This is a genomic window from Peribacillus huizhouensis (assembly GCF_014138605.1).
In the GTDB taxonomy this organism is placed as follows: Bacteria; Bacillota; Bacilli; order Bacillales; family DSM-1321; genus Peribacillus; species Peribacillus huizhouensis.
Map to the genome: position 1 here is coordinate 288,357 of NZ_JACJHX010000001.1, position 115,343 is coordinate 403,699.

Sequence of the window (115,343 nt, forward strand, 5' to 3'; positions counted from 1 at the left end):
GCGGTTGTCATATTAGTCATGGCTAACATAGCGATTCCAAGCCCGATCAATACAAAGCTAAGAATTAATACTTTTGATGCACTTGCCTTACCGGTAACAGTAGGACGATTTTTCGTTCTTTCCATCAAATGATCAATATCCCGATCATAATAATTATTAAAACTGCATGAGCCAGCCATAATTAAAGCGGAGCCAGCCAACGCAAAAAACACCTTATCCAAATTTGTTAAAAATGGCATGCCAGTAAAATGCAGTGCAAGCCATATACCAGTAAAGGTTGTTATCAAATTGGAATTTACGATTCCTATTTTTATTAAAGCAAGGAAATCTTTCCATGGTGTTGTTTCATTGTCAGAAATAGATATAGTGTTCGGTTTCATATCAGCTTCTGTCAATACTCTTGAATCAGACATTATTCATTCCTCCTTAGAGTATTTCGACAAATACGTTAAAGTATTTCGGTTCACTACTATTATTCCATACTTTTCATTATTTGTAACTATGGAAGGCCAAATTATTAAAAGCAATGTTACCCAAAGCTTTGACAACTTTCCTAGTATAGAGATTGGCACCAAAAATACAATAAAAGTAAAATGAAGGAAAATACCTTTTCCTGATATTAAAGCATACTTTTTAATTCTTTTGTGTATATTTTTCGTTTTCTTTTTGACGGAATTGTGACTCTCTTAGGAAAAGTTCCCACTTCTACCTAACCTAATGAATAAACAATTACAATACATACTCTTTATTTCTACCAGACTCTCAGGAAACTTTCAACCTTCTACATAAAAAATCTAAATAATTAGACTATATTTCATCTTCCCAGGATCATTAGATTAATTTTGAAAGGAAAATGATACATAAATCTTATTGTAATATCTTGTAATTTCCTTTTCAATTAGCTACTATCAAGTAAGTGTTTTCATATCACTAATTAACCCCAGTTCACTAATTACACATATAATTACAATAATTGTCGAAATATTGACATCATAGTTGATGTAAATATGCTAAGATACATACATAGTCGATATTGTAATTACTCAAAAGCATATAAAGTAGGTGGAGTACATGCAAAAGCGTTTAAAATGGTTTGCTGTTTTAACAACGTTAGGGATGTTGCTTATTTTATTAGGTGGGGCCCTCGTAACAAAAACAGATTCTGGTATGGGTTGCGGGCGTTCTTGGCCATTATGTGAAGGCCAGCTCATTCCAAAAGTAATTACACCAGAACTAATAATTGAATTCGCTCATAGGATAGTATCCGGTGTTGTTGGACTCATGGTTCTTATTCTTTCTATTTGGAGCTGGAGAAAAATTGGGGATGTCCGCGAAACTAAATTTCTTTCTGCACTTTCTTTTTGTTTTCTTCTACTTCAAGGATTAATCGGAGCAGCTGCGGTTAAATGGGGACAATCCGATTTTGTACTCGCTGCTCATTTTGGAATTTCATTAATTTCTTTTGCTGCTGTTTTCTTGCTAACCTTACTGATCTTTGAGGTTGACAAGAAGTTTGAAGCAGATAAATTAATCGTTGACAAACGAATGAAATTTCACATTTTCGGTTTAATCACATATTGTTTTTTTGTAGTCTACACTGGTGCATTGGTCAGACATACAGAATCTAGTCTTGTATGTAAAGACTGGCCACTATGTGTAAATGATGCATTTGTTCTACCTTCCAATATGTACGAATGGATACAAATGGGACATAGGGCAGCTGCTGGGCTCATTTTTGTTTGGGTTTTGTATATTACGGTTCTAGCATATAGACACTATCGACAGCAGAAAGTACTCTATTGGGGATGGCTTTATGCATTAATCCTTGTGTTTTTACAAGTAGTCGCTGGAGCTCTCGTTATTTATTCAAGACTGAATCTGATTATTGCACTTTCACATGCATTATTTATTGCTTGTTTCTTTGGAGTTCTTAGTTATTTATTACTTTTAACTTCTAGAAGCAAAAAGAATGAAAAGGCGTTATTTCAAACAACACACAATAAAAATAAAGAGAAAGATCTATCAAATTCTTCAATAACGATTCATTAATACATACGAAAAACGGCTGACTTAAGTCAGCCGTTTCTTTTTGGTTATTTAGTTATTTCAATCAATAAATCACCCGTACTAATCGCATCGCCATTTTTAACATGAATATCTTTAATAATTCCAGAGAAAGGAGCTTGTACAGTCGTTTCCATTTTCATTGCTTCTGTAATTATTAGATGATCTCCTTGCTTAACTTGTTCACCTTTTTGCACAACAACATTGAGTACTGTTCCTGGCATGGTTGCTCCAAGATGCGATTGATTTTTAGAGTCTGCTTTTATTTTTGTTTGAACAGAGGATTTTATACCCTCATCTTTAATGGTAACTTGACGAGCCTGACCGTTTAATTCAAAATAAATCACTCTCGTACCATCAGCTTGCGGCTGAGAAATTGATACAAGTTTAACAATTAAAGTCTTACCTGTCTCGATTTCCACTTCAATTTCTTCTCCAAGACGCATGCCATAAAGGAATGTTGGCGTATCAAGTTGCGATAAATCACCAAACTGTTCACTTGTTTTTACATAATCCAAAAATACTTTAGGATATAGTGCATATGCTAACACATCGAAACTTGTTACTGGTCTGCCTAGTTCCTTAAATAAGTCGTCTTGTAATGCAGTAAAGTCAACCGGTTCCAATAATTCACCAGGCCTTACTGTAATCGGCTTTTTACCTTTTAGAATGACTTCTTGCAGTTCTTTAGGGAAGCCACCTTCTGGTTGACCTAAGTAACCTTCAAAAAGTTCAATTACTGAATCTGGGAAGTCAATCGTCTTTCCTTTTGCCAAGACTTCTTCTTCTGTAAGGTTGTTTTGAACCATGAATAAAGCCATATCACCTACTACTTTGGAAGAAGGTGTAACTTTAACAATATCTCCGAACATAATATTTACACGGCGATACATTTCTTTAACTTCATTCCATCGTTCGCCTAATCCTACTGCCTTCGCCTGTTGCTGGAGATTACTATATTGTCCACCTGGCATTTCATGTTGATAAACTTCTGTATGAGGTGAGACCATACCACTTTCGAAATCATGGTAATATTCCCTTACACCCTCCCAATAAGTCGACAATTTCTCTAATGAATTAATTTCTAGCTTTGGTTGACGTTTCGTTCCTTCAAGTGCATAGTATAGCGTTTGAGCACTTGGTTGAGAGGTAAGACCAGCCATTGAACCAAGTGCTGTATCAACAATATCTACACCTGCATCAATCGCTCTTGCATACATATACGTACCGTTTCCACTTGTATCATGTGAGTGTAAATGAATTGGGATATCTACAGTCTCTTTAAGTTCAGAAATTAATCGATAAGCCGCCTCTGGTTTTAAGAGACCTGCCATATCTTTTATGCCAAGAATATGCGCTCCTTGATTCTCCAATTCCTTCGCTAAATTTTTATAATAATCAATTGAATATTTCACTCGCGTTGGGTCATTGATATCCCCTGTATAGCAAATAGCCGCTTCTGCTATTTTCCCAGATTGACGAACAGCATCAATAGCAACTTCCATTCCTTTGACCCAGTTTAAACTATCAAAGATTCGATAGACGTCGATACCTGCTTGTGAAGATTTTTGAACGAATTCTTCAATTACATTATCAGGATAGTTCTTATATCCAACAGCATTGGACGCGCGCAATAACATTTGAAAAAGGACATTTGGTGCCTTTTTCCTTAATCCAAGAAGCCTGTCCCACGGATCTTCTTTTAAGAATCGATAAGCGACATCGAACGTAGCTCCTCCCCACATTTCAAGGGAAAACAGATTCGGCAACAATTTTGCCGTCGGTTCAGCAATTTGCATTAAATCAGTTGTTCTAATTCTTGTTGCTAAAAGCGATTGGTGGGCATCACGAAAAGTCGTATCAGTGATAAGTACTTCATTTTGTTCTTTAACCCATTTCACGAGACCGTCAGCACCATTTGCATCTAGAATTTGCTTTGTTCCTTGCTGAGTAGGGGCATCCGCTGAAATGATTGGAATGATCGGTTTCTCAAACACAGGTTTCTTCTTTTTTTCAACGCCAGGGAAGCCGTTTACTGTTACATTCCCAATATAAGAAAGCATCTTTGTACCACGGTCTTTACGTACAGGGAAAGAAAAAAGTTCAGGCGTTGTATCGATGAATGATGTGTCATACTCGCCACTAAGGAATTTCTCATGTTTTACAACATTTTCAAGGAAAGGGATGTTCGTCTTAATACCACGAATCCTAAATTCTTTTAAATTACGCTCCATTTTCGCTGCAGCTTTTTCGAAGGTAAGTGCATGAGTTGAGACTTTAACTAATAAAGAATCATAATAAGGTGTTATGACTGCTCCTTGGAATGCGTTACCTGCATCCAAACGGACTCCGAAACCACCACCTGAACGATAAGCCGCCAATCTACCAGTATCCGGCATAAAGTTATTTAACGGATCTTCCGTTGTAACCCTCGATTGGATTGCAAAACCATTCGTTGTAATTTCATCTTGATGTGGAATACCGATTTCCTTTTCGTATAATTTATGTCCTTCAGCAATTAATAATTGTGACTGAACAATATCAATTCCTGTAATCATCTCAGTAAGTGTATGCTCAACTTGGATGCGCGGGTTTACTTCGATAAAGTAAAATTCTTGATTCGCCACGAGGAATTCAACGGTTCCTGCATTCACATAGCCGACATTTTCCATTAAACGAACAGCCGCTTCACAAATCCTCATTCTTAAATCTTCTGTTAAAGAAACGGAAGGGGCTACTTCCACTACTTTTTGGTGACGCCTTTGGACAGAACAATCACGCTCATATAAATGAACGATTTCGCCATGTTTGTCTCCGAGGATCTGCACTTCAATATGCTTTGGATTTTGAATAAAACGTTCTACATATACTTCATCATTCCCGAAAGCCGCTTTCGCTTCAGACTTTGCTCGGTCATATGCCTCCTGAACTTCTTCCAATTTGTGAACGATACGCATTCCACGGCCACCACCGCCAAGCGATGCTTTAATAATAATCGGAAAACCGTGCTTTTTACCAAATTCCTCTACATCCACAACCGAACTCACAGGACCATCGCTTCCTGGAATAACAGGAATATTCGCTAATTCAGCCTGAGTTCTTGCTTTTACCTTATCACCGAACATATCTAAATGCTTTGTCTCAGGACCAATAAAAATGAGTCCTTCTTCTTCACATCGACGAGCAAACTCAATATTTTCTGCCAAAAATCCATACCCAGGATGAATCGCATCAACATCGCTTTTTTTGGCGATTTCAATGATACCTTCAATGTCTAAATAGGCATCAATCGGTTTTTTTCCTTCCCCAACTAAATATGCTTCGTCCGCTTTAAAACGATGATATGAATTGTGGTCTTCTTTAGAGTAGATAGCTACAGTTCTAATCTTTAATTCTGTACAAGCTCGAAAAATCCTAATAGCGATTTCTCCCCGGTTTGCTGCCAAAACTTTTCTTATACGTTTTACCATTAACCCACACCTACTTTTATGTATTTTCGTTTGTATATTGTAAAAAGAGCAAGAATCAAATCAAGATCTTATTCACACATTGTTTACATATAACCAATTTTTTGTCATAGTTTGAACATTGCAACTTTTTACTCATAATTTTGTTCCATAAAACCGTTTTAGTCAATGGTTTTTTAAAATTCAAAATAGTTAAGATTATTAAATTTATTATTGCTTAGTATAATACAAATATAATAATTATGTATATAACAATAATAGGAAAGTTATGTGTAATGATATAATTATATAAAAAAACTCAAACAACTATAACGAATCGTTTGAGTTAATTTCTTACTATATTATTTTCTTAAAGAAGCCTCATGTAAAGCAGAAAGTTCCCTCTCAAGCGATTCTAAGAGTGACTTTCCTTCCGCCTCATCGACTAAACCTAAACGAACAGCGAAATCTATTTCACGAGATAGGCCGTACATTTGAGTATCTAGAACCTCTTCATATAGAGGACATTGAGGCATTGTCAAATTATCCATTTGTACTTTAATTAATTTTAGAATCTTGTCAGCATCTGCTTTTAATAAAGCATAGGCTTTTTCTTGATGATTGACAAGCATTTCAGATGCCATATGAAATCCCCCCGCTCAAGAAGCGTACAATCTTATCTATAAATTTTACCCCTAGTTGTCTAAAAAAGCAAGGATAATTAGATAAGCTCTAACCCATTCTTTTTAACGATAGTTATCCATTGAGTCTATTAGAACAAGATTAACAATCCTTTTCTTACTTGTGAGTGACTTTTTCAACAATTTTCTTTATACTTATTCTTGTATAATTATTATGAAGGTCCTCTTAACCTGTTTTCGTATCCTTTGTTGCTGTTAAATTATATTTACACTATTATCTGGGTTGATTTTCGTTACACAGGTACTCGCTTTTAAGCGGGCGGTCTCAGGAGCCTCCTCAGTGCTTCTCTAAGTAGGAGTCTCGCATATTAACTACAATCAATATCTGCTAGAATTTGTTACTTGAAAAAAACAACAATTCTTACGATGAAAAGAGCCTTAACATTTAAATAGAGAGGAATGTATATAAATGGAATCTATCGTATTTATTCAAGGAAATGTGAAGTTTCCAATCACGTTAGATCCAGGTGTGTGGATCTTTGACGACCGGAAAGTTGAGATTGAAACCTATTTCAATTCTGATACTAAAGTGGAAAATGAATTAGAGGAATATACGATTGCAGCATCAAAGCATTGGGAAAAAGAAATCCGCGAGGGAGCAACAATGCCCCCAACATTAAAGACAGAAAGAAAATTTGAGAAACAACGGCTATTAGAAGGTACGTTTGTTATTCCTTTTAAACCTTTTCTAGATAATGCTGAACCTAATTCTAATGCAACTGAAGTAGTAGTCAAAACAGCGAATTCTGAACAGACATTTACTAAAGAAGATGCAGAAACTTTTGTTATTGGTTTCTCTATTAATGGAAAGCCAATTAAAGAACATGGGCCAATGTACATATACTTTGGAGATGGATCTAATATTCAGAATCCAATTAAAGATGTACGCGCATTCATTATTCGATAATTTGAACCTGGTTCCATGACGTAGTGCCTTAAGTAAGTTTACCGACTCTTCGTCATGGAATCATAATTTTTCTTAAAGTAAATTAGCAGCAAGCTGAGCCAATCCAGACCTCTCACCTTTAATTAATTTAACATGACCCGCAATCTGCTGTTCTTTAAATTTCTCCACTACATAGGTTAGCCCATTATTATATTCGTCTAGATATGGATGGTCTATTTGTTCAGGGTCTCCCATCAAAACGATCTTACTTCTTTCGCCAACCCTCGTCAAAATCGTTTTTACTTCATGTTTTGTAAGGTTTTGAGCTTCATCTATAATAATAAATTGATCAGGGATGCTTCGACCTCGAATATATGTTAGTGCTTCGACCTCAATCGAGCTCATACCTGCCAAGATTGCATCTAGTTCACCTGGCTTCTTTGTATTAAATAAATACTCTAAATTATCAAATATAGGTTGCATCCACGGCCTTAGCTTTTCTTCCTTTTCGCCTGGTAAATATCCTATATCTTTCCCAACCGGCACAATGGGCCTTGCAACAAGCAACTTTTTATATCTTCCAAGATCTTCTGTTTGCATTAAGCCAGCTGCAAGCGCCAAGAGCGTCTTACCAGTTCCTGCTTTTCCAATTAGTGTAACAAGTGGAATATCCGATCTAAGCAAAATTTCCATCGCCATAACCTGTTGAACATTTCTGGCTTTAATTCCCCATATATGATCTTCATCAAAGATCAACTTTCTCGCTGTCTTTCCAGTAAAATCAACTAGTGCAACAGCAGATGCAGAAGTGCCTAGAATGTCTTTCATCAATATAAATTGATTTGGATGCAGCGGTTCTTTTGTAATACTTGATACAAGTAGACTTCCTTTTCCATAAAATTGATTTAGCAGTTCGCGCGAAACTAAGATTTCTTGAAAACCACTATAAATATGATCTAGTTCGACAACTCGGTCATTTAAAAAATCCTGAGATAATAATCCAATCGCATCTGCCTTCACACGAACAAGGGTATCTTTACTAACTAGGATAACAGTCTTGCCATTTTTTTTAGTTTGTTCTTCTAGCGAAAGGTTTTTGGCTACTGCCAGTATTCGATTATCATTTGTCTTTTCAATGAAAATTTCTTGGAGCTCATGAAATGAACGATGGTTTAACTCAATTCTTAATTCTCCGCCATTATGAAGCGGTATCCCGTGATGTAATTTTCCTTTTTCACGAAAACCATCAATAAGCTTTGAGACTTGTCTCGCATTCCTGCCGATTTCATCCATATATCTTTTCTTTGAATCCAACTCTTCCAATACAACTGCAGGAATGATAACCTCATTGTCTTCAAACGAAAAAATAGCGTATGGATCCTGCAGCAAAACATTCGTATCTAACACATAAATTTTGTTCAAAAGGACGCCTCCCGCCTAATCTTTTGTCGGAATATTTATGATGTTTTTCAAGGTGGTGACTTAGTACATAATAAAGTTCCACCGGCGTATCCTTTCACATTTTTTTAAATGCTTATAGAAATCTATGGTGAATGCCCCCCTTTTATAGTGGACGAGACGACTGTTGATAAAATATATGTCAATCTGCATAAAGATAGAAGAACAATTACAGACTATAAAAGAAACTTCCATCAGTTTATGTAGCCTACGTCATATACTTGTGGCTAGTTACCTTTGATAATCTAGAAAAGTACAAAGGAGGTTTATTATTGAGCAAACGCATATTTCCTTATTTAATTGCCAGCTTTCTATTCTTGAACAGCGGTTGTTCTGCCAATCAACAAGGTCAAGAGAATGTAAATACGAAGAAGCAGCAAGCAACAAATGTGAATTATTCAACGATACAACAAACAGATCCAGCAACAAATTCTGACACTGCTAAAAGACTTATTGATTTGGCCTCTAAAGTTCCTCATGTAAATGATGCAACTGCAGTCGTTTTTGGTGATTATGCTATTGTTGGTATCGATATTGATTCTGATATTGAACGATCACAGGTTGGAACGATCAAATATTCAGTTGGCGAAACGTTAAAGCACGACCCATTTGGGGCTAAAGCAGCAGTAGTTGCTGATCCTGACTTAAATGCTCGAATTAGAGAAGTAGCTAAAGATATCCAAAATGGTAAGCCTGTCCGCGGAATCTTAAATGAACTATCGGACATTACATCAAGAATAATCCCAGAAGTTCCAGGAGATATCCAAGACCCTACTCCTTCAAAAGCAATAGAAGAACAAAAAGGGAATTTAAATCATCAGGAAAAGAAAAACTTGGATGATAAACAAGAAAAGCAATCGAATGGATATAAATAAAGGCAACCTTTGTAAGTTCATTTTCACTTCAACAAAAGTATCCTCTCTTCATATATATCATAAACTACCTAGATATTTATTAACTGTTTGTTAAGCAAGAGTAAAAGTTCAATGAAGAAATTTTTCTCCCCATTAGAAGAGGATTTATGCCTCTTCTATTTTTTTATTATAAAAAAAACATGGTATACTTAATTATCGAAGTTTTTATACTGTATTATTTACCATTGTTATATCTAATATTTATTATAAAAAAATGGTTTAACATAGTCTTTATTAAGTTAATTTTTTATTCCGAAAGAGGTTTTTGCGATGAATGTAAAATGCGTAATTTGTGATAAAGTTGAACCCATTCCTACAGATTCTCCCGAAGCGAAAAAGCTCCGAAATCGCCCGATTCATACATATATGTGTCAAGAATGCCATCAGAGAATCGAAGAAAAAACAAACGCTCGTATTAATACAGGCAATTTCAGACTTTATCGAACTGTTAAGAAGGATGATGAATGGTAAAAAAAACTATTGTTCTCTTAATTTTGATCATATATCACGGTCATCTTAAGGCTTAGTAGAAGCGTAGGTGAGGAATCAAGAAAATTCTCACTGATTGAAGTTTCACTTTATCAATTTCTTAACTCTCCTTCGCATATACAAGTATATGTATGAGCTTTACGTTAGGAACATACTCAAGCAAATACGAAAGGGTCTAACCTCACATCTTCTATACATCGTTTTAATGAAACAATTACCGATGTATATAATGTGAGGTCAGACCCTTTTAAGGACATCTAAACCTGCTTTTCTGTTCTTGAGTTATGCAAGCGATACTTATAAATTCCGAGGACAAAAGCTGCAATGACAAGTGCTTCTCCCATCGGCAGGAACACTGCTAGGAAGGAAAGAACAGTACAACCAAGAGCCATAATTGCATAAATGACTACGTTCTTTAACAGTGGTAGTTTTTTCGCAAACCCTAACTGATAGACAACGACACAAAGTGCAAAAATTGTTAAATACAAGTACCACATTCCAGCCTCTGGATTCTCATCCACCCGATATAGAGAAGCAAAAAATGACAAACGCTCCTGGATATCCATTTCAAACCCTCCTAGTAGCTAATTATTTATTATTCAGCCGTTTCAGCTTGTTTTTTCTTTTTCGCTGCTTTTTCACGTTCATTTTTATCAAGAATCTTTTTACGAAGACGGATCGATTCAGGTGTTACCTCACAGTATTCGTCATCATTTAAATATTCAAGCGCTTCTTCAAGAGACATGATTTTCGGCTTTTTCATTGTTGAAGTTTGATCTTTGTTTGCAGAACGCATATTCGTCATTTGTTTTGCTTTAACGATGTTTACTGCTAAATCATTTTCACGATTATGCTCACCAACGATCATTCCTTCATAAATTTCAGTGCCTGGTTCAACAAAAAGCATACCTCTGTCTTCAACTTGCATCATACCATATTGCGTAGATTTTCCTGTTTCCATCGAAACAAGTACACCTTGACGTCTTCCACCAACTTGTCCAGTTTGCATCGGCTGATAGCTGTCAAATGTATGGTTTAATATGCCATAACCGCGCGTTAAAGATAAGAATTCTGTAGAATAGCCAATTAATCCACGTGCAGGAATGTTAAAAATAAGGCGAACTTGTCCACCATTATTAATCATATCTAACAACTCGCCTTTACGAGCTCCCATTGATTCCATAATAGCACCTGTATGTTCTTCTGGCACGTCAATTTGAACCCGCTCAACTGGTTCACAACGAACTCCGTCAATGACACGAACGATTACTTCTGGTTTAGATACTTGAAGCTCATACCCTTCACGTCGCATGTTTTCAATTAAGATTGATAAATGAAGCTCACCGCGACCTGAAACTGTCCAAACATCCGGTGAATCTGTGTTATCAACTCTTAAGCTCACATCTGTTTCAAGTTGAGTTCTTAAGCGCTCTTCAATTTTACGAGCTGTAACATATTTCCCTTCACGACCCGCAAATGGACTGTTATTTACTAAGAATGTCATTTGAAGCGTCGGCTCGTCAATTCGTAAGACAGGTAATGCTTCTTGATGTTCAGTTGGACAAACCGTTTCACCAACGTTAATATCTTCCATACCGGAAACAGCGATCAAGTCACCTGCAACAGCCTCTTGGATTTCAACTTTTTTCAAGCCGATGTAACCAAAAATTTTCGTTACACGGAATTGCTTGACAGAACCATCAAGTTTCATTAAAGCTACTTGTTGACCAACATGCATTTTCCCACGGAAAACACGACCGACACCGATACGACCGACATAGTCGTTATAATCAAGCAATGCCACTTGGAACTGAAGTGGTTCATCACTGTTGTCAACTGGAGCAGGAATATTCTCGACGATCGCTTCAAATAAAGGAGTCATATCCTCTTCTTGTTTAGCTGGATCAGGGTCAATACTTGCAGTTCCAGATATACCAGAAGCATAAATTACCGGGAAGTCCAGCTGATCATCCTCAGCACCTAGCTCAATAAATAAGTCAAGTACTTCATCCACTACTTCTTCCGGACGTGCTGATTCTTTATCAATTTTGTTTACCACAACAATTGGTGTGATTTTTTGCTCTAATGCTTTTTTCAAAACAAAGCGTGTTTGTGGCATACAACCTTCATAAGCGTCAACAATTAGCAGAACACCATCAACCATTTTCATGATTCGTTCTACTTCTCCACCAAAGTCAGCGTGACCAGGTGTATCCAGAATATTAATGCGTGTTTCTTTATATTGAACAGCCGTGTTTTTCGCAAGAATGGTAATTCCACGCTCTTTTTCAATAGCGTTAGAATCCATCGCACGTTCTTCTACGTGCTCATTCTCACGAAAAGTACCTGATTGCTTCAGCAATTGATCCACCATTGTCGTTTTCCCATGGTCAACGTGGGCAATAATGGCTATATTTCGAATATTATTACGTAATTTCAAGCAATTCACTCCTAGAGGAAATTTAGTTTAGGCATATCTATATCATTAACTTACATATTATATCACAAACATAGTATAATCAAAGCAAGAAATTCTGTACATTATAAATAAATAAAGAGGTGAAATCATGAATATTAAATGGAATTTCCTTGTATTGGCATTATTAGCAGTTATCTGTATAAGCGGAATTGGTATTGCAATTGCAGAAAAAAGCATCACAATTGCCGCTATATGTGTTATAGCTTTAACAGTTATTATGGGGTACGGGTTTACCCAAAAGAAAAAATTACGTGAACAAGGAAAGTTATAGAAAAGAGCGTCAAAAAAGGTTGAGCATATACTTTGTCCGCCGTTTATTTTGTCATTTATATACAATTTAAACAATTCATTAAAGAAATTAGTTCAGCCACGTTATCGGATTTTTTCGATCAACAATAAAGTGAAACTTCCATTTCGCTCGGTAAGTTTCACTTTATTGATAATTCTCGAAATTTGAGTATTTCAGCTTGAATGTCAAGTTTGAGACTAACATATTAAGATGCGAAATTACAAGAGATACTTTTACTTCTCATATACAGAGAGCAACAGACAATTGCGCTAATATCTACAATAATACACCTGATAATTAGCAATTAAGATTTCAGCTGGTGAACTTACTAAGTTTAGTATTTTACAGTTGGCCAGCCATTTTGGAAATATGTTTCAGAAATCGCTTGATGAAGACCCGGTTTAGAAACAAACAATGATGAGCCATTTAAATAATCAAGTGGATTTCCTGACATCGTTGTAATTTCACCGCCTACTTCTTCAATTAAAATGGAACCTGCAGCAAAATCCCACGGTGCAAGTCTCATTGTCATATAAGCATCTATTCTTCCGGAAGCAACAAAAGCCATTTCAATAGCTGCCGATCCATATGATCTTGTACCCCTGACATCCTTTATTATAGGTGTAAGAATCTGATGATCAACCCTTTTATTTTCCATAAGCCAGGTGGCATTAATTGACAGTATCATTTCTGAAATCGATACTTTTTTCAAATTCGTCAGTTTCATATTATTTAAATATGCACCTTTACCCTTAATTGCATGATACAATTCATTTTGTACAACATCATAAATAAGTCCAATTTTGCCGACACCATCCTCATAAATTCCAATGGATATTGCAAAATTCCGTTGTTGATGAACAAAATTCATCGTCCCATCGATTGGGTCAATAATCCAAACAACGCCCTTTAAGTCCGTAATCCGTTTCCCCATTCCTTCTTCCCCCAAAATTCGATGAGTAGGAAACGTTTCAGTAATGTTATCAAGAAAAAATTGCTCGATTTCTTTATCCATATTGGTAACTAAATCATTGGCGTTTGCCTTAGTTTCAATATTGAGGTTCTCTTCAAATGATGATTTAAGTCTTTTTCCCGCGGTCATGATCCAATCCTTTGCATATGTATCAATCTCTGAATAATTCTCCATCATTTTATCCTCCAGACATAGATGTATAAAATCTACTAACGATAATTCGTACTTCAAGAATAATGGAAACATTGTCCTGTATCAAGTTTTATCATATCGTATTATTCAATTGGAACCTGATCTTAAGGGTTCCCATAATCAAACTAATTTACAAATTGAATAGGCATATTATAAAAGCTATTCATTTAAAATAGGGAAAGCAAATAAAATTTCATATTGGGGGTACTACTGCCCGAAATGTGGGATAAGCCACAACAGCGTTATATGTAAAGCCGAGCTGCAATAAATATTTTATTACCTTGTTCACATGATTACCCACCTTGTCCTATGACGAAAAGCGGACACCATTTACTTTAAAAAAACGGTGTCCGCTCAGCTATATTTAACTTTCATAAAACAACTATGGTGAATCCAACAATTCTTCGTTTCTTTCTTGATCATAATTACTATAAATTACAGTGCCTTTAGTTTTACAAGCTCATTCCGAATACGTTCTAATTTTTGCTTACACTGATTTTTCTTCTGATCATTTTCTTCCTTTATTGCTTCAAAAAGAGTAGCCAATTCATAATCCATTTCCATTCGAAGCACTGCTTTTCGGTGTTTTTCAACTTCTTTAGCTTTCATTGCTTGATTCATTACTTGTTTCATAAATAATTAACTCCTTTCAGTAATTGACCAAATTTTCTGTTTTTTTATTACATTCTATGATTTCACTGTGAAAATCGTAACTAAATTGTGCTCTAACCTATACTGAAGTTTTTGTAATCTGATTTTTTTAATTATGTTTTTACCTATGCTACAATAGCCCTTAAAGGAACTAAGGAGGAAAAAAATGAACGTAACATGTTTTTCAGCTGCAGATTTTGACGTATTTAAAATCGAAGGACTCGATAATCGAATGGAAGCACTCAAAGATCAGATTCGCCCTAAACTAGATGCACTTGGGAACCACTTTGCAGGTGAACTTTCCACAATGACTGGTCAAGAACTATACCCACACATAGCTAAACATTTAAGACGAACCATCAATCCACCAAATGATACTTGGGTTGCTTTCGCCGCTAACAAACGAGGATATAAAATGATGCCTCATTTCCAAATTGGTTTATGGGGTAGCCATATGTTCGTTTGGTTTGCTGTCATTTATGAAGCTCCCATGAAGGTTCAGTTCGGTCAAACACTTGAAAAATCTGTGAAAAATATTAATAAAAACATTCCTGCCAATTTTGTGTGGTCGTTAGATCATACAAAACCAGAAGTGATTCCCCATAAAACACTATCTGTGGAAGATTTAACTGCTATGTTCAAAAGGTTGCAAGAAGTAAAAAAAGCGGAAATTCTTTGTGGTATTAAAATCTCGCGTGAGGATGCTATTAACCTCTCAGACAGTGATTTTATCAATACTATTCATAATGCTTTTGTCCATTTAATACCCTTGTACACACTAACTGAAACATCCCTTTAAAAATCTGATTTCATATGCAGGATATCCAATTATACGTTGGACAAAAAAAGTAAAGGAGGTTGTCTCAAATGTAAGAATTTAACTTCGCAACTCAACTTTCCAGTTTTGCTACGTGTTTTTAATACGTTCACTGGTGTCGTTTACGAAGTCAGACCCTTTTGAGACATCCTCCTATTTAAATTAATAGATTACTTTTTTACTAGCTAAAATTAATTCATCAATCTCTTGATAATTCTCTGTTTGCAGACTTTGTATGATTTTACTCCCAACAATCACACCATCACAATATAACGAGGCTCTTTCTACATGTTCAGCAGTTGAAATACCAAAGCCCGCTAGGACAGGGATAGAACTGGCCTCCCGAATTCTTTTTAAGTAAAGACCAACTTCTTCTTCAAAACTTTCACGAACACCTGTTATTCCTGTTACAGTGACTGCATAAATAAACCCTTCCGCATTTTCAACTATTTTTTCAATTCTATCTTGAGAGCTAGTTAACGTAACCAATCTGATTAGCGGAATTTTCACCTTTTTCAAATCTTGTACAAGAATCCCTTCTTCTTCTATCGGTAGATCTGGTACAATACACCCTGAAACTCCAGCTTTAGCACAGTCATTGCTAAAATTGCTTATTCCATATGCAAGTAAAGAATTTAAGTAGGCCATAAAAATAATTGGAATCTCCACTTCTTCTTTTATTTCGATTAGCTTGGCAATGATTTTTTTTAAGGTCACTCCTTCTGCTAATGCACGCTTGCCTGCAAGCTGAATAATTGGACCGTCCGCAACAGGATCAGAGAAGGGAATACCTAATTCAACCGCGGTTGCTCCTGCATTTTGCAAACGAAGTAGGTCCTCCTTAAGCTTCTCTAATCCTCCATCCCCAGCCATAATATAGGGAATGAATGCTTTTTCTTGCCTTGCATGTAATTCAGCTAATGTCTCTTGTAATGATTTATTCCCCATCCTTGTGCCCTCCTAATAATGAACGAACTTGTTCAACATCCTTATCCCCTCTACCCGACAAGCAAATTACAAGTCCTTCATCTTCCTTCATTTCTTTGGCTATTTTCATCGCATAAGCTATAGCATGTGAACTTTCTAAAGCAGGAATAATCCCTTCCTCCCTAGATAAAAGAACAAATGCATCCAGTGCTTCTTCGTCCGTAACTGAAGTATACGTCACTCGATTTTCGTCTTTTAAAAAACAATGTTCAGGGCCTACACCAGGATAGTCCAGCCCTGCTGAAATGGAATGCGCCTCTTGGATTTGACCATCTTCGTCTTGAAGCAAATACATCAATGAGCCATGAAGAACCCCTTTCGTTCCTTTTGTCAGACTTGCTGCATGTTTCTCTGTTTCGAGCCCGCTTCCCGCAGCCTCAACACCGATTAACTTCACAGAAGAATCTGTAAGAAACGGGTAAAACATTCCCATTGAGTTACTTCCTCCTCCAATACAAGCAACAATCGTATTAGGCAACTTCCCTTCTTTTTCCTTATATTGTCGTTTTGTTTCATAGCCGATTACACTTTGAAAATCACGAACAATTTGTGGAAACGGATGAGGTCCTAACACAGATCCCATAATATAATGGGTATCTGCAACATTGGAAACCCAATATCTAAGTGCTTCATTGACAGCATCCTTTAATGTGCCACTTCCCTGATCAACAGAAACAACTTTCGCACCGAGTAGTTCCATGCGGAATACATTTAATTTCTGTCTCCGCACGTCTTCACTCCCCATAAAAATGACACATTCTAGTTTTAATAACGCACACACTGTTGCAGTTGCAACTCCATGCTGACCAGCACCTGTCTCTGCAACAATTTTTCGTTTTCCCATCCTATTTGCTAATAATGCTTGACCAATCGTATTATTTATTTTATGGGCACCTGTATGATTTAAATCTTCACGCTTTAAGTAAATTTTCGCACCACCAGCAATCTTTGTCAGATTTTCCGCATAAAATAATGGATTTTCTCTCCCAATATATTCTTTCAAGTAATATTGAAGCTTTTCCTGAAAATCTGGATCATGCTTTGCTTCCTCGTATACGGTTTCTAGTTCTAATACTGCCGTCATTAATGTTTCTGGAACAAAGCGACCACCATATTCACCAAAATGTCCCGTTTGGTCTGGCCCACTATACGTGCTTATCATATTAATTCCTCCTTCTTAAATTGAGCTCCTTTAATAAAAGCATTGATTTTTATCAAATCTTTTGTTCCTTCTGTTTCTACTCCACCTGATACATCAACAGCGTAAGGTTGAATGAGCTTAACAGCCGTTTCTACGTTTTCAGGTGTTAATCCCCCGGCAAGGAAAATATGATTACGATATGGTAATTTCCCCATCATTTCCTCCCAATTCAGAGTCTTTCTTATAGGAGCTATCTGATTTTTCGGTAAATCAAGTAGAAGATATTCCGTTTCCCATTCCTGAACCTGTTTTAAATCTTCTATAGAATGAATAGTAATAGCTTTAATAACTGGTAATGTAAGCTTACTTGCAAATTCCTGGCTTTCCGTACCATGAAGTTGAATAATATCTAGTCCCGCATATTCGGCAATTCTAGATATTTCCTCAACCGATTCATTAACAAAAACGCCTACCTTTTTTGCATTCCCCTTTAAATTGCTAATAATTTCTCGTGCTTTTATTGGAGTCACTTTCCGTTTACTTTCGGCAAAAATGAATCCTAGATAATCTGCACCAGAATCAATTGCCGTTTGTGCTGCTTCTAAAGTTGATAAACCACAAATTTTAACGTGCATAATTTTCACCTTTAAGCATGACGTCAAATTCATTAAAGCTATATTTTAGATTTTCCGCTTGCATCAAAGTTTCCCCAACTAATATTCCTTTCGCTCCAGCATCTCTAACTCGCTCAACATCTCTACGTACTTTTACTCCGCTTTCCGAGATAAAGAGTTTGTCCATCTCGAGTAATTGAGAACCTAGTCGCTCGGTTACTTCAAGATTCACTTCAAAAGTTTTTAAATTCCGATTATTAATTCCAATTAATTCAGGATCAATCGGAAGCACAGCATGGAGCTCCTCTTCGTTATGCACCTCCACTAGTACTTCTAAGTCTTCTGATTTAGCATATTGATATAGTTCCGCCAAACGATGTGCTGGCATAGCAGCTGCGATAAGGAGGATGATATGTGCTCCCGCTCGTTTAGCATGATCAATCTGTATTTCATCTATAATAAAGTCTTTACAAAGAACAGGGATTTTCACAGCTTCACTGACCTGCTTAAGATCCTCAAATGATCCTTTGAAGAATTCACTATCTGTTAAGACAGAAATCGCAGAAGCGCCATTTTTTTCATAGGCAAGAGCTTGCTTTACAGGATCCACATCTCGATCAATGTCTCCCCGAGATGGTGAAGCTCGTTTTATTTCAGCAATGATCGAAACTTTTTGTGATTCTTTCATACTTTGTAAAAGTGACCTCTTCGTATATTCTGATTGATAATTCGGAAATTTCAATTTTCTTAGTTTAATAATTTCCTCATGTTTAGCAGCAAGTATCGCCGTCAATATATTTGTCATTTACATTACCCCCGCCTTTTTATAAGTATCAGAATGTATAAGTGCTTCAAGCTTCTGCAATGCCCGACCACTATCAATGCTCTCTTTTGCTATGGCAATACCTTCGCGAACATTGTCTGTTTTCCCGTTCGCATATATTCCTAGACCAGCATTTAAAAGCACTGTATCACGATATGCACCTTTTTCTCCTTGTAATATTCGAAGCATAATATCAGCATTTTCTCTTGCATCGCCACCGCGAATCATGTCATTTGTATAATACGGTAAACCAACATCTTCAGGATTTAATGTAATATGCGTTTTCTTCCCATTTTCCAACAAAATCATTGAGTTGGTCCCTTGTAAACTTGCTTCATCCATATATCCTGCACCGTTTATAATTAATGCTCTTCTTCTCCCTAACTTATCTAAAACTGACGCAAATAAATCAAGCATTTCTCGTTTATTAATACCAAGTAATTGAGAATCCAATTGAACCGGATTAGTTAACGGCCCTGTATAATTAAACACCGTCGAAATTTTCAGTTCTTTTCTTATTTTCATAATTCTCGATATATTCGGATGGACTTTTGAAGCAAACAAGAACGCAATACCGATTGCTTCTAATCTTTCTTCGATTTCCTGACTAGTTAAATGTAGATTCACACCTAATGCTTCTAATACATCAGCACTTCCTGTTTTACTAGACACACTACGGTTTCCATGTTTGGCTACTTTAATACCTGCGCCTGCCAAAACGAATGCTGAGGCTGTACTAATATTAAAACTTTGTGAACCATCTCCTCCTGTTCCACAATTATCCATCACTTGGTCAAATTGTCCGTTAACAGAGATCGCTTTTTTTCTTAGTACAGAAGCAAGACTTGCAATTTCATCTGCTGTTTCTCCTTTTGATTTAAGTGCGATGAGAAATGCTGCCATTTCGCTATCTGTAATTTCATCAGTAAACATTAAGTGGGCCGCATCTAACATTTCTTCTTGCGATAATGATTCATGTTGCGATAGTTTTTCAAGATATTTTTTCATATTGAACACCATCTTTCACATTTTTTATAAATTGTAAAAGGATTGATTTTCCCGAAACTGTGCCAATCGACTCTGGATGAAATTGCAACCCATATAAAGGATAATGCTTATGCTGAATTGCCATAATTTCACCGTCATCAGCAGCTCTTGCGAGTATTTCAAACTCTTTTGGCAAACTGTGAGCTTTTACAACCAATGAATGATATCGCATGACTTCTAAATAACTCTCTTGCGCTTCGAATAGACCTTTCCCATTATGCAGAACTACAGACGTTTTTCCATGCATGATTTGAGCAGCCCGATCCACCTTCCCGGCAAACGCACAAGCGATTGCTTGATGTCCAAGACAAATACCTAATATAGGGACCGTTTTGTAAAAATGGGCAATGACTGGAATACATATCCCCGCTTCTTCCGGGCGACCGGGTCCTGGTGACAAAATGATTGCTGCAGGGCTCATCTCTTCAATTTCTTCTATAGTTATTTGATCATTTCGTTTCACAACAATATTAGGGTAAAATTCACCGAGATATTGATATAGGTTAAAAGTAAACGAATCATAATTATCAATGAGTAATATCATCTCTTTGCACCTCCAATAATGCTTTTGCTTTATTCCTGGTTTCTTCATATTCTGTAGTAGCTACTGAGTCATAGACAATACCTGCTCCAGCTTGAACATAAGCAACAGCATCTTTTATAACCATTGTCCGAATGGCTAATGCCATGTCTAAGGTACCACCAAAACCGAGATAGCCTACTGATCCTGCATAAACTCCTCTTTTTACATTTTCCAATTCGTTTATGATCTGCATGGCCCTAATTTTCGGAGCCCCTGAAACCGTTCCTGCTGGCATACAAGCGATTAAAGCATCAATACTTGTAAGGTCTGAACGTAACATCCCTTTAATTTTTGAAGTGATGTGCATCACATGCTTGTATCGTTCTATTTTCATTTGAGATGTTAATTTTATCGATCCAATTTCACACACTCTCCCCAGATCATTACGACCAAGGTCCACAAGCATCTTATGTTCTGCAAGCTCCTTTTCATCCTGAAGTAAGCTTTGTTCATACTGGAGATCTTCTGCTGGAGTGCTTCCACGTGGTCTAGTTCCAGCAATAGGATTGACCGTAACTTGCCGGTCTTTCACACTTATTAAACTTTCAGGTGAAGAACCGAGCACCGTATATTCTTCAAAATCGATAAAAAACATATATGGAGATGGATTGGATAATCTAAGTCTGCGATATGCTTGAAATGGATCAACATGAAATGGTGACTGAAATCTTTGAGATAAGACAACCTGAAACACTTCTCCCGCTACAATGGCTTCTTTTGCTTGATGAACAAGATTTTCAAAAGTTCTCTGGCTAATATTTGATTGGAAATCCAAATGCACCCTTTCGCTTTCTGGTTCTTTTTCAGTAGCTGACTCAATATTCTTCTTTAAAGCTGCCAACCTCACTTCATAATCGGAGCTACTTGTAATCAGATGAATTTTTTCTGTTAGATGATCATAAACGATAACATCTTCAAAAAGTAGAAAATGTGCATCTGGCATATTTAATGTATCTTCTGGTACATCACCTATATCCTCATATTGCCGGATCATATCGTAGCCTAAATAACCAACTGCTCCACCAAAGAATGGAATGTCAAGATCGTTCACTTCAAATTCAACGTCCAGCTCTTTTTTCAATTCATCCATTAGCGCCCCAATTTCTATCCCCTTTTTTTGATTGGGGCCAATTCTTGTAGTTACCTTATCTATTGACACTAATTCCAAGTATGGATTAAACCCAATATATGAGTACCTCCCATTGTCATGATGAGAAGGTGAGCTTTCTAATAGAAATTTCTTCCCACCTGGAAGCTTTCGGAAAATAGAGATTGGTGTATGAATATCCCCTTCAACAGTCACCTTTTTGAATGTCAATTTCCTTCTTTCACTTGTCATGTTATCCCCCCTTAAAAAATGGCTCCGTTAAACTTGCCTGTTGATTGAAACGAAAGGCGTTCGCTTCCCACTCCAATCAACATAGTGCCAAAATCAACAATGAGCTTGGTCATAGCCTAAAAAACAAAAAAGTCCTCTGCATACACAATTTTTGTGTATGCAGAGGACGATTCATTTACCGCGGTGCCACCTCAGCTTGAGGATGTCTCGAATGGGTATAACTCTTACCCTATACATACAAGTGTCAATTACAACACTGTATATACGGCTTAGTCTAACCCATCAGTTGGACATCCTCCTCTTTTCCAGTATAAGAAGATCCTTATACTAGTACCCGGTAACGGTGGAAGCCGTGTTCCTCTACTAATTGTTCAAGGAACCTCTCACAAGTCCATTCCCCTTTTCATATCGTACCGGCTCCCACCATCCCGGCTCTCTGTTACGCATCTGAAAAGGCTACTCTTCTTGATCATCGAATTGTCATATAATATTTTCAAAAAACACAAAAAGGGCCCCCATCCAAAAGGACGAGGAACCCGTGGTACCACCTTTATTAGCTCGAAAGCTCACTTTACAGCATCAGTTAGAATGCCTGTCTCAAATAACGATGAGACGTTCCGCCAAAGCCTACTTTACATTTCGGTTTGGAGCTCAGAAGCCCATTCGCTTATAGTTGCTCACCGATTTACACCAACCACCGGCTCTCTATAGAACAAACAATAAGGTACTCTTCTTCTTCAACGCTTTATATTCGTTTTAATAATTATTATCTTAAATTGAATAAAACACTTTGTCAACATTTTTTGGAAAATTTATTTTTTTAAAGTAATCCAGCCACCATCTTCTATTTCTTTAGCTCTTTTTAAAACTAAGTACGCTGAATACCCGCTACTAACTTGGAATTCATCCGTATAGTTTTTCTCATCAGCTTTACCGGGAACAATTTCTTTAAATCGTCTGTAAGTTTTCATAAAGTCTTCTTTACTTACACGACTTTCATAAGCTTTCTCAACACTTTCAAAAAATTTTATTACATCGACTATTTCATCTGTACTCCAAGTATAATCCATTGGATATTGATATTCCATTTATAATCACCTGCCATATTTATTTTTATCGAAAATTTTCGCGTGGATCGATATTTAACTATTTTGCCCATTTTCTTCTAGTTTCTTCCGCTTCTGAAATGATCCTTTCGAATAAATCAGCCGTAGTGGGAATATCACGAATCAATCCAAGTGTTTGCCCTGCCCAACCGAATCCTTCATCTGGCTCACCATCAATAATGAATCGCTTATTAGCCTTTCCGCTTATGTAATCTTTTAATGAGTCATACCCCAGGTTTTCCTGTTCAATTTTCAAAATGTTCTCTGTCCAGCTATTCGAAATAGCTCGGGCAGGCGCTCCAATCGATCGCTTAATTACGACTGTATCATATTCATTTCCTAGAACCAATGATTTTTTATAGGCTTCGCTCGCATGGATACATTCTTTTGTAGCAATGAATCTCGTTCCCATCTCTATTCCTTCTGCACCTAGCGCAAGCGCAGCCATTAACCCCCTACCATCAGCAATACCTCCTGAAGCAATGACAGGTATCGAAACTGCGTCAACGACCTGTGGAATTAACACCATTGTACCTATATCATCCCTGCCAAGATGTCCACCACCTTCCTGACCGACAACCATAACGGCGTCCGCGCCAATCTCTTCTGCTTTTTCCGCTTGTCTTCTAGCAGCAACAAGTACTAACTTCTTTATATGAACTCCCTGTAAAAGCTTAAAAAACGGTGTAGGATTTCCTCCAGTTACGGAAACAACGTCAATTCCTTCTTGCAGGGCTGCTTCAAGCATATGCTCATACGGTCTGCCATGCTGACCAATTGCAAAATTTACACCAAACGGCTTATTTGTCATTGTTTTAGTTTTCCGGATCTCAGCACGTAACAAGTCTGGTGTAGCTATAGACATTGCGGTTATTTGGCCAAGACCACCTGCATTCGATACAGCCGCCGCAAGGTCTGCATATGCTAAGTATGCAAGTCCTCCCTGGACAATTGGATATTGAATTCCTAATAGTTCAGTCACTCTTGTCTCCCATTTCATACATTATCCCCCTAATCTACAAATGACCTCTAAATCGAGTTTATCAACACGCAAATAATTAAGCCTACATTTACTTATACTATCATTTAATGTCCTCTAATTTTTATGAAAAAGTTCCATTACACTAAGTTCAAAGAACACTGACTAATAATTATTCTTTTCAAATAATATTGCGCATGATATAATTCATTTGTTTTCTTAATTATAAATATCTAGAAGAGGGGTAATAAACAATTGTCACAGAACGAAACTCCTTTATTCACAAGTTTAGTGAACCATGCCAAGAAAAAACCTATCCAGTTTCATATTCCTGGTCATAAAAAAGGGCAGGGAATGGATCCTGAATTCCGTGAATTCATTGGCGATAATGCATTATCGATTGATTTAATTAACATCGCACCTTTAGATGATCTTCATAGTCCAAAAGGGGTGATCAAGCAAGCTCAAGAACTAGCCGCAGAGGCATTTGGTGCTGATCACACGTTTTTTTCCGTACAAGGAACAAGTGGAGCGATCATGACAATGGTTATGACAGTTTGTGGGCCTGGTGATAAAATACTTGTACCCAGAAATGTGCATAAGTCGATTATGTCAGCGATTGTTTTTTCTGGTGCGATCCCAATCTTCATAACTCCTGAAATAGATAAAAACCTTGGTATTTCCCATGGGATTACAATAGATTCAGTCGAAAAAGCATTGAGAGAGAATCCAGATGCAAAAGGTCTTCTTGTTATTAACCCGACGTATTTCGGAGTATCTGCTGATTTAAAGAAAATTGTTGAATTGGCACATTCTTATCAAATTCCAGTTCTTGTTGATGAGGCTCATGGGGTTCATATACACTTCCATGATGAATTACCTTTATCAGCTATGCAAGCAGGAGCGGATATGGCTGCAACAAGCGTACATAAGCTTGGCGGCTCAATGACACAAAGCTCGATATTAAACGTTAAAGAAGGACTTGTTTCAGCTAATCGTGTTCAATCAATCATAAGCATGTTAACAACAACTTCTACGTCATATATTCTGCTTGCTTCTCTTGATACAGCAAGAAAACGTTTAGCAACAGAAGGGTATAGCTTGATTGACCGCTCTATTAAACTAGCGGATCAGTTGCGAGCTGATATAAATAAAATTCCATTCCTGCATTGCGTTGGAAAAGAAATTATCGGATCACCAGCCACCTTTGATTACGATCCTACAAAACTAATTATTTCGGTTAAAGATCTCGGCATTTCTGGCTATGAGGTCGAGAAATGGTTACGTGAAAAGTACAATATTGAGGTCGAGCTTTCTGATTTATATAACATCCTATGTATTATTACGAATGGTGACACGAAGCAAGAAGCAAATATCCTATTGCAAGCATTACAAGACCTATCAAATGAGTTTAAACATCTTGCTGCAAACGGGAACAAGCATATCGAAGTCCTGCTCCCAACAATTCCTGTTCTCGCTCTATCTCCTAGAGAAGCATTTTACTCTGATACAGAAGTAGTAGCGATTGATGAATCTGTCGGCCGAATCATTGCCGAGTTTATCATGGTGTACCCACCCGGAATCCCTATTTTCATTCCAGGTGAAATCATTACCCAGGAAAACATTGATTATATTAAAGCGAATATGGAAGTGGGCTTGCCCGTTCAAGGTCCCGAAGATCCTAATCTTCAATACTTGAGAGTGATAAAGTGAAACTTCCATCAGTGGGGGTTCCGCTGATGGTTAGTTGAACCAATCGTGGATTTACAGGCTGTTTACACTTCTTGTACCTTTACAATAAGCAAATTTTACAGCCTGTTAAACCGGGATAAAGTGATACTTCCATCAGTGGGGGTTTCGCTGATGGTTAGTTGAACCAATCGGGGATTTACAGGCTGTTTACACTTCTTGTACCTTTACAATAAGCAAATTTTACAGCCTGTTAAACCGGGATAAAGTGAAACTTCCATCAGTGGGGGGTTCCACTGATGGTTAGTTGAACCAATCGGGGATTTACAGGCTGTTTACACTTCTTGTACCTTTACAATAAGCAAATTTTACAGCCTGTTAAACCGGGATAAAGTGAAACTTCCATCAGTGGGGGTTCCACTGATTGTTAGTCCCATACTACCATCACTAAGATCTTTGCTTTTGCTTCTATCAATCGATAATACGATACCGATTGGTAAGATACAGTAAAACTTCAAACCACTTGACTTCTTGGCATTCTTTTCGAATTAATAATATAAAAATAAGGCTAACCATCTGGTTAGCCTCTTATTTTTATAAAGATCATCATTAAAATTCTACTAATTCATCTTCTTCTTTTTTACTATCGCAGTGGTTGCAAAGCGCATAAAGTACACTCACTTTTTCATCTTCGAAATGTTCAACTGTTCCATTACATGTTTGACAAACTATTGTACCCATTTCTAAAACTCCCCTCAAACTAAATTGAAAACGCTTTAACAACTTATTAACTTCATAATAATATAACACAATTAATAATTCAAGTATTAATTGTATGTCACATTTATTTTTTTAATACGCGACATACGATGTGGAAAGTACATAAAAGATTAAGTATTATTATGCATCAAACAATTAATTTACGACTTTTATTTTTATTACAAATTTTTGAGAGTACATAAAGTGAAACTTCAAACTGTGAGGATTTTATTGCCTGTTAAACCGGGATAAAGTGAAACTTCAATCGGTGGGGAGTTGCTTTATTCCCCACTGATTGTTAGTCGGTATACTACTATCACTAAGATCTTTGCTTTTGCTTCTATCAATCGATAATACGATACCAATTGGTAAGTTACAGTAAAACTTCAAACCACTTGCCTTATTGGCATTTTTTTCTAATTAATAATATAAAAATAAGGCTAACCATCTGGTTAGCCTCTTATTTTTATATAGATCATCATTAAAATTCTACTAATTCATCTTCTTCTTTTTTACTATCGCAGTGGTTGCAAAGCGCATAAAGTACACTCACTTTTTCATCTTCGAAATGTTCAACTGTTCCATTACATGTTTGACAAACTATTGTACCCATTTCTAAAACTCCCCTCAAACTAAATTGAAAACGCTTTAACAACTTATTAACTTCATAATAATATAACACAATTAATAATTCAAGTATTAATTGTATGTCACATTTATTTTTTTAATATCCGACATACGATATGGAAAGTACATAAAAGATTAGGTATTATTATGCATCAAACAATTAATTTACGATTTTTATTTTTATTACAAATTTTTGAGAGTAAATAAAGTGAAACTTCAAACTGTGAGGATTTTATTGCCTGTTAAACCGGGATAAAGTGATACTTCCATCAGTGGGGGTTCCGCTGATGGTTAGTTGAACCAATCGGGGATTTCAGGCTGTCTACCCTTCTTTTACCTTTACAATAAGCAAATTTTACAGCCTGTTAAACCGGGATAAAGTGAATCTTCCATCAGTGGAGGTTTCGCTGATGGTTAGTTGAACCAATCGGGGATTTACAGGCTGTTTACACTTCTTTTACCTTTACAATAAGCAAATTTTACAGCCTGTTAAACCGGGATAAAGTGAAACTTCAATCGGTGGGGAGTTGCTTTATTCCCCACTGATTGTTAGTCGGTATACTACTATCACTAAGATCTTTGCTTTTGCTTCTATCAATCGATAATACGATACCGATTGGTAAGATACAGTGAAACTTCAAACCACTTGCCTTCTTGGCATTCTTTTCGAATTAATAATATAAAAATAAGGCTAACCATCTGGTTAGCCTCTTATTTTTATAAAGATCATCATTAAAGTTCTACTAATTCGTCTTCTTCTTTTTTACTATCGCAGTGGTTGCAAAGCGCATAAAGTACACTCACTTTTTCATCTTCGAAATGTTCAATTGTTCCATTACATGTTTGACAAACTATTGTACCCATTTCTAAAACTCCCCTCAAACTAAATTGAAAACGCTTTAACAACTTATTAACTTCATAATAATATAACACAATTAATAATTCAAGCATTAATTGTATGTCACATTTATTTTTTTAATACGCGCCATACAATGTGGAAAGTAAATAAAAGATTAGGTATTATTTATGCATCAAACAATTAATTTACGACTTTTATTTTTATTACAAATTTTTGAGAGTACATAAAGTGAAACTTCATACTGCGGGGATTTTATTGATCGTTTATGCAGGATAAAAATATACAATTAAATTAATTTATTCCTTACACGGTCAAGGAGGTTCATATTCTTTGGAATGATTATTTCGTAACCGTTTTCCTAAAGTCCATTTATATTTTTAAAAATGAAATTCTTTTGTCCGTAGTTTTCCTCTATGTAATTGGTAAAATTGTTTGTAGCAAAACTTGAATAATTGCATAACAGGCTAAACTTACACCAGTAACGATCCATGTTTGTTTATTCGATTTTAAGATAACCTTACCTATATATATCGCTAAGTATGAAAAGATAAAGAACATCAACACTTTAAACAAAAACTTATCATGCATTGAAAGCCATTCAACAACAGTATACCCGCTCCATACAATTAATTGAAAAAGAAACACTACGTAATTCTTCAATCAACTCAACTCCAGTCAAATGAAATGGACAGCATTATATATACCAGAAACAGTTAATCGTAATATAGAGTCAAGACCAGCTTTTTAGAAAAGTATTGTATTTAATTTATCCCCATCCAAACATTTTAAACGCTTTTATTCTTAATAGAGGCTGTACTTCTAATTGTGTGACCCATTATATGTAACATATCAATAATTATGATTCATATTATTTATAAGAATCCAATGGGGCTTTTCCTTCATCCCGACTATTGGTTAATCTCGTTCTAGTGTCTTTAATACCTTCGCGCACCTAGATAAAGTAGATACTACGAACATACAGACTTAGTACACTGTGTCCTTAGGTCTTCTTCTATGTGCCCCCTACAACTTGTGTGTGCAAAGTTTCATGTATCTCACCAATCGGCCATATACGGGTAGTTTATCCCTTACCTTCATTAAGTTCCTCATACGCTTGTGATTTGGGGTCTCTATTAATGCGGGATAAATACCATTAAAAATGAGAAGTGCTTTCTCTTTACATGCATATTACCGAAAAAAAAAAACACATCCGAAATAGATCGGATGTGTTTTTTTTGTTTTGTTATTTTACAATGTGGATAGGCATTCCTAAAGCCACTTCTGCAGCTTCCATTGTAATTTCACCTAATGATGGGTGAGCATGGATCGTCATAGCGATATCTTCAGCTGTCATTCCAGCTTCGATAGCAAGACCAAGCTCAGCAATCATATCAGATGCACTAGGACCAGCAATTTGAGCACCGATCACTAAACCATCTTCTTTACGAGTGATTAGTTTCATAAAGCCATCTGTATTGTTCAGTGAAAGCGCACGGCCATTTGCAGCGAATGGGAATTTAGAAGCTTTAGCATCAAGACCCTCTTCTTTTGCTGATTGCTCAGTGTGACCAACTGTAGCAAGTTCCGGCTCAGAGAATACAACTGCAGGGATACCCAAATAATCGATCTCTGAAGCTTGTCCAGCAATCGCCTCAGCAGCAATTTTACCTTCGTACGAAGCTTTATGCGCTAATTGAGGACCTGATACGACATCACCAATTGCATAAATGTTGTTAACATTTGTGCGGCATTGTTTATCGATTTCAATTAAGCCTCTGTCAGTAAGTTTAATCCCTACTTGTTCAAGACCAATTTCATCTGTATTTGGACGACGACCAACCGTTACTAATACATAATCAGCTTCGATTTTCGATTCTTGGCCATTTACTTCATATGTTACAATCACACCATTATCTGTTTCTTCAACGCCTTTTGCAAGTGCTTTTGTAACAATTTCTGCACCGTGCTTCTTCAAGTTTTTCTTAACCAATGCAGTCATTTGTTTTTCATAACCACCTGAAAGAATATCTTCTGTTCCTTCAAGAATCGTTAATTTAGTACCCATATTTGCATAAGCGCCACCAAGTTCAATCCCAATAACTCCTCCACCAATTACAACTAATGAAGATGGAACTTCCTCAAGTGAAAGAGCTCCAGTTGAGTTGATTACGCGTTTTGAATATTTAAAAGTAGGTAGTTCAATTGGAGTTGAACCAGTAGCAATGATTGCGTTTTTGAATGTATATGTTTGTGCAGATGTTTCAGTCATAACACGAACATTATTTGCATCAACAAAATACGCTTCTCCGCTAACAACTTCAATTTTGTTTCCTTTTAAAAGTCCACTTACTCCACCTGTTAATTTATTTACAACTGATGATTTAAAAGCTTGTACTTTTGAGAAGTCCAGGCTTACATTTTCAGCAGTAATCCCCATGTCTTCTGAATGCTTAGCTTCATGAAAACGATGACCTGCTGCAATAAGTGCTTTTGACGGGATACAGCCTACATTTAAGCAAACTCCACCGACCGTTCCTTTTTCAACAATTGTTACTTTTTGTCCAAGTTGTGCAGCACGAATAGCGGCAACATAGCCACCAGGACCGGCACCGATGACTAAAGTATCTGTTTCAATTGGAAAATCTCCTACTACCATGTTATTACGCCTCCATTAACAATAGTTCTGGGTCGTTAAGCAATTTTTTAATGTGATTTAATGCATTTTGAGCTGTTGCACCATCAATCATGCGGTGGTCAAAGCTTAATGATAATGACAATACTGGAGCTGCAACAATTTCACCATCACGTACTACAGGTTTTTCTGCAATACGACCAATTCCTAAAATAGCTACTTCAGGATGGTTGATAACTGGTGTGAACCATTGTCCACCCGCAGAACCGATATTACTAATCGTACAAGAAGCACCTTTCATTTCGTCAGGAGCTAATTTACCGTCACGAGCTTTTGCTCCAAGTTCGTTAATTTCATTTGAGATAGCAAATGTAGATTTGCGATCCGCATCTTTAACAACAGGAACAAGAAGACCTTTCTCAGTGTCAGCCGCAATACCGATATTATAATAATGCTTATGAACGATTTCACTTGTAGCGTCATCAAGTGATGTATTAAGTGCTGGGAATTCACGTAAAGCACTTGTTAATGCTTTTACAACATAAGGAAGGAATGTAAGTTTGATTCCTTTTTGTGCTGCAACCTCTTTAAACTTCTTACGATGAGCAACAAGTTTTGTCACATCAATTTCATCCATTAATGTAACATGAGGAGCTGTATGCTTAGAATTCACCATTGCTTTAGCAATCGCTTTTCTAATTCCGCTCATTTTCTCACGTGTTTCTGGATATTGACCGGCAGGAATTGATGGAGCTTGCGGTTTAGCTGTTTCTTTTTCTTCTGTTGTAACAGTTTCAGCTTGTGCAGCAGCTGGTGCTGTAGTTCCACCAGATAAGAATGAATCAATGTCGCCTTTTAAAACGCGTCCATTATCACCGCTACCTGCAACTTGACGAATGTCTACACCTTTTTCACGAGCGTATTTACGAACAGAAGGCATCGCAATAATACGACGGTTAGAATCTACTTCCGCTTGCACTTCTTGTTTAGGCGCCTCTTCACTTTTCACTTCTTGAGCCGCTTCGACTTCTTTAGTGCTAGACTCTTCACCATGGTCACCTTTGAATTGAAGATCTTCATATCCTGGAGCGTCAAAAGAGATTAAGATATCTCCTACAATCGCTACAGTTCCTTCTTCTACATGTACTTCTTCAACTGTACCTGTTACTGGTGATGGGATTTCAACAACGGCTTTATCGTTTTGTACTTCACAAAGCACGTCATCTTCTTGAACTTTATCCCCTGGCTTTACAAACCATTTTACTATTTCACCCTCGTGTATACCTTCACCGATATCAGGGAGTCTAAATTGAAATGCCATTTAGTCTCAACCTCCTATAATTTAATCATACATATTGTCTGAAAAAAAGGAATTTATGTTACATAATTCGAGTATTTTTGCATAAAGCCTAAAATCCGGTATCTATTAAATGAAGTAGGACCGGATTTCAGTAATTTTAAAAAAACAATTAGAAGTTTAACACTTTTTTCGCAGTTTCGATAACATCCTTGTAGTTAGGAAGCCAAACTGGTTCAGCTTGTGAGAATGCGAATACAGTATCCGCTGCTGTTACACGTAATACCGGTGCGTCTAGGCTAAGAATTGCACGGTCATTAATTTCCGCTACAACGTTCGCCGCGATACCAGCTTGTTTTTGTGCTTCTTGAACAACAATTGCACGGCCTGTTTTTTCAACAGATGCAATGATTGTGTCAATATCAAGTGGAGCAATCGTACGTAGGTCGATGACTTCTACTGAATATCCTTCTTTTTCTAACTCTTCTGCAGCTTTGATTGATTCTTGAACCATAGCTCCGTAAGTAATAATCGATAGATCTTTCCCTTCACGTTTCACAGAAGCAACGCCTAGAGGAATTGTGTATTCTTCTTCTGGCACATCTTCACGGAAAGAGCGGTATAATTTCATATGCTCAAGGAAGATGACAGGATCATTATCACGGATTGAAGAAATAAGTAAACCTTTTGCATCATATGGAGATGAAGGAATGACTACTTTCAATCCTGGTGTTTGTGCCATCAACCCTTCAAGGCTGTCCGCGTGCATTTCTGGTGTATGAACACCACCACCAAAAGGAGAACGAATTGTGATTGGTGAATTGTAACGGCCGCCAGAACGGTAACGCATACGAGACATTTGTCCTGCAACAGAATCCATTACTTCAAATAAGAAACCAAAGAATTGAATTTCAGGAACTGGGCGGTATCCTTGTAATCCTAGACCGATAGCAATACCACCAATCCCAGACTCTGCAAGCGGAGTATCAAATACACGATCTTCGCCGAATTCTTTTTGCAAGTTTTCCGTAGCACGGAATACCCCGCCGTTTTTACCAACGTCTTCACCGAAAACAAGAACATTTTCATCGTTTTTTAATTCAGTGCGTAACGCATCTGTAATAGCTTGAATCATCGTCATTTGAGCCATGGCTTACTTCGACTCCTTTTCTTTGTAGATTTCGTATTGTTCTTTCAAATTGTAAGGCATCTCTTCGAACATATTTGAAATTAAATCAGTTACCGTTTGTTTAGGCTCTGCATCCGCAACTTTAATTGCTTCCTTAATTTCTTCTTTTGCCTTCTCAATTGTTTCATTTTCCATCTCTTCAGTCCATAAACCTTTAACTTCAAGGAATTTACGGAAGCGAACAAGAGGATCTTTCAATTCCCATTCGTTATCTAGATCTGATGTACGGTAGCGAGTCGGATCATCACCAGCCATTGTATGTGGACCATAACGGTATGTTAATGTTTCGATAAGTGTAGGTCCTTCTCCGTTAATTGCGCGCTCACGTGCATCTTTTACAGCTTTGTATACAGCAAGTGGGTCCATTCCATCTACTACAACACCAGGAATACCAGCAGCAACTGCTTTTTGTGCCAATGTTTTAGACGCTGATTGTTTTTCTACAGGAGTAGAAATCGCAAAACGGTTGTTTTGAATAATAAAGATCGCAGGAGCTTTAAATGCACCAGCAAAGTTGATTCCTTCATAGAAGTCACCTTGTGAAGTACCGCCATCACCTGTATAAGTAATTGCTACTGCTTTTGTACCACGTTTCTTCATTCCAAGAGCAACACCCGCTGCTTGAATGTATTGAGCTCCGATAATGATTTGTGGAGAAATAACATTTACACCTTCAGGAATTTGGTTTCCTTTAAAGTGGCCACGAGAGAATAAAAACGCTTGTGAAAGCGGCAAACCATGCCAGATTAATTGTGGAACATCACGATATCCTGGTAGGATAAAGTCTTCTTTTTCGAGTGCAAATTGCGATGCAAGTTGAGAAGCTTCTTGTCCAGCTGTTGGCGCATAGAAACCTAATCTTCCTTGACGGTTTAAAGAGATAGAACGTTGATCAAGAATTCGTGTATAAACCATTCTTCTCATAAGTTCTTGTAATTGCTCATCTGTTAACTCAGGCATTGCTGCTTCGTTTACGATTTCGCCTTCTTCATTTAAAATTTGTAATGTTTGAAACTGTTCTTCAACTGTTTCAAACTGTTTCTTGACATCAAAATTAGCTTGATTTGCTTTAGAAGCCATCTGTGCCACCTCATCCTTTCAATAAAAAGGTTATATTTTGTAAAGCATTCTTCATTTCTAAAAGTCTAAATGAAATACCAATGTATTTTTCCCAACAATAGTGAATGCAAACATTCACTGGGTTTTTTTCTTCTCGATATTCTGTATCAGTAAAAACTAATATTAAAATGATACAATGCTTTATCCATAGTTAAGTTTACCTCACCAAATAAGCATAGTCAATTACAACAACCTATATAAATAAGTTTTCAATCGATAATTCTTTTTAGAAAATTTATCATTGATAAAACTGTTATACTATAATTATAATATCTGTACTATAAAAGAGAAACTGTTTTACGACAGATGTATGCGCTATCTTTTTAAAAAATGTTTTTCTCCCCATTTCTTTACATTTTTTCCGACTCCCCTATACTATCATTACACATCTTCACAAAATTATTATATCCATAATGCACAATTTCCATCAGTGGGGGATTGACCGTTAATGTGGGATAAAAACAAAAAACCGCTCAAAATTTGAGTCGGTTTACTTAGTGAATGCATATGTTTTATTTTATTTAGCTTCTTTCGTATCTGAAACCTCAATCTCTGCATCTTTATAGAATTTCAGTTTATCCTCATTATATTGATTCGTTTTTTTATTAAAATCATCGTTTGCTTCAATCACCGCTTGGTAAGATTGATTAATCTTCTCAATTTGTGCTTCTAATTCATCCATTCTCAAGTCCTCTTTTTGGAAAAGAGTATATAACTCTTGATCCAACTCTAAACTTTCCTTATATGAAGCATAAAGTTTTTCATGTGCTGCATACCTTTCATCCATAGTCACCTTTAATTTTTCTGCTTCTTTTTTTAGATTTGGGTCCTTAATGTCGTTTATTTTAGCATCTATTTGCTTAAATTTTTCTTGAGAAGCAAGAAGACTTTCTCTTTCTTTTTTAAGAAGCTCTTTTCGTTTTTCAATATTATTGATGGCCTCATTCGATAGTTTAACGATTTGGTCAAACTCCCTCATGCCAAGTTTAAGAATCGTGTTGTAGTATTCTTTTTCTTTATTCTCCAGTTCAGTAATAGGCTGTTTTTGCTCTTCATAGTTTTTTTCTAACTTCACAGCCGCTTCGAGTATTTGATATATTTGTTCTTCTGGAGAGTTTTTAGCTGTACATCCCAAGAGGACTCCACCTAACACCAAACATAACACAGTCCATTTAATAAACTTACTCATTGTTAAACTCCCCCTAATCTCTATATAAACTACTATACTGGAAATCGTCAGTTTTTGACAACTAACTTCTACCCATATATCCCGTTTCCCTTACAACTAATTGCAAATTCAATTTGTCCAGTATCACTTGAATATATGACTTGTCATAACTCTTTATGATTAGGCATTAGCCCAGACCATTTTATCTTCTTTGCATAGGTTGTTAGTACATCACTCTATATGGAATGATGGAATTACAAAACGGAGGGATCCTTTATGTATTATGGTGGCTATGGAAATACCTGCTGTTATCCAGTTGAGACTTATCCCAGTTATGGGTATGGCGGCTGCGGATTTGGAAGCGGATTTGCATTAATTGTCGTACTCTTCATTCTATTGATTATCGTTGGTGCTTGTTTTTGTTAACCCACAATAAATCTTTAACCTCTTTATTTATTAAGGGATAACTAAGTTTAACTTATTCAAGTATCCTTTCAGGGGAAGTGTATATGTAATAGCTTCCCCCTCATTGAATCTTTTTTTGTATTACCCAAAAGTGAAGCATAAAAAACATGCCATTAACACTTTCATTTCATTAACTATTTGGCTAATCTTTGATAAACTATCTTTATTAATACATATACAGCATATCCCCAATCCAAGTGGGATAACAGCTAATATTTCTAACTCTGGATATATTTAAGAAAGAAGGGCGAATTATATGATTACAATGGAAGATATCATTAGGGAGGGTCATCCAACACTTCGTAGTAAAGCGGGGGAAGTAAACTTACCAGCTTCTGAGGAAGAACGCGAAATTTTATCAAGTATGCTTGACTATGTGATTAACAGTCAAGACCCCGACAAGGCAAAAGAATTTGGACTTCGGCCAGGCATCGGGCTTGCAGCTCCCCAAATTAATGTACCAAAACGGATGATAGCTGTTCATGTAAAAGATTCAGAAGGTAAACTCTATAGTTATGCATTATTTAATCCAAAAATCCTTAGGCACTCAAAAGCGCTAACTTATCTGACTAATGGAGAAGGTTGCTTATCTGTTGACCGCCCCTTTCCAGGCTTCGTTCCAAGATACGCCAAAATAACCGTTAAAGGTGTGGACTTAAACGGCGAAGAAATAACAGTTAAACTAAAAGGGTTGCCTGCTATCGTTTTCCAGCATGAAATTGACCATCTAAATGGCATCATGTTTTATGATCATATTAATGAAATCGACCCGTTCGATATTTCTGCTGAGGCAACTCCACTTGAGCGATGATCAAGTGAAACATTAATCAGAGATGTTTTATTGCCAGTTAATGCGGGATTAAACTCAAATAAAAAAGTTTGTCCCATCAGTAGGGTCTGACCAAGCACTCTACATTCAGTTTATTTACTGAATGTAGAGTGCTTGGTCAGACCCTGATTACAGAACCCGATTTTTTATATTAGTCCAACTTGACGTAAGCCATAAAGGATACCTTCTTCACTAACATCTTTTGTAACAAAATCCGCGTGTTTTTTAACTTCGTCCACTGCATTTCCCATAGCTACTCCATGTCCAACTGTTTCAAGCATTTCAATATCATTCAAACCATCACCGAATGCATAGACATTTTCCATGTCAAATCCAGCTTTCTTAACAAACTGTTTAATTCCTTCTGCTTTTGAACCACCAAACGGTAATACATCAATAGATAAGTCATGCCAGCGAATAAATTTGAATTTATCAAACTTTCCAGTAATCAGCGCTTCTTCTTCTTCCGCTGTACAAAAATAAAGGGTTTGATATATTTCTTTATCATGATAAAAGTCATCTTGACGTTCTGGATGTGGGAATTTCAATGTTCCTAACGCTTCTTCGATTCTATCGCTGTGAATAACACTTGCCTTCATCGTTTTTTCATTCATAAACACAAGCGAGGTCTCTTCGTTCTCTCTAGCCATTTCATGCAAACGCTCCAGTTCATTGAATGAAAGTGGGTTTTTGTATATCACTTCATTTTCAAACACAACATATTGACCGTTGAAGCTAACAAACGACTCAATGTCCAATTCTTCTCTTAAGGATTCGAACATAAATGGTGCTCTTCCAGTAGCAATCGCAACATAAACTCCATTCTCTTGCAGTTGCTTAATAGCAGCCTTAGTCGATGCAGGCAATGTCTTCTCGTGATCAAGCAATGTTCCATCTATATCAAAAAAAACAATTTTCTGCATAACTTCTTCTACACATCCAATCCATTATTATAATATCATTCTTATTTAAAACTGCGTTTTCATATCTGTCAAGAATCTTCCATTAAGCTATGTATATTTCATCCATTATTTAGCACAAGAGATTTTATATACTATGTATATACTATAACTACTTCCATCATCGGTCAAAGCTGGGCATCAGTTGTTTTTTTTTGATAATTCCCATTAACTAGGAAAAATGTATTTACTTTATTTAATTATTCTATACAATAAAAGACAAGGGAGTGATCACCATGTTGAAAAAGCTGCGCAAAAAGCTACGTAAACAATGGAATGATCTATTAAAAAGGAAATCAATCGCATAAAATTATTTGATATAGCCCTTCAAATACTTGCGAAGGGCTTCTTGCTTGTGTAAAGTGCATTATAGACCTAATGAACGGAAATGAATGGATAGAAGAGGACTTCGCACTTACACTTAATCGTTTCAAGGTTCACATGATGTTCTAAAACATGAAAAAATTGTTTTTTTTATATATAATGAAACAAGCAATTTAAAAAGAAGAGGAGAGAATGTAATGGTTTTTAAAGTTTACTACCAAGAAAATTCAAAAAATGTACCCGTAAGAGAGCATACTCAATCTATTTATGTTGAAGGAGATTCCGAGAGAGATGTTCGCGAAAAAATAAAGGATTTTCCTTATAATATCGAATATGTTGAGACGGTTACTGGGGCATATTATGAATATGAAAAGAATAATAAAGAAGATTTTAAAGTATTGGAGTTAGGATAATTTATGAAATTTGTTAAAAATGACCAAACTGCCGTTTATGCACTCGGCGGCCTAGGTGAAATTGGGAAAAATACGTATGCAGTACAATTTCAGGATGAAATTGTAATTATTGATGCAGGCATTAAATTTCCAGAAGACGAGCTTCTGGGAATCGACTACGTGATTCCAGACTATACGTATTTAGTAAAAAATGTTGATAAAATTAAGGGACTTTTTATTACCCACGGACATGAAGACCATATAGGTGGAATTCCCTATTTATTAAAAGCCATTAACATCCCTGTATATGGTGGAAAATTGGCATTAGGATTGTTACGTAATAAACTAGAAGAGCATGGTCTTCTGCGTCAAACAAAATTACATGAAATTCAAGAAGATGATGTGATTAAATTTCGAAAGACATCCGTTTCTTTTTTCAGAACATCTCACAGTATCCCTGATTCTTATGGGATCGTTGTTAAAACTCCACCAGGACAAATTGTTCATACAGGAGACTTTAAATTCGATTTCACTCCTGTAGGAGAGCCTGCTAATTTAACAAAGATGGCTGAAATAGGAAAAGAAGGCGTTCTATGCCTATTATCTGATAGTACAAATAGTGAAGTTCAGACATTTACAATGTCGGAACGTCGCGTAGGTGAGAGTATCGATGATATTTTCCGTAAAGTGGAAGGTCGAATTATTTTCGCTACTTTTGCTTCTAATATCCACAGACTGCAACAAGTAGTTGAAGCAGCTGTTAAAAACGGACGAAAAGTTGCAGTTTTCGGTAGAAGTATGGAAGCAGCGATTACAATTGGACAAGATTTAGGGTATATCGTGGCACCTAAAGATACTTTTATTGACGCTCAGCAAATCAATCGATTGCCTGCAAACCGTGTAACGATTCTATGTACAGGTAGCCAAGGTGAGCCTATGGCAGCCCTATCAAGAATTGCTAACGGTACACATCGTCAAATCCAAATTATCCCAGGGGATACTGTTGTATTCTCATCTTCACCGATTCCTGGAAACACACTTAGTGTATCAAGGACTATTAATCAATTATACCGTGCTGGTGCCGACGTGATCAGTGGACCACTTAGTAACATTCATACGTCAGGTCATGGCGGACAACAGGAACAAAAGCTTATGCTTCGTTTAATTAAGCCAAAGTTCTTCATGCCGATTCACGGTGAATATCGGATGCAAAAATTGCACAGCCAGCATGCCATTGACTGTGGTGTTCCAGAGGAAAACTGTTTCATCATGGATAATGGTGAAGTGCTAGCCTTAAGTGAAAATACAGCACAAGTGGCTGGAAAGATCCCATCAGGCTCCGTTTACATTGATGGTAGCGGAATTGGTGATATCGGTAATATCGTCTTACGTGACCGTCGCATTCTTTCAGAAGAAGGACTTGTTGTCGTGGTTGTTAGCATCAATATGAAAGACTTCAAGATTGCCGCTGGTCCAGATATTATCTCAAGAGGCTTTGTATATATGCGAGAATCAGGTGACTTAATTAACGATGCCCAGGCACTCATCTCAAAGCACCTTAATAAAGTAATGGAACGGAAGACAACACAATGGTCTGAAATTAAAAATGAGATTACAGACACTCTTTCTCCATTCCTGTACGAAAAAACCAAACGCCGTCCAATGATATTACCAATTATTATGGAAGTATAAATTCAAACTTCCCCCAATAATAGTCAGTCTCGTTTACGGCCAGTTATCCCCATCGACGCTTCTTCGATTCCTCTAAGGGCTTGACTTTCCGTTAATGAGGGATAAACAAAATTAGTAAAAAAGTACCTCGTTCAATTGAATGAGGTACTTTTTTACTATGATTTGAAAAACAAATGTTTCGTCTTTCTATATTGGAGAACATTCGCTCGAGTTGCACTTACTTCGACGTTCACATAAGGAGCGTGGTGGATCTTAGCCGAAGTCCTAAATACTTTTCTCTTTTATTCTTAATCTACAGTCTTTTTTTCAAAACGGTTAATATCTGAGTCAGCACCAATGACAATTAAGATGTCCCCTTTGTGAATCGGATCATTCCCTTGAGGGGATACAACGATTTCTCCACCTCTTTTTACAGCAACTATATTAATGCCAAAGCGTGCCCTTATATCAAGATCAATAATGGTTTTACCTTCTATTTTAGGACTTGCCACAATTTCGACGATTGAATGTTCATCTGACAACTCTAAATAATCGAGAACATTATTCGATACAATACTATGCGCAATACGCTTTCCCATATCTCTCTCTGGATGAACAACATGATCTGCACCAATTTTTATCAATACCTTCTCGTGATAATCATTTTGTGCCTTCACTGTTATGTTTTCGACACCTAATTCCTTTAACATTAAAGTCGTTAAAATACTTGATTGAATATTGTCACCAATTGCGACAATCACATGATCGAAATTTCGGATGCCAAGGCTTTTAAGAACATTTTCTTCTGTTGTATCTCCAATAACTGCATGTGAAGCAATCATCGCATATTCATTAACCCGATCTTCATTCATATCAATCGCAAGTACTTCCATCCCCTCCTCAATGAGAGCTCTTACAATACTGCCTCCAAATCGACCAAGTCCAATTACCGCAAATTCTTTTTTCACGAATCCTACCTCCAACAAACTAACTTGATGCACTGCTATTTTATCATAATAAAGGGAAACTTCAATCAGTCATCCCCCACTTGCGCTTTCTTCGACTCTGCTAAACATTGAGGTGGGGGTACTGCCCGTAAAATGTGGGATAAATGAATAAAAGCATTTTCAATACGAGAACTTAACAGGAACGAATATCCCTTTATTGGGAGGATAACACTTATGTCTTTTTATTATTCATTCGACCCTTTGTATCTTATATAATTAGTTAGTAGTTTAATTGCTTTTTCAATCGCCTTTTCATCTGGGTTTAACTTAGCATGATGTAGCCCATATGTTGAATTGACCCCTAGCCAAAACATAAATCCTGGAATTTCCTTCAACATATAGCCAAAATCTTCTCCTGTCATCGCTTCTTTACAGGAATATACCTGTATTCCAGGTTCTTTTTTTGCAAACTCAATAAATTCCCTTGTGAGCTCTTCTTCATTAAAAACTTGATGGTACATGGATCCATAATCAATTGATCCTTCACATGCATAACCGACAATAATCCCTTCTAGAAGCTGTTCAATCCGCGTTTTCACTTTTACCATTGAATCTTCATTCAAAGTACGGATTGTCCCCTCCAGCCTCGCTGTTTCAGCAATAATATTTTGGACACTGCCTCCGCTAATTTTACCAATCGTAACCACTGCTGAATCAAGTGGATTGACATTTCGAGAAACAATCGATTGCAACTGACCGACAAGGGAACATGCAGCAACAACCATATCATTTGTTTCATGCGGATAGGCAGCATGTCCACCTTTTCCTTTCAATTCAATGAAAAGTTCTGAAGTATTAGCAAATAAAAGTCCTTCTTTTAGTGCAATTGTCCCTACAGGATATTCTGGAGCGATATGTAAAGCTATTATTATATCCGGCATCCACTTTTTCATTGGTTCTGATTTCAACATTGGTTCTGCACCACCAGGACCTTCCTCAGCAGGCTGAAAAATAAACAAAACATGATCATCTATTGGGGTAAACACTAAATAATGTAAAACGCCAAGAGCAATACTCATATGAAAATCATGACCGCAAGCATGCATATAGTTATCATGCTCTGAACAAAATGGTAAACCAGTTTGCTCTTTGATCGGCAACCCATCTATATCTGCTCGATAGCCAATTACTTTTTTGGGATTTTTACCGATTATTTTTACAAATATTCCGGTTTCCCACGTTTCCAGCTCAAATCTGTCCTGCGGCAATGTAGATAAATAATCCAATAAATATTTTTGCGTCTTAAATTCCTTAAACCCAATTTCAGGTATTTTATGAAGGTCTCTGCGAATTTTTACAAAAGGATTCAGTAGCGACTCTACTTCAGCCATTCATTTTCCTCCTTATACAAGTAAAGCGTGGATCATTAAACTATCCACGCTTTACTGCACCTTTATTTCCTTTTAAGAGATACTTGCTTATAATGGCATTCTTAAACATGAAATGACTGCTGATGCTTCAATTTATAATGAAATTAAACTTATAATTGACGTAGTTCTTGTATGATCTCTGTTTTCGATTTTGTTTTTTCATCGATTACTTTTATTACTTTTGCTGGAACTCCTGCGGCAACAGAGTACGAAGGAATATCTTGCGTCACCACTGCGCCAGCTGCAACAACAGAACCTTGTCCGATTGTCACTCCTTCAAGAACGACTGCATTCGCTCCAATTAGTACATCATCTTCCAATATAACCGGTTTTGCAGATGGCGGTTCAATAACACCTGCTAGTACAGCTCCAGCACCTACGTGACAATTCTTCCCGACCGTTGCACGACCACCAAGCACTGCATTCATATCAATCATCGTACCTTCTCCAATAACTGCACCAATATTAATCGTAGCCCCCATCATAATTACGGCATGGTCTCCTATTTCAACCTGTTCACGAATAATGGCACCTGGCTCAATTCGGGCTTTAATATTTTTCATATCCAATAATGGAATCGCGGAGTTCCTACGGCTGTTTTCAATTATATAGTCAGTAATTTTACCTTGATTTTTTTGGATTGCTTCATTTATTTCAGCCCATTCGCCAAAAACTGTTCCTGCATGGCCACTAATAAATGTTTTAGCTGAAGGACCAAAATCGATTCCTTCCAAATCCCCTTTAACATAAACTTTTACTGGTGTAGATTTCGTGCTATTTTGGATAAAAGAAATAATCTCATTTGCATCCGTCATTTTCATGTGAAATCCCCCTACTATGTATAAATCATTGGTCTTTAATTTATCAAAAGTACCGTTAAAAAACAAGAAAATACATATTTCACCCTAGACCTTGCGTGAGTATATGTTCATTAACAATCTCTTCGAATGCTTTTACTTGCTTCAATTGAAATGCAGATTCATATCCGCAAAGCCATGTATCTCGCTGAATCGAATGATTTTGCCCGTCTAGAAGGGGAATTTTAAATATATTTTGATCTTTATCATGAAGGGTTATCGCTGGAAGTATAGCATAACCGATGCCATTGAAAACCATTTGCTTACATGTTTCAATTTGATCAACAATAATTGTGTTCTTAGGTGTCGTTTGAAAATGACGATGCCACCAATCTTGAATTTCCTGATAATAGTTTGAATCACTCTTAAACTGAATGAACGGTCGATCTGTTTTAAGCACTTGCTCCAGGTTATTCATTTCGGTATCAACCAAGTACAACATATCTGTGAATAAATGCTGTTTATAGCCTTTCCAATCAGGCGCTCCACGAATAATCCCAATATGTACTTGACCATCATATAATGATTTTAATATTTCACTGCTCCAACCAGTAACAAGTGAGATTTTGGCATAAGGGTATTTCCGGACAAATTTCTTCAGAACCTGCGGCAGCCAATTTTGGCCAACAATTGAGGCACAGGCAATTTTTAATGTTCCATATACTTCATGATCCATAGCCTGTATACTTTCTCTGACTTTTTCTTCTTTTTCTAGAACATCATTAGCTAATCGAATAACAGCTTCCCCAGCAGGTGTTAATGTAAGCCCCTTTTGTGATCGAAGAAATAATTTAGCATTCCAATCCTTTTCAATCGATTGTAATCGCTGGGACAAGGCAGGCTGTGAGACAAATAAGCGTTCTGCAGCTTTACGCATATTCATTTCTTGTGCTAAAACAGATAATAATTGAAACTCCGAAAATGACATATTTTCAACACCTTGATTCGTTTTTCTTATAACAGAATAATTATGAAACCATAGTATCACTAATTATTCTCCTTATAAAGTTAAACTCCTACGTTCCTAAATCTTTTTCTCTTTTGGGATGTAGACCTATCTTTGGCTTACTGACTATGCCACCAAAAAGCGATATAGCCTCCCTTATTAGGAGTTGAGTCAGAATAGTCGCTTGCCTATTTTGTCCCATTTTCACCTTAAAATTAAAAAGGGAAACCTCCTGTTAAGATAACAGGCTCTTCCTAAGATTGTTGTTATTAACAAGTAAGCAATTCGAGCAGATATTGATTGTAGTAGAAGGTGCGAGACTCCTGTGGGAGAAACGAGTTGAGGGAGACCTCTCAAGCGCAAAGCACTGAGGAGGCTCCTGAGGCCGCCCGTAGAATGCGACTACTGTAACAGAAATCAACCCAAGAGTAGTGTAAATATAAATCAAAGCAACAAATTTTTCGAAAACGGCCAAATGGAATAAAGTGAAACTTCAATCAGTAGGGGTATACTTCATCCCTGCTGATTTTTAGTTCCGATCTACAGACGTTCAGATCTTCGCTACCGCATCAATCAATCGACAGTACGATCCCGATTGGTTCACCAATCGGGCTTTACGGGCAGTTATCCCCCACCTACGCTTCTTCGATTCCTCTAAGCCTTGAGGTGAGGGGGGTTCTGCCCCCGTTAATGCTAGATAAAAATAGCCCCCAAAAGGGAGCTTAATTTATTATTTAGATGGAGATTGCGGATCTTTATTTAATTCTTTTAATATAGCTCTTCTTGTAAGAATTCCTTCAAAAGTCTCCTCATCATTTTGAACACATACAAAAGGTTGGTCAATCAAGAGCTTGAGACCTTTATCCATTTTATCATCAACATGGAGCCGAGGAATATCTTTATTCATAATTTCAGAAACCTTTTTATTTTCCAGCTTTTCAAATTCAATCCGCTGCATTCCTAAGATCGAATCGAGAATGACTGGTGTACTAATAAGACCATGTAGCTTATACGTAGGATCTAATACAGGGATGGCTGTATATCCGCTCTTTGTCAAAACAAGTAGCGTATGCTCTAAATTATTGCCAATCTGGACGTGTGCGACACGTTCAGAAGGGATCATTAAGTCTTTCACGTTTAACTCCAGTAAGTTCCCATCATGAATACGGATCATGTCAAAACCCCTTACCTAATAAGTCATTATTTCATCTACACTTATAGTGTATCATAGGTAAAGAAAACTTGCTTCTTGAATTGACATATAAAATGAAACTTCTATCGGTAGAAGGTCTTATTGCCCGTTAATACGGGATTAATGCTGATCTTCTGTCATCCCTTGTTCGTTTCAATATTCTTTTGCATATATCCACACTCTGGACACTCGAAAATGACGTTTTGATTAGACTGAGCTGTTAATACCTTACTCATCTCATTTTTACATTTACATTGCGGACAAATTACAGTTGGCTTTTCCAAATCTCATTCCCTCCATTAGTTAGAATACTTTAGTTTGACCCGATTTCACACAAACAAAATAACATTTATTCAATTATGTATAATTTTTTTCACACAAAAAAAGCCGACAGCATTTGCCGTCGACTTTTATTATGTTTTGTAATCAATTTAAGATTGCAAAAGATCAAAAATTTCAATGGTAATCATATCAATATTATCAAATTGATATTTAGAGGATTTACTTTTTTCATTAAACACTTCTAACTCAAACATTTCCGTTTTACTGAAATATGTAACCTGACATTTTAATATTCCATCTATTTCAAAAAAACGCTGAGCAGATTCAGTTTCCTGTGCTTGCTCCTGAAGATTTTTTAATCTAGTAAGAATGCCTTGTAATTGAGACATACTCCCACTCCTTTCTAGTATAAAACCTTTACGATAGGTTTCACTATAACATAAAAAACTATCCAAAAACCAGAACGAAATAATTTCAGAATTTTTCATTAAACACTACGTTCTTCATCCTTTTCTAGTTCTACTAAAAGGATAGAGTAACAAATTAATTTTGTATATAAAAACTTTAAAAAAATATCGAAATCTTAGTAGTTTTTTTCAAAAAAACGTTTTGCTATTCAAGTACATACTTTTTATTTATAATAGTGTTACTTATATATTTAGGACAGACCACTTACCACTTACCAATTATTCGGAGGATAAAGATGAATAAAGTTACACTTTATACACAGCCAGACTGCCCACCATGTAAAATCGTGAAAATGTTTTTCAACGAATATCATATTTCATATCAAGAAAAAGATATCAAAGCAGATTCTGCAGCAATGAAAGAATTAACTAAAAAATATGGTTCCTTTTCTACTCCAACAGTCATCATTAACGGAGAAACGATCATTGGATTTGAAATTGAAAAAATGAAAAGAGCACTTTCCATCACCGACTAATCAAGGCTGTCTTATAAGGGTCAACCCTCGCACCCTAAATCAGTATTTCACGTGTTTCATACACGTATCTTATACTGTATTTAGATTACGAGGTTTGACCCTTTCCTTTTGGGCAATCAGTTCTTAACTTACCCAACTTTATATTATGATGCCTTCCCCAAAAATTAAAATGGAAAAAAGAAAGGAATGGCAAAAATCATTATTATTCCGATGAAGAGTTGTAATAAGATACCGATCACCGCAAAATCCTTTTGCGTATACTCCCCAGCAGTCATCACAAGTGCGTTCGATGGTGAAACTGAAGGAGATGAAAATGCCATACTTGCTGCAACAGCTACACACATTAATATAGGAGTTGGACTATATTGCAAGTTTTCTGCAAGTGTATAAGCTATCGGAGCAATGATAATTGCTACGGCACCATTTGGAATAAAAAAACTCAATAGCATTGTCAGTAAATATATAATCCCTAGTAAGCCATATGGTCCTGCCCATTGAATTACATTTTCTATTATCGAACTAACCAAGAGTACCCCACCCGACTTTTCAAAGGCAAGCACGAGAGGTATAATCGCGCCGATAAAAATAACGGATTCCCAATTGATTCTCTGATAAGCCTCCTCGATTGATCGAAGGCAGCCAGTTATTATCATTAATAAAGCTGCCAAAGACATCGATAAAGTAGGCGAAATCAAATCAATAGAAAGCATAATCATCATGAGTAAGGTAATACCAGCAGCAATCATCGCTTTATTTTTAGAAACCAATGTCTCTGACTCAAGTGATACACTTCCTACAACTAGGACGTCCTGTAAATCAGAAGATACCCTTTCAATGTTTTCCCATTCCCCATGAATAAGAAGCGCATCTCCGGGTTTTAATTGTTCCGTAGCTAATTCCGATTGGATATATTCACCTTTACGATTAATTGCTAACACACTGCATTGATATTTCTCACGAAAATGAACATTTTGCAAGGATTGATTTTCGTAATCCGAATGAGGCATGATAAGTACTTCTGTTAGCCCAAACTTACTACTAAGGAAATGTTTTTTTATCTCTTCCTGTTGAAAAGGTCTCATCTCCAATTCAAAGTCATCTGCAAACTTCATGACTGCATCGTCTTCTCCAAATAGCAAAATGATATCTTCTGGATAAAGCACTTCATCTGCTTTCGCTGAAAAGTTCTGGGACTTCGTTAAGATTGAGAGTTGCTTATCTCTTGTTTTTCTTTTAATTTCAATGACCGTTATTTCATAATCAACTGGTAGTCTTAGCTCAGATAAACGTTCACCAACAATATCAGAGTCCGATGGAATATAGAGATAATGTAATCGATCATAAACTTTATACATTCCAGCTAATTCACTTGCAGATAAACCCTTACCACTGTTATTTAAAGTAATAAATCGATTTGGAAGGAGCCTTTTTCCTATAGTGAGCATAAAAATTACACCTGAAACTAGGGCAACAATTCCGATAGGCGTAAAATCAAATAAAGTTAAATTTGCGTATTCATTTGATCGTAAAATTTCACTTACTACTAAATTAGGTGTAGTCCCAATCATTGTTAACATGCCACCAAGACCTGTGGCATAAGCTAAGGGAAGCAGAAGTCTAGATGGGCTTTTCTTATTCTTTAAAGCCATGCTAGTAACGATTGGAAGCATCAAGGCAACTATTGCCGTACCACTTAACAACGACCCTAGTAATCCAGCAGTAGCCATGACATAAATAATCATTCTAGCTTCGCTGCCTTTTTTGCGTTGGGTCAATTGACTTACAATGTTATCAGCTAGACCGGATAAAGATATTCCTGCACCAACGACGTATAATGAACCGATCATAATGACAATCGGACTTGAAAATCCTGAAAGAGCTTCTTCTAAATTTAAAATACCGGTAAGCCCAAGTATCACAAGTGAGATAAGCGCTACTAGATCTGCACGTAATTTTCCTTGTATGATTAGTGCAAATGTACATACAAGTATGATAAATGTTATCAACATAGGTTGTGTCATGCTTGTTACCCCCAAAAATGTTCCAAAGCCTCTAGACTTTTTCTCTATGTAAAAAGATTTACAAATTCAACTTTACGCTTGTCATTCATCAATTTTAAAGCGTAAACCAAAGAGTAACTGCTCAACTGCAGTCCTTTATTTCGCATTTAAACACGAAAGTAATCTCTTCTCCCCTGCCTACTTGAATGTTTTTAACATCAGTATACTAGCTTCCATTTGATAGAGTAGCTCACTAAAAACTTTTACTTTAAAAAATAATATATCCTTCTGTTTATACATATTGTTTGGTAGTATAAGGAAGTGACATTTAAGTAGATAGGTTGATACAAATGAATAATAACATGACGAGAAGATCTTTTCTAAAAAAAACAGTAAGTACCTTATTAACTCTAACAGGAGCAGGAATAGGTGGTAGATATTATGCCCACGATATTGAACCTAACTGGATTGAATTTAATGAAATAGTGATTCAGCATCCACTCATTCCGAAAGGTTTTAACGGAATGAAAATTGTTCAATTTAGTGATACTCATTTAGGATTTCAATTTCAGTTAAAAGAGTTGCAGAGTGTATTAACAAAAATACAGACATTCTCTCCTGATGTTGTCCTATTCACTGGTGATTTAATGGATGAGCCAAATAAATATCCACATCATTCCAAGATTATTCCACTGCTACAAAACATTCAAGCTCCCTTAGGAAAATTCAGCATTTACGGCAATCATGATCACGGAGGATACGGATCAAAAATGTATAATCAGATCATGGAACGTTCAGGTTTCACTTTATTACAAAACAGTCACGCTGCGATTTCATTAATAAACGGGGATAAATTATATATTGCTGGAATTGATGATGCTATGCTTGGTTCTCCAAATATCCAAAAGGCTCTTTTAGGTATACCAGAAAAAGCTTATACCATCCTATTATCTCATGCACCCGACCTTGCTGAATTCGCAAAAGATTACCCAGTGCAATATCAAATAAGTGGTCACAGTCACGCTGGACAAATACAAGTCCCTTTTGCTGGCGCCCTTGTGACGCCCCCTTTCGGGAAGAAATATATTGAAGGATTGTACGAGCTTGAAAACTTAACTTTATATGTGAATCGAGGACTCGGTACAACAAGACTCCCATACCGCTTCCTTGCCCGACCAGAAATTACTTTATTTGAATTACAGTCTAATGAAAACCAATGACCTATAAACCTTTACTGATTAATAAGCAACTAATTTACCGGGCATTCTATTCATATAGCATGCCCGATCCTCTTCTTTATAAAAACAAAGTATTTTTTCAAATATTATACCATTAGTAAACTCGAATCAGTACATAAACTTTGTTTGAAGCTTGCATCCCCTTCCCTATTGTTGCTGTACCTCCATTCTTCAACCTCTCTAAATACTCCATTTTAACTGATAATGCTAATACAGGCTCCAAATAGAAAAACAACCATACAATAATAAGAGAAAGGAGAGAACCCTATGCAGCCTTATTACTACCCATCATTTCAACACTATCCATCATTTCAACACTATCCAATCGCTCTATCGCGAAACAGTCAAGACGAGCGTTTTTTTCCATTTCTGTTTCCATTCGTGGTTGGAGGACTTGCAGGTCTTGCTACTGGATCGTTACTTTTTAATCGACCAAATTATTATCCATACCCAGCTCCTTATCCATATCCTTATCCAGCATACAATCCATATCAAGGGTTTCCTGGATATCAAGGGTTTCCTGGATATCAAGGATATCCCCAAAGTTTTGGAGCCCAAGCAGGCGTATCGGAAAATATTAATATCTATACATCACCACAATACTCAAAATAAGTTCCGAATGAGAAGAGGGAAGTTTCACCTCTTCTTTTCTTAATCGGAGAGCAGTGGTGTTAGTTTTGTCCTTTATTTAAAATTCCCATAAAAATTCTTACCTTATTCCTCTTTTACTTTCTTTCAACTTGGAAATGGTATAATATGAACTATAAGTAGGACCACTATAGGAAAGGAGTTTATATATGGATGATATAAAAGGGGACCCTGCCTCTATGAACACAGTTAATAGTCTTGCTCAAGCAATCTTTGTTGTGAACAAGCACGCAAAAACAGCCCCAGAACCTAAAACTTTATACGAATTAAAACGACATTCTCTAAACAAGTTGCTTACTGAAGGGAAAGCGAAAAAATTAGGACTCCATTTTTCCGATAATCCGAGATATTCAGCGCAACAATCTGATGTAATTGTCGAATGTGGTGAATATATTTTCCACCTCCCGCCTTCAAGAGAGGATTTAAAAAAACTCCCTCACTTAGGAAGCCGATCATCATCGGTTCGTAATCCAAAAGCCACTTTATCCTTATCACGAGCAAAGAAGATTTTGCAATCGTATATCGGAAAAGCAAGCGAGCCAAAATCACGTAATCAAGTTGGCAGACCTCGCCAGCAGTCGCGAATGAATACACACTCAGGCTTCCAAAATACATTTCCTTCATCATTTTTAGGGAAAGGTTTCAAACTATAATTGAACGGTCAATCATGAAGCAATTCCTGCCCATCACAATGAAATATCCACAAACTAATAGGCTGACTTGCAGGTAAGCATATACCTGTCTAGTCAGCCTATTTCCACTATTGAAAGATTTATCTCGCATTAACACACAGACACAGACGAAAGACTAAAGGACGCAGTGTACTTTAGTCTGTTATTCACTGAAACGGTTCTAGTGACGCTTTATCGAAGATTTAGCGCCAGTAGAACCGGACTAACAATCAGTGGGGAATGAAGCCCCACCACTGATTGAAGTTTCATTATCTTTCTTTTTTAAAGAATATGTTTATCAATTAATTGAATAAGTTCTGCAATTTCTGGCTTACTTACTTGTGCATCCGCTCCGACCATATTTCCTTTATGACGTAAATCATCCGTAATTAATGAAGAGAAAATAATAACAGGAAGCTTACTAAATTCATTATCTTCTTTAATACGCTTCGTTAAATGAAGACCGTCCATTTGCGGCATTTCTACGTCCGTAATCACAAGCTGTACTTCTTCCTTAAGGTCTTTCCCCGATTGATGGATTCCTTCTAAATAGCGTAGGGCATCTTCGCCGTTTTCGAAGAATTCGAGTAAATCATAACCTGCTTCTGATAAAGTATCATAAAGAAGCTTTCTAAGAAGTGGTGAATCTTCAGCAACTACAATTTTCTTATTGGACCTCTCCCTCTGCCCAAGCTTTTTCACTTGTTGAATATTAATTCCAGATTCAGGGTTGATATCTACAACAATTTTCTCGAAATCCAGAAGTAATAGCATTTCTCCATTTAGTTTAATGACCCCAATAATTTGACCTTCAAGACCTTGATACATGTCAGAAGGCTTTTCAATTTGCTTCCAGGAAATACGGTGTATTTGTGTCACGGTATGTACATGAAAAACAATCTTCTGCTGATTAAATTCTGCAACAATAAATTTATCGTCCTTCGGCTTTTCCGATGGTGGAAAGCCAAGCGCCTTTGCTACATCAACAACGGGGAGAACTTCACTTCTGAGCTCGATGATTCCTTCCACATTCTTATGTGCATGGGGTACATATGTAATTGGCACTGGATTAATAATTTCTTTTACTTTAATTACATTAATACCAAATTTATTATTACCAATTCCGAATTCAACTATTTCTAATTCATTTGTCCCACTCTCAAGTAAAATCCCTTTTGTTTGGTCCATTCTATTCTTCCTTCCTATACTTTCTCCCTAAAATATTTCATGATTAGGATTCGTCCAATAAGATATTTTAGTAAATTTAACCTATCAATTAATAAAATTCTTATACTTACTAATTCGGCAGTAATAGTGATTTCTTAAGATAAATCTATAAAAAAGAAAAATATTCATTATTTAAGGCTGTTTTCGTATAATTTGTTGCTTTTCAATTATATGAATACTAACAACCTGGGTTGATTTCCGTTACAGGTACTCGCATTCCCACGGCGGTCTCAGGTGCCTCGCACCTTCCACAACAATCAACATCTGCTCGAATTGGTTACTTCTTACAAACAACAAGCTTTACGAAAAGAGCTATTTAAAAACACATTCATCCATTTCGACGACGCTTATATGATCTTCTAATTTTCAGCATCGGAAGCCAACCTTTTTTAATAAAAAAGCCGCACATCAAAACAGAAATTAAAGCCATGATTCCTATTACTGCAAAATAGCCATAATGCCAGTGCAACTCTGGCATATAATCAAAGTTCATTCCGTATATCCCTGCAATGAACGTTAATGGCATAAAAATAGTTGTAATAACAGTCAATGTCATCATGGTCGTGTTCAAACTATTAGAATTTACGGACAAGTAACTGTCACGGATATCTGAAGAAAAATCTCGATAAGATTCAAGCATCTCCACCAATTTAAGCAAATGATCATGTATATCATTAAAGTACAAATGCTGCTCCATCAAATAACTCAATCGATCCGAATAATTCATACGATATAGCATATCCCTCATCGGCAAAATCGTTTTTCTCAGTGCTGACATTTCAGCTCTTAAGTCAAATAATCGCTCAATTAACTCAGCTATCGTTTCATTTTTTGTATTATCTTCTATCCAGTTCAATTCTTCTTCAATTCGATAAACCAGTGGGAAATACTCATCAACTAATTTGTCAATCAAACCATGCATAAGGAAAAAAGGACCTTTCCTTATTGAGCTTTTTTTATTCATTAAATCCCAAACTATCTCAAGCTCTAATACCTCCTCTTTATGATAGGTAACAATAAATTTTTTGCTTATAAACATATTCAGTTCTATCGCTTTTAAATTTTCTTTATTTAATGCATGAAGAACTAAAAATTCATAATCTTCGTAGAAATCTATCTTAGGTCGCTGCTTAAAATCATCTCGGCTATCTTCAATTGCTAACGGATGAAATTGAAAAAAGTTCGACAATAATAACGATTCTTCTTCAGTCGGATTAGCAAAGTCAACCCAATACCAAGCCGCTTCTATTTCATTCAACTCATTCAATTCAACATTATAAAGCGTCTCATTATCTTTCGTTATGACACATGTTCTAATCACATTATCCATCCTTACTTATCTTTTACGTATTTGATCAATTTTGTTATTATTCAATATCTTTTGTACAATGTCACAAAGGAAACAAATTGGTGATATACAGTGAAACTTATCGCTGTGATCTTCAGCGGTTTAGTTAGGCCCAAAGGATGTGAGTAACACAGACGAAAGACTAAAGTACGCGGCTTACTTAGTCTGTGATTCATTGAACCTTAGTACGTACTGTCAATTGATCGAAGCGAAAGCGATATGATCTTAGCGACAGTAGAACGTTACTAACAATCAGCGGGGAAGAAGAAAAACCCACTGATTGAAGTTTCACTTTATCTTTCTCTAGAATCTCTCAATCCGATAATGATAAAATAAAAAAGCCTTACAAAAAGGGGGAACTGATTTATGGAACATTTACTTAATCCACGAGTAAAAAAGATTGAGATTTCTGGCATTCGAAAATTTTATAACTTAGTAGCTAGTATGGACAATACCATTTCATTAACAATCGGCCAGCCAGATTTCCCAACACCTCACCATATTAAAGATTCAGCAAAACTTGCGATTGATCATAACTATACCGTCTATTCGCACAATGCCGGATTTATTGAATTAAGAACGGCTGCAAGCGACTTTGTTAGGAAAAAATACAATCTTCAATATCATCCTGCAAACGAAGTCATTGTCACAACCGGTGCAAGTGAAGCGATTGACGTAACCTTTCGAACCATATTATCAGAAGGTGTCGAAGTTATCCTTCCTGGTCCCGTCTACCCTGGGTATGAACCCATAATTAAGCTGTGTGGGGCTACTCCCATTTATGCAGATACGACAGCAAATGGATTTCGCTTAACTGCAGAGATACTAAAAAAACACATAAACAGCAAAACTAGATGTATCGTCTTACCTTATCCCTCAAACCCAACTGGAGTCACGCTTACAGCAAAGGAACTCGAGGATATTGCAGAACTTGTTCGTGATCAAGATATATTTATTGTCGCTGATGAAATCTATAGTGAACTAGTTTTTGATCAAAAGCATATTTCAATTGCCTCATTTTTAAAAGAACAAACGATCGTTTTAAATGGCGTATCTAAGTCACATTCGATGACCGGTTGGAGAATTGGCTTTATTTTCTCACCCGAAGCGATCTCTAGTCAAATCTTGAAAGTCCACCAATATAATGTAACCTGTGCCTCTTCCGTTTCACAGCGAGCTGCTTTAGCTGCTTTAACTGATGGAATTGATGATGCATTACCAATGAAAAAAGAATATCAGTCTCGAAGGGATTATGTTTATCAACGATTAATTCAAATGGGATTTGAAGTGGTAAAACCCGACGGAGCTTTTTACTTTTTTGTTAAACTTCCAAATAGATACCCTACCTCACTTTCATTTTGCCTAGAGCTTGTTGAAAAAACAAAAGTAGCTGTAGTACCAGGCGATGCCTTTTCCCAGCTTGGTGAGGGATATTTCCGACTCTCATACGCCTGTTCTCTAGAATTATTGAAAGAAGCTTTAAATAGAATTGAATGGTTCCTTAATGAACAACCTAATAGTTCTCAGCTATAAATAATTTTCTATATTAAAAGGCTGTTTTCGTATCCTTTATTGCTTTTAAATAATATGTACAATGATATCCTGGGTTGATTTACATTACAGGTACTCGTTTTCCGCGGGCAGTTTCAGGAGCCTCGCACCTTCCACTACAATCAACATCTTATCGAATTTGTTACTTGCTAAAAACAAGGGTCTTTTCGAAAAAGAGCCTTAATAAAAAAGGACCTAAAGGTGTCCCAAAACGAGCTGACCTTACACTCTATACAGCGTTTATCGTGACACGTTCATCATATAAACGATATATAGTCGAATAGGTTTTGCACCGTTTTGTTTTTAGACACCCTTAGTCCCATTAAGTTTGCTTATTTAAAAATCTGTTTAATAGACTCTTAATTGAGTTTGCGAAGAAATCATTCATTTTGTTTGGTCATTGCGTAATATTTACTTCAATAGTTCGGAGCGCCGCTTTATCTTACGTTGCGCGAAGATCTTAGCGACAGTAGAATGGGACTAAGAATCAGTGGAGAAGCCCCCACTGATTGTTGTTTCACTTTATTATTGATAATATTTATAAAGTGCCTGAGTACCTCTATCCTCTTCCCCTGCTTCGACCAGTTGATCATAAAGCGATTTAGCAAGCGTTAATCCAGGCAATTGTAGATTCATTCGATCAGCTTCTTCCAACGCAATCTTCATATCTTTCAAAAAATGCTTAATATAGAAACCTGGTTCAAAATCGCCTTGAATCATTCTAGGAGCTAAATTAGAAAGTGACCAACTGCCCGCTGCGCCATTGGCTATGCTCTTTAATACAGTATCCGGATTAAGGCCAGCTTTTTTTGCATAAATAATTGCCTCAGTAACTCCAATCATATTTGATGCAATCGCAATTTGGTTACACATCTTTGTATGTTGACCTGAACCCGATTCCCCTTGGTATACAATATTCGTACCTAAAACTTCAAAAATATCGGATACCTTATTGAATATCTCTTGTTCACCGCCAACCATAATTGCTAATTTGCCATCTCGTGCTCCTATATCACCACCTGATACTGGGGCATCTAATGAATACATACCTTTTTCCTTTGCACATGCAGCAATCTTTTGGGCAAGAGTGGGTGTAGAAGTTGTCATATCAATGAGTATCGTATTTACTTCAGCAAAATGGATAATACCTTCTTCACCAAGGTAAATTTCCTCTACATCACTAGGATACCCAACAATGGAGATAATGACATTTGTTTGTTTTGCTAATTCTTTTGGAGAATCTGCCCAGCTTGCACCGGCTTTCAGAAGATCTGCTGCTTTCTCTTTAGTGCGATTATAAACAGTGACATTAAAACCTGCTCTCAATAAATTACTTACCATACTTTTACCCATTACACCTGTTCCAATAAACCCTACTTTTGCTGTCTCCGACAAATGTGCCATATCTTTTCCCCCTTTATCATTTTAGTACATACTGATACTCTTATTTTAAATTGATTTAATTGAGCCACCATCTACTAAATACGTTTGTCCGGTAAGGTAAGAATTTGCCTCAGAAAGCAGAAATGTAACTAAATTTGCAAATTCCTCAGGCTCGCCGTAACGTCCCAAAGGAATAGCTGCTTTCATTTTCGCTTCCATTTCTTTTACACTGACACCTTGCTTATCAGCATTAATTTGATCGAGATGGGCTACTCTATCCGTTGCAATACGGCCAGGACCTACAGTATTAATCAAAATGTTATCGCTAGCCAATTCTGTCGCCAAGGTTTTAGAAAGACCAACAATGGCAGTGCGGAATGTATTAGATAAAATCAACCCCGGAATAGGCTCTTTAATTGATGAAGAAGCTATATTCACAATCTTCCCACCCTGCTTTTGCAAGAATGGAAGTGTTTCACGAATGATTCGGATATAGCTTAGTAGATTCAATTCAAATGAATGTTGCCAATCATCATCACTCATTTCACTAAACGCTCCGGCTTTCGGACCTCCTGCATTGTTTACAAGTAGCTCTATGCCACCGAATTCCGCATTTGTTCGATTGACAAGATTCACAATCTCACTATTTTTCGTAATATCCGTAACACAATAGGCCACTTTACCTCCTGCTAATTCTTCAAGCTCTCTTTGCACAGTTTTCAACTTGCTTTCATCCCTTCCAGAAAGCATAACGTTTGCGCCCTCTTTCACGAGCAGTGTTGCAACCGCTTTCCCTAACCCCTGACTTGAAGCAATAATGAGTGCATTCTTATTACGTAAACCTAAATCCATATGTACTTCCCCTCCATCTAGTCTCTTCACTACCATTATAGCTTAGCGTCCCTAAAGTGGAAAACTTTTTGCAGTAAAGTAAAACTTCAATCAGTGAGGGTTTTACTGCCCGTAGATGCTGGATAATATGAAAATTCGATAAGTTTGGGGCTTTATCACCACCGATTGTTGGTTTCGTTCTAATGTCGCTTTTAACATAGACCGAACTTAAGTTAAATGAATCACAGACGAAGTAAGCCGCGTCCTCCGGATGAAGCCTACTCTCAAAAAAGAGGATATCCCAGCAAAAGAGTCAGATTCACTTCTACTAAATTTCGTTTTTATGACGGATAACCGACACAATAAACGGAATATAGTTTGTGAGATTAGACCCTTTTTAGGACATCCTCATTTTTATTTATGCTTTAGAAACGGCTGCTTCAACAGCTGCTTTTACATCATCATTTGTTTCAAGATTTAAGACTGATAATGCCAATGCTTCCATTTCTTCTTTTGAGAGTTTACTGATTAAAGAACGTGCTCTCAATATTGAAGTGGCACTCATTGAAAATTCATCGAGACCTAGACCGAGCAATACAGGGATTGCTGTTTCATCCCCAGCCATTTCTCCACACATTCCAGCCCATTTACCTTCGTTATGTGCGGCATCAATGACCATTTTTACAAGGCGTAAAATAGCCGGGTTATACGGTTGATACAAGTATGAAACGCGTTCGTTCATACGATCTGCAGCCATTGTATATTGGATAAGATCATTCGTTCCAATACTAAAGAAATCAACTTCTTTCGCAAATGTATCAGCCATGACAGCAGTTGAAGGAATTTCTACCATAATTCCGACTTCAATGCCTTCAGCCACAGTAACACCTTTTGCAAGAAGTTGCTGTTTTTCTTCTTCTAAAATCGCTTTTGCTTGACGGAATTCACCAAGTGTAGCAATCATCGGGAACATAATTTTCAAATCACCATATTGACTTGCACGCAGTAATGCACGAAGCTGTGTACGGAAGATTTCCTGTTGATCCAGGCATAAACGAATTGCTCGGTATCCAAGGAATGGGTTCATTTCTTTTGGTAAATTTAGATACGGAAGCTCTTTATCTCCACCAATATCAAGAGTACGAACCACTACAGGCTTGCCTTTTAAGCCTTCTAATACTGCTTTATACGCCTCAAACTGTTCTTCTTCTGTTGGCAACTGTTCTCGACCCATATAAAGGAATTCAGTACGATAAAGACCGACCCCTTCACCACCGTTGTTAATTACACCTTCAAGGTCTTTAGGTGTACCAATATTGGCAACTAATTCAACGTGGTGTCCGTCTTTGGAAACTGTTTGTTCATTTACAAGCTTTGCCCACTCCGCTTTTTGCGCTTCATATGCTTGTGCTTCTTTCTTATACTGTTCAATAATTTCAGGAGTAGGATTAATATGTACTTGGCCATTTAATCCGTCTACAATCACGATATCACCATTCTGAATCGTTTTCGTAGCTTCCTTTGTACCAACAACAGCAGGAATTTCCATAGAACGGGCCATGATCGCAGAATGTGACGTTCGACCGCCGATATCTGTAGTAAAGCCTTTGACATATTGGCGATTTAATTGAGCTGTATCTGAAGGCGTCAAATCTTCAGAAATCACAATCACTTCTTCTGCAATCATACTCGGATTCGGAATTTGAACACCCAAAAGATGTGCAAGAAGTCTTTTCGTAACATCACGGATGTCTGCTGCACGCTCTTTCATATATTCATTATCCATTTGTTCAAACATCGTGATAAACATATCTGCTGTTTCCTTCAAAGCAAACTCAGCATTAACATTTTCTGATGTTATTTTGTCTTCGATTGGGCCTAAAAGCTCTGGGTCAGAAATAACCAACATATGAGCATCAAAAATGGCCGCCTTATCTTCACCTAAATCTTCAGCTGCTTTTTCTCGTATGTGCTGTAAATCTGTTTTCGACATATCTACCGCTGCTCTAAAACGAGCTGTCTCGTCGGCAACATTTTCAATCGAATTCTTTTCAACCTTTAACTCAGGTTCAATTAACCGATATGCCTTCGCAATCGCTATTCCGTTTGAAGCGGCAATGCCGGATAATAAAGTTGACATTATTCAGCTAATCCCTCTTTTTTCAATGTTTCTTCTAACGTGTTAAGAGCATCTTTCTCGTCGCTTCCTTCAGCTGAGATTGTAATTTCAGCATCTTTGCCTACGCCAAGAGACATAACGCCCATGATTGATTTAAGATTTACTTTCTTACCGTTATATTCAAGATTAATTTCAGAATCGAATTTACCTGATGCTTGAACTAACAATGTTGCAGGTCGTGCATGAATTCCAGTATCCGCTATTACTTTGAATGTTTTTTGTTGCATTAAAATCAATCTCCCTTTTCCAATAAAATTAATACTCTAAAACAAATGACCACATTAAATGGCGCGATATTGTCATTTTACCCAATGTAGGTCATTTCATGTTAAAAAGCAAAGAAGTATACAAATGAAAATGAAAGCATTTCCATGTTTATCATGTAAAATATCTCATATTCCATCAATATTAAGAATAGCATTCCTTAAGATATCAAACAACGATTTCACCTTGCTTTTTCAAGGAAAATCCTACAAGAAATCCTCTATAAAAGCAACTATTATTCAGCATTAATTTATTCTTTATATAAATACCTGATTATTTTAATAGGATAGAAACCTTTCATCACCGCGAAAGGTACCGCTTACATTACTGAAAATCTATTTATTAAAAATTATACCATTTTAAGCAGAATCGATCAAAAACAATCAAAATCATTCATAGGTAATTATGATACTCTATTGCACAATTCTATTTAATTGTGTTTTTTACTTTTCTCACTGTAATATACATATTTGCATAGTTAATTTTTTATAGCAGCCCGGACTATTCTTATTTGAGAAACTTTTTCAGATGTCTTACAATCCAATAGATTGGTCTGCTAACTTTTTTCTTTTATACAAATATTACGGAGGTAACCATGAAATTTTACACTAATCAACTTTTAACTATCTTTGCTTTTATATGCTGTATGACCCTTATAGGATGTTCAAATAGCCAGAATACAAACGAAAGCACGCACCACCACAAAACCAATTTACCTGAGGAAAATCCTTCTACTATTTCAGCTTCAATTGTTCGTGTCGTAGACGGAGACACAATAAAAATCAAATTAGACAACAGTAAAGAAGAAACCGTAAGACTTTTACTAGTTGATACACCTGAAAGCGTACATCCTACAAAACCTATCCAACCTTTTGCGATTGAAGCGAGCAACTTTGTAAAAAACCTATTACCAGTAGGAAAAGACGTTGAAATAGAGCTTGGTACGAATGAACGGGACAAATATGGCAGACTTCTTGCTTACCTTTACGCTGATGAAAAAATGGTGAATCAGCTTTTACTTGAAAAAGGATATGCTAGAGTTGCTTATGTATTCGCTCCGAATACGAAATACATCGAGGAATTCCGCGAAATCCAAGAAACAGCACAACGAAAAGAAATTGGTATTTGGTCCATCGAAAATTATACAACTAGTACTGGTTTTAATGATCAGAAACAAAAACCGAAAGCAACCGAAAGCCCTATAGCTTGTACCAATCCTGAAATTAAAGGAAATATTAACTCGAAAGGAGAAAAAATATATCATGTAAAAGGAGGTCTGCATTATGAGCAGACGAAACCTGAAAAATTGTTTTGTAATGAGGAAGAGGCACTAAAGGCAGGTTTTCGAAAAGCAAAAAGCTAGTGAGATGCACATATCTTGTTTCAATATTTAGTCAAGTGATGATAAGATTGGAGCAAGAAAATTAAAGTACAAGAATTCAAACCATTTAGACACTATTTACATACCTAAATTCAAAAAAGAAACGCCTGTCTTAGTTTATGCAAGTAAAATGCATATCTAGACAGGCTAATGTATACGATTAGCTTCTTGGCTCAACCATGTATTGATAAGTGACTTCTCCACCATGTTTTGCTGTTCCGCTAAAGTGTTTGAAATCCTCTCTTTTGACAAGAAAGAGTTGGAAATCTAAAAACTGGTCCTTCGTAATGGTAAATTCATCAATCTCACCGTTAGCTAGCTGATTCAAGAGCGTCTCTACTTCTTCTCTATCCAAACCAAATCCCCCAGACGTTTTATGGTTAATTCCAAAATCCAGTACTATAATACGCTATCGTTTCGCATCATGCAATTTTTCAATAATGCTTCAAAGAAACACTCGGTATTCGTCAAGATATCATCGTATATTTTTAGAGTATATTTCAATCTAAAATACAAAGAAATTAATAATTGCAAACAACTTCTTTACGTTTGGGAAAAAATAGTGCAAACTGTATAGTAAACTATTCAATGGTTTTTATGAAAATATAGTCATAGAAGAAGTCCATGTAAAGTTTTATAGAGTATTTCGAAAATTATTTTGAAAGCGCTCTATGCATGATTACCTAACAACAGGAATATCTTCAAATGACTGAATACTCGCTCTACTGCTTTTAAATAGGAAGCAACACGTTGTTAATTCGCGACAATTTAGTTTGAAGAATAGCTTTATAGAGCAGGTTACTAACTCTCTAATAAAGTGAAACTTCATCAGTGCGGGTTTTCTTCATCCCCCACTGTTTGTTAGTCCCATTCTAGACTCGCTAAATCTCGCTCCGATTCGATAAATTGACTCTACAACAAAGGTTCAACGAACTTAGACTAAGTACGCCGCATCCTCATGTCTTCGTCTGAGTGACAAAATCCTGTGGGCGCAAACTTTACCTCTGCGTAACTCGCGGTAAGTTTCACTGTATCTCACTAATCGGGGTTTTACTGCCCGTTGCCCGTTAATGCGGGATAAGTTGGTGGAGAGGAGCAGCGATTTTATAGATTTTTACACGAAGTCTAGTTTAACTTGCAATTAATTGGGTACCTGATTTAAGTTAACTTTGAACCCTTTTTCTTCATAAAAAACATCCATGAGCGTCTTCTCTAAACCCGACGATGAAAAAGGTTCGAGTTCTCAAATTGTATCACCTTATGAAGAAGGCGGTGCGGAGCTGTTCTTGCATAGTCCCGCCCCTTTTCCACAGAAAAAAGACAATTATGAAACGAAAAGGATGGTTGATAGTTATGAAAAAGGCAGAAATAGGTAATATCATTGAATTCCGTGACGGTTTGCAAGGAATTGTAGAAAAGGTTAATGAAAATTCAGTAATTGTTGATGTTACATATATGGCTAATTACAGAGATTTTGATTTAGAGCAGAAAACGGTTGTCAATCATAAAAATTATAAAATCATTAAATAGTTTTTTTTCTCAATACATAATTCAGTTTGACTATAATTTATACCCTCTAAAACACCACTTAATACATTAGCGTTCTAAAAAATCGAAGGTGTCACATAAGAATCTGATCTCGCACACTAAATCACTATGTGTGCGAGGTTAGACCCTTTGAACATGGGACATCCCCTCTTCTTTTGCAACAGATTCCCTGGATTTAGTAATCTTTATTTAATCTAATCGACTAACATTGTAAAAGCATTTCTATACAATTCATGGTATAGTGAAATTACTTTTTATTCTAAAAAAAGTGGAAAACTCAAACAAGAAAGGAGATTATTGCAATGAACAAATGGAAATTAGTACTAGCCGGACTTACAGTTTCAGCTTTTGTACTAACAGGTTGTGGTACAGGCAATAATGATGAAAACGCTAAGGAACCTAAAGTAGAAAATCAAGAGGAAAATACAGAAACTACTGGAAATACACCTAACACCAACGAGAACAGCAGTGAGGTAAACAAAGAAAGCACCGAAAACACTGACTCAACTGATAATGGTACTTCATCTAAAGACAAGCCTACTAAGGAAGAGGAAGAAGCTACTGAGACTTCCACAACGGAGGAAAAAGGAGAAACAGCTCGTATTCTTGAACAACCTTTGAAATTTAAAGTAAATGGTGTGGAAAAAGAAGAAACGGCTTTCCTAAAAAACAGCGATAATCAACCATTCAGTTTGTATGTACTGCCTGAGTTTGAGCTAACTGCAGAAGAACCTAATAAGGATGTACTATTTTTGACTGGTCAAGATGAAGTTTTCATGCGGATTGAACACTATCCTGCCGACGTGAATTGGGATGAAATCGAAGCAGATGCCAAAACACAATTGACTGCCGTTTCAGAAACTATCACCCCAGTTGACGCTTCCCAATATTCTCTTGATAATGCAGTAGTTTATGAAGCAGTAAATGGAAATGACATTGTCACTTCTGTTCTTTTCAAAGATGAAAAGAATCAATCTAAAATAACAATTTTTACAAATAAAGACCACGATTACAGAGATGCCTTCATTCAAATGGGTAAAACAATAATGAAAAAATAAAGCAAAAGCCATGATATAGGTGTATTCCTGTTTCATGGCTTTTTTCTTATAGGATTTCGAAACCATACTAGTACTAAAAAAATTAAAGTGATGTAACCAAACAGCGGGTACAAATATCCTAATAATTGTCCATATTCAAACTTGCCTATCAGAGCAGATAGAAGACAAATCATGATCATTACTAAAAATCCAGGCACTTTAATATATTTCTGAATTTGTTTTTGCAGTCCAAAAATATTACCAATGACAGAAGTAAAGATCTCACCATAAATGACTAATACAAATAGCCAATGTAGATTGGCCGCTGCATTTTTCATTAATTCTGCTGATGGAATTGAATAATCCAATAAATCAGGCAACATCACAAGTGAGAAATGCCCCGTAAGCAATATTACAGTTAAAAAGAAACCACCAAGCATCGCTCCTCGCTTCAATACCTTTTCCTCACGAATATCATAAGCTACTGGAACTAATACGGCGAGAGAGAGAGACAGATTAAAAGCTGAGTAAGCAAATGGTGACATGACGATATCTAAGGTTTTTCTTCCTTCAGGAATTACTGTAAAAGCAGAAACAAACCCACCCTCGTTAATTGTAAGGATACATAATATTACACTAAAAAAAATCATCAATGGGACAACAAAGGAATTGACTGCGAACAGCCCTTTCATTCCTCCCATTAATACCATAGTAGCGAATAATATCGTTACAGTAACGCCGACATTCTTAGAAATACCTAGCTGTTCTTCAAATACTGCTCCTGCACCAGAAATCATGACTGCTGTAACCCCAATTAACATGAGCATAAATAAAATATTTACGAATGCAGCAATTTTTTTCCCAAATAAAAACTGATTGAATTCTTCATATGTCGAAACAGCCGCTCGTGAAGATAATAACATGATTTTTGCACCAGTAAAAATAAAAATATATCCAGCTATCAATATGCCGAAAAAACCATACATCCCATATTGAGTGAAGAACTCAGCGATTTCCCTACCTGTGGCAAACCCTGCTCCGACAACTGTTCCCACATAAACCGCTGCTATCTGAAATGCACCTGTCCATCTTGAAACCATCCGCTCGCCTCCCCATTACAATATATATGTAAGGCAATGAGATTTAAGACAAGCAATAACTCAAGTAATTGTCAATCTTATAAACAACTGCTCTTATTAGTTATCTTCTGAAACAAGAAAGGATGCCCCATTTCACAAAGGTTAGACCTTTTTGGGACATCCTCATTTATCAAAATCAATTTTTATCCCGCATTAACGGGCCGTTCCCCTTCCACCTCCAGGCTTAGAGGATTCGAGGAAGCGTAAGTGGGGATTAACTGCCTAATCTAGTTGCACTCCCTGTCCGTCTGAGGACTAAAGCTGTAAACAACGTATTCCATCTTATGCTTGTCGGACTTTCACAGGATATGATGGTGTCTAAGTTGCTCACAGGGCGTGAGCGATCTTAGTATTCGTTCCTTAAAGCAGTCATCTCGCTTGAAGTAAAAACCCGATTGGTGAGATTTAATGAAACTTACCCAGAGTTACACAGAGGTAAAGTTTGCGCATACAGGATGTGGGTCACTTAGACATGGCCGCAGGACGCGGCGTACTTAGTCTGAGTTCTTTAAACCTTTGTTCGCACTGTCGATTGATCGAATTACTTGGCGACGGTAGAACTAGACTAACAACCAGTGGGGGATGAAGAAGACTCCCACTAATTCAAGTTTAACCTTATAGTTTACCATCATCAATTGATGTCAACCACTCATCGATGACAGAGACAACATTTTTAACGGTACCATCATTAAACGGTGAATCTAGATGTGCAGATGCAACGAGACCGAGAAATGATTGGCTACCTCCAAGCTTACAAAGGCTTAAATAATCATCCCATGCTTTCTTTTGATCTTCTCTGGATCGTTTCCAAAATTGGAAAGCGCATATTTGTGCTAACGTATAATCAATATAATAAAACGGAGAATTAAAAATATGACCTTGACGTTGCCAATATCCACCTTTTTCTAAAAATGCCACACCATCATAGTCACGATGCGGTAAATATTTTTTCTCTATCTCACGCCACGCTTTCTTTCGTTCAACTGGTGTTGCTTCAGGATTTTCATAGACATAATGCTGGAATTCATCTACTGCCACACCATACGGTAAGAAAGTGAGTGCGCCTGCCAAATGAGAGAATTTATACTTATCTGTATCTTCTTCAAAAAACAGCTCCATCCATGGCCACGTAAGGAACTCCATACTCATTGAATGAATTTCACATGCTTCATATGTAGGCCAGTAATACTCAGGGAGCTTCGAATTTCTGCTACTATACACTTGGAAAGCATGTCCCGCTTCATGAGTTAGAACATCAATATCACCTGATGTGCCGTTAAAATTTGAAAAAATAAAAGGTGCCCGAAAATCCTCAATCATTGTGCAATATCCGCCACCAGCTTTTCCTTTTTTAGCAACGAGATCCATTAATCCAGTATCTAGCATATAATTAAAGAATTCTGCTGTCTCAGGAGATAGCTCACTATACATCTTCTTCCCATTCGCTACAATCCAAGCCGGATCTCCTTTAGGTACCGCGTTTCCGGTTTGAAATTCAAATCCCTCATCATAAAATTTTAACTCAGACACATTGATTCTTTGCTTTTGACGTTGTTTCAACTTACTTACAAGCGGCACGATATATTCTTCTACTTGTTTGCGGAAATTAGCAACCATTTCGGCATTATAGTCTGTTCTAGCCATACGATAATAACCAAGCTCAACAAAATTCTTATATCCAAGCTTTACTGCGATTTCGTGACGTACTTTAACGAGTTGGTCATAAATCTCGTCTAATTTCTTTTCATTTGCTTCAAAAAAACTAAAAAATGCTTCACTCGCATTTTTCCTCGTTACTCGCTCTTTCGATTCTGTAAATGGCTGAAGTTGAGCAAGTGTCCGTTCTTCTCCTTCAAATTCAATTTTTGCAGCAGCTAGTAATTGCGTATATTCGCTTGACAGCTTGTTTTCCTTCTGCAATAAAGGAATGATTTCTTGCGAGAAGGTTTTCAATTGAGCTTCCGCTAATGCAAACAACTGTGCACCGTACTCAGCTTCAAGTTCTTTACGATATTTAGCCTTCACAAGTTTGGCATAGTATTGAGATACTAAATCTTCAATTTCTGGTGATAGTTCATCAAGATATTCATTCTCTAATTTATAAAATTCATCGTTTGTATCAATCGAATGACGAATGGAACAAATCGTTAACATAGTTCCTACGTTATTTCTTAAGCGAGTAATTTCGTCAATCGCTTCTATTTGTCTCGCCGCATTTTCAGCTGTCTCAAACTTCTCCAAAAGACTTGTGAATTCTCGTTTCACTTCTTCTAAATTAGGCCGTATATACTCATATTGTTCGAACTTCAATGAAAACACTTCCTTTTATTAAAATAAGGTTTGATTGAACTATTGAACTTGCTACATCCACCTTAACTTTCTTTTCTCGATACGTCATCTAAACTCCTTCTTAATCTGATTTATTTTATCCCGCTTTAACGGGCAATATGACCCCCACCTCAAGGCGGGAGGAAGCGTAGGGGGTTAACTGCCCGTAAAAGCCCGATTGGTGAAATACAGTAAAACTTACCTTTGTAGTCATTAAAGGTAAGTTTGCGCCCACAGGATGTGGGTCACACAGACGAAGACATGAGGACGCGGCGTTCTTAGTCTAGTATTCATTACACTGATTGAAGTTTTTACTTTAACTAAAAGGGAGTTGCCGTTAACCTTTTATGAAAAGGCTGTTTTTGCATACTTTGTTGCTTTTCAATTATATGTACACTACAACCTCGATTGGGAATAGGTTCAGGAAGTTCTTCATTATCATATAAGATTCCTGCCAAAGAGTATGCCAAATCCTTTTTTGCACTTTTTATCGCTTTAAGTTTTGTTTTCCCTCGTGTTAAAGGAAAGTCCCATCTAGATTCAGGAAACAGAGTGGGGAAATAAACACAAAATATTCCTTCATCGTCCTGTTGTATGAATGCTGGATAAACTAATTTATCGGAATTTATCATAGCCACACATCCTTCCTTATAACGACTACATATTACTAAGTTTTCGGGGAAGTTTAAAATATCAACATTTACCTTTAACAGAGCCTTTATGAAAAAAAGCCGTTCAACCCTTTGATGGATGAACAGCAAGCGGTCATATACTATTTTATCACTAAGTATCTAAAAGTACCGATTTGGGCTTACTCGTATGAAACCATGGTTTCACAAATCTTCACTTTACATTTAAGCCTATTTTTTTTATGAACTCGATGGCCATTTGCTTCTCTTCTGGCGTAAGAATATTCATAATTTCATCAATTTGTTCTTCATGTTCTGGAAACACCTTTTCAATAAATTGTTTCCCTTCTTCAGTAATCCTTGCATAAGTAACTCTTCGATCCTCTTTACAAGCAACTCGCTGTAGGTAATTCTTCTTCTCCAACTTATCTACTACATAAGTAATGCTACCACTAGCAAGAAGTATTTTCCCGCCAATTTGCTGCAAAGGTTGTTCTCCTTTATGATATAACAGTTCCAACACGGCAAATTCAGTTGGATTTAATCCTTGTTCAGCAATAAATTTATTAACAACATCATTGATGGAACGATGTGCTCTAGATAATACAATGAACAGCTTAAGTGATTGCTGCACGCTATTATTTTCCATTTTATTCACAACCTTAATATACAAAATTTAAATATCTCGAATTAAGGCTATTATAAAAAATAAACACACTTTTGTCAATTTTCCACGTTAAGTTTAATTTAACTGTTTCCAAATCAAGTTTACTATACTAAAATTTATACGTTGTAATAATGCAAACAGTACTCAGGAAGAAAATATCAAGCTCCTTGTTCTGTATACAGTATGACCTGATGAAAGACTATATATATACATATTAATTTTGATAAGGAAGTGGTATTATGACCTCAATTTCACTCAAGGTTGACAAGCAATTACCAAATTCCAATACTGCTTATTGGGTATTGATTCTCATGGGATTTTGCCATTTATTAAATGATTCCCTTCAGGCTGTTGTACCAGCCATGTTCCCAACACTAGAAAAATCCATGCATTTGAGCTACACACAGCTTGGAATGGTTGCCTTCGCTCTAAATATCGTCGCTTCCTTAATGCAACCTGCAATTGGTTGGTATGCTGATAAGAAACCACTTCCCTTTGCATTACCTATTGGTTTAACGAGCACACTTATCGGGATTGGTTTGCTCGCTCTTTCACCTACTTATGAGATGATCATTTTTTCTGTTATCTTAATCGGCATTGGTTCTGCAATCTTTCATCCAGAAGGATCAAGAGTAGCTTTTATGGCTGGAGGCCCGAAAAGAGGGCTTGCTCAATCGATTTATCAGGTAGGAGGAAATACCGGCCAAGCACTTGCACCACTTATTTCTGCACTGATCTTTCTCCCATTCGGGCAAAGAGGCGCTCTTTGGTTTGTACCTGTTGCATTCTGTGCAGTTCTTATTCTCATATATATTGCCAGATGGTATAAGTCAAGATTAGATGATTATCCTCTTCCAAGGAAAAAGGCGCATGAAAATGCAGGAAAGGTTCAGGGGAAAGCAGTAGTCGCACTAGGAATTGTATTGTTTATCATTTTCGCACGTTCGTGGTATATATCATGTATGACGAATTTCTATGCATTTTTTCTAATACACGATTATTTATTTTCAATCCGATCGTCACAAATTTTCATTTTTGCATTTTTGGCAGCCGGTGCATTTGGAACATTTTTCGGGGGACCTTTGGCTGACCGGTACGGAAGAAAAAATATCATCTTGTTTTCGGTAGCTGGAAGCGCACCGCTGACTATTCTCCTACCATTTGTCCCAGCATATGTAGCCATTATTCTACTTTTAATTGCTGGATTTATCATCATGACTAGTTTCTCAGTAACCGTTATCTATGCTCAAGAACTATTCCCTGGCAAGGTTGGAACAATGGCAGGCTTAACGGTAGGATTCGCCTTTGGTATGGGGGCAATTGGCTCTGTTGCATTTGGGTACTTAGCAGATTTGATTAGTATTGGAACGACCATTAAATTGGCCGGATTCTTGCCACTTCTTGGTTTACTTGGAATATGGCTACCGAATGATATGCAACAAAAATAGTGTATTCTTTAATTATGTTTGAATGTACGAATTAATAGAGCGAATATTTTTACAGCAGTTTTTAACTAAAGAAAAGGGGTTCATTATGAGTGAAGTACTACTTGGCAGCATTCTATCTGCCATGTCGACTGGAGCAGGTGCATTGCTTATCCTGTTCATGCGTGGTACATTAACACACCGACTTCGCGATAACTTATTAGCGTTTACAGCAGGGATCATGATGGCCGCATCCCTTTTGAGTCTAATTCCAGAATCATTGGCATCAGGCGGATATATCCAGCTTGTCGTTGGAATTTTCTTCGGAGTGTTGATTTTAACATTATTGGAAAAAAACATTCCCCATATTGATATTGACCATGCAATAAAAGGAATTGAGTTTGATGAAAAAGCATTATTAATCATTACTGCCATCACATTACATAATATCCCAGAAGGTCTTTCTGTCGGTGTGAGCTATGCCTCTGATACTGAAGGAACAGGCAATCTTATTGCCTTTGCCATTGGTTTGCAAAATGCTCCGGAGGGCCTTCTAGTTGCATTATTCTTAGTCAATCAACGTATTAGTAAATTTAAAGCATTTATTGTAGCGACCTTGACTGGTGCGATTGAGATTATTACCGCACTGCTCGGCTTCTACCTTACCTCTTACATTGGATTTCTTGTATCGTATGGATTGGCCTTTGCTGCCGGCGCCATGTTATTCATCGTTTATAAAGAATTAATACCCGAAAGCCATGGAGACGGCAACGAGCGCACATCAACGTATTCCTTTATTGTTGGACTTTTATTTATGATCCTTCTTCTAAATATGTAGATGAATTCGATTCTATTACGCTTAGAAAAATCCGACTCATTATTTGACAGTAATTAGGATGTACCTTGTTAAAAATACTTACTCTAGCATTGTGATGCATCCTATAAAAAAGCTGTTTTCAGAATGTTTTCACTGGATGAATACATTCTGAAAACAGCTTTTTTATCTTCGTTGTAAACTATGATTTTTCTACTATTTTTGAGATAGAATTCAAGGTGAGAGACATCTTAGATGATTGGATAATAGTTCGATTAATCTGGCAATTATGCGATGTTTAGACTTGCGAAGTTTTTAGGTTATGTAGTACTCACAACTGGATGCTGAGATTAGCTTAGGTAAGAAAATGGTTGTTGAACAATCATAATCATATTGTTCACGTTAAACTTTTCTTCAAAAACATGGTTTTTCTGCACATAACTATATTCATTTATTAACACATCAAGCTCTTGACTGGAACGAATCGTAAGTTCATCTGTCATTCCGTACATTTCTGCTAATTGAAGCATTTCGATTCTCTTCTCTTGAATTTCATTAAACATTTTTACTGCACTGGGTTTCATGATTACTTCAGCTTCCTCCTGCCAAGTTAATAGTTGAATACTAATGGATTATTACAAATTTTTCATAGTCTGTAAATAGATTCGCAAAAAAAGACAAAACCTTTTATATTTTTACATCGGAATTCAAATAGTGGTGAAAGAATCGTTATTGGTTAATAGATATCTATTTATTAAGGGTGTACAGAGTCAATCCCTGGGTAGATTATAATGTAGAAGAGTTTTTTAAGAGGAATTTCCCGTTTACATTTTGGGGTATATGACATACACCGTAGTTGCGCTTTAATTTGATTCATAATGGGTAGAGTAGGTATAGAAAAGTGAATGGAGGTAGGATTATGTTTCTAAACAAGAAATTTCAAAAAGGCTTATCATTATTTAAAAAAGAGGCGCAACATTATTCAACTAATAAGCAAGATGCTGGAAAATTATTGGGAAAAGCAGGTTTGAAAGCAAAAAAAAATGAATCAACGCTGAAAGAAGTTTGGACCAACCTTCAAACGCTGTTTCAAATGATAAAAGCTTGGATCTCCGGTGATTATCAGCAAATCCCAACCCGTACTTTACTCATCATATTTGCTGCGATTACCTATTTCGTTTCGCCGATTGATCTCATACCTGACTTTCTATTTGGGTTCGGTTTGCTCGATGATGTAGCAGTACTTACCTTCGCTTTTAAACAAATTGAACATGATTTAGAAGTCTTTAAAGTATGGAAACAAAATGTAGAATGATTGGATAAAGTGAAACTTCAATCATTAGAGGTCTTCTTCATCCCCCAATGGTTGTTAGTCGCGTTCTACTGTCTTCGTCTGTGTGACCTACATCATGTGGGCACAAACTTACCTTTGAAAACCACAAAGGCAAATTTCACTGTATCTTACTATTCGAACATTATCAGGCAGTTATCCCTACCTTACGCTTCTTCGGATTCCTATAAGCCTTGGGGTTAGGGTCTTGCTGCCCGTTTATGCAGGATAATCAATAACGAAAAGCCTATTGAGTGATACGTTCTCCTTTAAGCAATAATTCTTTAATATGTATTCGGCTGCCCGCGTATCCTGTTAAAGTTCCATTTTTCCCGACTACTCGATGACAAGGAATAATAAATGGAAGAGGATTCGCGCGGCTTGCTTGACCAACTGCTCTAACTGCATTCGGCCTGTTAATCGCTACAGCGATTTCACTATAAGTCCTCGTTTCTCCCCTAGGAATTCTACTGATTTCCTCCCATACTTTTCGTTGGAACTCTGTACCACTCAATATACATACTTCAGGAAAGTCAACTACTTCTCCACTCAAATATGCAGTTAACATAGGAAGAATCCTAGTGAATACGAAATGTTCCTTATCAAAGATTACGTCCAATTTCTTACTTCTCTTTTTAAAATCATCTTCTCCAAATGAGATACTGACAAGTTGCTCCTCATTCGCAAGTAAATATAAGTCACCAGCGAATGGATGATGATAGTCGGTATAATAGTATGTCATAATTCTAGCTTTAACCCTCTCTAGGAATCGGTAGAAAGATATGGAATGTCGCTCCTTTTCCTGCTTCACTTTCTACTTCGATATAACCTTTATGCTCTTCAATAATTTTATAACTAACCATCAATCCAAGTCCAGTTCCTCGTTCTTTCGTTGTATAAAATGGTTCCCCGAGCCTTCTTAGCTTTTCTTCTGTAATTCCAGGACCATGATCTATAATGGAGATTTTTACAAATGAATCATTAATTCGTTCCGTATTAATGATTACGAAACTACCATCATTCGATACTTCAATCGCATTTTTGATAATATTGATGAGCACTTGCTTTAACTGATTTCCTTCACAAAAAACGTCACAATTATCCTTCGTGAGATTCCGTTTAAGTTGAATATTATTAAGCATGGCTTGTGCCTCAAGAAAATCTGCTGTTTCTTTTACAATCACATTTACATCTTGGTTAGAGTATTTTAGCGCCTGTGGCTTGGCTAAGAATAAAAACTCCGTTATAATCGTTTCTATACGCTGTAGCTCTGAAGTAATCACATTAAAATAGGTCGTATAGTCCTCTTTCACACTATTTTGCAGTAATTGAATGAAGCCTTTTATAGCTGTCATAGGGTTGCGAATTTCATGTGCAATGCCAGCTGCTAGTTCTCCTACGACATGTAGTGTATCTGATTTGCGAATTTGCTCTTCCATTGCCAGTTTTTCTGTGACATCTCGAATAATTGTAAAATTCGTGCCAACGTATAAGTTTTCTCGTGTAGCAAATTCGATATGCTTTACCTCGCCATTTTCAAACGGAATCGCAATGGTTGATATTTCAGATTCACTTTGTATGGCAAGTTCAATATGCTCATGTAATAAATTAATTAATTCTTTTTGAGAGTTGGGAATGTTTATTCTTTCAAATGAGCCTTTATGAGAACCGTTCTTAACAATTCCGAGAATATTAGTACCTGCATGATTAATATCAATAATACGGTCATTCGTCCAAAGGATCATACCATCTAATGATCCTTCAAAGATTTTTCTAAACTTCCATTCACTTTTCCTTAGCTCTGTTTCAATCAGCCATCTCTCACTAACATTACGAAAGATTGTTAAGTTATATCCTTCAGCATGATGTTTTTTTCCGGTGAATTCTAATAATTTTATTTGACCATTTGGCATTTTAAAAAATAGCTCTTCTCGAATTTCTCCTCTTTCTTCGAATTTATTAATTACAGTCTTAAAGTTTTGATGATTTTTGTACACATAGCTGCCAATTATACTACCAATTAGTTCATCGTGCGTAGATTCGAAAATTTTACAAGCTGCTTCATTCGCTTGAAAAATGGTCCCATCTTCTTTCCAAAATAGAATCGCATCCATCGAATGGTCGAACAACTCTGCAAAGACCTTTTCACTTTTCTCAGCTCTTTTTTTCATCACCATTCCTTCTGACATATTTCTAAATATTGACATATACAGATTATTTTGTTTATTCGTACTAGTTATATATTTGAATAGAGTGAATTCTTCATCTGAAAACATTTCCACCTCCCCACTAAAGGACCCATATAGGTTCACTTTCTCAATCCCCTCTTGCCAATTAAGTAAGTTTTTAGGCGAAATAATCCCTCGAATGTTATCACCAATAATATCCTTTTTTCGCTTACCAAGCATTTTACAAAAAGAATCATTCGCATCCATAATAATTCCGTTTTTATCATAAATGATGATGCTATCCACGGCATATTTAAAAACATCCAAAAATAATTGCATAGGAACAATAGGCTTATCACTTAATATTGACGGGCTTGTAACATCTTGTAGCTTCAAAATGCGGAGACCAACCCTATTGGAGCTAGTTTCTTGATATTCAATATGTTTGATCTCACCTTTTTTTAATTGAATAATCCACAGATTTCTATGCTTGAGGATTTGAATTGTCGTAATATAAGGTAGATAAATCTTTTGTGAGTCATTTAATATCCTACCAAAAAGAAATTCTTCAGAAGATAGCCCAAATAAGCTACAAGCAGACTGATTCGCATGAGTTATTTCATTTTCAGAGTTTAGCATTATATATGCGTCAGACAATGAATCGAATAACTCTTTGAAATCATCTATTTGACGGTTTAATTGATCAATCTCCTTTTGATAGATTGATATATCCTGTTGTGAAGGATTTACATTTTTCATTCTGTAACGGGTTAATATCTCAACTTCGTTATTTTTTCAAGTCAAAATACCGCCCTTCTCTCCTTTCATTTCAAAAATTTAAGAACATCGACTAACTCTGCTTAAGTCCTTATACTTCTATAAATGATCATTTTTTGTAAAACAAAATTCATTAATGTCTAGAAATCACATTTTTTGTAATATCAAATTACAATACTATTCAGAATACTAAGTATGAAAATATCCAAAGTAAATATATTTTTCTTTAGTTGATATAGGTATATGCAATAAAGTGAAACTTCCAGCAGTGAGGAGTTCCTTCATCCCCCACCTACCTTCTATACACCTCATAATCTTGATGTGGGGTCTTACTGCCCGTTAAAGCGGGATAAAAACCCATGAAAAGGTATCTATTTTCTATTAATTTCTGGAAAATTGGGCAATTACATTCTTATACATATTAACATTATTTCGCTAATTCTCCTGACTTTTTTAGAATTTTTCTCTTTAAAAGTCAGATAATTCCGATTATATTAATATTTTTTTATTAAAAAATTTAAGGTATAATGATTTTCGTTCATAAAAAGTGGGTATATAAGAAGAGTAACTTTTTCTTGGAAAAGGGCGAGGGCTCGCAAATTAGCTCCGCACCATCACTTTCATAAGTTGATATAGTTTAACCTAAACCTTGATCACCGTTGGTTTTTAGAGCAAACGCTCATAGACGTTTGTTTTTGCTCATTTAAGGAGATATATTGAATGGAGGCCACTATATGACAAAAAGAAATTTTTATTTTGATAATGCGAAATTCATTTTGATAGCGTTTGTCGTATTCGGTCATCTCTTAAACAGTTATATTCAAGGCAGCGAAGAAATAAATGCTCTCTATAAAACAATTTATTCGTTCCATATGCCAGCTTTTATTTTAGTTTCTGGTTTTTTCGCAAAAGGATTTTATCAAAAAGGATATATCGCTAAAATTACAAAGAAGCTGATTATTCCATACCTAATTTTTCAAGTCATCTATTCGATTTTCTATTTTTTTCTATATGACAAATCGACTTTAAATGTAGATCTTCTCAATCCACATTGGTCACTTTGGTTTTTAATTAGCTTATTTTTCTGGAATATCATGTTACTTGGCTTTGCAAAATTGAAGCCCTTAACTGGAATTGCAGTTGCATTGGGAATTACACTGCTCGTAGGCTATGTAGATATAGTTACTAATTTCTTAAGTTTATCAAGGACTTTTGTATTTTTCCCTCTGTTCCTTATTGGATACCATCTGAAGAAGGAGCATTTGGTCAAGCTGTTCAATCCAAAAATTCGATTAGGTGCAACAATCATTATGGTTATTGTATTTATTGGCTTTTATTTATTTCCAGACATTAACTATAAATGGCTTCTTGGATCTAAACCATATTCTGAATTAGAAACAGCAAGTATCATTTCGATGTTCAAAAGATTAGGTTTCTATGCTTTAAGTTTACTCATGGTTTTTAGTTTTCTTTCTTTAATTCCACGAGAAAGACACTTCTTTACCAAATGGGGAGAGCAAACACTATATGTTTATTTACTGCACGGTTTTATCATACGTACCTTTAGAGAAAGCAGTATGAAAGGTTATTTTACTGATGTTGAAAACTATATCATGCTTGCAGGAATTTCCTTTTTAATAACCGTACTTTTATCAAGCCAGTTTATCACGTCACTTGCCCAACCAATTATCGAAATAAAAACAACACAATTTGCAAACTTAATCAAGAAATTTTCTTTGTACTTTAAACTTTATAAAAAACGCTGGCAAGATCAATAAAAAATGGAGAAATGGGGTAGATCCCATTTCTCCAGTGTGATACTTATTTGAACTGTTTTGTAATGCTAAAATTTCTTTCGTTATGGTATTTATGGTGTTCTCTTGTTCATAATCACCGGCAAATTTCCGGTGATTATTTCTTTTTATGCTTGGTTGAAGACAAAACGTCATAAATTTTTGCTGCATTCAAATCACTAGTAAATTCCGTTCCGAATTCTTCGCGAACATGGATTTTAGACTTATCATTTTTTTTAGCCTTTTGATTATTCATGTGTTTTCCCTTTTCTCCCCTGCTTTGAATTACGATTTGCACCCTTCATCATATCTTCATCCATTGCAAATTCATTTGCATATTCATTTTCTGCCTGATTTCGTTTTGGCGTCTTGCTCGTTTTCAGAGCACCATCTACATTTGCTTTTCGTTTCACTATTCATTCACCATCCTTATCCAAACTAGCTTGCTTGTTAGGATGGGGTAATTTCTTTCAATTTTATTCAGCTTAGCAATGCTGAATCCGAAAAAGCTGACGTAAATGAATTGACATCCATTCCAACTTCAACCTTACAAACCATTATTGATGTACTTTACCAGAACAATTCATTAATAATAACAAGTGATTATCCCATAATACTAATACAGTGGTTAACCACCACTGAAAAAAAGTAAGGGGCGATTATAATGGCAAACAACAGTAATAACTTATTAGTACCTGGAATTGAACAAGCACTTGACCAAATCAAATATGAAATCGCACAAGAATTCGGAGTGCATTTAGGTGCTGAATCTACATCACGCTCAAACGGATCTGTCGGTGGAGAAATAACAAAACGACTTGTGCAACAAGCTCAATCTCAACTTCAAGGTAGATAATAAAACTAAAACTGAATATGTAATGGATTTAAGAACAATTACATGCACTATAGCATGAGTCAAAAAACATAGGATGACTTCAAAGCGCAATTCTCCAACATTCGGAGAGTTACCGATTGGAGTCATCCTCTTTCTTTTTATGTTGTTTCTTCGCTACTCGGAAAAATATCAGAATATTTAAATAATTACAGATGCATAAAGGATTATTCATGTTTACCATCGAATGTTAAAAAGAAAATAAAAATATTTCGAAATGAATACACATCATTAATTATTAGCAACAAGTGGTAGTATCATGATATGATAATATCATTCTTCCTACTTGATTTTCCGTTACCAAATAATCGGAAAAAAACAGATAGCTTATATGTATCAGAGGTGAACACACAATTGAAAAGAATATTAAAAGCTTATGATTACCCCACCTTCATCGCCATTGTGTTACTCTGCTTATTCGGTTTGGTCATGGTATACAGCTCGAGCATGATTGCAGCAGTAGCAAGATGGGATTATGACATCGATCATTTTTATCAAAATCAAAAAAAAGCGATGCTACTATCATTCTGCGCTATGTTTATTATGATGATCTTTCCTTACAAATTTTTTCAGAATAAAAAATTCTTAATGATTATGATGTTCGGAATAACTGGATTGCTACTATTTACTTTTTCATATGGACATACAGCTGGAAATGCTCAAAGTTGGCTTAAAATTGGCGGATTTTCAATCCAACCAGGTGAATTTTCTAAGCTAGCTTTAATTATTTACTTATCTGCCATTTATGGCAAAAGGCAAGACAGGATGAATAATTTGGATAAAGCCGTTATTCCTCCAATTATTTTTCTTGTAACAATATGCTTACTTATCGGAATACAGCCTGACTATGGTACTGCAGCCATTGTCTTCTTAATTTCTGCATCCATCATCATTTCATCAGGAATGACCTTTAAAGGGCTCGTAAAGTTATCCACCGTTTTTCTAATGGTCGCTTGCGTGGCTATTGCCGGATTTTTTGTAACTGGTAATATCTCAAAGATTTTTTCTGCAAATAAAATCGCCCGTTTTACAGGTTTTTCAGACCCTTTCAATGCAGGAGATTCTGGTCTTCAGTTAGCAAACTCATTACTTGCAATTGGCAACGGAGGCTTAACCGGGGTTGGATTGGGAGAAAGCACCCAAAAATATGGTTATTTACCTGAAAGTCATACCGACTTTATCATGGCCATTATCGCAGAAGAGCTTGGCTTTCTTGGAGTGGCTTTCGTACTGCTTACCTTAGGCTTTATAGTATTAAGGGGACTCATTCTTTCCGCTAAATGCAACGATCCATTTGGTAGCCTTTTACTTATCGGAATATCCTCGATGATAGGAATTCAAGTTTTTATCAACGTTGGTGGAGTTACTGGCCTCATTCCGATTACTGGAATAACATTACCCTTTATTAGTTATGGAGGATCCTCACTCTTACTATTGATGACTTCTATTGGGATATATCAAAATATTATTATGCGCATGAATCTTAAGGCACAAAAAGAAGCTGAGGAGCCCGTCATTCAAGGACTTCACATCCACTAAACAATTAAAAACCGCTGTTAATATTTTAACAGCGGTTTTTTTATTCTTTAGTTTTGTCATTTAAGTCTAGTAATTTTTTACACATTCACTTTATTTAATACTTCGTATGAAGGACTTTTCTCTACTTTTCATACTTTATTTTGTCATCTATATTTTTGTATATTACCTAAAACCTTCATTTAAAGTGCAACCCGATTTTTGTCCAACCGCTAAGTAAACTTAACAGGGGGGAAAGAATACAGAATAAAGCAAATGGTGCATATTCAACGGTCGTAACGCCAAGTACTTGGGTAAGAAATACTCCACAGACTCCCCAAGGAACAAGTGGATTTACTACAGTTCCTGAATCCTCTAACACTCTCGCCAATGACTTTGCTTTCAATCCCATTTGATCGTATTCCTGCTGAAACGTTTTCCCTGGTAAAAGAATCGATAAATACTGTTCACCCGCAAGAAAATTCACGCCAACTCCAGTCAAAACAGTTGCCGATACTAAACGTCTAACGTTCGTCAATGTTTTCTTAACGGCTTCTAAAATACCAGGGATAATACCTAATTCGAAAAGTAAGCCACCCATTCCAAGGGCCAAAATTACAAGTGAAATGGAAAACATCATACTCGTAATTCCCCCTCTTGAAACAATTGAATCGAGTTGCTCTACTCCACTATTTAACGTAAATCCAGAGTATAAAATGTCAGACATCGCTTTAACAGTCACATTAGGTGAAGTAAAAAACGTAATAATTATTGACGTAATAATTCCAGCAGACAATGTTGGAATAGCGGAAACTTTTTTCAATGCTAGACCGCCAACAATAACGAATGGTAGCAAGCTCCATAAACTTATTGTCGTGTGTGTAGATAATGCAGATACCATCTCATCTATTTCTTTTACACTTGTTACATTTGTGTTTGGAGAAAGTATGAAAAACAATACCAAACTAATCAAAAATGCAGGAATAGTTGTCCATAACATATTTCGAATATGCTCAAATAAGGGAACCCCCACAGTTTCAGATGCAAGATTGGTTGTATCGGATAGCGGAGACATTTTATCACCAAAGAATGCTCCAGAAATAATTGCACCAGCTGTAATTGCCAATGAAAAATCAAGCGCAGTTGCCATTCCAATAAATGCAACACCCACAGTGGCAGAAGTTGTTAACGAGCTGCCAATACATAAACCAATTAATGAAGTAGATAAAAAAACTATAGCATAAAAGGAGCTGCCTGAAATATATTCAAAGCCATAAAACATAAGCGTCGGAATAGTCCCACTCGCCATCCAACTCGAAATTAACATCCCAATAAAAAAGAAAATATAAATGGCACCCAACCCAGGAGCTGCGCCTTTTATCATAGCTTTTTCTATTATCGAAAAAGATAGACCTTTCATTCTTCCATAAATAATTAATACGAGTATGGCACCAAGTATCGGCATATGGGGCGTCATTTCAAAATGAATAATTCCAACCCCAATGACAGTCAAAGAGATGGCTAGTATGACCAATGCTTCACCCAATGACAACTTTAATTTCACATTCTTAACATCCACTTATTTTCCCCTCTTTCATGTTGTAAAAGACTGCCTAGTTGCAAATGTAGAAAATTATCTGTCTTTTTTACTTAAACGCTTTTAAGCGATAAAGCACACAGATAAATTTAAGCCAATATTATAGAATTGTCAATCCTTTTTTACGTATAGTAATTATTTCCGCCTTTGATCCGTCTCCCTTTTCTTAATTTTTGGCTATGTTAATTGGTGATTTTGGCACTATGTTGATTGGAGCGAACTCCATTCTTTTCAATCAACAACCTATTTATGATATGTAAAAAATACAGCCAATAAAAATGAGGTAGCCCCAAAAGGGACAACCTCATTTCTTCATTCACTATCCATTGGGTTATATAACTTCACATCAGGTTTTTTGTCCTGGAACCACCGCAAAGCAAAATCATTTTCAAAAAGGAATGCATATTGATCATAACGATCTTTCACTAGAATACTACGAGTACTATGAAGATTTTCATCAACTTTTTGATCTTCAGTCCATCGAGTAATCTTGCTACCCATTCTTTCCATAATAACATCAACGTTGTATTCGTTACGCATTCTGTGTTCAAATACTTCGAATTGAAGCTGACCTACCGCCCCTAACAAATACTCTTCCATCCGTACAGTTTTGAACAACTGAATGGCCCCTTCTTGTACGAGTTGATTAATTCCTTTATGGAAATGTTTTTGTTTCATCACGTTCTTAGCAGTTACTCTCATAAATATTTCTGGAGTGAATTGTGGTAAACGATCAAATTGATACATTTCCTTGCTTGTTGTAATTGTATCGCCGATTTGATAATTCCCAGTATCATAAAGACCAATAATATCGCCACCCACTGCCTCATTTACTGTATTGCGATCATCAGCTAAAAATTGAGTGGAGGATGACAGATTAATCGGTTTTCCAGTTCTACTAAGATAGACGCTCATACCCCGTTCAAACTTACCTGAACATATACGTAAAAACGCAATACGATCACGATGCTTAGGATTCATATTCGCTTGGATTTTAAAGATAAATCCAGAAAAATCATCGTTATTTGGTTCAATTTCGCCTACTGTAGAATTCCGAGGCTGTGGTGCAGGAGCAAATTGTAAGTATGCATCTAAAAATGTCTGTACGCCAAACGTCGTCAATGCACTGCCGAAAAAGACTGGACTAAGTGTCCCTGCTAAAATTTTTTCTTTTGAGAACTGGTTACCAGCTTCTGTAAGTAGCATGATTTCTTCAAGGGTTTGCTCATAAAGAGGTGATTCCTTTAATTCATGATCAATTGCTAATTCTCCTTCATCATTCAAAGGCAAAAATCGATCTTCATCTCCACTTTTAAATTGTTCTATTCGATTATTAAACCGATCATAGACACCAACAAATTCTTTTCCCATTCCAATTGGCCAGTTCATCGGATATGTCTCGATGCCTAGTACTTCTTCTAGCTCAGCAAGTAATTCGAGCGGCATTTTCCCTTGACGATCCATTTTATTAATAAATGTAAAAATAGGAATCCCGCGCATCCGGCATACCTTAAATAGTTTGATTGTTTGGTCCTCAATCCCTTTGGCAGAATCCACAATCATCACTGCACTATCGACAGCCATGAGAGTACGATATGTGTCTTCACTGAAATCTTGGTGACCTGGTGTATCTAAGATATTCACACGAAAATTATCATAATCGAATTGCATAACAGATGAAGTAACTGAAATTCCACGTTGTTTCTCGATCTCCATCCAATCACTAGTTGCATACTTACCTGTTTTCCTTGCTTTAACGGTTCCTGCATCGCGGATAGCGCCTCCAAATAAAAGCAGTTTCTCCGTTAATGTTGTTTTCCCGGCATCCGGGTGAGAAATAATGGCAAAGGTTCTTCTAGTTTGAACCTCATCGTTTAATGTAGTCATACGTTTATTCCCTTCTATCCTATATAAGTGGAAATTTCCACCATCAAGTTAGCTAGCTTCCAAGCTTCTTACTTATCACAATTTAATATGGTTAACGAACTATGTTCATTCTACACTTTAGAAATATATCATACCTGCTTCTTTTTTGGCTATACCTTTAAGAAGAGTTGCTCATAAGAAACATCATTGACGGTCCGCTATCAAGCCAACAATGAAAAAGGTTCAAGTGTTATAATTCGTAACACTTTTTCCACAGAAAAAACGCAAGTGATGCTACTCTAATAATTATTAGCAAAATCAAATCCTATTGATGAAACATCTACTTTCTTATCGTTTTATTAGAAGCGTTTACGGATTTGAAGAAGCAGCAAGTAGGAATGATAGGAGAAGATGGATCTACTTCAAACGATTGAACCGAGATTCGTTTAGATTAACAATTGGTTAGTTCTGCACCTATTGCTTTTGTCGTTTTGTTTGCTGTTTTTTATGCCAATATTTTTTTGCTTCTTTTATCAATAATGGTGCAACTAATGCTGCAGCGCGTTTTAGCATCTTTTTCTTCATATTCTAGAACCCCGCTTTCTTTCAATTTAGTCGTTTGTAGACCAGATTTTCTCGACCATACTTTTTAAATTGATCACTCTCTATCCTTCTTGTTTAACCAATGATAAAAAATTTAAAACATTCTTGCTTAGTAGTGTACTTTTTAACAGTTGGTTATTCATGTATATACGTATAAGAAACCGTTTTTTAGGATACGCTAGAAAATGTCATTTTGATGAATAGTGATTGAGATTTTATTTGAATTGTTTTATAATTTGATTAAATATTATTTAGAAAAATGAAACGAATTCACATATTAGCAAGCATCCACAACTAGTGGAATTTTGCTAATATATGAATGGCTTATTGTATAAGATAAGCTTTAACATATATTAATATTTGTTTAATTTTTAGGAGGATTTATCGAATGACAGTTACAGGTAAAGTTAAATGGTTTAATGGTGAAAAAGGATTTGGATTTATTGAAGTAGAAGGCGGCGATGATGTATTTGTACATTTCTCTGCAATCCAAGGAGAAGGGTTCAAAACTCTTGACGAAGGACAAGACGTTGAATTCGAAATTGAAGAAGGCAACCGCGGACCACAAGCTAAAAATGTTGTAAAACTATAAAATACCTAAATGGGTGAAGATGCTGCCACTTGGCTGCATCTTTTTTAATCTGTAAATAAAATGAAACTTTACCTCACCAATCGGGATTTTACGAGCAGTTACCTTCACCTACGCTTTTTAAAGTCCTTAGTTAGAGTTTACTGCCTATTAATACGGGATAAAATGGATGAAACAGACCGATTCATCCATTTTTCGCTTGACCATATCAGCCATTCAATCTTTTCTATTTTTTAATATGAAGAAATCCATCAAACGATCTGGCAGCTCGACAATGGTTTTATTAAGCACATCAAGCTTTGCTTCAAATCGATGAAGCAAATATAACGTGACTACAATGGGAAAACCAACATCACTGACAAATGTTAGAAGTTCATTCATATCATTCACCTCCATTCATTCTCTTTATACCTCCAAAATCAAAATAAGTAGCAGCGAATTAGAAATTGTCCCATTGTTTTCACGTATGCTGAAAATTCATATTGAAAAGGAATATTAAACATTATTAAAATAGAATTCAAAAGAAAGTGAGGAACCTAAATGAAATGGATCTTTCTTTTATTTCAAAGTTGGTTTTTCAGAAAAAAACAGAAACTTCCATCCACTCATATTCCGCTTAAAATCGGTCATCGTGGTGCTTGTGGACATTCTCCTGAAAACACCATGGCTTCATTTAAAAAAGCTTTAGAATATCAGGTAGATTTCATTGAAATTGATATTCACCTGAGCTTTGATGGACAGATCGTTGTCATTCATGATTTGACCTTGGACCGAACAACGAATGGAAAAGGAAGAGTTCAAGATTTTACATATGAGGAATTATCTAAGTTAGATGCTGGTAGTTGGTATAGCGAGGTTTTTTCAGGAGAGAGAATTCCCTTATTAAGCACTGTTTTGGATCAAACCTTACCTTTTTCTGGGGTTTTAATTGAAATAAAACATCCAGAGCACTATCCTGAAATTGAATCAATACTTGCCAAAGAGCTTAAAAACAGATTGCGTGCAAGTCATGAGTCTCCAAAAATAATGGTTCAATCTTTCAATATCGCTTCAATTAAAAAGTTCCACATGCTTTTACCAGAAGTCCCTGTTGGAATCTTATTTAAACATACCCCAGCAGGAATATCGAATAGATCTTTACTGAAATATTCACAATTTGCTTCATTTATTAATCCCAAAAAAACGATGGTAAACGAAAGGCTAATACGAAAAATTCATACTTATGGAATGATGGCATTCACGTGGACTGTTAATAACCGAAAGCATGTCCATTCGTTTGAGAAAATGAAGCTTGATGGAATCACGACTGATTTCCCTGATTACTTCAGTTTAAATGAAAAGAAAAGCGGACCAGATGCTTAATTCCTAAATATGAACATTTCTTATCCTTAATAATTAGCAGAGGCACCAAAAGTATCTAAACGAATACTTCTGATGCCTTATTTCTTTTCCTGTAAAAGTTATTTATATTAATAGCATTGAAATGAACGAATTTGATCCGCGTCTACTCCAAAATATACCCATCGCTGCAGATTTCTTCTCCACCGGTATCCTGCAACAGAATATCTGCCAACATATGTCGGATAAAACCAAAATCCTCTGCCACTTTCAAGCCAAATGTAGGTATTTCGATACAAACAGCCTCTTAAGCTTCCTGGGTCCACAGCTGTCAAACCCATACCACTTAATTGCGGAACAAATAATGGAGGTGGCGCTGTCGGCGGTCCATCATCGTAGTGTTGGCCATGACCGGGGCCAACATGTGGTGGACCTGGATGTTGACCAGGGCCCCCTCCTTGGGGTGGCGGTCCAGGATGTTGACCAGGGCCTCCTCCTTGGGGCGGCAGTCCAGGATATTGACCAGGGATTCCTCCCTGTGGCGGCGGTCCAGGATATTGACCAGGGCCTCCTCCTTGGGGCGGCAGTCCAGGATATTGACCAGGGCCTCCTTGGGGTGGCGGTCCAGGATATTGACCAGGGCCTCCTTGGGGTGGCGGTCCAGGGTATTGACCAGGGCCTCCTCCTTGGGGCGGCAGTCCAGGATATTGACCAGGGAGTCCTCCTTGGGGTGGCGGTCCAGGATATTGACCAGGGCCTCCTCCTTGTGGTGGCAGTCTAGGATATTGACCAGGGCCTCCTCCTTGGGGTAGTTGGTTTGGATATCTAAATCCTCCACCATATAAAGGCTGATGCAAACCTTCCCACTGGGGACATTGTGATTGTCCGGGACTATACATCGACTGTCTTGCCATTATATCGTAATTCTCTCCATAATTTTCATATCCGTTAAAGTAAGGATCATTATTCTGATCATAAACATTTTGATTTCCTTCATTATTAAATCCGGAATTTGGGTTAAATGGATCCATTTACTTTCACCTCGAATTCACTTTATCATTCCCTTTACACTATGTAGGCATCTAACCTATCGTACCTTGTTTCCCTGTAAATAAAGAGGTGATTGTTATCGATCTCCCCAAAAACAAAATCCTCCTTTTTCCTCTTAAGGAACCTTCTCCCTTATTAAATTACTTGTTTATTTAATAATATTTGTTATAGTGTAGATATAGTTTTTAACTAGAAAATGAGGGGTGCCTATGTGGGAATTATTGCTTGACTTTGATTATCAAACCGTACTAAACGCAATGATAGCAGGATATATTCTCGCCCTCTTTATACCTGTTGTAGCTGTTTACATTATTCATAAAAATGACTTCTTTACACAAGGCAAAGGACAGGACACTTATCAAATCCTGCAACTGAAGCATGCATATATATCTGCTGAATTTTTTGAACGCAGAGGATTTCAGCAATTTTTTATAGTAATTCGTAGAAAAGAGTCTCCTGATGACTCAGATGAACCAACTTCCCTTCTCATTGTTTAAATATATTAAACAAAATGAGGAGGAAATATATTGAAGAAGAATATTCTTGTAATTGTATCAATGCTTGTACTTGTATTAAGTGGTTGTCAAGCCACTTCTGGATCCGGTGATGGATTTTTCCATACTTTCCTAATTAATCCGTTGATTTGGCTACTTGAATTCAACGCACATCTATTTAATGGTAATTATGGGTTAAGCATCATCTTAGTGACGCTACTGATTCGTATTATCATCCTTCCTTTAACAATGAAGCAGTACAAAACACAGATTAAGATGAAAGGGAAAATGGACAAATTAAAACCCGAAATGGCGGCCATTCAAGAAAAAATCAAACAAACAAAAGATCCAGTAAAAAAACAAGAACTTCAAAAAGAAATGATGGCATTGTACCAAAAACATGGAGTCAATCCTTTAAATATGGGCTGCCTACCAATGATCATTCAAATGCCGATTTTGATGGGCTTTTATTATGCTATTAAAGCTTCACACGAAATTGCTACACATAGCTTCCTATGGTATAACCTAGGACAGGCAGATATGATCATGGCGGTAATTGCTGGGGTAATTTATTACCTACAATTCAAGGTTTCTCTAAAACAAATGCCTACTGAACAACAAGCGAGTATGAAATTCATGGGCTTACTTTCACCGGTAATGATTCTCTTTGTTTCGTTTTCAGCACCAGCTGCATTACCTCTTTATTGGTCAGTTGGAGGATTATTCATGATTGTCCAAACATACACATTACAAAGATTATACAAACGTGAACCACAACAAACAGTATTTACTTCTCCTGAAACGTTAAAGTAAAAAAGTGAAGCTTCAATCTTTTGAGGTATTAACTTTTCGTTAATGCGAGATAAAGAAAGAGGATGTCCCAAGGGTCAGACCAGCACTCTATACACAGTTCATACTACTACTTACACTTAATTTGAACTGTATATTACATTTATGCGGTCTGACCTTTTCCTTATGGGACATCCTCATCATTATTTTAGTTAAGAGTCGGTTTGGCAATTTTTGAAAAGAACTCCGTTACATAATTAAAGTCTGTATAAAAAAACAACAAGAGATCACCAGGCTTCGATAGTTCCCACGCTGTACGGTACGCCTCAGGTTCTTTCGGAACGATAAGTACATTTTGCTTACTCATATTTTTAGTGATCGCAGTTTCTTTCATAATTTTAGGAACTTCCAACGGTTCTCTTCCTCGAAGATCATCATCCTCTTTCAATAATAGAATATCTGAATGCTTACTTAGTAACACTGCCATTTTTTTTAGATCATCATCTTTTCGGTCACCAGGGCCAGCAATTACAGACACAACTCTCCGTTTAGCAAAGCTTTTTACGGTCTCAAACATTGCAGCAAGGCCGCTAACATTATGTGCGTAATCAATAATTATTTTTCTGCCATTTAGTTCTCGTATATTAAATCTGCCCTTCGAAAGTTCACTATTAGGATAAAAATGTAACGCTCTTTCTCGTAATTGATCCATTAAGATGCCTTGGGTATGAGCAGCAGCTAATGCTTGTAGTAAATTTGATAGGTTATGTTTTGCCGTACCATTAATTGTAATTGGTATATCACTCCCTAATAGAAAGCGCTCTTTTTTTCCCCCATACGCGTATATAATCCAGCCAGAATCATTTACATACCAAACTGCCGCTCCTTCTTGCAGCGCTTTTTTTACAAAACGATTGTGCTCAGTAAGTGATGTATAAATAATTTCTCCCTTACTATATGCACTCATATTAGCTACATTAGAATCTTCCGCATTTAGGATACAATATCCAGTCTCATGTACCACTTCAGCAATTAGTTGTTTTAGCTTTATCAACTGTTCAAACGTAACGATGCCATCACTACCTAAATGATCTTCGGCCACATTAGTTATGATACCAACATCACAATGCCTATAGGCAAGGCCCTCGCGTAAAATACCGCCCCGCGCGGTTTCAAGAACCGCATAATCAACATTGGGGTTGGCTAACACTTTTCTCGCACTTATCGGTCCGCTACAATCACCTTCATCGATACATTGTCCGCCAATGTAAACACCATCAGAATTAGCCATCCCCACTATTTTTTCTTCATCAGACAAAAAATGAGACACAAGTCTTGCAGTTGTCGTTTTACCATTCGTACCGGTTATTGCAATAATCGGGATAGCCGCTTCCGTTCTTTCTTTAAAAAGGTAGTTCACAATAGCTGCCCCAACATCTCGCTTTTTCCCTTCACTCGGATAATGATGCATTCTAATTCCAGGTGCTGCATTGACCTCAATAATAGCTACTTCTTCTCGATTTAAAGGTTTCGAAATATCTGGACAAATCAAATCTATCCCTGCGATATCTAGATTAATTGCTTTAGCTGCTAACACCGCCATGTCTTTAATCGTTTCGTGAACTTGATCTGTTACATCAATTGCTTTTCCACCAGTTGACAAATTTGCATTCCCAACTACTTGAATAACGTCACCTTTTTCAGGAATCGATTGCAACGACAAATTCATTTTTTCTAAATAACATGTAACAGAATGATCAAATGGGATTTTTGTCATTGGTTTTTCATGATCGTCGCCTCTAAGTGGGTTCCGATTCTCCAATTCAATGAGCTCGTGAATTGTATTATTGCCATTTCCTATTATATACGGGGGAATTCTCATGCTCGCCGCCACAAGTTGACCATTCACTACAAGAAGCCGATAATCGCTTCCTTGGTAATAACGCTCAATAATATATGATTCTTCATGTGCTTCAAGACAGTTGACAACATTAAACAATTGTTCCCGATTCTTTATATTCGTCATCACCCCTTGTCCTTGTCTCCCTTTTAGTGGTTTAAGCACAAGTGGATAACCAATTAATTCAGCATTCTGGAAAATTTCCTCAATCGTCGTGGCAACCATTCCATCTGGCACTGGCAAACCGCAATTTGTTAAAATATCCTTCGTCATTTGCTTATCACAAGAGTGTTCAACAGCCAAATTTGATGTTTGACTCGTAATCGTTGCTTGTACGAATTTTTGCTTCGAACCTGTCCCAAGTCTCAATAAACTATCGTCCCCTATATGCTGAACAGGAATATTTTTCAATAGTGCCGCTTGATAAATTGCATCAGTACTTGGTCCTAATTTGTTTGAATAGTATAGTTCAGCAATTTCAGTTACATACGATTCAATTTTTACAGGTTTTGAATTTGAGAGGATGCTTTCTACGATTTTTACTGCAGAATTAAATGCACAAAGACCTGATTTTTCTTCTTTATAACTATACGACACATAATAGATGCCTGGTTTTTCTCCTGCAATGGTTTTTCCGCGTTTCACATCAATTCCTGCTAAATTTTGAAGCTCAATAGCTATATGTTCCAGAATATGCCCCATCCAAGTGCCTCGTTTGAGACGATCAAAGAAACCACCAGTGTAACCTGGTGAACAGGTATGTGAAAGAAGTGAAGGAATGGATTCCATTAACGCTTCGTTGAAGCCTGGAATGATATCTGAAGGTTGATATTCCAATTCTTCGATATCCAACTCTATAAGCAAGGTAGGCGAATATGAAAAGTAATTTGGCCCCTTTAAATATCTGACTCGATTAACCTTCATTTCTTCTTCCCCTTTTTTATGAGTTGTCTGTTTACTAAATCAAAGTTATATCCTTTAGTAAGTGTATGAAGTATAAAGTTGGAAATCGTTAATTCCTCACTTCCATTTTCTGAAGCAATAATTTCTATAAAATCACTGTTTCTGCCATCAATAACTAATACTTGATGCTCCCCGTACACTTTAAATTGATCGTTCTTCACTAAAATAGCTGTATTTTCATCTATCCCAATCCCTATAATATCTTTATTTTCAGCAATGGCACTCAACAAGCGATCAAATCTACCTCTTTGAGAAAAATGCTGGTCAATGATGATTTTGTCGAGGAATCCAAAGCCCGCTCCGAGCTTAACCTTCAATTTATCATCGTCAAGTTTTGTATCCGCAGCAACGATCATTTGATGTGCCATAATGGATGCACCAGCGCTCGTCCCTCCTAGAATCAGCCCATCTCTCCAAGTTTCCATTAACGCATCATGAAGAACTGTACCTCTAATGATGGATGCCAGTCGACTTTGATCGCCGCCTGTAATAAATACAGCCGCCAGTGACTCTATTCGCGTCCGAATTTGGGGAGAATCAGCTTCTGCCCTATTTGTAATCGACAATATATCAATATCTTTTACACCTAATTGATGAAAGGTACGAATATAATCTTCACACACCTCTTCTGGAATCTCACTTGCAGTTGGGATAATTCCGATTGCTCCTGATCTTCCTTTAGCCAAATCGACAAACAGATGTAACACGTCTCCTTGTGGACATTTTTTTTCAGCTCCACCAATTATTAATAACTCACCAACACTCATGGATTTTGATCACCTTTATAGAATAATTTGTTTTCCAAATACACATCATGTACTTCTTTTGAAAAAATCATACCTATTTATTATGATTTTCCATTTTAAAAAATATGCATGTAGATACAAAATTCAAATAAATCTATGGGATTGGAACTTTATTAATGAGGAAGAATACGTGTAAAAAGGATACAAAAATGGGGTATTTGTCATGAATGAAAATTACCTATAGGAGGTTACTGCTTTGCCTGAAAGAAAAGAAGTAACAAAAAATTCAAAAAGAAAAAAAGAAGGAAGGATGAGTTATAAAGGTCTATGTATGCTAATAGTTTCTGTTCTATCATTAACAGCTTTTAACACAAATCATACTATAGTTGATGGCAAAAAGCATGGAATACTAAATAATACAAATGCAAATACAACAAACTTATTCACGACAGTTACAACTAATTCTAAACCCGCTATCAAAAATGGACACTTAAATTACGGATTGTCTTCTGATACTCCTTTTACAGGTATTCTAAGCCATCTATTATATACGGGTAATCCAGATTCATTAATTTTGCAATTCTTTGATGAAAGTTTATTACAATCCGATGAGAACTATACGTTTAATAATGAAGGAGCTGCAACATATGAAATGTCTGATGATAATAAAACCATAACATTAACGATTAAAGATCATGTAAAGTGGCACGACGGAGCACCTGTAACGGGTTCGGATTTAGAATATGCATTCCTTGTAATTGGTAATCCAGACTATACAGGTGTTAGATATGATAAACAAATGCAAATGGTAAAAGGTATGGAAGAATACCATAAGGGAAAAGTAGATTACATTTCTGGCATAAAAGTTGATGGCAAAAAAATATCCATTACATTTAAAGAAGCTAATCCATCCATACTAACAGGTGGCGTTTGGACCTATCCGATGCATAAAGAATATTTGAAAGATGTAGCCATTGGTGACTTAGAATCTTCTGATAAAATCCGAAAAACTCCAATAGGTTTTGGGCCGTTTCAAGTAAAAAAAATTATTCCTGGTGAAGCAGTTGAATTTGTTTCAAATGACGAGTATTGGCAAGGTAAACCTCAACTAGGCAGTATTTCACTTAAAGTGATTAACCCTGATTTAGCGGTGAAAGCTATTGAAACAGGCGAATTAGACATCGTTGAAATTTCAGCGGATCAATATGACCAAGCTAAAAATTTGCAGAACATCGAAACACTAGGATATGTTGGATTTGCCTATTCATATATCGGCTTTAAACTAGGGCATTTTGACCCCATATCTAAGACCACGAAAATGGACAATCCAAAAATGGCTAACATAAACCTTCGTCAAGCGCTTGCCTATGCGATTGATAATAAAGCTGTCGGTGAAAAAATTTATAAGGGGCTTCGTTTCCCAGCAAACACAGTAATACCAGCGATTTCTCACTATCATAACTCCAAGATTAAAGGATATTCTTTTAATCAGCAGAAGTCTAAACGACTATTGGATGATGCAGGTTATATCGATACAGATGGCGATGGTATACGTGAAGATTTAAAAGGAAAGAAATTTACAATTTATTTTGCTTCTATGAATGGAGATGCGAATTCAGAACTACTTGCACAGTATTACATTCAACAATGGGGTGATATTGGGTTGGACGTTCAACTCGTTGATGGACGCCTTCAAGAGTTCAACTCTTTTTACGACATGGTAGCATTAGACGATCCTAAAATCGACATTTTTCAAGCAGCTTGGCAAGCAGGTTCTGATCCAGATCCATCTGGAATCTGGGATAAAAACTCAGATTATAACTATACCCGTTGGGTGAATCAAACGAGTCAAGATTTACTCGCAAAAGGACTTTCTCCTAAAGCATTCGATAAAAAATACCGTAAAGAAGTGTATGATGAATGGCAACAACTCGTTCATGATGAAGTACCAATGATTCCTACTTTATTCCGTTATAATCTTGCAGTTGCAAATCTACGAATTAAAGATTTTGACTACAAATTTACTGATTGGTCTAAAGTCGCTGTAACTGCCGAGGATGCAGTAAGATAATGAGAATCTTTAATCAGTAGGGGGCTTTTCTTCCCCCACTGATTGTTAGTCCCGTTCTACTGTCGCTAATACCTTCACTCCGCTTCGGTAAAGCGACACTACGAACCCGATTGGTTCAACTAAACCTTTGAGAACCACAAAGGTAAGTTTCACTTTATCTCACCAATCTAGCTTTTACTGGAAGTTAACTGCCACTATCTTCATATTACATTGTTATTTGAGGTTTGGTCTTGCTGGCGGTTAAAAGTGGGATAAAATGATGACATAAGGATGTCCAATAACAAAGTACCAGTCCCCGCCTCCCAGGTTAACTTTCTGAACTTAGCAAAATTACGTTGAATAATCGTATCACTTTTTCTATTGAACGAGTAGAAAAACGTTATAATAGAGTAACGCAAAGAAAGGAGTTATTTCTAATGGTCAAATTAATAAATAATCAAGAAATGGTTCAATACATAACGGATCTTGTATCAATTCCAAGTCCATCTGGTTATACAGAAGCAGCAATTTTATATGTTGAAAAGTTCATGAAAACAAGGAACATTCCCTATACCATTTCAAACAAAGGGGCTTTAATAGCAACAATCAAAGGAGCAGATAACCGTAAACATCGTCTATTAACTGCGCATGTAGATACACTTGGAGCAATGGTAAAAGAAATCAAGGGCAGTGGGCGTCTGAGCTTAAGTATGATTGGTGGTTTTCGCTGGAACTCTGTTGAAGGAGAATACTGTAAAATCCACACAGCAGATGGAAAAGTTATTACAGGTACAATCTTAATCAATCAAACATCGGTTCATGTGTACAAAAACGCCGGCGATGCAAAGCGAGATGAAACGACAATCGAGGTCCGAATTGATGAAGTGGTCAAAACAAAGGCAGAAACAGAAGCACTTGGAATCTCAGTTGGTGATTTCATATCATTTGAACCACGAGTAGAAGAAACAGAAAGCGGATTTTTGAAATCTAGACACTTAGATGATAAAGCAAGTGTTGGCATTCTGTTGCATTTGATTGATATTATTCAAAAAGAAAATATTACACTCCCCTATACTACCCATTTCCTCATTTCAAATAATGAAGAGATTGGATATGGTGGAAATTCCAATATCACACCTGAAACGGTTGAATATATTGCTGTTGATATGGGTGCAATTGGCGATGGTCAAACAACAGATGAGTACAGCGTTTCTATATGTGCTAAGGATTCTTCAGGACCTTATCACTACAAGCTTCGCCAGCATCTAATTGATCTGGCAAAGAATAATCATGTAGATTATCGGGTCGATATTTACCCTTATTACGGTTCAGATGCATCAGCGGCAGTTCGTGCTGGCTTTGATATTGCTCATGGATTAGTAGGGCCTGGCATAGATGCATCACACGCATTTGAAAGAACCCATATTTCTTCATTGAACCATACAGCAACATTACTTTATCATTATTTACAATCAAAATTAGTCTAATGTTATTAGTAAATCATTACTACTCAATACTTTTTAGCTGATAGATATGGATGGCGTGTTAGAGAATTCTCTTTAAATACGTCATCCTTTGATGGTATTTTATTTCAATCATTTTCCTCATTTCATCCTCTTCTTTGTCTTGCATCAGCCGAACGTTTTAATGCATGTCCAATAAAATTTATACTTAACATAAGTACTAAAATGATCGCTGCAGCTGGTAACCAAATCCACCATTTATTCTCAAGGACATCAGGGTTTCTTGCATAACTAATTAAAGTCCCTAGACTTGGTGTACTTTCAGGTAAACCAAAGCCTAAGAAAGTCAATGCAGTTTCAAGCCCTATATTGCCTGCTAAATTCAAAGTGAAGTTTACAATAATAACAGAACTTATATTAGGTAATATATGATATAGAATGATTTTCCAATGTGGAGTTCCTAATGTTTGAGAAGCTTGTACATACTCCAATTCCCGCTCAGCTAAAGTTTTCGATCGAATCAGCCTTGCTTTCCCTGTCCATAAAAAGATCGACATAATAAAGATAAAGTTCGTGACAGTAAACTTCGGTACAACAGTAACAAATACAATGATCATCATCGTTGAAGGTAGCGACATGATAAAGTCGATCACACGCATAATTACGTTATCGACAATTCCCCCAAAATAACCAGCTATTAGTCCTGCACATAGACCCATTAATGCTGTTAAAATTGTAATGCACAAACTTATTGTGAACGAGTTGCTGGTGCCAAAAATTAGCTGTCCTAATATATCTCGTCCAGCATAATCAGTCCCTAACAAATGTGCATCAGAAGGCATGAGATAGATGGAGAATATATCCACTCGGGCAATCGCTTTTTGATCTATCATAAAGGATGCTATATAGACACTTGCTAAAAAAATGAGAAGAAAGTAGAAAGATCCTAATGCAAGTCTATCTTTCTTTATTTCCTGCCAGATAATCTTAATTCCCGATGGACTCCTATCTGCCAGTTGAACATTTTTTACTGCATCTGCCTTCATCTCTAACAACTTCCCCCTCTCTATTCAATTCGTATACGAGGATCAACCACACTTAATATGATGTCTGAGAGAAGAGTACCTAGCAAAGTTGCAAATCCAAGCATCATGACAATCGCTGTTACAACACTAAAATCCCTTAATCCAATAGAACTTACAAATAATTGGCCAACTCCTGGATAACTAAAAATCGTTTCGATAATGACCGTGCCACCGACTAATCCAGTAATTTCATATCCTAAAAAGGCTGCAATTGGTAATAAGGAGTTTCTGAAAATGTGCCGCGTATAAATTTGTGTTTCGGGAATTCCTTTAGATCTTGCAGTACGTGCATAATCCTTATACTTGTTATCGATAATTTCATTTCTCAAATACTGAACAGTGCCTACTGTTGCGATAAGAGCTGTACTTAAAGCTGGAAGAATGACATGATGGAGTTTACTTAAATAATAGGCAAATGTCCCAGCATCAACTTTTGAGTCCACACTACCTCCAGTTGGAAACCAACCAAGTGAAAACCCAAAAACGAATAACATAATAAGAGCAAAGATAAAAATGGGTGTCGCAAATCCTAAATAATTATAGCCAGTCACTACTTTATCAATCCATGTGTCGTTGAAGCGACCGCTTGCAATCCCCATCGGAATAGCGAGCAAATAGGTTAGGATAAGCGTTATTAATGCTAAAAATACAGTGTTCCAAATTCTTTCTGCAATGACTTCTGAAACTGGTATTTTATGAGTGTATGATTTACCAAAGTCACCTTGTGCAATGCCAGAAATCCACCTTCTATATTGCTCATACCAAGGATCATTCAACCCCGCTTTTTCCCTTAATTCGTAAAGCCGCTCCGGACTTATTCTTGGATCCATAGAAACTCCTGTTAGAGCATCCCCTGGCATTTGTTTCGCCAACGCAAAAACAATTACACTTAGAAGAAATAACTGAGGAATCATCACAAGAAAACGCCTTAGAATAAACTTCCACATCCCTCTTACCTCCTACGGCATTGCGACTCTATGAGTGTTTGAGATTGATTTTAAGTCGTAAGCTCTTCCATGCTCATCGAAATATTCAGGATATAACTGCTCATACTCTTTCGCAATTTTTTTTCTTAATTCTGTTTTTTGCGCGCGTCGTTCAGGATTTAATTCTGGAATAGCAGCAATCAGTCGTTTTGTATAAATATGCTGAGGATTTTCGTAAATCTCCTCACTAATTCCTTCTTCCACTAAACGACCACGATACATAACTCCTATTTTGTCACACATATGTCGAATGACACCTAAGTCATGGCCTATAAATAAATACGTTAATTTAAACTCTTTTTGCAAATCTTGGAGGAAGTTTAACACTTGGGCTTGTACAGAAACATCTAAAGCAGAAACTGGTTCGTCAGCAATTATTAATTTAGGTTTTAGAGTAAGAGCTCTTGCGATGCCGATTCTTTGACGTTGGCCCCCAGAAAATTCATGCGGGTATTTATACATAGAATCTGGATTTAACCCTACTTTATCCAAATAATTCTGAACACATTTCTTTTCTTCACCTACAGTCAAACATTGATAATTCCGCAGAGGTTCAGCAATGATATCAGCAACCCTTTTTCTCGGGTTAAGTGATGAATATGGATCTTGAAAAATCATTTGAATATCTTGTCGAAATGGTTTCATTTGACCAAAGGAAAATTTCGAAAGATCCTGTCCATTAAAGACTATCCGTCCTGAAGTCATATTGATTAGTTTCAAAATCGCTTTTCCAATCGTTGATTTTCCACTACCAGATTCTCCAACAAGACCGTATGTTTCACCCTCTTTCAGTTCAAAACTAACACCATCAACCGCCCTTATGTAATCAGAGATTGTTTTAAAAACACCACCACGGATTGGGTAGTGGACTTTTAAATCATCTATTTTAAGTAAGACCATATGCTATCTTCCCCCTTTACGATCCTTTAAAATAAAAATGTTTGTAGCATGTGCAACGTACTAAATGCTCGGGAGCGACTTCATGTAAATCTGGAGATTCCTCATGAGCATTACGAGATATCCATGGGATCCGGGGACTAAACCTGCATCTTTCTCGGTTCATATTTACAATGGACGGAACCATTCCATCTATCACATGTAACCGTTTTTTATTTGTTACTTGTGAGGGAATGGATTTTAATAACGACCTAGTGTATGGATGTAATGGATTAGCAAATATTTGTTTGACTGTTCCAATCTCAACAACTTGTCCAGCATACATAACAATAATTCTATCTGCTACCTCTGCAACCACACTCAAATCATGAGTAATCAAGATAATACCCATTTTCGTATCTTTCTGAATGGATTTGAGCAATTCCAAGATTTGAACTTGTATCGTTACATCTAACGCAGTAGTAGGCTCATCTGCTATTACTAGAGATGGATTACAAGCAATAGCAATAGATATCATAACCCTTTGCCTCATTCCACCTGATAATTCATGCGGAAATTGATCATAAGTACGTGTAGGATACGGTATTCCTACTTGTGTTAATAATTCTATCGTTCTTAGTCTTCTTTTTTCTTTCGATAGCTTTGTATGAAAAGTCAAGTTTTCTTCAATTTGATCTCCAACCGTCATTAATGGATTCAAAGCAGTTAAAGGTTCCTGGAAGATGATCCCTATCTCTTTTCCCCGTACTTGATTCATTTGCCTTTCAGAAAAATCAACCAGATCTCTTTCTTTATACTTGATTTCTCCTTCGATCTTCGTCCGTTGGTGATTATGCAATCTCATAATCGATAGAGCTAATGCACTCTTTCCACATCCTGATTCGCCAACAACTGCTACGATTTCATTTTCAAATACTGAAAAAGAAACATGATCGACTGCTGGATAATACTTTTCTTTTATTTTAAACGAAGTGGTTAGATTCTCGATTTGCAGGATTGGTTTCTCCATCGAATTTGATTCTCCTTTATTGTCTATTAGCAAAATGAATATGAACTATTTATTAATAGATCTTTTTTTGACGATAAATACACGAGCTGCTTATTTATACTTTTATTACGAACTGAATGAGATGAACAAAATTTATACTTAGACGCCGAGTTAAGGATCTCACATTCTTAAAGTACGACTATTTTATTAAAGGCGATAAATAAATTCCTATTCTTATCTTTATGTAAACGGCTTTAATATAGAACATTCTCTCAACAATTCTCTAGTAAATTAAAACTTCACTTCCCTACTTCTTTCATGTACATATTAATAATCAACACACAGGAAACTCATTTCTAGTTCTTTATTAAAGATGGTCTATGTAGTCGAAAGATAGTTTCATGAAACCCAAACTTTATTGTCCAAAACAAAAACGACCTTTTTTAAGGTCGCTCTGTTTTTTAAAGTCGGTGAGTCCCAAAAATATCGGCAATTGCTTTTGTATCTTCTCTTCGCTTTTTTCTCGCTTCTGCTCTCACCACAGCTGATTCATATAGTTTTTTCTCCATCTCAGACTGCGGAATTATACTAGGCACAAATGTTGGTTTTTCATTTTCATCTAGAGCAACGAATGTCAAAAATGAAATTACGCATAAATTCCGACTACCAGAAAGCAAATCCTCTGCAATTACCTTGACAACTACTTCCATCGAAGTTCTGCCTGTATAAGTGACAAATGCCTCTAAACAGACAGCATTTCCTTCATGGATTGGATGGAGAAAGTCGACAGAATCCGTTGATGCCGTAACGACAGATCTTCTTGAATGACGCATTGCAGAAATAGCCGCTACATCATCTATGTAGGCCATTAATTTTCCACCAAACATCGTTCCATTATTGTTCGTATCCGGTGGTAATACTAAACTTGTTTTTACCACAAGTGAATCTCTGCAATATTTCTGTTCTTCCATTATTCAAACTCCCCTGTCCAATTCAATCTCTTTTTACGAGCAGTAACCATTTCCCAAAAGGTTTAATTTTTAGCTAAACGACCATAATCGGTCTAAATCAAACAAGATAAACAAGCTCACTGCCCATCTCTTATTTTACTTTACATATATCGAAAATACCCGTAGTAACTGAAGTTTTAATTTTCTGGTGAACAATACATAGGGACGTAATTTTTCTTAGACCTTCTAGTAAATAGCATAATCTCTTTTAAAAAAGAAATATCACGCTACCAATCATTTTATATTTCATGTATGATATGCTTACAAACTTGTATGGCGTTAAAACGCCACCATTTACCATGAAGGATTAATCATGTAGCACGCTACAACCAGCTAATGACAATGGTGGCGGTGCGGAGTCGGATTTTAAGGTATCTTCTAAAATAAAATCTGTATATCCTAAAGTCAAAGATCGGCTTTAGTAATAAGTCACAAAGCCCTGCCCCATGTCCTTCATTCAAAAAATATTTTCATTCACCAAGAAGGGGTATTGCACATGGATCATTCATTACAATTTCGACTCGCTTCATTAGAGGACTTGCCAAGAATAGTGGAAATTTACAATTCAACCATAGCTTCGAGAATGGTAACAGCTGACACTTCGCCGGTATCCGTTGAATCAAGACTAGCTTGGTTTCATGATCACATTCCTGATAAAAGACCATTATTTGTAATAACGTTAGATGATCAGACTGCCGGTTGGCTAAGCTTCCAATCGTTTTATGGAAGACCTGCATATAACAAAACTGCTGAAATAAGTATCTATTTGGATGATTCGTTTCGCGGGAAAGGTCTTGGTGGACTTGCTATCCAGAAAGCCATTGATTTATGTCCCTCTTTAAACATTGCTACAATACTCGGTTTCGTATTCGGTCACAATGTACCAAGCATTAAATTGTTTGAGAAATTCGGTTTCGAAAGGTGGGGTAATCTGCAAAAAATCGCCTTGCTAGACGGCATCGAACGAGATTTAATCATTTTAGGAAAAAGAGTGATACACGAAAATAGGTTTAAGTAAAACTTCAATCAGTGGGGGGCTTTCATCCGTTAATCCGGGATAACAAAAGGATGTCAAATCGGAAGCTCGTCACTGGTCACATTATACTTTATGTGTTAGTACGAGATCTCACCTTTCCAAACATCCTCTTATATATGACTATTTCGATACATCTTCTAGTAATCTTTACCATATTGTACATCCTTGAACGGAGTAATGTTGAAGATATTTATTAATGTGTCAAGCTCTTGACTCGCTCTAATTGTTTGCTTATTTGAAAGTCCAAAACCCTTTGCTAGCTTAATCATTTCTTCACGCTTTTTTTCAATTTCAATGGATAATTGAAGGAAAGATTCCATCACTACCTCACACTCCATCACCTTTTTGACTTATTTTAAAATAATTTTAGAGTTATCTTCAAATAAAAGCAATATTTTACAATAAAAGTTCCACTTCATTATTATAGAATTCGCAAAATTGTCACATTTTATACATTTGTAAAGTAAGGAATCAATCTAAACGGACAAAACAAAGAGGATGTCCAATATATAAGATCAGTTCCCACAACTACTACTTACAGTTTAAATGACGTGTATTGTAACACATTAAACGATGTAGTGTGTGCTGGATCAGACTCTTTTTGGACATCCTCTTTAATAAAATTAGCTAATCGATATATTTAATTTGGCATCCTCTGCTAAGTGACAATATTTTTAATAGAAGAATGCTCTTTATTTTGTATTTGTGCAAATTCTTTTTCTAAAATATTTAAGGATACATCATATAAATGTTTTTGATCGGACGTTTTATACACTCCGTGGGATAATAATAGTTCGATTAATAACGCTTTTTTATTTTCAATCATCTTCATAATTTCTGACATTCCGTACACCTCTTACTTTACTTCACTATTTTTTATTTTGGCTCTGTTAAACTTGCCTGTTGATTGGAACATAAGGCGGCAGCATTTGCGGGCGGTCCGGGAGCCTCCTCTACGCTGTGCGCCTGTGGGTTCTCCCCTTTGACTAGCTTTTCTAAGCAGGAGTCTCACGCCTATCGCTCGTGCCCCAAATCAACAATGAGCTTTAACATTGCCTTTATTTTAATAAATGATTATTTAACAAGCTTATTTAATATAAAATTTCTTCAACAACTTTATATACCATCCCTACAAGCACTTCAAACATTATTTTAGTAAATTAAAACGATCATACGACCAGTTCGTGAGAAATATAGCCTTTTAATACAGTTAGATTACAACCAGAAATACGAAAAGCCTCTTCTTAAACAAGAAGAGGCTTAATTGCACGATCATTAGACTCTTCTTATCTTCCAAGCCTTCGCTTGTTGGATGTGGCACAGTGCTCATGTGAGTCTGTTGCCGAGGTATCGCAGGGCCAAGTCCCTCCACCTCTCTGGATAAGAATTATAAATTATTTATGTTAATGCCATTATACGATGTATTCCAATTTAAGTCAATAGAGGTCTTATTCATCCTGTAAAACAGTGTTTTTTGTTTCTTTCCCCCAAACTAACACAACAAATGCTCCCAACAAGATTGCAATTGTAAAAATAGTAAAAACAACATTTAGTGAAGTTCCCGCTGCAACAAAATATCCGATTAGAAGCGGCCCTAAAACTCCACCAACTCTCCCAACAGCAGCAGCCATCCCCGCTCCAGTTCCTCGAATCGTTGTCGGATACTGTTCAGGAGTATACGCATAAAGCGCACCCCATGCTCCTAAATTAAAGAATGATAATAGCATCCCCGACGTGATGAGCATCGGTAGTCCCTCTGCAGCTCCGAAGAAATAGGCACTTACGGCTGTTCCAGTTAAATACGTGACAAGAACGAATTTTCTGCCCAGTCGTTCAATTAACCATGCTGCGGTAAAATACCCAGGTAGCTGAGCTAAGGTCATAATTAGCACATACTCAAAACTTTTGATCAAACTAAATCCTTTCATTACCATAACACTCGGAAGCCATAAAAACATTCCGTAATAAGAAAACACAACACAAAACCATAGAATCCATACTACAAGAGTTTGTTGCCTATGTTCTCTTGCCCACACACTCTTGATATTTTCCTTAATCGTTGGCTTCCTCTTCTTCTCAAGGGCAACATACTTTGGAGAATCCGGTAGATGCAAGCGTAAATATAGGGCATAAAACGCGGGAAGTGCACTTAAAATCAACGCGATTCTCCATCCGTATTCAGGAATAACAAAATAGGAGATTAAAGCAGCAATAAGCCAGCCCAACGCCCAAAAGCTTTCGAGTAAAACAACCACTTTCCCTCTTTTTTCAGCAGGTACGCTTTCTGAAACTAGCGTTGAAGCAACTGGAAGCTCTCCGCCCAGCCCCATCCCAATAAAAAAGCGCAGTACTAAAAATAAAGCCAATGATGTAACAAGTGCTGATACGCCACTGCCAATAGAAAATAATAGTAGGGTAATGATAAACACTTGCTTTCTTCCAATACGATCAGCCATTATTCCGAAAAGTAAGGCACCAAATACCATACCTATCGAATTAATACTTCCAATCCAGCCCACTTGTTGACTCGTCAAATGCCATTCTGCTTGTAATGCCACCAAAATAAATGACAGCATACCAACGTCCATCGCATCAAACATCCAACCGAGTCCAGCTACGCCAAGCAACCTGCGATTAGAAATTGTTTTTGTTTTCCCTTCCATGACAGTCCTCCTGAACAAACGATAATTTCACTATAAATACTTCGTTATTTTACCATAAAGAGATCGACCATAGCGTTAATTTGCTTACTCATAAAGCTCCCTTGAAGCCGATTAATAAGCTGAAACTTCAATCAGTGGGGGCTTGATTGTTAGTCCCGTTCTACTGTCGCTAAGATCTTCGCTTTCGCTTTGACCAATCGACAGTACGAACTAAGGTTCAACGAACTCAGACTAAGTACGCAGCATCCTCATGTATTCGTCTAAGTGACCCACATCCTGTGGGCGCAAACTAAACCTCTGCGCAACTCTCGGTAAGTTTCACTGTATCTCACCAATCGGGCTTTTACGTCAAAAAGCGAGGCGACTGCCCAGCCCCGACAAGCATAAGATGGAATACGGCGTGGCTTAGTTTGCCACAGAGTATTACAGATTATGACCTCGAGGGGCTAGGAGCCGCAACTAGATTAGGCAGTTAACCCCCACCTATGCTTCTTAGATTCCTCTAAGCCTTTTGAAGTGGAAGTCTTGACTTTCCGTTAATGCGGGATAAATGGACTCATCTCACCGGTAAAACAAATACATAATTCATGCATAGCGCGTGTACAAGAGGTGTATAGCAGTTTTCGTTCACTTTCCAGACCATACTGATCCTCTGAGGCATTGTAGATAATGACAGCGTCAAATTCTATTCCTTTTGCCAAATATGAAGGGATGATCATCACTCCATCAGTAAATGTAGTTTTTCCAACCCCTATTCTCTTAAGTTCCATTTTCCCCTTCAATTCTTCATATGCAAGATTCGTTTCTGCTTGTGTTTTACAAATAATCGCAATCGTTTTATGCCCAGATTCTATAAATTCCTTTGTTTTTTTCAAAACCTCTGATGTATGATGCTCCTGATTTTCACAATATACGAGTACAGGTTTTTTTCCTTGACGGTTAAACGGTTCTATTTGACTCCCATCTAAAAGTAGACTTTTTGTAAATTCAACAATTTCCTTCGTTGAACGATAGCTTCTATTCAAAATTACCTTTTCTGTTTCATTTTTCTCGAACAAATAAGTTAAAATGTCCAAACCTTCATTGTTTCCGTGCGCATAGATCGTTTGGTTAAAGTCACCTAAAATAGTCAGTTTACTTTTTGGAAATAAATTCTTTAAAAAGGCAAACTGAAATGGTGAATAATCTTGGGCCTCATCAATAAATAGAAATCGAATTTGTGAATTGGTCGCAAAGCCTTCTAATTGTTTTTTCATATATAAAAAAGGTGTCGCGTCTTCGTATAACAATCTACCATTACTAAGTTCATGTATGGTTAAACTTCGAATTTCCTTCCAGTCGGTAACCGGCCATTCTGTTTCTAACATTTTTTTGTAAATGGAGCGAACATCAAGAAAATCGAGTGACTTTATTTTCCTGTACAATGGTTTAAATCGCTTTTTTACGACATATTCACTAAGAATTCTTTGCTCTTGTTCCACCTCATCAAAAGAATCTCGCTCATCTTGTTGTTTATTTGCAATCCGATAGCTTCTCAGATAGTCTTCTTTTTCTAAATATTGGATTTCTTCTTCGACCCATGCTTCTTTCCTCTCTAACTTTTCAAACTTTTTGATTTTTTTCAATAACCAGCCAGAAACTATCTGTAAACGATTAGGGATCGATTTTTCACTACCTAGTTCATAAAAGTACTTGGAAATTTCCATCGCTGACACAAGGAGCTTTCCACGAACTTTAATATGTTTAAATACTAATCCTTCGCTCTTCAACGTTTCCAAATATTCATTCATGCCTTGTAAATAATTGAGTGACGATTTATATTGGATGCTATTCATTCTAGTTGTATATTTCAGACTTCCCTTATTATTCAGCACGAATTCGAGTTGGTCGAATACATCTTCAATTTCAAAATTTCCACCGAGCATTGCAAGCAAATATTGTTGAAAGGTCGTCTGCTGCATATTATCTTCACCAAGCTCAGGCAAAACATTCGCTACGTAACTATTGAAAAGAGGGTTTGGTGAAAACAATAAAATATTCTCAGCACTCATCTTCTCACGATATCTGTACAATAAATAAGCAATCCTTTGCATGGCTGCAGAAGTTTTTCCACTCCCGGCTGCTCCTTGGACAAGTAAGAGGCGACTCTTTTCATTACGAATAATAATATTTTGTTCTCTTTGAATAGTCGCGACAATGCTTTTCATTTGAGTGTTCGCTTGCTTTCCGAGTACTTCCTGAAGTAAATCATCCCGGATTGCTTCACCCGTATCAAACATTCCCTCTAAAACACCATTACGTATGATGAATTGACGTTTTAGGAGTAACTCTCCACTTACCTTTTCACTAGGTGCCGTATATGTGGCAGGACCAGGTGAAAAATCATAATATACACTAGAGATTGGAGCACGCCAATCATAAATCAGAAACTCTTCACGCTCTTCATCATAAAAAGTGCCGATTCCGATATATATTTGCTCGCTTTCTTTCATGTCTTTTTCATGAAAGTCAATTCTAGCAAAATACGGAGATGTTCGAAGGCGATTTAACACAGCAATTTGCTTCATTGAATGTTTTTGTCTCCGCTCTCTTTCAGAAAGCAATTCTGTTTGCTGATTGATACTCGCAACAGTTTCAATTGTTTCATCTTCATTTTCCACATTAACTGTTACATCTTCCCAAAAACGTTTGCGAATTGATACAATATCTGAAGTTGCTTCACCTGCGGATTGTTTTAATTGATGTTCCATTTTAGTTACTTTATCAATCACAACCTCTATCCGCTTTTGCTCACATTCTCTTTCATTTTCCCAATTCGTCATAAAACATCCCCCACTCTAAAAAAATCGTATACCTTAACAACGTAATGCAGAGCATTGTTCATAGTAACCTTGCTTTTTCAACCTAAAAACTTTGAACCTCAAAATAGCTATTGACAAACTGCTATATATCACGTATGATTAAATGAGGATATTTATATCCATTAACACTTTTTATACAATAGACTTTTTTAGTATAGCATCAGCTGTTCGTATATACAACAGCTGTTTTTTTTATGTCTATTTTCACTTCCCAGATATTTTTATCAAAATTCTAACAAAAACCTGCAAGTAGTCATACATTTCCGCATTATTCTTCCGCTCATGAGATATTTATTTGGTATTTTTACAAAGTTTTGTCGCAATTTTTCTATTTTATATCCCAATAATTTACAGTACAATAAGATTGACGGGTTTTTGAAGTTTCTTTCAAAATTTACGTTTTTCTTACATCATGATTTGCAAAATACCAAACAATCATTCAAGGAGGGTATTCATGTCAAATCTTACGCTAGAAATCAGTGAAAAATTGCAAAAATTCTTGCAAAGACCTAAAAAACTTTATATTAATGGGGAGTTTGTTGAAAGTATATCCAAAAAAACATTTTCGACTCCAAACCCTGCTACTGGAGAGAAATTGGCCGATGTATACGAGGCAGACAAAGAGGATATTAACCTAGCTGTTCATGCAGCTCGCAATGCATTTGATAATGGACCTTGGTCACGTATGAGCGCAGCTAACAGAAGTAGGCTTATGTACAAGTTAGCCGATTTAATGGAAGAAAATAAACTCGAATTAGCACAATTAGAAACATTAGATAACGGGAAACCTATAAATGAAACAACCCACGCAGACGTCCCACTCGCTATTGAACATATGCGCTATTATGCTGGTTGGTCAACGAAGATCGTTGGTCAAACTATACCAGTTGACGGAAATTATTTTAACTACACCCGCCACGAAGCAGTCGGTGTCGTTGGGCAAATTATCCCGTGGAATTTCCCTCTACTTATGGCTATGTGGAAATTAGGTGCAGCCCTAGCTACTGGATGTACAATCATATTAAAGCCCGCCGAACAAACACCACTATCAGCCATTTATTTAGCAGAATTAATCGATGAAGCTGGGTTCCCCAATGGTGTAATTAATATATTACCTGGATTCGGTGAAACTGCTGGACAAGCACTAGTTGACCATCCTCTCGTTGATAAAATCGCATTTACTGGATCAACAGCAGTTGGCAAATCTATCATGAGGTCTGCTTCTTATTCATTAAAACGCGTGACACTAGAACTCGGAGGAAAATCACCGAATATTATCCTTCCAGATGCCGATTTCCAAAAAGCAATCCCAGGCGCACTTAATGGAGTCATGTTTAATCAAGGCCAAGTTTGCTGTGCTGGGTCAAGAGTATTTATTCAAAAGAAGCATTATGATAATGTCGTTAGTGACATGGTTTCACATGCTAAAAACATTAAACAAGGAAAAGGACTGGATCCAACTACACAAATCGGCCCTCTCGTTTCACAAGCTCAACAAGATCGTGTTCTTGGATATATTGAAAAAGGAGTAAATGAAGGTGCAGAAGTTCTTGTTGGCGGTAATAAACCGCAAGATGGTGGATATTTTGTATCCCCTACCATCTTCGCTTCCGTTCAAGATGACATGTCCATTGCCAAAGAGGAAATCTTCGGTCCAGTAATTGCAGCCATGCCTTATGAAGATTTGGATGATGTGATTAACCGGGCTAATGCTAGTGAGTACGGATTAGCAGCAGGGCTTTGGACTCGCGATATCGCGAACGCTCATTATGTAGCAAGTAAATTGCGCGCTGGAACCGTATGGGTCAATTGTTATAACGCATTTGATGCTGCTTCTCCATTTGGCGGATACAAACAATCTGGCATGGGCCGTGAAATGGGATCCTATGCTTTAAATAATTATACAGAAGTAAAGAGCGTATGGATTAATCTCGATAAGTAAAACTTATCTGGCTCTTACTGCTTGAATTCCCATTCGGCACTCGATAAAGATTTCTAACTCTTCTTTATCGAGTGTTTTAATCTATGTACCTCATTCTTTTTTAAAATAATATTAAAATAATTATATCCCCTCACTACAAAAAAACTTTTTATTATTTCCCCCAAATATCTGATTTTTTATTTTCCCTTTTATCTCATAAAATCATTGTTATTACGCACACTATAACGCTATCATTTTTTCACAACAAAATATTCATAATATTATTTTAATATAGGAATATTGTCGAAAGTGTTTAATTTTTTTAAAAAAAGTGTATATTAATACGTAGACTATTTTTAGTCAAAATTAATATATAGCTGTATGTTAGAAACGCTCCATTTAGTAGCAATTAGATGCTACTTTAAATTGTTTTCAATATGTAAGCATGCAGTAAACCCAAATTGGGGGGAGTTTATAATGAATAGTAAAGACAAGGATGAGATAATCCGGAGTGTTCCTCAAACCGGTTTCTTCGGACATCCTAGAGGGTTATTCACTCTCTTTTTCACAGAGTTTTGGGAACGATTTTCTTACTATGGCATGAGAGCCATCCTAATTTTCTACATGTACTATGAAGTAACTCAAGGTGGACTTGGCCTTGATCGTACTACAGCAAACTCCATTATGGCCATCTATGGTTCATTAGTGTACATGTCTGGTATTATCGGAGGATGGATTGCCGATCGCCTATTAGGGACTGCCCGAACGGTTTTTTATGGTGGTATTTTAATCATGATCGGCCATATTATCTTGTCATTCCCTGGCAGTGCTACAGCTTTATTTGTGTCTATGGCTTTTATCATTATTGGGACAGGTCTTCTAAAACCGAATGTTTCTAGTGTTGTTGGAGATTTATACAGCGATAATGATATACGCCGAGATTCAGGTTTTAGCATTTATTACATGGGGATTAACCTCGGTGGTTTTCTTGCACCATTAATTGTCGGAACAATTGGACAAACATATAATTTCCACCTCGGTTTCGCAATTGCTGCGGTTGGGATGTTTATTGGACTTATCGTATATCTCCTGACAAGGAAGAAAAATCTTGGTCTTGCAGGGCAACATGTTCCGAATCCACTGGCAAAAGAAGATCGATTCAAAGTATTCGGTTCAATTGGGCTTGGCGTAGTGATTATCGTCATACTTGGAGCAATTGGTATTAATACTGGGTACCTAACTATTGAACGCTTTATTTTCATCGTTAGTATATTAGGGATCCTTATTCCAGCTGCGTTTTTCATTTTCATGTACCGTAGCCCGAAAACGAACTCAGATGAACGTTCCCGATTACTTGCCTATATCCCATTATTTATTGCTGCAATGATGTTTTGGGCTATTCAAGAACAAGGTTCAAATATATTAGCCACATACGCAAACGATCGAACACAACTGGAATTTGCAGGAATCAAACTACAATCGTCTTGGTTTCAATCATTGAATCCATTATTCATTGTTTTCTTGGCGCCTGTATTCGCTTGGTTTTGGATTCGTTTAGGAGACCGTCAGCCTTCAACACCGAAGAAGTTTTCACTAGGGTTGTTTTTCTCCGGCTTATCCTTTATTGTCATGATTTTCCCAGCTTACTTAAATGGTACAGAAAGTCTTGCAAATCCACTATGGCTCGTTCTAAGCTTTTTCCTAGTCGTACTTGGAGAATTATGCTTATCACCTGTCGGAATGTCAGCAACTACTAAATTAGCACCGCAAGCTTTCTCTGCTCAAACGATGAGCCTCTGGTTCCTAACAAATGCTTCAGCTCAGGCCATTAACGCTCAAGTCGTTAAATTATATACAGAGAAAACGGAAATTCTTTATTTCGGAGTTATCGGTGGTATTGCCATTGTACTAGGAATTATTTTATTCCTCATCTCACCTGTCATTCAACGACAAATGAAAGGTGTACGATAAGTAACGAAGTAGGAATAACCTTCCTATACAAAAAACCTGTTCCATAGATGGAGCAGGTTTTTTCGTACTTCATCCAATTTTCAGTAGGATTATATTGCAAAAAGTTTCTTTTTTTATAAACTATCGATACAATATAAAGTGAAACTTCCATCAGTGGTGGGTTTTTCCATCCCCCACTAATGGTTAGTTGAACCAATCGGGGATTTACAGGCTGTTAATCCGGGATAAAGGAAGATTTTGTTTATAATATCTGTACTTAAGGAGTGTATGTTAATAATGAATGACTTTCAATTAAAGTTAGAAAACTACGCTGAGCTGGCTGTTAAAGTTGGTGTCAATGTCCAGCCTAATCAAACACTTGTTGTGAATACAACATTAGAAGGCGCTGAGCTTGTTCGCCTTATTGTAAAAAAAGCCTATGAAGCAGGAGCATACAACGTCATCGTAAACTGGCATGATGATTCTGTTAACCGTACAAAATATGAACTAGCACCAGATAAGGTGTTTACGGAATATCCTCATTGGCGCGCGCAAGAAACGATCGAACTTGCTGAAAATGGAGCAGCATACCTTTCAGTCATTTCTTCTAGTCCTGATCTGTTAAAAGGAATTGACCCTGAGCGAATTGCTAATGCTCAAAAAGCTTCAGCAACCGCTTTACAAAAATGGCGGCAATATATGCAATCTGATAAAGTAAGCTGGTCTATTGTCGCTGTACCTTCACAAGCTTGGGCAGATAAAGTATTTCCTGAAGAAGCAAAGGATAACCGGATACATAAACTATGGGAGGCGATTTTCAAGGCCACTCGTACTGATATAGAAAACCCAATCGAAGCTTGGAAAAATCACGATGAAACTCTTCATGAAAAAGTTGATTATTTGAACGAAAAACGCTACGAAAAACTACATTACACAGCTCCTGGTACTGATCTTACGATTGAACTTCCCAAAACTCACCTTTGGGTAGGTGCAGGCAGCATCAACGAAAAAGGGCACGAATTCATGGCAAATATGCCAACCGAAGAAGTATTTACGGTCCCGCTTAAAACTGGAGTCAATGGAACGGTCGCAAGTACGAAACCACTAAGCTATGGCGGCAATATCATCGACAACTTCAGCGTTACCTTCAAAGAAGGGCGAATCGTAGAAGTAAGAGCGGAACAAGGAGAAGAAATCTTAAAAAAATTAATAGAAACAGACGAAGGTTCGCATTATCTCGGAGAAGTCGCTCTTGTTCCTTTCAATTCACCGATTTCACAATCAAATGTTCTTTTCTTCAACACTTTATTCGATGAAAATGCATCTAACCATTTAGCGATCGGAAGCTCCTATGCTTTTTGTATCGAAGGTGGCAAGCAAATGTCTCAAGAAGAACTTGCTGAGAAAGGCTTGAACCACAGCCTTACCCACGTTGACTTCATGATTGGCTCTGACAAAATGAACATCGACGGCATCAAACCAGATGGAACAAGCGAACCTGTCTTCCGTAATGGGGATTGGGCGTTTTAATGAATAGGAGGGTTTCTAAAACCAAAGGGTAATAATCCCCTTTGGTTGAGAACCCTCTTTTTTGAATCAATGTTGAGCAAATTAATTCTCCCAAAAATGAGTAACTCGCAGCAACTCTGTACCGTAAAATTTCGTAATCGCCATATATTCACGTATATAAGATTTTACTAGAACAACTTTTGGTGTCTCTGCTGAAATTCCTTGTAACTTTAACCCTTGACTAGCTGCAATTTTCTCAGCCCTGTAAACATGAAAATCATTTGTGACTATAAACCCTCGCACAGCCCCTTTGGGTATAAGGAGTTTTGAATATTTTATATTTTCATAGGTACTTGTCGAACGATCCTCCATAATGATTCGCGATTCATCAATTCCACATTTAACCAATCCCTGCTTCATCGCTTCCGCTTCGCTAATATCTTCACCATTCCCTTGACCACCTGACACAATGGCAATCGTCGACTTGTTTTTAGTTAAATAGTCTGCCGCCGTATTTATTCGATATTGTAGAGCAAGCGATGGGACAGTGCCTCTTACTTGAGCACCTAACACGATTAAATAATCAGCATGATTGGAAGCTTCTTTTTGAATGGCTTGATGAATATTGTTGTGTAAAAACGCTATATAAATGGCACCTAGTATAGTAGCGATCAGAATAAGGTTTCTGATTTTGTTTATCCGCCCCCTTATATTAGTTGAAAAAGAAGTTTTCATTAAATGACAGTCCTTTCATTGCTTTAATCGCTACATTTTGAAATTTTTTACTCAATCTAAAATTTGTAGTAGGTAATCAGTCATAGGCGGATAATTTATTCTGAATAATTCTTTTACGAAGGAAGCAAGAATAAGTTTCAGTTTTCTTCAAAACAAAGGAATGTCATACAAAAGAAAAAGATGCCCCTTGAGACACCCTCTTCCATTCATTACTTACCTTAAATTATAATGTAAAATTTTAATCAGCGGGGTATTACTACCCGTTAATACGGGGTAAAAACGCATCACATCCATCATACTTAGTGTATCAACTGCTTTCATGTACTTTTGATAACAAAATCTTTTTTATTTCCTGGAAAATGTACTCGGAATTTGTCAGTTGTATTTAAACACCCAGGAGATTCAATGCTCTCTACGCCTTCTCCTTAAACAACCTTTTTTGACGTCCATCTTTACATCTTATACTTCCATTATCACAGCTTGTTTCATAAAGTTTGTCTCGGTTGTTCAACACTAACTTTTTACCCTCTAGCTTCACTCCTATCATTTAACACCACTTTCAATAATTACTTTACGATTACTGGCATCGAGTTTTGAAAACGTTCCTAGTGGAATGGCCACATGTGGGGTACAATGACCAATCTGAAAACCTGATACCGCTGGTTTATTAGCAAGTTTCATGTAATGCTGTAAAACTTCAGCCAAAGTAAGCGAGAGGGAGTGTGATGGCTCACATTCTTTAAAGTTACCTACTAATATTCCAGTTGCATCAGATAATTTACCGCACATGTACAACTGGTTCAACATTCTGTCTACCGAACGAGGCTCTTCGTGAATATCTTCGATGAATAACAGTTTATCTTTTGTATCTATTTCAAATTCCGTCCCAAGCGTACTAACTAACAGTGATAGGTTTCCACCGATTAACAGTCCACTTGCTTCACCTGGAATTTCCGTTACAAGTGGCGAGATTGTTTCATCATATACAAATGACTGTGAATCAAACAATTGCATGAATCGTGATTTGGTTAAAGGATCGATTGAATCACCACCTAAATCTGAACTTAGCATCGGACCATGAAAGGTGACAAGTCCTGCTTTTTGAATAAATGCGTTATGCAAAAAAGTAAGGTCACTGTATCCCCAAAAAATTTTGGGGTTATTTTTTACGATTTCATAATCGATTTGAGTAGCAATACGCGGCGTCCCATATCCTCCACGTGCTGAAAAGATGGCTTTTACACTTGGATCTAAAAACATACTATGCACATCTTCTACTCTTTCTTCATCACTACCTGCTAAATAACCATACTGGCATTCTATGTTTTTTCCAAGCTTATAATGTAAACCTAGCTCTGTAAAAAAAGAAAGAGCTTGTTTAACTTTTTCTTGATCAGGCGGACTCGCTGGTGCAATGACTCCTACTGTATCCCCTTTTTGAATGCGTGCCGGTTTTATCATGTTCATGCTAACCCTCCTTCACATTCTTCTATTTCTATACGTATTACACAATTACTCTTTGTATGAAGAAAAAGGGATCGAAGCTTTATTAACTTTAGGTCTGTCATCAAATTACCTGAAAACTATTATATGAAACTTCAATCAGTGGGGGTATTACAGCCTGTTAAATCGCGATAAAGTGATATATAAGTTAGAACAGAGAGAAAATTACAGATTTCGTAAGTGATAAGTTTTTTTTAGAACAAACAAAAAACCTAATAAACATAATGTCTATTAGGCTATGATAAACTAAACGGTTCTATTATTTAAAGTTGCTCCACACGATCGTTCCTTTTCCATTTCATAACAGGTGCATCCTTACCACTCAATTCTGCTTTATTATCCCAATCGTCTTTTTCAGATCCATCAGCAGGAACCTGACCTGCATCATCAAATTTCAAGCTAAATGTGCGAATCTCTTTATAAGACATATCTTCATACCCATCGAGTCCACGGATTTTCAACTTCGTATGATAAACGACAAAGGCTTCGACATCTGCGGTCCATTTATCATGGATTTGATTGATATCTAGTTCGTCTAGGTTCACGACCGTTTCCACATACTTCATTTTAATTTCATCTACATATTCTTCTAATTCAGCAAATTCTGATTCAATGTTATTAATCACAAGATCTTTTATATTCTACTGCGGAAATGATATCCTCTTGAATCCGCTTGTCATTTTGGACCAGCTTCTCATCATCAATAATTATGCTTACCTGTTTACTGCCTCCCCATACATCTACTTTTCTTGTCTCCAAAAAGGTGTCTAGCTTATTTTTTACAGTTACATCGACCGAAACGATTACGTATCAATTTACAGTTCGCTTTTTTTCACTAAACCTCTTAAGAATGATGGCTAATTTTAATCTAATGCTTGTGACGTTTTAGCATGTAAGAAAAAAGAGCATGACAAGATGCTCAAACCTAGCTTGTTGAAGGCTCAGATCCTTCCTTGTTCTCTAACTTTTTGATTTTTCAAGATTGGAAATCTTTTCTTATCCGTCACGTCAATTTGGGTAATTTCACCTTCATGAACGGTAATGTTCAAAGAACCATACTCAAGATTCTTGAGACTGGATATAATATACTTTAATTTTATCTCATCAATGCTTCCCATTCGAATCCCTCCAAATTTTTAGATATAAAAAAAACCTTCCTTAAAATAAGAAGAGGTTAAGCAACAGAACTGTACTTACTCTTCTTATCTATCAAGCATGCGCTCGCTGGAATTGGCACAGTACTACAAAGTCTGCTGCCGAGGTATCTTAGGGCCAGTCCCTCCACCTCTCTTGATAAGAAAATTGATTATGAGTTTTAGTGTAAATTCGCAAACAATTTTTGTCAATTACTTTTCATACTTATCAGGGTTGTTAAGTATGAATTATAGTCGTCGTTTTCATTATCTATTTAATCA

Annotated in this window: 105 protein-coding genes, 2 riboswitches and 2 other annotated features (1 of these 109 only partly in view); of the genes, 35 read left to right on the plus strand and 70 right to left on the minus strand. The window is 36.6% G+C overall.

Annotated elements, in window-relative coordinates; translation table 11 throughout:
• Positions 1–413: the start of a heme o synthase gene (gene cyoE / locus HNP81_RS01330; RefSeq protein ID WP_028392980.1), read on the minus strand. Its footprint begins 532 nt before the window's first position; 413 of the gene's 945 nt are visible here — the first part of the coding sequence; it begins with the start codon at positions 411–413; the stop codon falls past the left edge of the window.
• A gap of 658 nt (positions 414–1,071) precedes the next feature.
• Between cyoE and HNP81_RS01335 the strand changes: the two genes are divergently transcribed.
• Positions 1,072–2,049, plus strand: coding sequence for a COX15/CtaA family protein (locus tag HNP81_RS01335; protein ID WP_182501317.1), 978 nt, complete (start codon positions 1,072–1,074; stop codon positions 2,047–2,049).
• A gap of 44 nt (positions 2,050–2,093) precedes the next feature.
• Here the strand turns inward: HNP81_RS01335 and pyc are convergent, their stop codons facing one another.
• A complete protein-coding gene (pyc, locus tag HNP81_RS01340; RefSeq protein ID WP_182501318.1) occupies positions 2,094–5,534 on the minus strand; it encodes a pyruvate carboxylase in 3,441 nt (1,146 codons plus the stop codon).
• A gap of 338 nt (positions 5,535–5,872) precedes the next feature.
• On the minus strand, positions 5,873–6,154 hold the full coding sequence (locus HNP81_RS01345) for an Fpa/YlaN family protein (protein ID WP_028392983.1): 282 nt from the start codon (positions 6,152–6,154) through the stop codon (positions 5,873–5,875).
• Between the two features lie 466 nt (positions 6,155–6,620).
• Here HNP81_RS01345 and HNP81_RS01350 point away from each other — a divergent pair, with 466 nt between their 5' ends.
• A complete protein-coding gene (locus HNP81_RS01350) occupies positions 6,621–7,118 on the plus strand; it encodes a hypothetical protein (protein WP_028392984.1) in 498 nt (165 codons plus the stop codon).
• Between the two features lie 72 nt (positions 7,119–7,190).
• Here the strand turns inward: HNP81_RS01350 and HNP81_RS01355 are convergent, their stop codons facing one another.
• Positions 7,191–8,519, minus strand: coding sequence for a PhoH family protein (locus HNP81_RS01355; protein WP_182501319.1), 1,329 nt, complete (start codon positions 8,517–8,519; stop codon positions 7,191–7,193).
• Positions 8,520–8,827: 308 nt separating this feature from the next.
• On the opposite strand from HNP81_RS01355, the gene HNP81_RS01360 reads away from it, so the two are divergent.
• Positions 8,828–9,430 (plus strand): YhcN/YlaJ family sporulation lipoprotein, encoded by a 603-nt coding sequence (locus HNP81_RS01360; RefSeq protein WP_028392986.1) that lies wholly within the window; start codon positions 8,828–8,830, stop codon positions 9,428–9,430.
• 309 nt (positions 9,431–9,739) lie between these two features.
• The gene (locus HNP81_RS01365; protein ID WP_028392987.1) at positions 9,740–9,940 is read left to right on the plus strand and encodes a YlaI family protein; all 201 of its coding nucleotides are present in this window, start codon (positions 9,740–9,742) and stop codon (positions 9,938–9,940) included.
• A gap of 275 nt (positions 9,941–10,215) precedes the next feature.
• On the opposite strand, the gene HNP81_RS01370 is transcribed toward HNP81_RS01365, so the two are convergent.
• Together HNP81_RS01370 and typA are read right to left on the minus strand one after the other, a co-directional pair.
• Positions 10,216–10,524: a YlaH-like family protein gene (locus tag HNP81_RS01370; RefSeq protein WP_028392988.1), complete on the minus strand. Its 309-nt coding sequence runs from the start codon at positions 10,522–10,524 to the stop codon at positions 10,216–10,218.
• Between the two features lie 29 nt (positions 10,525–10,553).
• Positions 10,554–12,398 carry a translational GTPase TypA gene (gene typA / locus HNP81_RS01375; protein WP_182501320.1) on the minus strand — a complete coding sequence of 615 codons (1,845 nt, stop codon included), beginning with the start codon at positions 12,396–12,398 and terminating at the stop codon, positions 10,554–10,556.
• 127 nt (positions 12,399–12,525) lie between these two features.
• On the opposite strand from typA, the gene HNP81_RS01380 reads away from it, so the two are divergent.
• Positions 12,526–12,708 carry a YlaF family protein gene (locus HNP81_RS01380; RefSeq protein WP_034302053.1) on the plus strand — a complete coding sequence of 61 codons (183 nt, stop codon included), beginning with the start codon at positions 12,526–12,528 and terminating at the stop codon, positions 12,706–12,708.
• A gap of 352 nt (positions 12,709–13,060) precedes the next feature.
• Here HNP81_RS01380 and HNP81_RS01385 read toward each other — a convergent pair whose 3' ends face one another.
• Both HNP81_RS01385 and HNP81_RS01390 read right to left on the minus strand, forming a co-directional pair.
• A complete protein-coding gene (locus tag HNP81_RS01385; RefSeq protein WP_028392991.1) occupies positions 13,061–13,873 on the minus strand; it encodes an inositol monophosphatase family protein in 813 nt (270 codons plus the stop codon).
• A gap of 453 nt (positions 13,874–14,326) precedes the next feature.
• Positions 14,327–14,524 carry a YkzI domain-containing protein gene (locus tag HNP81_RS01390; protein WP_028392992.1) on the minus strand — a complete coding sequence of 66 codons (198 nt, stop codon included), beginning with the start codon at positions 14,522–14,524 and terminating at the stop codon, positions 14,327–14,329.
• A 184-nt stretch (positions 14,525–14,708) separates the two neighbouring features.
• Here HNP81_RS01390 and HNP81_RS01395 point away from each other — a divergent pair, with 184 nt between their 5' ends.
• Positions 14,709–15,341: a YktB family protein gene (locus HNP81_RS01395; RefSeq protein ID WP_028392993.1), complete on the plus strand. Its 633-nt coding sequence runs from the start codon at positions 14,709–14,711 to the stop codon at positions 15,339–15,341.
• 180 nt (positions 15,342–15,521) lie between these two features.
• Here the strand turns inward: HNP81_RS01395 and trpA are convergent, their stop codons facing one another.
• The 9 genes from trpA to HNP81_RS01440 all read right to left on the minus strand — a co-directional run bounded on the left by trpA (position 15,522) and on the right by HNP81_RS01440 (position 23,999).
• Positions 15,522–16,307 (minus strand): tryptophan synthase subunit alpha, encoded by a 786-nt coding sequence (gene trpA / locus HNP81_RS01400; protein WP_028392994.1) that lies wholly within the window; start codon positions 16,305–16,307, stop codon positions 15,522–15,524.
• Entirely contained in the window at positions 16,297–17,508 is a 1,212-nt protein-coding gene (gene trpB / locus HNP81_RS01405; protein WP_028392995.1) for a tryptophan synthase subunit beta, read from the minus strand. The genes trpA and trpB overlap by 11 nt, the downstream gene beginning before the upstream one ends.
• Positions 17,505–18,122, minus strand: a complete 618-nt coding sequence (locus HNP81_RS01410) for a phosphoribosylanthranilate isomerase (RefSeq protein WP_182501321.1) — start codon at positions 18,120–18,122, stop codon at positions 17,505–17,507. Before HNP81_RS01410 ends, trpB begins: the two co-directional genes overlap by 4 nt.
• A complete protein-coding gene (trpC, locus tag HNP81_RS01415; RefSeq protein WP_028392997.1) occupies positions 18,112–18,906 on the minus strand; it encodes an indole-3-glycerol phosphate synthase TrpC in 795 nt (264 codons plus the stop codon). The genes HNP81_RS01410 and trpC overlap by 11 nt, the downstream gene beginning before the upstream one ends.
• Entirely contained in the window at positions 18,907–19,932 is a 1,026-nt protein-coding gene (trpD, locus tag HNP81_RS01420; RefSeq protein ID WP_182501322.1) for an anthranilate phosphoribosyltransferase, read from the minus strand.
• Positions 19,916–20,515, minus strand: coding sequence for an anthranilate synthase component II (locus HNP81_RS01425; protein ID WP_028392999.1), 600 nt, complete (start codon positions 20,513–20,515; stop codon positions 19,916–19,918). Before HNP81_RS01425 ends, trpD begins: the two co-directional genes overlap by 17 nt.
• On the minus strand, positions 20,499–21,893 hold the full coding sequence (gene trpE, locus HNP81_RS01430) for an anthranilate synthase component I (RefSeq protein ID WP_182501323.1): 1,395 nt from the start codon (positions 21,891–21,893) through the stop codon (positions 20,499–20,501). Before trpE ends, HNP81_RS01425 begins: the two co-directional genes overlap by 17 nt.
• Positions 21,894–22,052: 159 nt before the next feature.
• Positions 22,053–22,375 (minus strand) — a binding site (T-box leader).
• Between the two features lie 38 nt (positions 22,376–22,413).
• Positions 22,414–22,643, minus strand: a binding site (T-box leader).
• A gap of 62 nt (positions 22,644–22,705) precedes the next feature.
• Entirely contained in the window at positions 22,706–22,981 is a 276-nt protein-coding gene (locus HNP81_RS01435; RefSeq protein WP_028393001.1) for a UPF0223 family protein, read from the minus strand.
• A 58-nt stretch (positions 22,982–23,039) separates the two neighbouring features.
• Positions 23,040–23,999, minus strand: a complete 960-nt coding sequence (locus HNP81_RS01440; protein WP_182501324.1) for an NAD(P)H-dependent flavin oxidoreductase — start codon at positions 23,997–23,999, stop codon at positions 23,040–23,042.
• 234 nt (positions 24,000–24,233) lie between these two features.
• On the opposite strand from HNP81_RS01440, the gene HNP81_RS01445 reads away from it, so the two are divergent.
• Entirely contained in the window at positions 24,234–25,691 is a 1,458-nt protein-coding gene (locus HNP81_RS01445; protein WP_182501325.1) for an aminotransferase class I/II-fold pyridoxal phosphate-dependent enzyme, read from the plus strand.
• Positions 25,692–26,276: 585 nt separating this feature from the next.
• On the opposite strand, the gene HNP81_RS01450 is transcribed toward HNP81_RS01445, so the two are convergent.
• The 9 genes from HNP81_RS01450 to HNP81_RS01490 all read right to left on the minus strand — a co-directional run bounded on the left by HNP81_RS01450 (position 26,277) and on the right by HNP81_RS01490 (position 35,338).
• Positions 26,277–26,408, minus strand: a complete 132-nt coding sequence (locus tag HNP81_RS01450) for a GapA-binding peptide SR1P (protein WP_182501326.1) — start codon at positions 26,406–26,408, stop codon at positions 26,277–26,279.
• Between the two features lie 499 nt (positions 26,409–26,907).
• Positions 26,908–27,039, minus strand: coding sequence for a GapA-binding peptide SR1P (locus HNP81_RS01455; RefSeq protein WP_182501326.1), 132 nt, complete (start codon positions 27,037–27,039; stop codon positions 26,908–26,910).
• Between the two features lie 746 nt (positions 27,040–27,785).
• The gene (locus tag HNP81_RS01460) at positions 27,786–27,917 is read right to left on the minus strand and encodes a GapA-binding peptide SR1P (RefSeq protein ID WP_182501327.1); all 132 of its coding nucleotides are present in this window, start codon (positions 27,915–27,917) and stop codon (positions 27,786–27,788) included.
• Positions 27,918–28,323: 406 nt separating this feature from the next.
• Positions 28,324–28,572: a hypothetical protein gene (locus HNP81_RS01465; RefSeq protein ID WP_028393005.1), complete on the minus strand. Its 249-nt coding sequence runs from the start codon at positions 28,570–28,572 to the stop codon at positions 28,324–28,326.
• 583 nt (positions 28,573–29,155) lie between these two features.
• On the minus strand, positions 29,156–30,568 hold the full coding sequence (lpdA, locus tag HNP81_RS01470) for a dihydrolipoyl dehydrogenase (RefSeq protein WP_028393006.1): 1,413 nt from the start codon (positions 30,566–30,568) through the stop codon (positions 29,156–29,158).
• Positions 30,569–30,572: 4 nt separating this feature from the next.
• Positions 30,573–31,865: a dihydrolipoamide acetyltransferase family protein gene (locus HNP81_RS01475; protein ID WP_182501328.1), complete on the minus strand. Its 1,293-nt coding sequence runs from the start codon at positions 31,863–31,865 to the stop codon at positions 30,573–30,575.
• Positions 31,866–32,013: 148 nt separating this feature from the next.
• On the minus strand, positions 32,014–32,991 hold the full coding sequence (locus tag HNP81_RS01480; protein WP_028393008.1) for an alpha-ketoacid dehydrogenase subunit beta: 978 nt from the start codon (positions 32,989–32,991) through the stop codon (positions 32,014–32,016).
• A 3-nt stretch (positions 32,992–32,994) separates the two neighbouring features.
• On the minus strand, positions 32,995–34,110 hold the full coding sequence (gene pdhA, locus HNP81_RS01485; protein WP_182501329.1) for a pyruvate dehydrogenase (acetyl-transferring) E1 component subunit alpha: 1,116 nt from the start codon (positions 34,108–34,110) through the stop codon (positions 32,995–32,997).
• 556 nt (positions 34,111–34,666) lie between these two features.
• A complete protein-coding gene (locus tag HNP81_RS01490) occupies positions 34,667–35,338 on the minus strand; it encodes a YkyA family protein (RefSeq protein WP_034302057.1) in 672 nt (223 codons plus the stop codon).
• Positions 35,339–35,593: 255 nt separating this feature from the next.
• On the opposite strand from HNP81_RS01490, the gene HNP81_RS01495 reads away from it, so the two are divergent.
• Positions 35,594–35,743 (plus strand): YjcZ family sporulation protein, encoded by a 150-nt coding sequence (locus tag HNP81_RS01495; RefSeq protein ID WP_182501330.1) that lies wholly within the window; start codon positions 35,594–35,596, stop codon positions 35,741–35,743.
• 295 nt (positions 35,744–36,038) lie between these two features.
• Entirely contained in the window at positions 36,039–36,593 is a 555-nt protein-coding gene (gene def, locus HNP81_RS01500) for a peptide deformylase (protein ID WP_028393011.1), read from the plus strand.
• A gap of 164 nt (positions 36,594–36,757) precedes the next feature.
• Here def and HNP81_RS01505 read toward each other — a convergent pair whose 3' ends face one another.
• Positions 36,758–37,534, minus strand: a complete 777-nt coding sequence (locus HNP81_RS01505; protein WP_182501331.1) for a Cof-type HAD-IIB family hydrolase — start codon at positions 37,532–37,534, stop codon at positions 36,758–36,760.
• Positions 37,535–38,091: 557 nt separating this feature from the next.
• On the opposite strand from HNP81_RS01505, the gene HNP81_RS01510 reads away from it, so the two are divergent.
• A complete protein-coding gene (locus HNP81_RS01510) occupies positions 38,092–38,307 on the plus strand; it encodes a DNA-dependent RNA polymerase subunit epsilon (RefSeq protein WP_028393013.1) in 216 nt (71 codons plus the stop codon).
• Between the two features lie 3 nt (positions 38,308–38,310).
• Positions 38,311–39,978, plus strand: coding sequence for a ribonuclease J1 (gene rnjA / locus HNP81_RS01515; protein ID WP_182501332.1), 1,668 nt, complete (start codon positions 38,311–38,313; stop codon positions 39,976–39,978).
• Between the two features lie 287 nt (positions 39,979–40,265).
• Here rnjA and HNP81_RS01520 read toward each other — a convergent pair whose 3' ends face one another.
• The 6 genes from HNP81_RS01520 to HNP81_RS01545 form a co-directional block, all read right to left on the minus strand.
• The gene (locus HNP81_RS01520) at positions 40,266–40,925 is read right to left on the minus strand and encodes a potassium channel family protein (RefSeq protein ID WP_028393015.1); all 660 of its coding nucleotides are present in this window, start codon (positions 40,923–40,925) and stop codon (positions 40,266–40,268) included.
• 224 nt (positions 40,926–41,149) lie between these two features.
• The gene (locus HNP81_RS01525; protein WP_182501333.1) at positions 41,150–42,295 is read right to left on the minus strand and encodes an N-acetyldiaminopimelate deacetylase; all 1,146 of its coding nucleotides are present in this window, start codon (positions 42,293–42,295) and stop codon (positions 41,150–41,152) included.
• 149 nt (positions 42,296–42,444) lie between these two features.
• Positions 42,445–43,155: a 2,3,4,5-tetrahydropyridine-2,6-dicarboxylate N-acetyltransferase gene (gene dapD / locus HNP81_RS01530; protein ID WP_182501334.1), complete on the minus strand. Its 711-nt coding sequence runs from the start codon at positions 43,153–43,155 to the stop codon at positions 42,445–42,447.
• A 79-nt stretch (positions 43,156–43,234) separates the two neighbouring features.
• The gene (gene ccpC / locus HNP81_RS01535; protein ID WP_028393018.1) at positions 43,235–44,119 is read right to left on the minus strand and encodes a transcriptional regulator CcpC; all 885 of its coding nucleotides are present in this window, start codon (positions 44,117–44,119) and stop codon (positions 43,235–43,237) included.
• 748 nt (positions 44,120–44,867) lie between these two features.
• Positions 44,868–45,311: a cyclic-di-AMP-binding protein CbpB gene (gene cbpB, locus HNP81_RS01540; RefSeq protein ID WP_028393019.1), complete on the minus strand. Its 444-nt coding sequence runs from the start codon at positions 45,309–45,311 to the stop codon at positions 44,868–44,870.
• A 449-nt stretch (positions 45,312–45,760) separates the two neighbouring features.
• Positions 45,761–46,000 (minus strand): DUF1797 family protein, encoded by a 240-nt coding sequence (locus HNP81_RS01545; protein ID WP_028393020.1) that lies wholly within the window; start codon positions 45,998–46,000, stop codon positions 45,761–45,763.
• 314 nt (positions 46,001–46,314) lie between these two features.
• Here HNP81_RS01545 and HNP81_RS01550 point away from each other — a divergent pair, with 314 nt between their 5' ends.
• A complete protein-coding gene (locus HNP81_RS01550; RefSeq protein ID WP_182501335.1) occupies positions 46,315–46,554 on the plus strand; it encodes a glutaredoxin domain-containing protein in 240 nt (79 codons plus the stop codon).
• Positions 46,555–46,718: 164 nt separating this feature from the next.
• Here HNP81_RS01550 and HNP81_RS01555 read toward each other — a convergent pair whose 3' ends face one another.
• Positions 46,719–48,575, minus strand: a complete 1,857-nt coding sequence (locus tag HNP81_RS01555; RefSeq protein ID WP_182501336.1) for an SLC13 family permease — start codon at positions 48,573–48,575, stop codon at positions 46,719–46,721.
• Positions 48,576–48,904: 329 nt separating this feature from the next.
• On the opposite strand from HNP81_RS01555, the gene HNP81_RS01560 reads away from it, so the two are divergent.
• The 3 genes from HNP81_RS01560 to HNP81_RS01570 all read left to right on the plus strand — a co-directional run bounded on the left by HNP81_RS01560 (position 48,905) and on the right by HNP81_RS01570 (position 51,093).
• On the plus strand, positions 48,905–49,774 hold the full coding sequence (locus tag HNP81_RS01560) for a metallophosphoesterase (protein WP_182501337.1): 870 nt from the start codon (positions 48,905–48,907) through the stop codon (positions 49,772–49,774).
• A 285-nt stretch (positions 49,775–50,059) separates the two neighbouring features.
• The gene (locus HNP81_RS01565; RefSeq protein ID WP_182501556.1) at positions 50,060–50,404 is read left to right on the plus strand and encodes a hypothetical protein; all 345 of its coding nucleotides are present in this window, start codon (positions 50,060–50,062) and stop codon (positions 50,402–50,404) included.
• A 185-nt stretch (positions 50,405–50,589) separates the two neighbouring features.
• Positions 50,590–51,093: a YkyB family protein gene (locus HNP81_RS01570; RefSeq protein ID WP_051405053.1), complete on the plus strand. Its 504-nt coding sequence runs from the start codon at positions 50,590–50,592 to the stop codon at positions 51,091–51,093.
• A gap of 300 nt (positions 51,094–51,393) precedes the next feature.
• Here HNP81_RS01570 and HNP81_RS01575 read toward each other — a convergent pair whose 3' ends face one another.
• A complete protein-coding gene (locus HNP81_RS01575; protein ID WP_028393024.1) occupies positions 51,394–52,299 on the minus strand; it encodes a chemotaxis protein in 906 nt (301 codons plus the stop codon).
• Between the two features lie 367 nt (positions 52,300–52,666).
• Complete coding sequence (gene corA / locus HNP81_RS01580) at positions 52,667–53,668, minus strand: magnesium/cobalt transporter CorA (protein ID WP_182501338.1); 1,002 nt, start codon at positions 53,666–53,668, stop codon at positions 52,667–52,669.
• A 384-nt stretch (positions 53,669–54,052) separates the two neighbouring features.
• Between corA and HNP81_RS01585 the strand changes: the two genes are divergently transcribed.
• Positions 54,053–55,219: an aminotransferase A gene (locus HNP81_RS01585; protein WP_182501339.1), complete on the plus strand. Its 1,167-nt coding sequence runs from the start codon at positions 54,053–54,055 to the stop codon at positions 55,217–55,219.
• A 543-nt stretch (positions 55,220–55,762) separates the two neighbouring features.
• Here the strand turns inward: HNP81_RS01585 and HNP81_RS01590 are convergent.
• The 4 genes from HNP81_RS01590 to HNP81_RS01605 form a co-directional block, all read right to left on the minus strand.
• Positions 55,763–56,641 (minus strand): NAD(P)-dependent oxidoreductase, encoded by an 879-nt coding sequence (locus HNP81_RS01590; protein WP_182501340.1) that lies wholly within the window; start codon positions 56,639–56,641, stop codon positions 55,763–55,765.
• A 45-nt stretch (positions 56,642–56,686) separates the two neighbouring features.
• A complete protein-coding gene (locus tag HNP81_RS01595; RefSeq protein WP_028393028.1) occupies positions 56,687–57,472 on the minus strand; it encodes an SDR family oxidoreductase in 786 nt (261 codons plus the stop codon).
• A 397-nt stretch (positions 57,473–57,869) separates the two neighbouring features.
• Positions 57,870–59,591: a phosphoenolpyruvate--protein phosphotransferase gene (gene ptsP, locus HNP81_RS01600; RefSeq protein ID WP_182501341.1), complete on the minus strand. Its 1,722-nt coding sequence runs from the start codon at positions 59,589–59,591 to the stop codon at positions 57,870–57,872.
• Positions 59,591–59,857 (minus strand): phosphocarrier protein HPr, encoded by a 267-nt coding sequence (locus HNP81_RS01605; RefSeq protein WP_028393030.1) that lies wholly within the window; start codon positions 59,855–59,857, stop codon positions 59,591–59,593. Before HNP81_RS01605 ends, ptsP begins: the two co-directional genes overlap by 1 nt.
• Positions 59,858–60,489: 632 nt before the next feature.
• Here HNP81_RS01605 and HNP81_RS01610 point away from each other — a divergent pair.
• Positions 60,490–61,257 carry a thermonuclease family protein gene (locus tag HNP81_RS01610; protein WP_246399201.1) on the plus strand — a complete coding sequence of 256 codons (768 nt, stop codon included), beginning with the start codon at positions 60,490–60,492 and terminating at the stop codon, positions 61,255–61,257.
• Positions 61,258–61,435: 178 nt separating this feature from the next.
• Here the strand turns inward: HNP81_RS01610 and ykzS are convergent, their stop codons facing one another.
• Positions 61,436–61,630 (minus strand): protein YkzS, encoded by a 195-nt coding sequence (ykzS, locus tag HNP81_RS01615; RefSeq protein ID WP_028393032.1) that lies wholly within the window; start codon positions 61,628–61,630, stop codon positions 61,436–61,438.
• 998 nt (positions 61,631–62,628) lie between these two features.
• On the opposite strand from ykzS, the gene HNP81_RS01620 reads away from it, so the two are divergent.
• Entirely contained in the window at positions 62,629–62,805 is a 177-nt protein-coding gene (locus HNP81_RS01620) for a YkvS family protein (RefSeq protein WP_082190976.1), read from the plus strand.
• Positions 62,806–63,125: 320 nt separating this feature from the next.
• The gene (locus tag HNP81_RS01625) at positions 63,126–63,881 is read left to right on the plus strand and encodes a DUF8580 domain-containing lipoprotein (RefSeq protein WP_182501342.1); all 756 of its coding nucleotides are present in this window, start codon (positions 63,126–63,128) and stop codon (positions 63,879–63,881) included.
• A gap of 32 nt (positions 63,882–63,913) precedes the next feature.
• Here HNP81_RS01625 and HNP81_RS01630 read toward each other — a convergent pair whose 3' ends face one another.
• From HNP81_RS01630 to HNP81_RS01645, 4 genes are all read right to left on the minus strand, one after another.
• Positions 63,914–64,960, minus strand: coding sequence for a YkvI family membrane protein (locus HNP81_RS01630; protein WP_182501343.1), 1,047 nt, complete (start codon positions 64,958–64,960; stop codon positions 63,914–63,916).
• Between the two features lie 654 nt (positions 64,961–65,614).
• Positions 65,615–67,309, minus strand: coding sequence for a M3 family oligoendopeptidase (locus HNP81_RS01635; protein ID WP_028393035.1), 1,695 nt, complete (start codon positions 67,307–67,309; stop codon positions 65,615–65,617).
• A gap of 338 nt (positions 67,310–67,647) precedes the next feature.
• Positions 67,648–67,959, minus strand: coding sequence for a type II toxin-antitoxin system HicB family antitoxin (locus HNP81_RS01640; RefSeq protein ID WP_246399202.1), 312 nt, complete (start codon positions 67,957–67,959; stop codon positions 67,648–67,650).
• Between the two features lie 211 nt (positions 67,960–68,170).
• Positions 68,171–68,605, minus strand: a complete 435-nt coding sequence (locus tag HNP81_RS01645) for a MarR family winged helix-turn-helix transcriptional regulator (RefSeq protein WP_028393036.1) — start codon at positions 68,603–68,605, stop codon at positions 68,171–68,173.
• A 257-nt stretch (positions 68,606–68,862) separates the two neighbouring features.
• Here HNP81_RS01645 and HNP81_RS01650 point away from each other — a divergent pair, with 257 nt between their 5' ends.
• Entirely contained in the window at positions 68,863–70,071 is a 1,209-nt protein-coding gene (locus HNP81_RS01650) for an MFS transporter (RefSeq protein WP_182501344.1), read from the plus strand.
• 85 nt (positions 70,072–70,156) lie between these two features.
• Complete coding sequence (locus tag HNP81_RS01655) at positions 70,157–70,885, plus strand: ZIP family metal transporter (protein ID WP_028393038.1); 729 nt, start codon at positions 70,157–70,159, stop codon at positions 70,883–70,885.
• A gap of 326 nt (positions 70,886–71,211) precedes the next feature.
• Here the strand turns inward: HNP81_RS01655 and HNP81_RS01660 are convergent, their stop codons facing one another.
• Positions 71,212–71,445 carry an aspartyl-phosphate phosphatase Spo0E family protein gene (locus tag HNP81_RS01660; protein ID WP_051405055.1) on the minus strand — a complete coding sequence of 78 codons (234 nt, stop codon included), beginning with the start codon at positions 71,443–71,445 and terminating at the stop codon, positions 71,212–71,214.
• Positions 71,446–71,780: 335 nt separating this feature from the next.
• Here HNP81_RS01660 and HNP81_RS01665 point away from each other — a divergent pair, with 335 nt between their 5' ends.
• Complete coding sequence (locus tag HNP81_RS01665) at positions 71,781–72,176, plus strand: YkvA family protein (protein ID WP_028393039.1); 396 nt, start codon at positions 71,781–71,783, stop codon at positions 72,174–72,176.
• Positions 72,177–72,438: 262 nt separating this feature from the next.
• Here HNP81_RS01665 and HNP81_RS24210 read toward each other — a convergent pair whose 3' ends face one another.
• The gene (locus HNP81_RS24210; RefSeq protein ID WP_281384476.1) at positions 72,439–72,933 is read right to left on the minus strand and encodes a methylated-DNA--[protein]-cysteine S-methyltransferase; all 495 of its coding nucleotides are present in this window, start codon (positions 72,931–72,933) and stop codon (positions 72,439–72,441) included.
• Positions 72,934–72,943: 10 nt separating this feature from the next.
• Positions 72,944–75,118, minus strand: coding sequence for a PAS domain S-box protein (locus tag HNP81_RS01675; RefSeq protein ID WP_182501345.1), 2,175 nt, complete (start codon positions 75,116–75,118; stop codon positions 72,944–72,946).
• Between the two features lie 752 nt (positions 75,119–75,870).
• On the opposite strand from HNP81_RS01675, the gene HNP81_RS01680 reads away from it, so the two are divergent.
• Positions 75,871–76,914, plus strand: a complete 1,044-nt coding sequence (locus tag HNP81_RS01680) for an acyltransferase family protein (protein WP_182501346.1) — start codon at positions 75,871–75,873, stop codon at positions 76,912–76,914.
• Positions 76,915–77,047: 133 nt separating this feature from the next.
• Here the strand turns inward: HNP81_RS01680 and ykzE are convergent, their stop codons facing one another.
• A complete protein-coding gene (ykzE, locus tag HNP81_RS01685) occupies positions 77,048–77,185 on the minus strand; it encodes a protein YkzE (protein WP_154664020.1) in 138 nt (45 codons plus the stop codon).
• Entirely contained in the window at positions 77,178–77,345 is a 168-nt protein-coding gene (ykzP, locus tag HNP81_RS01690) for a protein YkzP (protein ID WP_028393043.1), read from the minus strand. Before ykzP ends, ykzE begins: the two co-directional genes overlap by 8 nt.
• A 248-nt stretch (positions 77,346–77,593) precedes the next feature.
• Between ykzP and HNP81_RS01695 the strand changes: the two genes are divergently transcribed.
• Together HNP81_RS01695 and HNP81_RS01700 are read left to right on the plus strand one after the other, a co-directional pair.
• Entirely contained in the window at positions 77,594–77,785 is a 192-nt protein-coding gene (locus HNP81_RS01695; protein ID WP_028393044.1) for an alpha/beta-type small acid-soluble spore protein, read from the plus strand.
• 390 nt (positions 77,786–78,175) lie between these two features.
• A complete protein-coding gene (locus tag HNP81_RS01700; protein ID WP_246399203.1) occupies positions 78,176–79,360 on the plus strand; it encodes an FtsW/RodA/SpoVE family cell cycle protein in 1,185 nt (394 codons plus the stop codon).
• A gap of 175 nt (positions 79,361–79,535) precedes the next feature.
• Here HNP81_RS01700 and nhaC read toward each other — a convergent pair whose 3' ends face one another.
• Positions 79,536–80,915: a Na+/H+ antiporter NhaC gene (nhaC, locus tag HNP81_RS01705; protein ID WP_182501348.1), complete on the minus strand. Its 1,380-nt coding sequence runs from the start codon at positions 80,913–80,915 to the stop codon at positions 79,536–79,538.
• A gap of 330 nt (positions 80,916–81,245) precedes the next feature.
• Entirely contained in the window at positions 81,246–82,820 is a 1,575-nt protein-coding gene (locus HNP81_RS01710; protein WP_182501349.1) for a peptide chain release factor 3, read from the minus strand.
• Between the two features lie 970 nt (positions 82,821–83,790).
• On the opposite strand from HNP81_RS01710, the gene cspD reads away from it, so the two are divergent.
• The gene (gene cspD, locus HNP81_RS01715; protein ID WP_028393048.1) at positions 83,791–83,994 is read left to right on the plus strand and encodes a cold-shock protein CspD; all 204 of its coding nucleotides are present in this window, start codon (positions 83,791–83,793) and stop codon (positions 83,992–83,994) included.
• A gap of 213 nt (positions 83,995–84,207) precedes the next feature.
• Here cspD and HNP81_RS01720 read toward each other — a convergent pair whose 3' ends face one another.
• On the minus strand, positions 84,208–84,372 hold the full coding sequence (locus HNP81_RS01720; protein WP_028393049.1) for a YvrJ family protein: 165 nt from the start codon (positions 84,370–84,372) through the stop codon (positions 84,208–84,210).
• Positions 84,373–84,531: 159 nt separating this feature from the next.
• Between HNP81_RS01720 and HNP81_RS01725 the strand changes: the two genes are divergently transcribed.
• Positions 84,532–85,353, plus strand: a complete 822-nt coding sequence (locus HNP81_RS01725; protein ID WP_182501350.1) for a glycerophosphodiester phosphodiesterase — start codon at positions 84,532–84,534, stop codon at positions 85,351–85,353.
• Positions 85,354–85,460: 107 nt separating this feature from the next.
• Here HNP81_RS01725 and HNP81_RS24420 read toward each other — a convergent pair whose 3' ends face one another.
• On the minus strand, positions 85,461–85,664 hold the full coding sequence (locus HNP81_RS24420; protein WP_235179173.1) for a hypothetical protein: 204 nt from the start codon (positions 85,662–85,664) through the stop codon (positions 85,461–85,463).
• Positions 85,665–85,675: 11 nt separating this feature from the next.
• Positions 85,676–86,170 carry a hypothetical protein gene (locus HNP81_RS24425; protein ID WP_312859637.1) on the minus strand — a complete coding sequence of 165 codons (495 nt, stop codon included), beginning with the start codon at positions 86,168–86,170 and terminating at the stop codon, positions 85,676–85,678.
• 418 nt (positions 86,171–86,588) lie between these two features.
• Between HNP81_RS24425 and HNP81_RS01735 the strand changes: the two genes are divergently transcribed.
• Together HNP81_RS01735 and yidC are read left to right on the plus strand one after the other, a co-directional pair.
• A complete protein-coding gene (locus HNP81_RS01735) occupies positions 86,589–86,876 on the plus strand; it encodes a hypothetical protein (protein ID WP_028393051.1) in 288 nt (95 codons plus the stop codon).
• 30 nt (positions 86,877–86,906) lie between these two features.
• Positions 86,907–87,686, plus strand: a complete 780-nt coding sequence (yidC, locus tag HNP81_RS01740; protein ID WP_034302071.1) for a membrane protein insertase YidC — start codon at positions 86,907–86,909, stop codon at positions 87,684–87,686.
• Positions 87,687–87,870: 184 nt separating this feature from the next.
• On the opposite strand, the gene cphA is transcribed toward yidC, so the two are convergent.
• Positions 87,871–90,486: a cyanophycin synthetase gene (gene cphA, locus HNP81_RS01745; protein WP_182501351.1), complete on the minus strand. Its 2,616-nt coding sequence runs from the start codon at positions 90,484–90,486 to the stop codon at positions 87,871–87,873.
• A complete protein-coding gene (locus tag HNP81_RS01750; protein ID WP_028393053.1) occupies positions 90,483–91,292 on the minus strand; it encodes a cyanophycinase in 810 nt (269 codons plus the stop codon). Before HNP81_RS01750 ends, cphA begins: the two co-directional genes overlap by 4 nt.
• Positions 91,293–91,581: 289 nt before the next feature.
• Between HNP81_RS01750 and opp4A the strand changes: the two genes are divergently transcribed.
• Both opp4A and HNP81_RS01760 read left to right on the plus strand, forming a co-directional pair.
• Complete coding sequence (gene opp4A, locus HNP81_RS01755) at positions 91,582–93,342, plus strand: oligopeptide ABC transporter substrate-binding protein (RefSeq protein ID WP_182501542.1); 1,761 nt, start codon at positions 91,582–91,584, stop codon at positions 93,340–93,342.
• 416 nt (positions 93,343–93,758) lie between these two features.
• A complete protein-coding gene (locus tag HNP81_RS01760; protein ID WP_182501352.1) occupies positions 93,759–94,808 on the plus strand; it encodes a M42 family metallopeptidase in 1,050 nt (349 codons plus the stop codon).
• A gap of 122 nt (positions 94,809–94,930) precedes the next feature.
• Here HNP81_RS01760 and HNP81_RS01765 read toward each other — a convergent pair whose 3' ends face one another.
• The 5 genes from HNP81_RS01765 to HNP81_RS01785 form a co-directional block, all read right to left on the minus strand.
• Positions 94,931–95,830, minus strand: coding sequence for an ABC transporter permease (locus HNP81_RS01765; protein WP_182501543.1), 900 nt, complete (start codon positions 95,828–95,830; stop codon positions 94,931–94,933).
• A gap of 20 nt (positions 95,831–95,850) precedes the next feature.
• Entirely contained in the window at positions 95,851–96,816 is a 966-nt protein-coding gene (gene opp4B / locus HNP81_RS01770) for an oligopeptide ABC transporter permease (RefSeq protein WP_182501353.1), read from the minus strand.
• A 12-nt stretch (positions 96,817–96,828) separates the two neighbouring features.
• Complete coding sequence (locus HNP81_RS01775) at positions 96,829–97,755, minus strand: ABC transporter ATP-binding protein (RefSeq protein ID WP_182501354.1); 927 nt, start codon at positions 97,753–97,755, stop codon at positions 96,829–96,831.
• A 16-nt stretch (positions 97,756–97,771) separates the two neighbouring features.
• Positions 97,772–98,761, minus strand: a complete 990-nt coding sequence (locus HNP81_RS01780) for an ABC transporter ATP-binding protein (RefSeq protein WP_182501355.1) — start codon at positions 98,759–98,761, stop codon at positions 97,772–97,774.
• A 440-nt stretch (positions 98,762–99,201) separates the two neighbouring features.
• Complete coding sequence (locus HNP81_RS01785; RefSeq protein ID WP_182501356.1) at positions 99,202–99,711, minus strand: acyl-CoA thioesterase; 510 nt, start codon at positions 99,709–99,711, stop codon at positions 99,202–99,204.
• Positions 99,712–100,246: 535 nt separating this feature from the next.
• Between HNP81_RS01785 and HNP81_RS01790 the strand changes: the two genes are divergently transcribed.
• The gene (locus HNP81_RS01790) at positions 100,247–100,768 is read left to right on the plus strand and encodes a GNAT family N-acetyltransferase (RefSeq protein ID WP_182501357.1); all 522 of its coding nucleotides are present in this window, start codon (positions 100,247–100,249) and stop codon (positions 100,766–100,768) included.
• Positions 100,769–100,923: 155 nt separating this feature from the next.
• Here HNP81_RS01790 and HNP81_RS01795 read toward each other — a convergent pair whose 3' ends face one another.
• From HNP81_RS01795 to helD, 4 genes are all read right to left on the minus strand, one after another.
• Complete coding sequence (locus HNP81_RS01795; RefSeq protein ID WP_034302075.1) at positions 100,924–101,106, minus strand: aspartyl-phosphate phosphatase Spo0E family protein; 183 nt, start codon at positions 101,104–101,106, stop codon at positions 100,924–100,926.
• 338 nt (positions 101,107–101,444) lie between these two features.
• Positions 101,445–101,630, minus strand: a complete 186-nt coding sequence (fbpA, locus tag HNP81_RS01800) for a Fur-regulated basic protein FbpA (RefSeq protein WP_028393062.1) — start codon at positions 101,628–101,630, stop codon at positions 101,445–101,447.
• Between the two features lie 439 nt (positions 101,631–102,069).
• A riboswitch (SAM riboswitch) is annotated at positions 102,070–102,173 on the minus strand.
• 61 nt (positions 102,174–102,234) lie between these two features.
• Positions 102,235–103,449, minus strand: coding sequence for a niacin permease NiaP (locus tag HNP81_RS01805; RefSeq protein ID WP_034302078.1), 1,215 nt, complete (start codon positions 103,447–103,449; stop codon positions 102,235–102,237).
• Positions 103,450–103,985: 536 nt separating this feature from the next.
• Complete coding sequence (gene helD / locus HNP81_RS01810) at positions 103,986–106,271, minus strand: RNA polymerase recycling motor HelD (protein WP_182501358.1); 2,286 nt, start codon at positions 106,269–106,271, stop codon at positions 103,986–103,988.
• 493 nt (positions 106,272–106,764) lie between these two features.
• On the opposite strand from helD, the gene HNP81_RS01815 reads away from it, so the two are divergent.
• The 3 genes from HNP81_RS01815 (at position 106,765) to HNP81_RS01825 (ending at position 111,711) form a co-directional block, all read left to right on the plus strand.
• Positions 106,765–108,252 (plus strand): aldehyde dehydrogenase family protein, encoded by a 1,488-nt coding sequence (locus HNP81_RS01815; protein WP_182501359.1) that lies wholly within the window; start codon positions 106,765–106,767, stop codon positions 108,250–108,252.
• Between the two features lie 456 nt (positions 108,253–108,708).
• Positions 108,709–110,202, plus strand: a complete 1,494-nt coding sequence (locus HNP81_RS01820; RefSeq protein WP_028393066.1) for a peptide MFS transporter — start codon at positions 108,709–108,711, stop codon at positions 110,200–110,202.
• Between the two features lie 276 nt (positions 110,203–110,478).
• Positions 110,479–111,711, plus strand: coding sequence for an aminopeptidase (locus HNP81_RS01825; protein ID WP_182501360.1), 1,233 nt, complete (start codon positions 110,479–110,481; stop codon positions 111,709–111,711).
• 81 nt (positions 111,712–111,792) lie between these two features.
• Here the strand turns inward: HNP81_RS01825 and HNP81_RS01830 are convergent, their stop codons facing one another.
• The 4 genes from HNP81_RS01830 to HNP81_RS01845 form a co-directional block, all read right to left on the minus strand.
• Positions 111,793–112,425, minus strand: coding sequence for a YdcF family protein (locus HNP81_RS01830; protein WP_182501361.1), 633 nt, complete (start codon positions 112,423–112,425; stop codon positions 111,793–111,795).
• Positions 112,426–112,968: 543 nt separating this feature from the next.
• Complete coding sequence (locus HNP81_RS01835) at positions 112,969–113,892, minus strand: S66 peptidase family protein (RefSeq protein ID WP_182501362.1); 924 nt, start codon at positions 113,890–113,892, stop codon at positions 112,969–112,971.
• A 299-nt stretch (positions 113,893–114,191) separates the two neighbouring features.
• The gene (locus tag HNP81_RS01840; RefSeq protein ID WP_182501363.1) at positions 114,192–114,554 is read right to left on the minus strand and encodes a YvbJ-related protein; all 363 of its coding nucleotides are present in this window, start codon (positions 114,552–114,554) and stop codon (positions 114,192–114,194) included.
• A gap of 315 nt (positions 114,555–114,869) precedes the next feature.
• Positions 114,870–115,046 carry a YezD family protein gene (locus HNP81_RS01845; RefSeq protein WP_182501364.1) on the minus strand — a complete coding sequence of 59 codons (177 nt, stop codon included), beginning with the start codon at positions 115,044–115,046 and terminating at the stop codon, positions 114,870–114,872.
• Positions 115,047–115,127: 81 nt separating this feature from the next.
• A riboswitch (SAM riboswitch) is annotated at positions 115,128–115,228 on the minus strand.
• Positions 115,229–115,343: the final 115 nt, after the last annotated feature.

Bases quoted from the DNA above. Each gene is read 5' to 3' on its own strand.
- HNP81_RS01660 (WP_051405055.1), bottom strand. From the start codon at position 71,445: ATGAAACCCAGTGCAGTAAAAATGTTTAATGAAATTCAAGAGAAGAGA.
- HNP81_RS01590 (WP_182501340.1), bottom strand. From the start codon at position 56,641: ATGGCACATTTGTCGGAGACAGCAAAAGTAGGGTTTATTGGAACAGGT.
- corA (WP_182501338.1), bottom strand. From the start codon at position 53,668: ATGGATAATGTGATTAGAACATGTGTCATAACGAAAGATAATGAGACG.
- HNP81_RS01710 (WP_182501349.1), bottom strand. From the start codon at position 82,820: ATGACTACATTAAACGATGAGGTTCAAACTAGAAGAACCTTTGCCATT.
- HNP81_RS01565 (WP_182501556.1), top strand. From the start codon at position 50,060: ATGCAGCCTTATTACTACCCATCATTTCAACACTATCCATCATTTCAA.
- HNP81_RS01395 (WP_028392993.1), top strand. From the start codon at position 14,709: ATGAACGTAACATGTTTTTCAGCTGCAGATTTTGACGTATTTAAAATC.
- HNP81_RS01505 (WP_182501331.1), bottom strand. From the start codon at position 37,534: ATGCAGAAAATTGTTTTTTTTGATATAGATGGAACATTGCTTGATCAC.
- ptsP (WP_182501341.1), bottom strand. From the start codon at position 59,591: ATGTCAACTTTATTATCCGGCATTGCCGCTTCAAACGGAATAGCGATT.
- HNP81_RS01830 (WP_182501361.1), bottom strand. From the start codon at position 112,425: ATGAAAACTTCTTTTTCAACTAATATAAGGGGGCGGATAAACAAAATC.
- HNP81_RS01630 (WP_182501343.1), bottom strand. From the start codon at position 64,960: ATGGTTTCAAGATGGACAGGTGCATTTCAGATAGCAGCGGTTTATGTG.
- rnjA (WP_182501332.1), top strand. From the start codon at position 38,311: ATGAAATTTGTTAAAAATGACCAAACTGCCGTTTATGCACTCGGCGGC.
- dapD (WP_182501334.1), bottom strand. From the start codon at position 43,155: ATGAAAATGACGGATGCAAATGAGATTATTTCTTTTATCCAAAATAGC.
- HNP81_RS01825 (WP_182501360.1), top strand. From the start codon at position 110,479: ATGAATGACTTTCAATTAAAGTTAGAAAACTACGCTGAGCTGGCTGTT.
- HNP81_RS01780 (WP_182501355.1), bottom strand. From the start codon at position 98,761: ATGGAGAAACCAATCCTGCAAATCGAGAATCTAACCACTTCGTTTAAA.
- HNP81_RS01435 (WP_028393001.1), bottom strand. From the start codon at position 22,981: ATGGAATATCAATATCCAATGGATTATACTTGGAGTACAGATGAAATA.
- trpD (WP_182501322.1), bottom strand. From the start codon at position 19,932: ATGAAAAAATATCTTGAAAAACTATCGCAACATGAATCATTATCGCAA.
- HNP81_RS01365 (WP_028392987.1), top strand. From the start codon at position 9,740: ATGAATGTAAAATGCGTAATTTGTGATAAAGTTGAACCCATTCCTACA.
- HNP81_RS01560 (WP_182501337.1), top strand. From the start codon at position 48,905: ATGAATAATAACATGACGAGAAGATCTTTTCTAAAAAAAACAGTAAGT.
- HNP81_RS01610 (WP_246399201.1), top strand. From the start codon at position 60,490: ATGAAATTTTACACTAATCAACTTTTAACTATCTTTGCTTTTATATGC.
- HNP81_RS01555 (WP_182501336.1), bottom strand. From the start codon at position 48,575: ATGACACAACCTATGTTGATAACATTTATCATACTTGTATGTACATTT.
- HNP81_RS01370 (WP_028392988.1), bottom strand. From the start codon at position 10,524: ATGGATATCCAGGAGCGTTTGTCATTTTTTGCTTCTCTATATCGGGTG.
- HNP81_RS01605 (WP_028393030.1), bottom strand. From the start codon at position 59,857: ATGCAACAAAAAACATTCAAAGTAATAGCGGATACTGGAATTCATGCA.
- HNP81_RS01790 (WP_182501357.1), top strand. From the start codon at position 100,247: ATGGATCATTCATTACAATTTCGACTCGCTTCATTAGAGGACTTGCCA.
- trpE (WP_182501323.1), bottom strand. From the start codon at position 21,893: ATGACAAGTGAAAGAAGGAAATTGACATTCAAAAAGGTGACTGTTGAA.
- HNP81_RS01795 (WP_034302075.1), bottom strand. From the start codon at position 101,106: ATGGAATCTTTCCTTCAATTATCCATTGAAATTGAAAAAAAGCGTGAA.
- HNP81_RS24210 (WP_281384476.1), bottom strand. From the start codon at position 72,933: ATGACATACTATTATACCGACTATCATCATCCATTCGCTGGTGACTTA.
- HNP81_RS01620 (WP_082190976.1), top strand. From the start codon at position 62,629: ATGAAAAAGGCAGAAATAGGTAATATCATTGAATTCCGTGACGGTTTG.
- fbpA (WP_028393062.1), bottom strand. From the start codon at position 101,630: ATGTCAGAAATTATGAAGATGATTGAAAATAAAAAAGCGTTATTAATC.
- HNP81_RS01760 (WP_182501352.1), top strand. From the start codon at position 93,759: ATGGTCAAATTAATAAATAATCAAGAAATGGTTCAATACATAACGGAT.
- HNP81_RS01475 (WP_182501328.1), bottom strand. From the start codon at position 31,865: ATGGCATTTCAATTTAGACTCCCTGATATCGGTGAAGGTATACACGAG.
- HNP81_RS01510 (WP_028393013.1), top strand. From the start codon at position 38,092: ATGGTTTTTAAAGTTTACTACCAAGAAAATTCAAAAAATGTACCCGTA.
- HNP81_RS01570 (WP_051405053.1), top strand. From the start codon at position 50,590: ATGGATGATATAAAAGGGGACCCTGCCTCTATGAACACAGTTAATAGT.
- HNP81_RS01640 (WP_246399202.1), bottom strand. From the start codon at position 67,959: ATGATAAATTCCGATAAATTAGTTTATCCAGCATTCATACAACAGGAC.
- HNP81_RS01585 (WP_182501339.1), top strand. From the start codon at position 54,053: ATGGAACATTTACTTAATCCACGAGTAAAAAAGATTGAGATTTCTGGC.
- HNP81_RS01490 (WP_034302057.1), bottom strand. From the start codon at position 35,338: ATGAGTAAGTTTATTAAATGGACTGTGTTATGTTTGGTGTTAGGTGGA.
- HNP81_RS01385 (WP_028392991.1), bottom strand. From the start codon at position 13,873: ATGGAGAATTATTCAGAGATTGATACATATGCAAAGGATTGGATCATG.
- HNP81_RS01335 (WP_182501317.1), top strand. From the start codon at position 1,072: ATGCAAAAGCGTTTAAAATGGTTTGCTGTTTTAACAACGTTAGGGATG.
- HNP81_RS01425 (WP_028392999.1), bottom strand. From the start codon at position 20,515: ATGATATTACTCATTGATAATTATGATTCGTTTACTTTTAACCTATAT.
- HNP81_RS01650 (WP_182501344.1), top strand. From the start codon at position 68,863: ATGACCTCAATTTCACTCAAGGTTGACAAGCAATTACCAAATTCCAAT.
- HNP81_RS01680 (WP_182501346.1), top strand. From the start codon at position 75,871: ATGACAAAAAGAAATTTTTATTTTGATAATGCGAAATTCATTTTGATA.
- HNP81_RS01625 (WP_182501342.1), top strand. From the start codon at position 63,126: ATGAACAAATGGAAATTAGTACTAGCCGGACTTACAGTTTCAGCTTTT.
- lpdA (WP_028393006.1), bottom strand. From the start codon at position 30,568: ATGGTAGTAGGAGATTTTCCAATTGAAACAGATACTTTAGTCATCGGT.
- HNP81_RS01805 (WP_034302078.1), bottom strand. From the start codon at position 103,449: ATGGAAGGGAAAACAAAAACAATTTCTAATCGCAGGTTGCTTGGCGTA.
- HNP81_RS01480 (WP_028393008.1), bottom strand. From the start codon at position 32,991: ATGGCTCAAATGACGATGATTCAAGCTATTACAGATGCGTTACGCACT.
- HNP81_RS01725 (WP_182501350.1), top strand. From the start codon at position 84,532: ATGAAATGGATCTTTCTTTTATTTCAAAGTTGGTTTTTCAGAAAAAAA.
- HNP81_RS01350 (WP_028392984.1), top strand. From the start codon at position 6,621: ATGGAATCTATCGTATTTATTCAAGGAAATGTGAAGTTTCCAATCACG.
- HNP81_RS01575 (WP_028393024.1), bottom strand. From the start codon at position 52,299: ATGGACCAAACAAAAGGGATTTTACTTGAGAGTGGGACAAATGAATTA.
- HNP81_RS01675 (WP_182501345.1), bottom strand. From the start codon at position 75,118: ATGAAAAATGTAAATCCTTCACAACAGGATATATCAATCTATCAAAAG.
- HNP81_RS01380 (WP_034302053.1), top strand. From the start codon at position 12,526: ATGAATATTAAATGGAATTTCCTTGTATTGGCATTATTAGCAGTTATC.
- HNP81_RS01815 (WP_182501359.1), top strand. From the start codon at position 106,765: ATGTCAAATCTTACGCTAGAAATCAGTGAAAAATTGCAAAAATTCTTG.
- HNP81_RS01450 (WP_182501326.1), bottom strand. From the start codon at position 26,408: ATGGGTACAATAGTTTGTCAAACATGTAATGGAACAGTTGAACATTTC.
- HNP81_RS01550 (WP_182501335.1), top strand. From the start codon at position 46,315: ATGAATAAAGTTACACTTTATACACAGCCAGACTGCCCACCATGTAAA.
- HNP81_RS01440 (WP_182501324.1), bottom strand. From the start codon at position 23,999: ATGAAATGGGAGACAAGAGTGACTGAACTATTAGGAATTCAATATCCA.
- trpB (WP_028392995.1), bottom strand. From the start codon at position 17,508: ATGATAAGCACGTATAGTGGGCCAGACCAAACGGGACATTTTGGTGAA.
- trpA (WP_028392994.1), bottom strand. From the start codon at position 16,307: ATGGGGAATAAATCATTACAAGAGACATTAGCTGAATTACATGCAAGG.
- HNP81_RS01410 (WP_182501321.1), bottom strand. From the start codon at position 18,122: ATGCACGTTAAAATTTGTGGTTTATCAACTTTAGAAGCAGCACAAACG.
- cspD (WP_028393048.1), top strand. From the start codon at position 83,791: ATGACAGTTACAGGTAAAGTTAAATGGTTTAATGGTGAAAAAGGATTT.
- HNP81_RS24425 (WP_312859637.1), bottom strand. From the start codon at position 86,170: ATGGTGGAGGATTTAGATATCCAAACCAACTACCCCAAGGAGGAGGCC.
- HNP81_RS01645 (WP_028393036.1), bottom strand. From the start codon at position 68,605: ATGGAAAATAATAGCGTGCAGCAATCACTTAAGCTGTTCATTGTATTA.
- HNP81_RS01525 (WP_182501333.1), bottom strand. From the start codon at position 42,295: ATGGCTGAAGTAGAGTCGCTACTGAATCCTTTTGTAAAAATTCGCAGA.
- HNP81_RS01835 (WP_182501362.1), bottom strand. From the start codon at position 113,892: ATGAACATGATAAAACCGGCACGCATTCAAAAAGGGGATACAGTAGGA.
- HNP81_RS01695 (WP_028393044.1), top strand. From the start codon at position 77,594: ATGGCAAACAACAGTAATAACTTATTAGTACCTGGAATTGAACAAGCA.
- HNP81_RS01495 (WP_182501330.1), top strand. From the start codon at position 35,594: ATGTATTATGGTGGCTATGGAAATACCTGCTGTTATCCAGTTGAGACT.
- HNP81_RS01460 (WP_182501327.1), bottom strand. From the start codon at position 27,917: ATGGGTACAATAGTTTGTCAAACATGTAATGGAACAATTGAACATTTC.
- opp4A (WP_182501542.1), top strand. From the start codon at position 91,582: ATGAGTTATAAAGGTCTATGTATGCTAATAGTTTCTGTTCTATCATTA.
- helD (WP_182501358.1), bottom strand. From the start codon at position 106,271: ATGACGAATTGGGAAAATGAAAGAGAATGTGAGCAAAAGCGGATAGAG.
- ccpC (WP_028393018.1), bottom strand. From the start codon at position 44,119: ATGTCATTTTCGGAGTTTCAATTATTATCTGTTTTAGCACAAGAAATG.
- HNP81_RS01720 (WP_028393049.1), bottom strand. From the start codon at position 84,372: ATGAATGAACTTCTAACATTTGTCAGTGATGTTGGTTTTCCCATTGTA.
- HNP81_RS01820 (WP_028393066.1), top strand. From the start codon at position 108,709: ATGAATAGTAAAGACAAGGATGAGATAATCCGGAGTGTTCCTCAAACC.
- HNP81_RS01455 (WP_182501326.1), bottom strand. From the start codon at position 27,039: ATGGGTACAATAGTTTGTCAAACATGTAATGGAACAGTTGAACATTTC.
- HNP81_RS01785 (WP_182501356.1), bottom strand. From the start codon at position 99,711: ATGGAAGAACAGAAATATTGCAGAGATTCACTTGTGGTAAAAACAAGT.
- pyc (WP_182501318.1), bottom strand. From the start codon at position 5,534: ATGGTAAAACGTATAAGAAAAGTTTTGGCAGCAAACCGGGGAGAAATC.
- cbpB (WP_028393019.1), bottom strand. From the start codon at position 45,311: ATGATCCGTATTCATGATGGGAACTTACTGGAGTTAAACGTGAAAGAC.
- HNP81_RS01390 (WP_028392992.1), bottom strand. From the start codon at position 14,524: ATGAAACAAGTAATGAATCAAGCAATGAAAGCTAAAGAAGTTGAAAAA.
- cphA (WP_182501351.1), bottom strand. From the start codon at position 90,486: ATGAAGGTTAATCGAGTCAGATATTTAAAGGGGCCAAATTACTTTTCA.
- HNP81_RS01775 (WP_182501354.1), bottom strand. From the start codon at position 97,755: ATGGTCTTACTTAAAATAGATGATTTAAAAGTCCACTACCCAATCCGT.
- HNP81_RS01345 (WP_028392983.1), bottom strand. From the start codon at position 6,154: ATGGCATCTGAAATGCTTGTCAATCATCAAGAAAAAGCCTATGCTTTA.
- def (WP_028393011.1), top strand. From the start codon at position 36,039: ATGATTACAATGGAAGATATCATTAGGGAGGGTCATCCAACACTTCGT.
- HNP81_RS01665 (WP_028393039.1), top strand. From the start codon at position 71,781: ATGTTTCTAAACAAGAAATTTCAAAAAGGCTTATCATTATTTAAAAAA.
- trpC (WP_028392997.1), bottom strand. From the start codon at position 18,906: ATGACAAATATATTGACGGCGATACTTGCTGCTAAACATGAGGAAATT.
- HNP81_RS01595 (WP_028393028.1), bottom strand. From the start codon at position 57,472: ATGGATTTAGGTTTACGTAATAAGAATGCACTCATTATTGCTTCAAGT.
- opp4B (WP_182501353.1), bottom strand. From the start codon at position 96,816: ATGTGGAAGTTTATTCTAAGGCGTTTTCTTGTGATGATTCCTCAGTTA.
- HNP81_RS01655 (WP_028393038.1), top strand. From the start codon at position 70,157: ATGAGTGAAGTACTACTTGGCAGCATTCTATCTGCCATGTCGACTGGA.
- ykzE (WP_154664020.1), bottom strand. From the start codon at position 77,185: ATGAATAATCAAAAGGCTAAAAAAAATGATAAGTCTAAAATCCATGTT.
- HNP81_RS01735 (WP_028393051.1), top strand. From the start codon at position 86,589: ATGTGGGAATTATTGCTTGACTTTGATTATCAAACCGTACTAAACGCA.
- pdhA (WP_182501329.1), bottom strand. From the start codon at position 34,110: ATGGCTTCTAAAGCAAATCAAGCTAATTTTGATGTCAAGAAACAGTTT.
- HNP81_RS01750 (WP_028393053.1), bottom strand. From the start codon at position 91,292: ATGAGTGTTGGTGAGTTATTAATAATTGGTGGAGCTGAAAAAAAATGT.
- HNP81_RS01545 (WP_028393020.1), bottom strand. From the start codon at position 46,000: ATGTCTCAATTACAAGGCATTCTTACTAGATTAAAAAATCTTCAGGAG.
- HNP81_RS01765 (WP_182501543.1), bottom strand. From the start codon at position 95,830: ATGAAGGCAGATGCAGTAAAAAATGTTCAACTGGCAGATAGGAGTCCA.
- HNP81_RS01845 (WP_182501364.1), bottom strand. From the start codon at position 115,046: ATGGGAAGCATTGATGAGATAAAATTAAAGTATATTATATCCAGTCTC.